At 55.6% G+C, this 102998-nt stretch carries 93 protein-coding genes and 3 tRNA genes (1 of these 96 running past the window's edge); 57 read left to right on the top strand and 39 right to left on the bottom strand.

Annotation, left to right across the window (positions count from 1 at the left end; translation table 11 throughout):
• Positions 1-589, bottom strand: partial view of a cytochrome P460 family protein gene (locus AACZ64_RS02175; RefSeq protein ID WP_272981001.1) — the 5' portion only. Its footprint begins 35 nt before the window's first position; 589 of the gene's 624 nt are visible here — the first part of the coding sequence; its start codon is at positions 587-589; the stop codon falls past the left edge of the window.
• 252 nt (positions 590-841) lie between these two features.
• Between AACZ64_RS02175 and AACZ64_RS02180 the strand changes: the two genes are divergently transcribed.
• From AACZ64_RS02180 to AACZ64_RS02225, 10 genes are all read left to right on the top strand, one after another.
• On the top strand, positions 842-1309 hold the full coding sequence (locus AACZ64_RS02180) for a DUF3565 domain-containing protein (RefSeq protein ID WP_293613744.1): 468 nt from the start codon (positions 842-844) through the stop codon (positions 1307-1309).
• Positions 1310-1716: 407 nt separating this feature from the next.
• A complete protein-coding gene (locus tag AACZ64_RS02185) occupies positions 1717-3651 on the top strand; it encodes a hydantoinase/oxoprolinase family protein (protein ID WP_293613745.1) in 1935 nt (644 codons plus the stop codon).
• Positions 3651-4055: an acetone carboxylase subunit gamma gene (locus AACZ64_RS02190; protein ID WP_339639645.1), complete on the top strand. Its 405-nt coding sequence runs from the start codon at positions 3651-3653 to the stop codon at positions 4053-4055. The genes AACZ64_RS02185 and AACZ64_RS02190 overlap by 1 nt, the downstream gene beginning before the upstream one ends.
• A gap of 54 nt (positions 4056-4109) precedes the next feature.
• Entirely contained in the window at positions 4110-6260 is a 2151-nt protein-coding gene (locus AACZ64_RS02195; protein ID WP_293613747.1) for a hydantoinase/oxoprolinase family protein, read from the top strand.
• Between the two features lie 22 nt (positions 6261-6282).
• Positions 6283-8559, top strand: a complete 2277-nt coding sequence (locus AACZ64_RS02200; protein WP_293613748.1) for a hydantoinase B/oxoprolinase family protein — start codon at positions 6283-6285, stop codon at positions 8557-8559.
• A gap of 1 nt (position 8560) precedes the next feature.
• Complete coding sequence (locus AACZ64_RS02205; protein WP_339639647.1) at positions 8561-9421, top strand: hypothetical protein; 861 nt, start codon at positions 8561-8563, stop codon at positions 9419-9421.
• Between the two features lie 28 nt (positions 9422-9449).
• Positions 9450-11015 (top strand): AMP-binding protein, encoded by a 1566-nt coding sequence (locus tag AACZ64_RS02210; RefSeq protein ID WP_339639648.1) that lies wholly within the window; start codon positions 9450-9452, stop codon positions 11013-11015.
• A gap of 91 nt (positions 11016-11106) precedes the next feature.
• On the top strand, positions 11107-12372 hold the full coding sequence (locus tag AACZ64_RS02215; protein WP_293613749.1) for a hypothetical protein: 1266 nt from the start codon (positions 11107-11109) through the stop codon (positions 12370-12372).
• A 260-nt stretch (positions 12373-12632) separates the two neighbouring features.
• On the top strand, positions 12633-13355 hold the full coding sequence (phbB, locus tag AACZ64_RS02220; RefSeq protein ID WP_293613750.1) for an acetoacetyl-CoA reductase: 723 nt from the start codon (positions 12633-12635) through the stop codon (positions 13353-13355).
• 98 nt (positions 13356-13453) lie between these two features.
• Positions 13454-14149, top strand: a complete 696-nt coding sequence (locus AACZ64_RS02225; RefSeq protein ID WP_293613751.1) for a transposase — start codon at positions 13454-13456, stop codon at positions 14147-14149.
• 39 nt (positions 14150-14188) lie between these two features.
• Here AACZ64_RS02225 and AACZ64_RS02230 read toward each other — a convergent pair whose 3' ends face one another.
• Positions 14189-16282: a sigma-54-dependent Fis family transcriptional regulator gene (locus AACZ64_RS02230; RefSeq protein ID WP_339639650.1), complete on the bottom strand. Its 2094-nt coding sequence runs from the start codon at positions 16280-16282 to the stop codon at positions 14189-14191.
• A 515-nt stretch (positions 16283-16797) separates the two neighbouring features.
• On the opposite strand from AACZ64_RS02230, the gene AACZ64_RS02235 reads away from it, so the two are divergent.
• The 5 genes from AACZ64_RS02235 to AACZ64_RS02255 all read left to right on the top strand — a co-directional run bounded on the left by AACZ64_RS02235 (position 16798) and on the right by AACZ64_RS02255 (position 24449).
• Positions 16798-18630 (top strand): DUF1302 family protein, encoded by a 1833-nt coding sequence (locus AACZ64_RS02235; protein ID WP_293613753.1) that lies wholly within the window; start codon positions 16798-16800, stop codon positions 18628-18630.
• An 85-nt stretch (positions 18631-18715) separates the two neighbouring features.
• A complete protein-coding gene (locus AACZ64_RS02240; RefSeq protein WP_339639651.1) occupies positions 18716-20167 on the top strand; it encodes a DUF1329 domain-containing protein in 1452 nt (483 codons plus the stop codon).
• A 174-nt stretch (positions 20168-20341) separates the two neighbouring features.
• Positions 20342-21493: a YCF48-related protein gene (locus AACZ64_RS02245; RefSeq protein WP_339639652.1), complete on the top strand. Its 1152-nt coding sequence runs from the start codon at positions 20342-20344 to the stop codon at positions 21491-21493.
• A gap of 86 nt (positions 21494-21579) precedes the next feature.
• Positions 21580-23928: an MMPL family transporter gene (locus AACZ64_RS02250; protein WP_339639653.1), complete on the top strand. Its 2349-nt coding sequence runs from the start codon at positions 21580-21582 to the stop codon at positions 23926-23928.
• A 236-nt stretch (positions 23929-24164) separates the two neighbouring features.
• A complete protein-coding gene (locus AACZ64_RS02255) occupies positions 24165-24449 on the top strand; it encodes a helix-turn-helix transcriptional regulator (RefSeq protein ID WP_293613756.1) in 285 nt (94 codons plus the stop codon).
• Between the two features lie 72 nt (positions 24450-24521).
• Here the strand turns inward: AACZ64_RS02255 and pgi are convergent, their stop codons facing one another.
• Both pgi and gap read right to left on the bottom strand, forming a co-directional pair.
• Positions 24522-26150: a glucose-6-phosphate isomerase gene (gene pgi / locus AACZ64_RS02260; protein ID WP_293613757.1), complete on the bottom strand. Its 1629-nt coding sequence runs from the start codon at positions 26148-26150 to the stop codon at positions 24522-24524.
• A gap of 125 nt (positions 26151-26275) precedes the next feature.
• The gene (gene gap / locus AACZ64_RS02265; RefSeq protein WP_293613758.1) at positions 26276-27283 is read right to left on the bottom strand and encodes a type I glyceraldehyde-3-phosphate dehydrogenase; all 1008 of its coding nucleotides are present in this window, start codon (positions 27281-27283) and stop codon (positions 26276-26278) included.
• Positions 27284-27442: 159 nt separating this feature from the next.
• Here gap and AACZ64_RS02270 point away from each other — a divergent pair.
• Positions 27443-27519: transfer RNA gene (locus AACZ64_RS02270), tRNA-Arg, on the top strand.
• 450 nt (positions 27520-27969) lie between these two features.
• Here the strand turns inward: AACZ64_RS02270 and AACZ64_RS02275 are convergent.
• The 3 genes from AACZ64_RS02275 to AACZ64_RS02285 form a co-directional block, all read right to left on the bottom strand.
• Complete coding sequence (locus AACZ64_RS02275) at positions 27970-29415, bottom strand: dicarboxylate/amino acid:cation symporter (RefSeq protein ID WP_293613759.1); 1446 nt, start codon at positions 29413-29415, stop codon at positions 27970-27972.
• A gap of 75 nt (positions 29416-29490) precedes the next feature.
• Positions 29491-33003: a translocation/assembly module TamB domain-containing protein gene (locus tag AACZ64_RS02280; RefSeq protein ID WP_293613760.1), complete on the bottom strand. Its 3513-nt coding sequence runs from the start codon at positions 33001-33003 to the stop codon at positions 29491-29493.
• Positions 33000-34739: an autotransporter assembly complex family protein gene (locus AACZ64_RS02285; protein WP_293613761.1), complete on the bottom strand. Its 1740-nt coding sequence runs from the start codon at positions 34737-34739 to the stop codon at positions 33000-33002. The genes AACZ64_RS02280 and AACZ64_RS02285 overlap by 4 nt, the downstream gene beginning before the upstream one ends.
• Positions 34740-34986: 247 nt before the next feature.
• Between AACZ64_RS02285 and ald the strand changes: the two genes are divergently transcribed.
• On the top strand, positions 34987-36102 hold the full coding sequence (gene ald, locus AACZ64_RS02290; protein WP_293613762.1) for an alanine dehydrogenase: 1116 nt from the start codon (positions 34987-34989) through the stop codon (positions 36100-36102).
• A gap of 149 nt (positions 36103-36251) precedes the next feature.
• A complete protein-coding gene (locus AACZ64_RS02295) occupies positions 36252-36794 on the top strand; it encodes a flavodoxin (RefSeq protein WP_293613763.1) in 543 nt (180 codons plus the stop codon).
• 20 nt (positions 36795-36814) lie between these two features.
• Here the strand turns inward: AACZ64_RS02295 and cmoB are convergent, their stop codons facing one another.
• From cmoB to AACZ64_RS02330, 7 genes are all read right to left on the bottom strand, one after another.
• Positions 36815-37792: a tRNA 5-methoxyuridine(34)/uridine 5-oxyacetic acid(34) synthase CmoB gene (gene cmoB / locus AACZ64_RS02300; RefSeq protein WP_293613764.1), complete on the bottom strand. Its 978-nt coding sequence runs from the start codon at positions 37790-37792 to the stop codon at positions 36815-36817.
• A gap of 35 nt (positions 37793-37827) precedes the next feature.
• The gene (cmoA, locus tag AACZ64_RS02305; protein WP_293613765.1) at positions 37828-38559 is read right to left on the bottom strand and encodes a carboxy-S-adenosyl-L-methionine synthase CmoA; all 732 of its coding nucleotides are present in this window, start codon (positions 38557-38559) and stop codon (positions 37828-37830) included.
• Positions 38556-38963 (bottom strand): thioesterase family protein, encoded by a 408-nt coding sequence (locus tag AACZ64_RS02310; RefSeq protein WP_293613766.1) that lies wholly within the window; start codon positions 38961-38963, stop codon positions 38556-38558. Before AACZ64_RS02310 ends, cmoA begins: the two co-directional genes overlap by 4 nt.
• Complete coding sequence (locus AACZ64_RS02315) at positions 38963-41881, bottom strand: insulinase family protein (RefSeq protein WP_293613767.1); 2919 nt, start codon at positions 41879-41881, stop codon at positions 38963-38965. The genes AACZ64_RS02310 and AACZ64_RS02315 overlap by 1 nt, the downstream gene beginning before the upstream one ends.
• An 86-nt stretch (positions 41882-41967) precedes the next feature.
• Positions 41968-42933, bottom strand: coding sequence for an AEC family transporter (locus AACZ64_RS02320; protein ID WP_293613768.1), 966 nt, complete (start codon positions 42931-42933; stop codon positions 41968-41970).
• Positions 42934-43068: 135 nt separating this feature from the next.
• Positions 43069-45219 carry a TonB-dependent receptor gene (locus tag AACZ64_RS02325; RefSeq protein ID WP_293613769.1) on the bottom strand — a complete coding sequence of 717 codons (2151 nt, stop codon included), beginning with the start codon at positions 45217-45219 and terminating at the stop codon, positions 43069-43071.
• Positions 45220-45459: 240 nt separating this feature from the next.
• Positions 45460-45660 (bottom strand): DUF2892 domain-containing protein, encoded by a 201-nt coding sequence (locus AACZ64_RS02330; protein WP_293613770.1) that lies wholly within the window; start codon positions 45658-45660, stop codon positions 45460-45462.
• Positions 45661-45797: 137 nt separating this feature from the next.
• On the opposite strand from AACZ64_RS02330, the gene AACZ64_RS02335 reads away from it, so the two are divergent.
• The 4 genes from AACZ64_RS02335 (at position 45798) to AACZ64_RS02350 (ending at position 48083) form a co-directional block, all read left to right on the top strand.
• Positions 45798-46448, top strand: a complete 651-nt coding sequence (locus AACZ64_RS02335; RefSeq protein ID WP_293613771.1) for a DUF502 domain-containing protein — start codon at positions 45798-45800, stop codon at positions 46446-46448.
• A gap of 77 nt (positions 46449-46525) precedes the next feature.
• A complete protein-coding gene (locus AACZ64_RS02340; RefSeq protein WP_036860807.1) occupies positions 46526-47185 on the top strand; it encodes a hypothetical protein in 660 nt (219 codons plus the stop codon).
• Between the two features lie 47 nt (positions 47186-47232).
• Positions 47233-47631 (top strand): DUF2784 domain-containing protein, encoded by a 399-nt coding sequence (locus tag AACZ64_RS02345; protein ID WP_235189868.1) that lies wholly within the window; start codon positions 47233-47235, stop codon positions 47629-47631.
• A 50-nt stretch (positions 47632-47681) separates the two neighbouring features.
• Positions 47682-48083, top strand: coding sequence for a DUF2007 domain-containing protein (locus AACZ64_RS02350; RefSeq protein ID WP_036860805.1), 402 nt, complete (start codon positions 47682-47684; stop codon positions 48081-48083).
• Between the two features lie 12 nt (positions 48084-48095).
• On the opposite strand, the gene mnmC is transcribed toward AACZ64_RS02350, so the two are convergent.
• Positions 48096-50147, bottom strand: a complete 2052-nt coding sequence (gene mnmC, locus AACZ64_RS02355; RefSeq protein ID WP_051921523.1) for a bifunctional tRNA (5-methylaminomethyl-2-thiouridine)(34)-methyltransferase MnmD/FAD-dependent 5-carboxymethylaminomethyl-2-thiouridine(34) oxidoreductase MnmC — start codon at positions 50145-50147, stop codon at positions 48096-48098.
• Positions 50148-50233: 86 nt separating this feature from the next.
• Between mnmC and AACZ64_RS02360 the strand changes: the two genes are divergently transcribed.
• A complete protein-coding gene (locus AACZ64_RS02360; RefSeq protein ID WP_235189867.1) occupies positions 50234-50632 on the top strand; it encodes an MAPEG family protein in 399 nt (132 codons plus the stop codon).
• Between the two features lie 86 nt (positions 50633-50718).
• Here the strand turns inward: AACZ64_RS02360 and fldB are convergent, their stop codons facing one another.
• The 3 genes from fldB to AACZ64_RS02375 all read right to left on the bottom strand — a co-directional run bounded on the left by fldB (position 50719) and on the right by AACZ64_RS02375 (position 53273).
• Positions 50719-51249 (bottom strand): flavodoxin FldB, encoded by a 531-nt coding sequence (gene fldB / locus AACZ64_RS02365; protein ID WP_036860801.1) that lies wholly within the window; start codon positions 51247-51249, stop codon positions 50719-50721.
• A 76-nt stretch (positions 51250-51325) separates the two neighbouring features.
• Positions 51326-52576, bottom strand: coding sequence for an ABC transporter permease (locus AACZ64_RS02370; RefSeq protein ID WP_293613772.1), 1251 nt, complete (start codon positions 52574-52576; stop codon positions 51326-51328).
• Entirely contained in the window at positions 52566-53273 is a 708-nt protein-coding gene (locus AACZ64_RS02375) for an ATP-binding cassette domain-containing protein (protein WP_293613773.1), read from the bottom strand. Before AACZ64_RS02375 ends, AACZ64_RS02370 begins: the two co-directional genes overlap by 11 nt.
• A gap of 114 nt (positions 53274-53387) precedes the next feature.
• Between AACZ64_RS02375 and AACZ64_RS02380 the strand changes: the two genes are divergently transcribed.
• Positions 53388-53984, top strand: a complete 597-nt coding sequence (locus AACZ64_RS02380; protein WP_293613774.1) for a DUF3299 domain-containing protein — start codon at positions 53388-53390, stop codon at positions 53982-53984.
• Between the two features lie 17 nt (positions 53985-54001).
• Here the strand turns inward: AACZ64_RS02380 and AACZ64_RS02385 are convergent, their stop codons facing one another.
• The 5 genes from AACZ64_RS02385 to zigA form a co-directional block, all read right to left on the bottom strand.
• Complete coding sequence (locus tag AACZ64_RS02385) at positions 54002-55024, bottom strand: GTP-binding protein (RefSeq protein ID WP_293613775.1); 1023 nt, start codon at positions 55022-55024, stop codon at positions 54002-54004.
• Positions 55014-55484: a Fur family transcriptional regulator gene (locus AACZ64_RS02390; RefSeq protein WP_036860797.1), complete on the bottom strand. Its 471-nt coding sequence runs from the start codon at positions 55482-55484 to the stop codon at positions 55014-55016. The genes AACZ64_RS02385 and AACZ64_RS02390 overlap by 11 nt, the downstream gene beginning before the upstream one ends.
• Before the next feature lie 2 nt (positions 55485-55486).
• Entirely contained in the window at positions 55487-56119 is a 633-nt protein-coding gene (locus tag AACZ64_RS02395; RefSeq protein WP_293613776.1) for a DUF2796 domain-containing protein, read from the bottom strand.
• Between the two features lie 87 nt (positions 56120-56206).
• On the bottom strand, positions 56207-56875 hold the full coding sequence (locus tag AACZ64_RS02400) for a DUF1826 domain-containing protein (protein ID WP_293613777.1): 669 nt from the start codon (positions 56873-56875) through the stop codon (positions 56207-56209).
• Between the two features lie 2 nt (positions 56876-56877).
• The gene (gene zigA / locus AACZ64_RS02405; RefSeq protein ID WP_293613826.1) at positions 56878-58095 is read right to left on the bottom strand and encodes a zinc metallochaperone GTPase ZigA; all 1218 of its coding nucleotides are present in this window, start codon (positions 58093-58095) and stop codon (positions 56878-56880) included.
• A 249-nt stretch (positions 58096-58344) separates the two neighbouring features.
• Here zigA and AACZ64_RS02410 point away from each other — a divergent pair, with 249 nt between their 5' ends.
• The 3 genes from AACZ64_RS02410 (at position 58345) to AACZ64_RS02420 (ending at position 60755) form a co-directional block, all read left to right on the top strand.
• Positions 58345-58809 carry a tRNA (cytidine(34)-2'-O)-methyltransferase gene (locus AACZ64_RS02410; RefSeq protein ID WP_293613778.1) on the top strand — a complete coding sequence of 155 codons (465 nt, stop codon included), beginning with the start codon at positions 58345-58347 and terminating at the stop codon, positions 58807-58809.
• 139 nt (positions 58810-58948) lie between these two features.
• Positions 58949-59929, top strand: coding sequence for a calcium/sodium antiporter (locus tag AACZ64_RS02415; RefSeq protein ID WP_293613779.1), 981 nt, complete (start codon positions 58949-58951; stop codon positions 59927-59929).
• Positions 59930-59984: 55 nt separating this feature from the next.
• Positions 59985-60755, top strand: a complete 771-nt coding sequence (locus AACZ64_RS02420) for a VIT1/CCC1 transporter family protein (RefSeq protein WP_293613780.1) — start codon at positions 59985-59987, stop codon at positions 60753-60755.
• Between the two features lie 6 nt (positions 60756-60761).
• Here the strand turns inward: AACZ64_RS02420 and AACZ64_RS02425 are convergent, their stop codons facing one another.
• Positions 60762-61274 carry an ACT domain-containing protein gene (locus AACZ64_RS02425; protein WP_293613781.1) on the bottom strand — a complete coding sequence of 171 codons (513 nt, stop codon included), beginning with the start codon at positions 61272-61274 and terminating at the stop codon, positions 60762-60764.
• 120 nt (positions 61275-61394) lie between these two features.
• Here AACZ64_RS02425 and AACZ64_RS02430 point away from each other — a divergent pair, with 120 nt between their 5' ends.
• Genes AACZ64_RS02430 through AACZ64_RS02440 form a run of 3 tightly spaced genes read left to right on the top strand, consistent with a single transcriptional unit; the run spans position 61395 to position 63090 of the window.
• The gene (locus AACZ64_RS02430; RefSeq protein ID WP_293613782.1) at positions 61395-62207 is read left to right on the top strand and encodes a methyltransferase; all 813 of its coding nucleotides are present in this window, start codon (positions 61395-61397) and stop codon (positions 62205-62207) included.
• Positions 62204-62440 carry a YheU family protein gene (locus AACZ64_RS02435; RefSeq protein WP_293613783.1) on the top strand — a complete coding sequence of 79 codons (237 nt, stop codon included), beginning with the start codon at positions 62204-62206 and terminating at the stop codon, positions 62438-62440. Before AACZ64_RS02430 ends, AACZ64_RS02435 begins: the two co-directional genes overlap by 4 nt.
• Positions 62437-63090 carry an alpha/beta family hydrolase gene (locus AACZ64_RS02440; RefSeq protein ID WP_293613784.1) on the top strand — a complete coding sequence of 218 codons (654 nt, stop codon included), beginning with the start codon at positions 62437-62439 and terminating at the stop codon, positions 63088-63090. Before AACZ64_RS02435 ends, AACZ64_RS02440 begins: the two co-directional genes overlap by 4 nt.
• A 288-nt stretch (positions 63091-63378) precedes the next feature.
• Here AACZ64_RS02440 and AACZ64_RS02445 read toward each other — a convergent pair whose 3' ends face one another.
• Positions 63379-64074 carry a hypothetical protein gene (locus AACZ64_RS02445; protein ID WP_272993196.1) on the bottom strand — a complete coding sequence of 232 codons (696 nt, stop codon included), beginning with the start codon at positions 64072-64074 and terminating at the stop codon, positions 63379-63381.
• Between the two features lie 146 nt (positions 64075-64220).
• On the opposite strand from AACZ64_RS02445, the gene AACZ64_RS02450 reads away from it, so the two are divergent.
• Genes AACZ64_RS02450 through AACZ64_RS02465 form a run of 4 tightly spaced genes read left to right on the top strand, consistent with a single transcriptional unit; the run spans position 64221 to position 67276 of the window.
• Positions 64221-64688, top strand: coding sequence for a gamma-glutamylcyclotransferase family protein (locus tag AACZ64_RS02450; RefSeq protein WP_036860779.1), 468 nt, complete (start codon positions 64221-64223; stop codon positions 64686-64688).
• Positions 64678-65241: an elongation factor P hydroxylase gene (locus tag AACZ64_RS02455; protein WP_293613785.1), complete on the top strand. Its 564-nt coding sequence runs from the start codon at positions 64678-64680 to the stop codon at positions 65239-65241. The genes AACZ64_RS02450 and AACZ64_RS02455 overlap by 11 nt, the downstream gene beginning before the upstream one ends.
• The gene (locus AACZ64_RS02460) at positions 65241-66182 is read left to right on the top strand and encodes a 5'-3' exonuclease H3TH domain-containing protein (protein WP_293613786.1); all 942 of its coding nucleotides are present in this window, start codon (positions 65241-65243) and stop codon (positions 66180-66182) included. Before AACZ64_RS02455 ends, AACZ64_RS02460 begins: the two co-directional genes overlap by 1 nt.
• Positions 66179-67276: a 4-phosphoerythronate dehydrogenase gene (locus tag AACZ64_RS02465; RefSeq protein ID WP_293613787.1), complete on the top strand. Its 1098-nt coding sequence runs from the start codon at positions 66179-66181 to the stop codon at positions 67274-67276. Before AACZ64_RS02460 ends, AACZ64_RS02465 begins: the two co-directional genes overlap by 4 nt.
• Here AACZ64_RS02465 and AACZ64_RS02470 read toward each other — a convergent pair.
• A complete protein-coding gene (locus AACZ64_RS02470) occupies positions 67263-67448 on the bottom strand; it encodes a PA1571 family protein (RefSeq protein WP_293613788.1) in 186 nt (61 codons plus the stop codon). The two genes, AACZ64_RS02465 and AACZ64_RS02470, sit on opposite strands and share 14 nt — an antisense overlap.
• A gap of 99 nt (positions 67449-67547) precedes the next feature.
• Between AACZ64_RS02470 and AACZ64_RS02475 the strand changes: the two genes are divergently transcribed.
• Positions 67548-68669: an ATP-NAD kinase family protein gene (locus tag AACZ64_RS02475; protein WP_293613789.1), complete on the top strand. Its 1122-nt coding sequence runs from the start codon at positions 67548-67550 to the stop codon at positions 68667-68669.
• Here AACZ64_RS02475 and AACZ64_RS02480 read toward each other — a convergent pair.
• On the bottom strand, positions 68666-69922 hold the full coding sequence (locus tag AACZ64_RS02480; RefSeq protein ID WP_293613790.1) for a pyridoxal phosphate-dependent aminotransferase: 1257 nt from the start codon (positions 69920-69922) through the stop codon (positions 68666-68668). The genes AACZ64_RS02475 and AACZ64_RS02480 overlap by 4 nt on opposite strands.
• Before the next feature lie 89 nt (positions 69923-70011).
• Between AACZ64_RS02480 and msrB the strand changes: the two genes are divergently transcribed.
• The 4 genes from msrB (at position 70012) to AACZ64_RS02500 (ending at position 72757) form a co-directional block, all read left to right on the top strand.
• Positions 70012-70407: a peptide-methionine (R)-S-oxide reductase MsrB gene (gene msrB, locus AACZ64_RS02485; RefSeq protein WP_293613791.1), complete on the top strand. Its 396-nt coding sequence runs from the start codon at positions 70012-70014 to the stop codon at positions 70405-70407.
• Positions 70408-70538: 131 nt separating this feature from the next.
• Positions 70539-70614, top strand: a tRNA-Glu gene (locus tag AACZ64_RS02490).
• A 23-nt stretch (positions 70615-70637) separates the two neighbouring features.
• Positions 70638-70713 (top strand) — tRNA-Gly (locus AACZ64_RS02495).
• 229 nt (positions 70714-70942) lie between these two features.
• Positions 70943-72757, top strand: a complete 1815-nt coding sequence (locus AACZ64_RS02500) for an integrase arm-type DNA-binding domain-containing protein (RefSeq protein ID WP_293613792.1) — start codon at positions 70943-70945, stop codon at positions 72755-72757.
• A gap of 53 nt (positions 72758-72810) precedes the next feature.
• On the opposite strand, the gene AACZ64_RS02505 is transcribed toward AACZ64_RS02500, so the two are convergent.
• A complete protein-coding gene (locus tag AACZ64_RS02505; protein ID WP_293613793.1) occupies positions 72811-73479 on the bottom strand; it encodes a LysR family substrate-binding domain-containing protein in 669 nt (222 codons plus the stop codon).
• A gap of 99 nt (positions 73480-73578) precedes the next feature.
• Between AACZ64_RS02505 and AACZ64_RS02510 the strand changes: the two genes are divergently transcribed.
• Complete coding sequence (locus AACZ64_RS02510) at positions 73579-73878, top strand: helix-turn-helix transcriptional regulator (RefSeq protein WP_293613794.1); 300 nt, start codon at positions 73579-73581, stop codon at positions 73876-73878.
• A 2-nt stretch (positions 73879-73880) separates the two neighbouring features.
• Here AACZ64_RS02510 and AACZ64_RS02515 read toward each other — a convergent pair whose 3' ends face one another.
• From AACZ64_RS02515 to exbB, 5 genes are all read right to left on the bottom strand, one after another.
• The gene (locus AACZ64_RS02515) at positions 73881-74795 is read right to left on the bottom strand and encodes a LysR family transcriptional regulator (protein WP_293613795.1); all 915 of its coding nucleotides are present in this window, start codon (positions 74793-74795) and stop codon (positions 73881-73883) included.
• Positions 74796-74992: 197 nt separating this feature from the next.
• Positions 74993-76534 carry a group II intron reverse transcriptase/maturase gene (ltrA, locus tag AACZ64_RS02520; RefSeq protein WP_293613796.1) on the bottom strand — a complete coding sequence of 514 codons (1542 nt, stop codon included), beginning with the start codon at positions 76532-76534 and terminating at the stop codon, positions 74993-74995.
• Between the two features lie 607 nt (positions 76535-77141).
• Positions 77142-78029: an energy transducer TonB gene (locus AACZ64_RS02525; RefSeq protein ID WP_293613797.1), complete on the bottom strand. Its 888-nt coding sequence runs from the start codon at positions 78027-78029 to the stop codon at positions 77142-77144.
• Positions 78026-78475: a TonB system transport protein ExbD gene (exbD, locus tag AACZ64_RS02530; protein WP_293613798.1), complete on the bottom strand. Its 450-nt coding sequence runs from the start codon at positions 78473-78475 to the stop codon at positions 78026-78028. Before exbD ends, AACZ64_RS02525 begins: the two co-directional genes overlap by 4 nt.
• Before the next feature lie 3 nt (positions 78476-78478).
• Positions 78479-79111 carry a tonB-system energizer ExbB gene (exbB, locus tag AACZ64_RS02535; RefSeq protein WP_293613827.1) on the bottom strand — a complete coding sequence of 211 codons (633 nt, stop codon included), beginning with the start codon at positions 79109-79111 and terminating at the stop codon, positions 78479-78481.
• Here exbB and AACZ64_RS02540 point away from each other — a divergent pair.
• Positions 79080-79448 carry a hypothetical protein gene (locus AACZ64_RS02540; protein WP_339639655.1) on the top strand — a complete coding sequence of 123 codons (369 nt, stop codon included), beginning with the start codon at positions 79080-79082 and terminating at the stop codon, positions 79446-79448. The two genes, exbB and AACZ64_RS02540, sit on opposite strands and share 32 nt — an antisense overlap.
• On the opposite strand, the gene mobH is transcribed toward AACZ64_RS02540, so the two are convergent.
• The gene (gene mobH, locus AACZ64_RS02545) at positions 79445-81298 is read right to left on the bottom strand and encodes a MobH family relaxase (RefSeq protein ID WP_293613800.1); all 1854 of its coding nucleotides are present in this window, start codon (positions 81296-81298) and stop codon (positions 79445-79447) included. The genes AACZ64_RS02540 and mobH overlap by 4 nt on opposite strands.
• Positions 81299-81703: 405 nt before the next feature.
• On the opposite strand from mobH, the gene AACZ64_RS02550 reads away from it, so the two are divergent.
• From AACZ64_RS02550 to AACZ64_RS02560, 3 genes are all read left to right on the top strand, one after another.
• A complete protein-coding gene (locus tag AACZ64_RS02550; RefSeq protein WP_047012822.1) occupies positions 81704-81952 on the top strand; it encodes a plasmid stabilization protein in 249 nt (82 codons plus the stop codon).
• On the top strand, positions 81949-82368 hold the full coding sequence (locus AACZ64_RS02555) for a type II toxin-antitoxin system VapC family toxin (RefSeq protein ID WP_047012821.1): 420 nt from the start codon (positions 81949-81951) through the stop codon (positions 82366-82368). The genes AACZ64_RS02550 and AACZ64_RS02555 overlap by 4 nt, the downstream gene beginning before the upstream one ends.
• 150 nt (positions 82369-82518) lie before the next feature.
• Positions 82519-82899: a DUF3742 family protein gene (locus AACZ64_RS02560; protein WP_293613801.1), complete on the top strand. Its 381-nt coding sequence runs from the start codon at positions 82519-82521 to the stop codon at positions 82897-82899.
• 13 nt (positions 82900-82912) lie between these two features.
• Here AACZ64_RS02560 and AACZ64_RS02565 read toward each other — a convergent pair whose 3' ends face one another.
• Genes AACZ64_RS02565 through AACZ64_RS02585 form a run of 5 tightly spaced genes read right to left on the bottom strand, consistent with a single transcriptional unit; the run spans position 82913 to position 87547 of the window.
• Entirely contained in the window at positions 82913-84430 is a 1518-nt protein-coding gene (locus tag AACZ64_RS02565; RefSeq protein ID WP_293613802.1) for a conjugal transfer protein TraG N-terminal domain-containing protein, read from the bottom strand.
• A 16-nt stretch (positions 84431-84446) separates the two neighbouring features.
• Positions 84447-84794, bottom strand: a complete 348-nt coding sequence (locus AACZ64_RS02570; RefSeq protein ID WP_293613803.1) for a hypothetical protein — start codon at positions 84792-84794, stop codon at positions 84447-84449.
• Positions 84791-86188 (bottom strand): integrating conjugative element protein, encoded by a 1398-nt coding sequence (locus AACZ64_RS02575; protein ID WP_293613804.1) that lies wholly within the window; start codon positions 86186-86188, stop codon positions 84791-84793. Before AACZ64_RS02575 ends, AACZ64_RS02570 begins: the two co-directional genes overlap by 4 nt.
• Before the next feature lie 10 nt (positions 86189-86198).
• On the bottom strand, positions 86199-87140 hold the full coding sequence (locus AACZ64_RS02580) for a TIGR03756 family integrating conjugative element protein (RefSeq protein ID WP_293613805.1): 942 nt from the start codon (positions 87138-87140) through the stop codon (positions 86199-86201).
• Positions 87137-87547: a TIGR03757 family integrating conjugative element protein gene (locus AACZ64_RS02585; RefSeq protein ID WP_052763562.1), complete on the bottom strand. Its 411-nt coding sequence runs from the start codon at positions 87545-87547 to the stop codon at positions 87137-87139. The genes AACZ64_RS02580 and AACZ64_RS02585 overlap by 4 nt, the downstream gene beginning before the upstream one ends.
• A gap of 383 nt (positions 87548-87930) precedes the next feature.
• Here AACZ64_RS02585 and AACZ64_RS02590 point away from each other — a divergent pair, with 383 nt between their 5' ends.
• The 13 genes from AACZ64_RS02590 (at position 87931) to AACZ64_RS02650 (ending at position 102918) form a co-directional block, all read left to right on the top strand.
• Positions 87931-88953 carry a DUF6088 family protein gene (locus AACZ64_RS02590; protein ID WP_293613806.1) on the top strand — a complete coding sequence of 341 codons (1023 nt, stop codon included), beginning with the start codon at positions 87931-87933 and terminating at the stop codon, positions 88951-88953.
• A complete protein-coding gene (locus AACZ64_RS02595; protein WP_293613807.1) occupies positions 88940-89593 on the top strand; it encodes a nucleotidyl transferase AbiEii/AbiGii toxin family protein in 654 nt (217 codons plus the stop codon). The genes AACZ64_RS02590 and AACZ64_RS02595 overlap by 14 nt, the downstream gene beginning before the upstream one ends.
• Before the next feature lie 91 nt (positions 89594-89684).
• Complete coding sequence (locus AACZ64_RS02600; RefSeq protein ID WP_293613808.1) at positions 89685-90302, top strand: LysE family translocator; 618 nt, start codon at positions 89685-89687, stop codon at positions 90300-90302.
• Between the two features lie 359 nt (positions 90303-90661).
• The gene (locus AACZ64_RS02605; protein ID WP_152025194.1) at positions 90662-91015 is read left to right on the top strand and encodes a hypothetical protein; all 354 of its coding nucleotides are present in this window, start codon (positions 90662-90664) and stop codon (positions 91013-91015) included.
• Positions 91016-91147: 132 nt separating this feature from the next.
• Entirely contained in the window at positions 91148-91648 is a 501-nt protein-coding gene (locus AACZ64_RS02610) for a DUF411 domain-containing protein (protein ID WP_231580286.1), read from the top strand.
• Between the two features lie 11 nt (positions 91649-91659).
• On the top strand, positions 91660-92997 hold the full coding sequence (locus tag AACZ64_RS02615) for a TolC family protein (RefSeq protein WP_339639656.1): 1338 nt from the start codon (positions 91660-91662) through the stop codon (positions 92995-92997).
• The gene (locus AACZ64_RS02620; protein WP_339639657.1) at positions 92994-94595 is read left to right on the top strand and encodes an efflux RND transporter periplasmic adaptor subunit; all 1602 of its coding nucleotides are present in this window, start codon (positions 92994-92996) and stop codon (positions 94593-94595) included. The genes AACZ64_RS02615 and AACZ64_RS02620 overlap by 4 nt, the downstream gene beginning before the upstream one ends.
• Positions 94592-97720 (top strand): efflux RND transporter permease subunit, encoded by a 3129-nt coding sequence (locus AACZ64_RS02625; RefSeq protein ID WP_339639658.1) that lies wholly within the window; start codon positions 94592-94594, stop codon positions 97718-97720. The genes AACZ64_RS02620 and AACZ64_RS02625 overlap by 4 nt, the downstream gene beginning before the upstream one ends.
• Positions 97721-98974: 1254 nt before the next feature.
• Positions 98975-99379, top strand: a complete 405-nt coding sequence (locus AACZ64_RS02630; protein ID WP_293613828.1) for a MerR family DNA-binding protein — start codon at positions 98975-98977, stop codon at positions 99377-99379.
• Between the two features lie 20 nt (positions 99380-99399).
• Positions 99400-99717 (top strand): heavy metal-associated domain-containing protein, encoded by a 318-nt coding sequence (locus AACZ64_RS02635; protein ID WP_339639659.1) that lies wholly within the window; start codon positions 99400-99402, stop codon positions 99715-99717.
• Positions 99718-99732: 15 nt separating this feature from the next.
• Positions 99733-102192, top strand: coding sequence for a copper-translocating P-type ATPase (locus AACZ64_RS02640; RefSeq protein ID WP_293613812.1), 2460 nt, complete (start codon positions 99733-99735; stop codon positions 102190-102192).
• Between the two features lie 85 nt (positions 102193-102277).
• Positions 102278-102616 carry a P-II family nitrogen regulator gene (locus AACZ64_RS02645; RefSeq protein ID WP_293613813.1) on the top strand — a complete coding sequence of 113 codons (339 nt, stop codon included), beginning with the start codon at positions 102278-102280 and terminating at the stop codon, positions 102614-102616.
• An 8-nt stretch (positions 102617-102624) separates the two neighbouring features.
• On the top strand, positions 102625-102918 hold the full coding sequence (locus AACZ64_RS02650; RefSeq protein WP_293613814.1) for a DUF2933 domain-containing protein: 294 nt from the start codon (positions 102625-102627) through the stop codon (positions 102916-102918).
• The last annotated feature ends 80 nt before the right edge of the window (positions 102919-102998 follow it).

Here is a 102998-nt window from a genome sequence, read left to right on the forward strand (position 1 = left end):
CGAAATCCCTCACGGTGGGATAGCCGTCGATATAAACCCATTCGGTACTTTTAACCGGCACATGGCAGCCAAAACAATTATTGAACCCTTCGCCATGCCAGGTGGTTGTTACATTCTTTTTGGGCGCATCTGCCTTGAATAAAGCCCAACCCCAGCCTTCGCCCCAGGCCTTGTTGTCCGGAAATCGGTTTTCCCGGTCGCGCACCATCACAAACCAGACACCGGTATCGCCGGCCCATTGTGCATTTCCTGTAGATAGCTGCTTCTCCTCAATTCCGGAAACGGCTTTTATCAACACTGTAGCATCGGGCCATTGACCGTTTTTCTTGAATCCTTTAACGGATTCAGGTGTAGCGTAGACATCGTGAACACCGGGGCCACTTGCATGATCATCCTCCTTCACAAACCAGGTACCGAGATGAACCCAGTTTTCACGAAAATTATCTGGCCGGCTAATGTTTCCCTGCTCATCGACATACGGAGAAAAACCATTAGCCGATATTTCCTGTTCTGATTCTGAAGCGTCGCCTGGTGAACAGCCCGTCACGGCTATCGATGCAGCTACATAAAGGATCATTAAATATTTCATCCCTTCATACCTCCGACCTAAACAAGAGTTATATCCAAATAAATAACAATGGAAAACCACTCTATAGCGTAGTGCCAGACAGGCAGTGCCACAAGTTCCAGTGCTGCCAGTTTGGGGCGGGGGATTGCAGGATTATTGTCGACAAAACTTTCCATGCGGCCTGCAAGAAACCACAGTGATCCCTATACTGGTATTGGGCGTTGAAAACTATTCGGCGTGTACGGTGTATCAGTTAATCGCAGGTTTGATGTTATGCAGAGAGTCATAGAGGGTTTTCACCTGGACCGCTTTCAGGAGTGGGTGGCGGAGCTGGAATGTGGTCACGAATTGCAGATGAAGCACAATCCTCCCTACATGGAGTGCCGCTGGATTGGCACCGGCAAGGGACGACAGGAACATATTGGTGACAGTGTTGAGTGTGTGGACTGCGATATGCCTAAAATCCCCGATGGAATGACGTTGGTCGAAACCACCCCGGTGTATCAGCGTTCGGATATGCCGAGCGAATGGCAGGGTGGCCTCTCTACGGAGCCCGGGGTATGGGCCAGGGTTGTGGTCAAAGAGGGTATGTTGCAGTTCGTTATTGAGCCAGGCGTGCCTGCCAGCCGTGGTTTTCTACTCGACAAGGGCTTTGCTGGGGTCATGGCTCCCGATCTCACGCACAGTCTCAGTTCGGCAATGGGAGACGTGCAGTTTTACATTGAGTATTACTCGGCCTGATGTCGGGCCAGCGACTATGGGGCCGGGGTTCGAAGGGGTGGTTTCCGAGTAGAGTTGTTCAAGGCGCTCTATAGTTACTATACTGATTTGACGGGTTCGATGGTTGAGTCGACACCGTTGCCTGACAGGTTCCTTTTTAGAAAGCCTGTTGGGCGTAATCCATAGTGAATTAAAACAGGTGATTGATTTCCGGACAGGTCAGGTGGTCTGTTGCACAATCAAGTGAGACATGAATTTTTAATATAAAACAAATAGATATAATTCATGCTCTCACCAATAATAAGTTGGTATGTCTATTGCATAAGTAATGGAGCTCTCCAGATGGTGGCTATTTTTATTGGTCACATTCTGGTGAAGTTTATAACCCTAACTATTCTCGGCTAGTAAAAGAACTAAGGTAACTCGATATGGGAATGCTAATAAATATCGATAATGGCGGTACGCTCACAGATATCTGTGTGCTGACAGAAAACAACTTCTACAAGACCAAAACTCTGACAACACCTTACGATTTGAGTAAGTGTTTTTTTGATGGTCTGCGGTCTGCTTCCAAGGCAGTATACGGAGAAGAAAATGTCGCCCGGTTGTTGGCTGAAGTGGATCATATCCGCTATTCAACCACGCAGGGAACCAATGCCATTGTTGAACGTAAAGGTCCACGACTCGGTTTGATCATCAACAAGGGCTCTACGTTGCCCGCCCGTTTGCGTGAGCAGGATCCGGAGCTCTATGACTTCCTGATTGGCGACAGGGTTTCTGAAGTTGAATTGGCCGATGTGGATGATGAATCAAAAGGTGCGGATACCACTTCGGTCATCACCCGTCTCACTTCCGTGGGTGCCAACCGTATTGTGGTTTGTTTTGAGTCCGAGAAGGCTGACGAGTACGAAGCACAATTCAAACGGATCGCTTTTGACAATTACCCCCGTCACCTGCTCGGTGCTGTACCCATGTTGTTTGCCAGTGAGCTGGCCGATGATGTGTCCACTGAGCGCCGCGGCTGGACTGCAATGATCAATTCATTCCTGCACCCGGCGATGGAAAACTTCCTCTACAACGCAGAAAACCGCCTTCGCGAGTATCGCACCAAGAACCCCCTGCTGATTTTCCGCAATGATGGTGATGCCTCGCGCGTCGCAAAAACGATTGCCGTAAAAACCTACAGCTCCGGTCCACGCGGTGGTATGGAGGGCGTTAAAACCTTCAGCAAGCAATACAACCTGTCCAATGTGCTCTCCATGGATGTTGGTGGTACCACTACGGACATCGGTCATGTGATTGACCACAGCGTGCACGAGCAGCGTCGCGGTACGGTTGAAGGTGTTCCCATCTCCTTCGGGCTGTCTGCAATTGCCAGCCCGGGTGTCGGCGGAAGCTCCATCCTCGCCGTCAAAAACGGGGCTATCCAGGTAGGGCCGGAAAGTGTCGGCGCAGTACCTGGTCCGGCCTGTTTTGGTCGCGGTGGCAAGAATGCCACGATCACGGATGTAAACCTGTTGTTGGGTCTACTGGATCCGTCCACGTTCTTTGGCGGTGGTCTGGCTCTCGATCTCGAACGGGCTCGCACGGCAATCGCAGAAAATATTGCTGCGCCGCTGGGAATTACCGCGGATGAAGCCCTGCTCAAGTTGCGCGATGCGTTCGAGCAGAAAATTGCTGGCGAACTGAAATCTTTTGGCGACATTGACAGTGATACCGTCCTGCTCGCCTTCGGTGGAGCCGGTCCGATGAATGCCTGTGGTATCGCCGAAGACTGCGGTATCTCCACCGTATTTGTACCCAAAATGGCTGCGGTCTTCAGCGCCTTTGGCATGGGTTCCTGCGACATCGGCCAGAGCTATTCCACGGTGTTGACCGGCAATCGTCAGCAGGCGCTGGAAGCAGCCTATGCTGCACTGGTTGAGCGCGGTGAGCGAGACATGTTTGCCGAAGGCTACGCCAAGGGTGAATACGAGGTTGTCGCCAGACTGGTGGCAGAGAAAGCCGGTGTTGAGTCCGTTTATGTACTGGGACACACCATTTCCATTCCGCAGGACATGGCAAAAGCAGACGATGTGACGCTTGAAGTTTCAGTGCGCAAAAAACTGAAAACCGAAGATAACAAGCATGCCGGTGTTTCCAAAGGAGCCCAGGCCAAATCCACCAAAAACCGCTCACTGTTTGCTGGCGGCGCTGGTTGGAATGATGTGCCTGTCTATGAAGTGAATAATATGCAGCCGGGTGCCCACGGCACAGGACCGGCTATCCTTGAGGAAGAATTCTTTACCTGTCTGGTTCGCGAAGGTTGGGAATTCGTGGTGACTGAACTGGGCGATATCCGCCTGACCAAGGGGGACAAATAATGAAAGTATTGATGACTGAATACCTCCGTATTGACCTGGATACGGAAAACTGGGAGTGCCGGGTCTGTGACCATGTGGTTGCTCCAGCCCGCGGCAACTACAAAGAGGGTTTGCTGGTCTATAACCGCGATCCTGCGGATATTCACCCGTCGATTATTGACCCTGAAAAATACCGTTTCACCTTCTGTCCCGACAGGGAGTGGGTCAACATCTACGAATTTTACTGTCCGTCCTGTGGCACCCAGGTGGAGGTTGAATACACCTTCCCCAACCATATGCCGCTATATGATATGGAAGTAGACGTTGATGCCCTGAAAGAACAGTGGAGCCACCGCGAAGAGATTCTCGAGCCGGTGAAAGGCCCCAATATTCTGGTAGATCGCTGTCACACCCACAAGCACTGATAGGGCTTGTCGATTGGTGATTGAATAAATTAGGTCTGTTTTAGGAAAAAGGTTATGAAACGTATATCAGTTGATATCGGTGGTACGTTTACCGATTGCTTTGTGGTTTGGGATGACAAGTACATTGAAACCAAAGCGTTGACGACCCACCAAAACCTCTCTCTCGGTTTTAATGAAGCCTTGGAGAGTGCATACACTGAACTCGGTCTCACCATGGAAAGTATCCTTTCTGGAGTGGATTCGGTTCGCTACGCCACTACGCTGGGCACCAATGCCCTGATCGAGCACAAAGGCCCCCGTATCGGCATGCTGGTGACGGCGGGCTACGAGGCGATGGTGCCGCTCAGCCGCGGTCGCGGTTATGGTGAAGGCCTCGACGAGCTGGGCAAGCAGAACCTGCCCGATGCCCAGCGTCCTGCCCCGCTGGTTCTGCCACACATGATTGAGGGTGTTCGTGAACGCCTCGGCTTCCAGGGCGAACTGGTTATGCCTCTGGACGAGCCGGATGTGCGCGTCAAGATCAGAAAGCTGGTGGACAAGGGTGCCCAGGCGATTGTGGTCTGTCTGGTCAACTCTGTCGTGAACCCCGCCCACGAAAAGCGTGTTGAACAGATTTTGCTGGATGAGTATCCCTCGCATCTGCTGGGTTCCATTCCTGTAATCTTGTCTCACCGCGTTGCTGGCCGGAAGGGTGAATATGTTCGCGCAACCTCGGCGATTGTGGATGGCTATCTGCACTCCACCATGTATCACGCCATGAGTCAGCTGGAACAAAACCTGCGTTCCAATAAGTACGACAAGCCGATGTTGGTAATCCACAACTCCGGTGGTATGGCGCAGTTGAACTCCACTGACGCCCTGCAAACCATTCACTCCGGTCCGGTTTCCGGTATCAGTGCCGCAGAGCATCTGGCAAAAGAAGCCGATCTGGGCAGCGTGGTGGCCACCGATATGGGCGGCACCTCCTATGATATCGGTATCGTGGTTGAAGGCGGCATCAAGCACTATGACTTCAACCCGGTTATCGACCGCTGGCTGGTGTCTGTGCCCATGGTCCACCTGGTTACCCTCGGCGCCGGTGGTGGTTCCATCGCCAGCTTTGACCGGATGTACAACGCAGTTGCCGTCGGTCCGAAAAGTGCCGGCTCCGACCCCGGTCCCGCCTGTTATGACCGCGGTGGCATGAGTCCTACTGTCACTGATGCCGACCTGGTGCTGGGTTATCTCGATCCCACCAACTATGCCGGCGGCCATATTCCGTTGAACCCCAAGCGTTCCGTATTTGCCATTGAGGAAACCCTCTGTGACGACCTGGATGTCTCGCCGATTGAAGCGGCACTGCTGATCAAGGAAAAAGTTGACAGCAACATGGCCAACGGTCTGCACACCGAGTTGCGGGTTCGCGGTTATGACCCTGAAGACTTCACCATGCTCGCCTATGGTGGCAACGGTCCGCTGCACTGCTGTGGTATTGCGAGCAATCTGAGCATTGACAAAATCCTGGCACCACCCATGAGTTCCGTCTTCTCTGCAGTGGGTGCAGGCAATATGCACCAGATGCACATTCATGAAATGTCACTGTTCATGGTGCTATACAATGACAACACCCGCAAAGTGTTCGACGATTACAAGCGTTTCAACGACATCGTTGCCGAGCTGAGTGCCCGTGGTCAGAACGACCTGTTGCGCCAGGGCATGAAGCTGGATGACATCCGCTATTCGCTCGAGCTGGATATGCGCTACGGTAACCAGCTGGTGCAGACCACCGTGGTGGTGCCCAAGCACACCCTGGAATCTGCCATGGATGTCATGAATATCCTGCAACAGTTCTCCGAGGACTACGGCAAACGCTTTGGTGAAGGTAGCCAGGCGCCGGAAGCGGGTATTCGTATCAATACCATCCGTGTGGCGTCCTATGTGGAACACGACACCGTGCACTTCAAACACATCAAGCCGATTCCCGAAAGTGAGCGCTCTGCACCGCCGGAGCCGATTGCCAAACGCACCTGCTACTTTGTCAGCACGGGCGCCAAGGCAACCGAGACACCGGTCTGGCACAAGAATGACATCCCTCCGGGAACAGAAATCGTGGGCCCCGGTATCGTGGCCTCGGACGTAACAACCTACTTGATTGAACCGGGCTGGAAGTATGTCTCTGCCGAGCAGGGCGCCGTATGGTTCTTCCGCACCGATGCACAAAATTGAGTGGATATAGGGGTATTTGATTATGAATAACGAAACAAACAATTCAGCTTTGCAAGATCAGGAGCTGATCGAGAAATTCCTCAAGGATACTACCCTTTTCCTGGGGCCCGATCCCGAGATCATGCGCGACCACAGCATCATGCCGCGCACGTCCGATGAAGAAAGGGCAATGGACAAGTATACCGACCTCAACCAGATCGCCTCCATTCGCGACCGGCTTCAGTCTGCCTGTGAGGAAGGTTTTGAGATGCTTGAGCAGATGGGTGCCGCCCCCGGTGCCAAGTGGGGTGACATCATCACCGGTATCTACTCGGCCTCTGGCGACCTCACGATCGGCAGCGCCGGCGGGGTATTGATTTTCAACGCACTGGTTCACCACCCGATCAAGTTCATCATCAAGAACTGGGTTGATGAAAAGACTGTGGGTGTTCAAGAAGGTGATGGCTTCATCCACAACGATGCTCGTTACGGCAACGTGCACAACACCGACCAGAGTATGATTCTGCCGGTCTTCCACGAAGGCAAGTTGGTCTGTTGGGTGGCGTCCACCGTTCACGAGGGTGAGAATGGTGCGATCGAGCCCGGCGGTATGCCTTCCATGGCGGAAACCTCCTTTGACGAAGGCCTGAAAATGTCGCCGTTCAAAGTGGTGGAAAACTACGAAATCAAGCGGGACCTGCTGACTTTCCTGCAGAACTCCGTGCGCGAGCCGAAGCTGCAATACGAGGACATGAAGGTAAAACTGTTTGCCTGTATGCGTCTTGAGAAGCGGATCAAGGAAGTGCTGGCCGCCGATGGCCCGGATGCCCTGACCGCCTGTCTGCGCTACACCAACGAAAGTGTCGTGACCGAAGTCCGTCGCCGTATTTCCGAGTGGCCCGACATGACCGTGCGTACCCAGACCATCATGGACAGCACCCTGCGTGAAAATGCATTGCTGAAAGTCTGCCTGTCTGTGACCAAGAAGGGTGATCGCCTGATCTTTGACTACAGAGGTACCAGCCCCGAGTTGACCAACCGTGCCATCAACACCCAGTTGCAAGGTATGAAAGGCATGGTGGGTCAGGTATTTATGAATCACGTCTGGCCGGATCTGCCCCGCGGTCAGGCGGGCCTGTCGCCTGTTGAGTTCATCACCCAGCAAGGTACGCTGGTTGACAGTTCATACGCAGCACCGAACTCCCAGAGCCTGATGTCCATCTTCCACAGCTTTACGGTGGCCCAGCATGCGACCGCCAAGTTCCTGTACAGCTGTCCCGACAAATACACCCGGGTACTGGCGCCCTGGCACAACATGATCAACACCTTCATCTGGGGCGGTTTGAACCAGCACGGTGAAACCCTGGGCAACATCTGTGCCGACCTGAACGGTATGGGCGGTGGTGCCCGCATGGACCGCGATGGTGAACACGCGCTGTCTCCGATTTTTGCCACCATGGCGGACATCGGTGAACAGGAAATGAACGAAGAGGAAGTGCCGTTCCTGCAGTTGGTATCCAAGAAAATGACCGCCAACACCCAGGCCCCCGGCAAATATCGTGGTGGTATGGGCTATACCATGATTGCCGCCACCAAGGACAGTGATCAGTGGGGCTTTATGACCACGACCCAGGGTTCCAAGGTGCCGACCATCCAGGGTCTGTTCGGTGGCTATGCCGGCGGTTCCTATCCCCTGTGTAAAGTACAGGGTGTGGATGTCTACGAAGTTCTGTTGGAAAATCCGCAACTGTTCAAGCACAGCATCCATGAAATCATGAATGAGCAACCGTTCCCGAATGCCAGATACACCACCCACCACATGGGTATGGGTTTTGATATCTCCAAACGCGGCGAGCTGTACATGATCTCCCAGGGTACCGGTGGTGGTTACGGCGACCCCCTCGAACGCGATCCCACCTATGTGATCATGGATATTGAGGAAGGCCTGATCTCTGCCGAGTGGGCGAAAAAGCTCTACAAGGTGGAGTTCAACGAAACCACGCTGGCCGTGGATCTCGAGACTACCGAAAAACTGCGTGCCCAGTATCGCGAGCAGCGGAAAAAACAGGGCGTGCCCTATGCCGAGTTCGTCAAGAAACATGTCAAGGATCATCCGCCCGAGAACATTCCATTCTACGGTGCCTGGAACGGTGACATCGACACGGTGTACGCGGGCAGTATCCATGACAAGCGCGATGCCAAAAATACGGGACCAATTTATATGGTCAACCCCAAGGATGTGAGAATTGCCGAACTGGAAGCCAAACTTGCAGCCGTCAGAAAAGACGCTGGTCTCCCGCCCGAGAACGAGAGGAAATAGTATGGCTCTGGATCTTGCGTCCTATCTGGCAGCCGGGGGGGAAACCCCCCGGCTTTGGATTAATTTCAACGATTACACCAAAAAGCTGCTGCTGGGCAAGGATGAAAATCCCTGGACCAACCCCGCTGCTTATATGTCGTTTTATCGCCAGGCTCACGGTCTGGTAAAAGCCCAGGTGGTCGTTATCGATGTCTGGGACCTGTTTCAGCACTGGATCAGGGAAGACGCCGAGGCGTTGCCGGCCATGGCGGGCAAACGGCGGGTCACCGCTGCGCTGAAAGCCATGCTGGAGGCCTACGCCCCCCGCGAATTGCTGGCAGAGGTCATCACAGCGCTGGCTAACAACTACAGCAGTTCAACACCGCTGGTTATGGTCATGCCATCGCCCCGTGCCCTGCTGGTCAAAGCCCATCAGGCCGCCAACGGCGAGATTGCCGAGCCGGATGAAATGAGCGTCGATACGGCAGCGATGTACGTGGCTGATTTCCTGCGCTATTTCAGCGAAACCGAACTGTCTGGTTTGTTGCTGGTAGAGGAAACCTCTCTGATGCCTGCCAGCGGTGCTGAACTGGCCTGGTATCAACCCATCTATAACGTGGCGAAACACTATCGCTGGTCGGTGGGACTGTACCTGCCTGCAGCGGATGCCGATTTCGATGTGCCCGCGGATCTGGCCTTTACCATTGCCCCGGCCACATCGCCGTTGGGGGCCAAATCTAAAGGTGTTGAAGTGACCGACCTGCTATGGGGCGACCAGGCGGGCCAATCGCTGCCATCGGTGGAGGGGTTTTATTACCTGACTATTCCGCCGGACGCGAAGCCCGAGTTGGTTCTTGATACCCTGTCTAGCCTGAAGGGTTAACCCGATTCAGCCGTAAACGAGGCCCATCATGCGTCTAGTCGATTTTCTCGATCAGAGTCCTGCCCTGTCCTCAGAGAAAGCGAAGTTTGTCGATCTGGACAATGATCTGTCGCTGAGCTATCGGCAAATGGTCGATGCCTCGGTCAAGATTGCCGCGTTGTTAAAGGAACGGGGGGTGAAGCGACAGGACATCGTCGCTACCTACGCCCCCAATTCCGTGGCGGCCTTCTGCTGCATCTTCGCCATTTCCCGGGCGGGTGCTGTCTGGTTGCCGCTGAACATGCGCAACACCTTTGAGGCCAACCGCAAATTGATTGAAAAATCCGGTGCGGTAAAACTCTTTGTGGACGACAGCGTCGCCACCGCTTTTCCTGAACTGTCCGACACTTTTCCCGATGATCAGCTCATTGAACTCAATGGCCAGCGTGTCGCCGGTATTGATCTTCGTGCGCTTTCCGGTCAGGCATCGGTCGTCGATTCGGAAAACGGTGTGGATGACGGGGCAGGGCTGGTCAACCTGTTTGCTACGGGGGGCACCACTGGCGACTCCAAGCTAGCGGAGTGGGGAAGTCTCACCTGGGATACGCTTTCGGCGATTCAGAATGAATTGATGCCGTTGCCTGAGATTCCCGCCTGCTATCTGGTGGCGGCTCCCATGACCCATGCCGCCGGTATTGCCGCTTTCGAAGTGATTCGTCAGGGAGCCAACGTCGTCGTGATGGAGGGCATGGTGCCGGAGAGACTGCTGGCCACTATCGAAACCCATCGGGTCACCCACCTGTTCATGCCGCCCACCGCGATCTACATGCTCCTGGCCCATCCCCGGGTGAAAGCCTGGGATTACAGCAGCCTGCGTTATTTCTGGTATGCGGCTGCGCCGATGTCGGTGGAAAAGCTCAAGGAAGCCATTGACGTTTTCGGGCCGGTGATGGTGCAGACCTACGGTCAGGCTGAAGCGCCGATGCTCTGTACCTTCCTCTCCGCCGAAGATCACGTGCTGGCGCTGGATGGCAACAACCCTTCCATACTGCGTTCCTGTGGCAAGACATCGCCTCACGTCGAAGTGGCCGTCATGGATGACGAGGGCAACCTTCTCGAGCCGGGGCAGGAGGGGGAAATTGCCATCAGGGGCAACCTGCTGATGCGGGCCTATTACCGGAATCCTGAAGCTACCGAAGCGATCCGCTGCGAGGGTGGCTGGCAGCGCTCCGGAGACATCGGCGTTTTTGATGAGCAGGGTTATCTGGCGATTGTCGATCGCAAGCGGGATATGATCATTTCCGGTGGCTTTAATGTCTACCCCAGTGAAATCGAGCAGTTGCTCTGGGGACATTCGGCGATCAAGGACTGCGCAGTGATCGGTATCCCCGATGAAAAATGGGGCGAGCAGGTTACCGCAGTGGTGGAATTAAAGGATAAATCCCAATCGCCGGACGAACAGGAGATTATTCAATACTGCAAAAGCAAGCTGGGTAGCGTCAAGGCACCCAAGCAGGTTCTGTTCTGGGATGAGCTGCCGCGCAGTCCCGTTGGCAAGGTTCTGAAAAAAGAAATTCGCAAGGTTTTCTGGGAGGCGGCGGGTCGCAAGATCTGAACCGTTCCCGTCTTGGCTACACTTTTTACACGCCTGCCCGCCGGGCCTGAAACTTTTAACCATCTGTCTGTAATAGTAGTGAGGATATATTGTGAAGGTTAGTATTGTTGGTGCGTATAACAGCAAGTTTGGTGCGTTCGTCAAACGCGACCGTGAAACCGGTGAAGTCGAGGACCTCAAATCCTTTTATGAATTGCTGACAGAGGCGGGAGCGGGTGCTATCGCCGATGCAGGATTGGAAGCAAAGGACATCGATGCCATCTGGGTCGGTTCCTGCTCTCCATCTCTGTTCGTGAACCAGGAGCACGTCGGGCCGCTGGCGCTGGAGATTGATCCAGAAGGGTTACTCTTCAAGCCCACCACTCGCACCGAGGGCGCCTGTGCCACGTCTTCCCTGGCCATTTACAATGCCGCCTATGCGGTGGCTTCTGGTCGGTTCAAAAATGTGCTGGCGATCGGTGTCGAGAAGATGAACACCCTGGATACCGCAGGTGTGACCCACGCGCTGTCCTGTTGCTCCTACTGGCCGGAAGAAGGCAATAAGGGCATGACCTTCCCCGGTTTGTTTGCTGAACTGGGTAAGGCTTACCAGGAAAAAGAAGAGCTCTCTCCCGAGCAGCTGCGCATCATGTTGGCCCATGTCAGCGCCCTGAACTATCGCAATGGTATCCAGAATCCACTGGCGCATTTTGGCCCCGGTAGCATACCGGACATCAACAAGTTGACTACCGCCGAGGCGATCCTCAACCTGCCGGAATCGGGCAAGGGTAGCAACCCGATGATCGCTCCGCCATTGCGTCTGCACGATTGCTCCCTGATTACCGACGGGGCCGCTGCAGTGGTGCTCACTTCCAGCGACAACGCTAAAGCCAACTTCAATCACGCCGTTGAACTGTCTGGTATCGGCCATGTGACCGACCGGATGATGCTCAAGGAGCGCATCGGTCGTCTGCATGAGCTTCGCGCCACCCGTCACGCCGTCGACCTGGCGCTGAAGGAAGCGGGTGCCACCGTGGACGATCTCGATCTGGCGGAGGTCCATGACTGCTTTACCATTAACCAACTTCTCTGCGTCGAAGCCATCGGCCTGTCCGAGTCCGGTCGTGCCGGTTACGATTTCATGAGTGGTAAATACGATCCGGACAGCGACTGTCCTATCAACCTGTCCGGTGGTCTGAAATCAAAAGGACACCCGGTGGGTGCCACAGGGGCATCGATGCACGCGCTGGTCTACAAACAACTGGTGGGCGAACCGATCGGGGTGGCGGCAAAGGGCAACCCTGAAGTTGGGATGACCGTTAATATCGGTGGTTCCGGTGTAACCAACTGCGTCTCGGTGATGCGCCGACTCAAATAGTGTTTTCCTCCCTGACAGGGCGTGGACCGGTCACCGGTTCGCCCCTGCCAGTTTTTTCCTATCCCCGTCACCCCAAAAAAGTCTTGATTCCAGTCAAACTTCCTGAACTTTTGTTGTCACAGTATTTGTTTTCCTGTGGGCTTGGTTTAATAATTGTCCCGTGGGTTATGATAGGGCTGGTTCCGGCGAGCTATTTTGCGCAGCATGCTGGTACCGGTAGTTGTAGATGTAGCTAGAATAAAAAATCAGGAGACAATGAGATGCCAAAAGTAGCACTGGTGACTGGGGGAACAAGAGGTATCGGTGAAGTCATTGCTATTGAACTGAAGGAGGCGGGCTATCTGACGGTGGCCAATTACGGAGGTAACGATGAACGGGCCCGCGAGTTCAGGGAGCGAACCGGTATTCCCACCTACAAGTTTGATGTATCCGACTTCGATGCCTGTAAAAGCGGTATTGAAGCGATAGAGCGCGATATCGGGCCTGTCTCCATTCTGGTCAATAATGCGGGGATCACCCGCGATGGCACTTTGCACAAAATGTCCCAGAAATCCTGGCAGGAAGTGCTGGATACCAACCTGGGTTCCTGCTTCAACATGAGCCGCTGTGTGATCGAGGGTATGCGTGAGCGCCGTTTTGGTCGTATCGTCAATATCGGCTCACTGAACGGTCAGGCGGGTCAGTATGGGCAGGTCAACTACGCTGCGGCGAAATCCGGTATTCACGGCTTTACCAAGGCACTGGCCCTGGAAGGTGCGAGCATGGGGATCACGGTCAATGCGGTGGCCCCGGGCTATGTGGAAACCGATATGGTGAGGGCTGTGCCCGCCGCCGTACTGGAAAAAATTGTCGCCCGTATTCCCGTTGGCCGGCTTGGCTCCGCCCACGATATTGCCCGGGGCGTACTGTTTCTGGTGTCCGACGAGAGCGGTTTCATTACCGGCTCGACCCTGTCCATCAACGGTGGCCAGCATATGTACTAGCCCCTCCCTAAAAGGGGTCGGTGACAACTGAGAATCATTCTTATTGGTTGTTCGGCCTGACCCTTGCCCGTCTGTTTATCTGTCGAAAGGAGTCGACAATGCCCCGCAAAACAAGGATGTTCGTACCGGATGTACCCAGCCATGTGGTCAGTCGCGGTAACAACCGTAATGCCTGTTTTTATACCGATGGCGATTACTTTTTCTACCTTCAATGTTTGAGCGAGGCCTGTCATAAGCATCGGGTATCCGTTCATGCCTATGTGTTAATGACAAATCATGTGCACCTGCTATTAACACCAGAAAGTGAAGATGGCATTCCCTGTGTGATGCAATCAATCGGTCGTCGTTATGTGCAATACATCAACAAAACCTACAATCGTTCCGGGACTCTTTGGGAGGGGAGGTATAAAGCAAGCCTGGTGGATGCAGAAAACTACCTGCTGGCCTGTTACCGTTATATAGAGCTAAATCCTGTTAGGGCTTCCATTGTCAGGCACCCTGCTGACTATCGCTGGTCGAGCTATGGTGTCAATGCGGGAATCAAGCCAGGGAAGCAGCTCGTTGCACACGAGGTTTACCAACGGCTTGGGTCGGATGAGAAAAGCCGTTACCAAGCTTACCGCGCGCTGTTTTCCGTTGATCTGGAAAAGTCGCTACTGCAGGGTATTCAGCGGGCTACCACATTTTCAATGCCCCTTGGGGGTCGTGATTTTCAGGTGCAGATTGAAAAGGTGGTCGGGAGAAAATTGGGTCATGCCAGGCGAGGCAGGCCAATGAAAATTAAGTGCGAATGACTCTCATTTGTCACCGACCCCTTTATGACCCCTTTATGATCAGGTCGGTTTTTTCAGGTGGTACTTTTTCATTTTCTGGTAGAGCGTACTTTTGGCAATGCCCAATTGTTTGGCCGCTTGGGTCATGTTGCCTTCCGCCTGTTTGATGGCGGCCTCGATGGTGGACTTTTCAACCCTGTCCAGGTTGCCCTGGGGCGGGGTGATGAAGGCGTTGACGTGCTCCGGCTCCAGATTGCTTTCCCCCGGCCGATAACCCTCGGGAAGATCGTCAATCGTCAGGGTTTCGTTTGTGGACATAAAACACATGCACTCCACCACATTGGCCAGTTCACGGATATTGCCGGGCCACTCGCGGCTTTTCAGGGCCGTCATCAGGCCCGGTGAGAAGCGTTTCGCTGAGATGTCGTCGGTTTTGCGGATGCGCGCCATCACCAATTGAGCGATTCCTTCGATATCTTCCTTGCGGCCCGACAGTGGGTCGAGACTGATGGTCACGGTGGATAGCCGGAAATACAGATCCTTGCGGAACAGCCCCTCGTTCACAGCGCCTTTCAGGTCGCGGTTGGTGGCAGCAATCAGTCGGAAATCCACAGGGATTGGTTTGATGTCCCCCACCCGGTAAATTTTTTTCTCCTGCAGTACCCGCAAAAACACCGGTTGCAATTCCAGCGGCAGCTCGCCAATTTCGTCGAGGAACAGTGTGCCGCCATTGGCCGCCTCAATTTTGCCGATCATGCCGCCCTTGCGCGCGCCGGTGAACGCCCCCTCCACATGGCCGAACAGTTCGCTGCTGAGAATATCCCGGGTGAAGCCGCCGCAGTTCAGGTCGATAAACGGCCCGTCGGCGTATTGGCTGCTGTCGTGAATGGCCTTGGCGAACACTTCCTTGCCGACCCCGGTATCCCCCAGAATCAGCACTGGCAGCGGTGTATTAGCCGCCTTGCGGGCCTTGTCCGCACTGGCCTGAAAAGAGGGGCTCTTGCCGTAGATGCCGTCAAACGGATCGAGGCTGGTCGTCGGGCCGGCAGCCAGTGGCTCGGCGGCGGGTTTGGAGGTAGACCGGCGCGGTGACGGCACCAGCACCTGAAAGCCGACAATATTGCCCTTGTGCAGTATCGGTTCCACCCAATCCTCCGACACCCACAGCCCCGCGTCGTGCGGGTAGACGATTTCATCGCCACCGAAGCGCTGCATCGACAGGCGACGTTTGGTCTCGGGATCGTAGTCGATACCCAGGGAGTCCAGTGCGGCAGCAGCGTTGGCGGTAGAGTTGATCAATCGCCCCTGCTTGTCCAGCAACAGCTTGCCGGTGTTGCGGTAGTGGCCGAACTGACTGTTGCTGTGTTCGAGGATCAGGCTCCACAGGTCCGAGGTCTTTTTCGCCAGGCCCGATTGAATCTGGCTGGCCCAGGCCACCACCAGCGGCACATGGAATTTATCGTAAATGCTGCACAGTCCGGACAGGTCTATCACACCCATCATCTGGTTGTCGTAGGGGTCGGCGATCACCGCTGCTGTACAGGTCCAGGGTTTGAAGCCCTGAATGTAGTGTTCTTCGCCGTGCACCTGGGTCGGCTTGCGGGTTGCCATGGCGGTACCCACTGCGTTGGAGCCGGAATGGCCTTCGTTCCAGCCACTGCCCTCCACCAGTCCGATATCTCTTGCATCGTCAATGGTTCTGGGGTCGCCGACAATCTGCAGGTTTAGTCCCTGGTAGTCGGTCAGGTAGAGGATGGTTTCGAGATCCTGCAGAAACAGGCGCGCCTGTTCCAGCACAGGTTCTGCGCACAGCAATAAATCGGAGTTTCTCAGCCGGTGGTGGGAGAGGGTGTTTTCAGACACCAGCAGTGGTGCCGCTTTCTGTTCCGGGTTCACGCCCTGGGACAGGCAGCGCTCCCAGGAGCTGGCGATTACGTCGCGGATCGGCAGATCTTTGGCCTGGCCACCCTTGCAGAGAAATTGCTCCCACGCGCGATCAATCCCCCGCTGGGCATTCAGGCTGTCGCCATCGGGCCGATAAATCAGGCCGGGCTTTTTAGGACTTGGGCCCCTCACTGTGGATGACCTCCCCCGTTGTCGGATAATCGGCCGGGTAATCGGCAATGACGTGGTAAACCCATCATCTGCGCTCACTGTTATTGGAGTTGCTCAATGCCCGGTTGCGTTCCGCTGGCATTGCCCGCCGGAATAAAAATACTAAGTCCCGCATGGGTGCGACCGATAATAACACGCAGTGTCATGACCTGTCAGTCCGTTCGTGATGCCCCGTGCCCGGATCTGTCCGATAGAGTAACAGGACGTAGATTGCCGACCTGCCGGGCCCATTCGGCCAAAAAAAAGTCTGAAACCCAATAAATTGGGCTTGCCATGATTTTTCTTTAATCATACGATTTGCATCGGGGTTCGTACGATAATAAAACGTTTAATGTCGTGAAAACCCCATGAACAAAGGCGTTCAGCGAAGAAGGAGTGACCGGAGAAACCTCGATGACTAGTGTATTGACCGTTTTTCGGACGCAATTACCACATTTTTGTGGCAAAACTGTTGTTGCTGTTGGGGACGAAGCTGTTTATATTTCGCATTGCTGTGCGGAATGTGCGGCGGCAACTAATAATATTTAATAAATTAGTGGGAGAAGAAAATGGTGATGAAAAACAACACCAGCATCAAGAAAGTAGGTGGCTTTCTGCTGGGCTTTGGGGGGCTGATGGCCGCCGCAAGCCCGACGTTTGCAGCCGATTTTGACTACGGTTTGGACGATAGTTTTTTTAAGATCAGCTATAACGGCTACGTCCGCACCACCGTCGGTGTACTACTGCAGGATTCAAAAGAAACTGCTGCCGACGATAAATGGCGCATGAGTCAGGCGCGGGCCACCGTCAACGTCGACTGGGACATCAAGACCGGGCCGCTGAACTGGCGGGTGGTCACCCGGGTCGAGGAGGAGTACAAAACCGATTACCTGGAAGACCTGTCCGAGCGCATGGACAAGCAATATGCTGTCCTCAATGGGGTTCTTCCCGGGCTGGATAACCGCGGTACTTATGGTCGCTATGGCACCGAAGGCAGTTTCATGGACCAGTATGAAACCACCGACGAGATCATGGACATTGTTCGCGAGATCTACTTCGACTGGCAGATCACCGACCGCCTGTTCGCCCGTATCGGCCGCCAGCAGCTGGTGTGGGGGGAGTCCGACTTCTTCCAGGCGATGGACGTGGTACATGGCTACGACTTCCGCCAGCGCTTGTTCTATGAGAACAACGAAGAGTGGCGCAAGCCGCTGTTCCTGCTGAACTTCGTCTATGAAGTCCACGAGTGGGACGGCATGCTGAACTTCTATATCCGTCCAGGGCTGGATCGCGCGGTGGATATGGGCAGCAACTACAATATCGAGGGCGGTCGCTGGATCCCCACTCCCTACCGCGGGGTTGACTTTACCCAGGTGACCGATGCCTATAACGAAGACCACAACAAGGGCGACTGGGACGACTGGACCTACGGTATCCGTTGGAACGGCCGCTGGGGCTCCGCCGGTTACTCGTTCTCCTATATGAAAACCTTTAACCCTCAGCCAGTGATTAACCCGAACCTGAACTTGAATGCAGGTGGTAGTCTTGCAGGGTTTGGTGAGTACTACGGCGTAGGTGACTCGGTTAACACTTCAGGTTTCAGAAGTATTGGTCAAGCTGATCCCACTGTTTTAAATATGCCGGTTGATCAGGCGTTGCAAGGCTATGGTGATGGTTACCGTGGCGATAAGCTGTTGGGTGAGTGGCTGTACCCGGAAATCGACGTGTTCGGTTTTACTGTCAACTACTTCAGCATGGCAATGGACTCCACCCTGAGTGCCGAAGTGGCGTTTATTCCGAACAAGCCCTACAACTTCGGTCAGTTGAAGTCTGACCTGCCGGGTTGGGGTGGTATCAAAGAGAAGGATACCCTGAACGTCATGCTGCGGATCGACAAGGAGTTCAAGTGGCAGCAGATTCTCGGTACCCACCGTCCGTCACTGTCCAGTATCCAGCTGTTTGATACCTGGATTATCAACCGCAAGAAAAGCGATGAGATTGTTGAGTTCGCCTCCTTCGGTGAAGAGAAATCCGAACACACCGTCTACCTGACCCTGTTCACCCTGCTGAACTACACCCGTGACACCATCAACCCCTCCCTGGTGGTCGGTACCGACCTCACCAACGGCGGCGGTTTTGTGATCCCAGCGGTGGAGTTTGTCTGGGGTAACGACTGGCGGCTGAAGGTGGAAGCTGACCTGTGGTGGAACGACGGCGACCGCAAAAAAGTCTGTGGTAAAGCAGAAAACAATGCATCAGATCCTTCCGCAGTGGGTGATCTCGGTGTAAGCGGTTGTAGTAAAGCTGTCGGTGATGACTTGCTCGGTGTGCGCGAAAACAACGCCTCCTTTATGGATTGGTTTGCCCGCGACAACCAGCTGGTTTTCAAGCTGACCAGACAGTTCTAATAAAAGATAATAATGAAAATTTGTGCAACTATTGCAAAACCGGATAGTCACAAATAAGACTTATTTTAAAACTGGGAGTATGACTATGTATAAGAAGTTACTAACGGCGTCGGTCGTGGCATCAATGGGCTTTGCGCCCTTGATGGCCTCCGCGGAAGACGAGACCTCGCTGCCGCTGTACGCCACCGACCGGGAACCCGGTTATGTGCAGCCAACGGCAGACGGTTCCAAGCCCAACCCGGTGTTCTACGGCAGCCCTGCCAAGGCCGGTCGCTGGGACAACGGCAAACCCGATATGGAAGCGGAACAACTGCCCGAGGGCGTGACCGAAGACCAGGTAATGAAAGCGGGCACCGTGATCAACGCGGCCAACTTTGACAAGGTCAAGGACATGTATTTCGAAGGTAAGCGTGTCGGCGACATGATTACCGAGAAAATCGAGTGGATGATCCGCGAGAAAAACCTGGCGATGAATATCCGTCATTCGGAATTTATCGAGATGGACGAGAAGTACATGCAGGCCACTCAGGATGGCAAGGGCAAAGTAAAATTTGACCCTGAAACCCGTGCAGTGTCTGGCTGGGAAGCCGGTATGTTCTTTGACCCGCAAGAAATCTCTATGGACGACCCCCACGCCGGTGACAAACTGATCTGGAACCTGCGTTCACCGACCTACGGTGCGACCATGGACTTGCGTCACATCTCCTGGGTGTTCCTCGACGGTGAAGACGGCATGGAGCGTATCCAGCGTTGGTGGGCCCGTCGCTACTACATGGAAGGCCGTCTCGACGGTGGTCCGCTGGTAGAAGGTGATGGCGATATCATGCAAAAAACCGTTCTGGTGGCTATCTATCCCCAGGATATTAAAGGTATCGGCATCTTCTCTGTACGCTACAACGACCCCACTGCGGAAACACCGGATGACGTTTGGGCCTATCTGAAGTCGGTTCGCCGTGCACGTCGTCTGTCCGGTAACGCCTGGATGGACCCAATCGGTGGTACGGTACAGTTGTACGATGACTGGGATATCTGGGATGCGGTACCCACCAAATACAAAGAGGTAAAACTGGTTGATCGCCGCTATGTGTTTGCGATTGCTCACGCACCGCTGATGACTGTGGATCTGCGTTTCAGAAACACCATTCAGGAATTCCCTGCCGTCGGTATGGACATTCCGCCTCACTACTTCCCCGCGCCCCAAGTGCAGTGGGAACCACGTGAAGTATGGGTAATTGAAGGCACCCCGCCCGATGTTCACCCCTACAGCAAGAAAGTGGTGTATATGGAAGTCGATTATCCTCGTCCCTACCTGGGTGAGGCCTACGACAAAAACGGTGAATTCTGGAAAGGCTTTATCTTCCAGAACCGTCTCGACGTAGGTGATGATGGCTACAAGGCATTGATGCCGGTTGTTGGTCACATCATTGACTTTAAAGCAGACTTCGCGACCAACTGGTCTTCCAACATGAAAGCCAACCCGGCCGGTGTTGAAGAGACAGACGTCACGCTGCAAACGTTGATTGCACTGGCTCGTTAATTCGAACCGGTTCGTTCTGAAACAGGGCTGTCAGGCAAACCTAATTGTTTATCTGGCAGCTCTGTTGCAGTTTACACACTGAAAAATCAATAAAAACGACCGATCAGACGGTGTTCGTAGCACTGTAGTAGTAAAGGTGGCCTTCCTGGTCATTTAGATTTTTTTGGGGGTTTTATGAATGTTGCTGGACAGGACCATGCTGGAACCAATTCCTCTGAGCCCGCAGGGCCGGTAGAAAAAACAGCAGGCCAAAAATTTATTGCACTGGTTTTATCAATTTTACCCTGGGCTATTGTCGGCACTCTGTTGTGGGCGGGCCTGTTTGTCAAACCAACTGCCGTGATAGAGGAAGTCACACCACCGGCGATTGACCGCCGTGACAATATTCTCGGCATAACCCAGGTCGGCCCCGATGTGTATTGGGCAGCCGGTAACTACGGAAAAATTCTTATTTCCACTGACCGGGCGAAAACCTGGACCAATCAAAACTCCACCGTGGATACGCATTTTCAGGATATCGCTGCCTGGGATGAGAACCGTGCTGTAGCGGTGGGCAACAAAGGTGTTGCGGTGGTCACCGACGACGGCGGTAAGACCTGGACGTCAGTGGAGACTCCCAAATCCGAAATTTCCAACAAATTGTTGAAAGTCCATCTGTCTCCCGGTGGCGAAGCGCTGGCGGTGGGTGAAATGGGCATGATTATCCAGAGCCTGGATTACGGGAATACCTGGAAGCGCCTGCGCGATGAAGAGGATATCTTTTTCAATGACGTTATCCGCACCAATGAGAACACCATCATCATTGCCGCCGAGGCACGGGCGATTGAGGATGCTGACGCGCCCTACGATCCCAACCAGCTGGTTCCGGACGCCTACGGACTGATCTTCAAGAGTGATGACAATGGTGAGACCTGGCGCACCATCAAGACCGATAGCCTGAACAGCTTTGCGGCCATTGACTTCCGCAATGAACTGGAAGGGGTTGCGGTCGGTTTGTCCGGCACCATTGTCGCCACCTTTGATGGCGGGGAAACCTGGACGCATATCGATAGCAAAACTTCCGGCATGAAAGAACACCTTATGGATATCGCCTGGTCTGAGCACCTGCAGGAGTGGGTAGGTATAGGCAACAAAGGCAAGTGGATAACCTTCTCCGGTGATCTGTCGTCATTCGACACGCGTTTCCTGACGGAAGCCGACGCAGAAGTGAAGGATTTTACGTCCCACGCAGAACTCGCCCTGACCGGTGATGGCGGGTTTATCGCTGTCGGTGAGACGGTCGGTTATATGGATCTCGAAACGAACCAGTGGTCTTTGTTGCACTAGTCATTGACACAGCTGCGTGACGATTCAAATAAACAATTAAAAGATGCGCCCATCCAGGCAGTTTCGGATGGTTGGTGGAGGATAACATGTTAGAAAAATTTGCACTTGCCTGTATCAAATTCAGAAAAAGTGTTCTGGCAGTGGTGGCTGTTCTCACAGTTATATTTGCTTACTTTGCACAGAATATCGAAGTTAAAACCGTATTTGACGACCTGATGCCGACCTCGCATCCCTATGTTCAGATACACAACGAATACAAAAACACCTTTGGTGGCACCAATATCATCACCTTCATGATCGAAGCGGAAGAAGGTGATATTTTCCAGATGCCGGTTTTGAAGAAGGTCCGTGATCTGACCCAGGGCCTTTACAAGATCAATGCGATCAATGAATTCCAGATCTATTCGATCGCCGGTAAAAAACTGAAGGAAGTGCGCGCTTCCACAGAGGGGATTGAAAGTTTCCCCTATATGTGGCCTGCTCTTCCGGAAGACGAGGCCGGTATTGAAAGGCTTCGGGAAGCAATCTTGCGCAGCCCGCTGGTCTATGGGCCCTATGTGTCCAAAGATCTGACGGCAACGCTGGTGACGGTGGATTTCTACGACAATCTTCTCGAGTACAACCGCGCCTATAAACAGGCCTACGAACTGGTAGACCGGTTGGATGATGATACTGTCAATATCAGCCTGGTGGGTAATCCGGTTCTGTACGGTTGGGTAAACCACTTCCTGCCAGAAACCATGAATCTGGTACTGGTGGCGGCGCTGATCTTCCTGGTACTGCTGTTCCTGATCAACAGAACCTGGCGCGGTACACTGCTGCCACTGCTATCTGGTGCTATCAGTGCGACTTGGGCACTGGGCGCCGCGCATATGCTGGGCATTCACTTCGATCCGCTGGTAGTCGTGGTGGCCATGCTGATTACCGCCCGTGCGGTATCGCATTCAGTGCAGATGATCACTCGCTTCCACGAAGAAATTGACAAGATGACCGAGGGGCATGATCTCAGTTCGACAGAGGCGGCCCGTCTGACCCTGAAAGACCTGTTGCGTCCCGGTTTATTGGGCATTGCCACGGATGCCGGCTGTGTGACGGTGGTGGCAATCAGCCCAATTCCGCTGTTGCAGAAACTGGTGGTACTGGCGGTTGTCTGGGTTGGTACCGTCGCGGTGAGTTCAATTATTGTCACGCCGATCCTGCTGTCATGGGTCAGAAAGCCCAAGTCTTACGCCCACCCGCTGAATCTTGATCTGCTGGTCATCCGCCCTTTCCTGAACATGTGTGTGAAAATCGTGGAAACCCGGGCGCGCTATGTGGTGGTGACGTTCGCTCTGGCGCTGTTTATTGTCTGTGGTTTTTACGCGGTCGATCTGAAGGTGGGCGATGCCAACCCCGGTTCGCCGATTCTCTGGCCCGATGCCCGTTACAATATCGACTCTGACAATATCAACAGCAAGTTCCCGGGCGCCGACCGGATGTTCGTGGTGTTTGGTAACGAAACCCGCGACGAGCAGGGCCTGATGAAAGAGGTTGAGTCTCTGGACAGCATGTTGCGGTTCCAGCGCTACATGGAGCAACAGGAGGAAATTGGCGGTAGCCTGTCCCTGGCGGATGTGTTGCCTACGGTTAACCAGACAGTGCGGGAGGGTAACTACCGCTATGTGGAGCTGGGCGAAACCACCACCAATAACGCCGAACTGATCTATATGTTCGAACGTGCCTCTGAGCCCGGTGACTTGCTTGGCTTCACCGATGTGAAAGCCACCAATGCTTCCGTAACGTTGTTCTTCACCGACCGTCAGGGTAAGACGATCCAGACAGCGATCGCCCGGATCAATGAGTTCAAGGACAACATGGAAGTTGAAGGGCTGACCATTCACATGGCCGGCGGTATCATCGGCGTGATCGGTGCGGTGAACGAGGTTATCCTCTCCGGACAGATTCAGTCGATTGCACTGGCGCTCTTCATTCTGGTGATGATGTGTATCATTGTGTATCGCTCCAGTATTGCGGGGATGTTCTTTATGGTCCCGGTGGTGTTGTCCAACCTGGTAACCTTCGCCTTCATGGCATGGCAGAACATAGGTATGAACATCAATACCGTGCCCGTTGCTGCGTTGGGTATCGGTCTCGGTGTGGACTACGCACTGTACATCTGTGACCGTATCCAGATCGAATACAAATCTGGCAAGTCACACATCGAAGCCATTTCCATGTCTCTGCATTGTGCGGGACGGGGCGTACTGGTAACGGCTCTGGTACTGATTGCCAGTGTTGCCGTATGGCTGTTCTCCTCGCTGCGCTTCCAGGCTGAAATGGGCATGTTGATCGGCCTGTGGCTATTTGTCTCTGCCATGAGTGCACTGTTCCTGATGCCGGCGCTTGCCTTTATCTTCAAGCCGCGCTTCCTGTTTGGTGAAGTACAAAGCCATTAACAGAGAAACAGCTTGAACTTCAATGCAATAACAAACAGGGCCCGAAAGGGCCTTGTTTTTTTGTATTCAGGATAGTGAGTCAGGTTTGCCCGTGGCTGAGGGTTTGTTCACATGAATATGCCAGATTTGCCGGGGTTGACACTGACAGTGATCGGAGCTGACAGATACTTTGTCTGTGTTGGCTCAGTCGATGAACGCACTGTTAAATAAAATACGGATTTGACCCAACAACAATAATGAAAATGAATACCGATGTGCTGGAATTTAATGAATCCTACCGGAATGGTGCAAAAAAGCTGGCTGTTTACCCGCTCTATGGCCTGACCAAACGTGAATCCGAAGTTGTATTGCGGATCGCGCTGGGCAAGACCAATGATGAGGTGGCGGCACTGTTGGGCATCACCCCGGCTACGGTCAAGCTCCACATGAGAAGTGCGCGGCTCAAGCTGGGCGCCAATAACTCGATCTATCTGATCAGTCGTTGCTTCATGCTGGGTATTTTGCGTGCCGTGTCCGGTTGATTGCCCTGCCGTATTAATGAATGTTTGACACCGCTGCTGGTAGTTCCCCCGACAATCTGGTGGCGGGACGTATCAGGGAATTCTGAATAATCCCGTGCGGCGGTTGATGTGGTCAAGCAATTGTCGCGTAGACGGGTCAGGTGCACCTACGCCGTTTCTATTGCTGTCATGTTCAGAGAGCAAGCCGGACGCAATGCCTTTGCCGAGTTCGACGCCCCACTGGTCGTAGGAATTGATGTTCCAGATCGCGCCCTGCACAAAGACCTTGTGCTCATAGAGCGCCAGCACCTGGCCGAGATGGTAGGGTGTGAGCGTATCGAGCAGCAGTAGGTTGGAGGGTTTGTTGCCGGGACATAATCTGTGGGCCGGGAGATCCGCCTGGTCGCGATTGCCGACCATTAACGCAGATGCCTGTGCCAGTAAATTCGCCAGCAGTGTGCGGTGGTGTTCATCAATACTGTGGGGTTCATTGACCGCGGCGATCAAGTCGAGCGGTATTAAATGGGTGCTCTGGTGAAACAGCTGAAAAAAAGTGTGCTGTGCGTTGGTGCCGGTTTGTCCCCAGAGGGCGGGACCAGTCTGGTAATCAATGGTTTCGCCGGATTGCGAGACAGACTTGCCGTTACTCTCCATATCGAGTTGTTGCAGATAGCTGGGCAGCTGTGACAAACGCTGGCAGTAGGGGATGATGGCCACTGATGGTGCGTCGAGAAAATTCCGGTACCAGATACCCAGCAGGGCCATGATAACCGGCAGGTTCTCGGCGAAAGGTGCTGAACGGAAATGCCGATCCATTGCCCGGGCGCCACTTAGCATTTCTGTAAAATGCTCGTGTCCCAGACTGATCGAAATGGTCAGTCCCACACAGGACCATACCGAGTAGCGACCACCCACCCACTCATCAAATGTCAGAATCTGTGATGACGGGATACCGAAAGCTTCGGCGTTTTGACGGCTGGCGGTCAGTGCGATGATCTGGCGGCTGCTCACCAGTCCCGACTGCTGCAGTTTATTCTCCAGCCAGTGCAGGGTGGTACGTGTGTTTAACAGTGTTTCCTGGGTAGTAAAGGTCTTGCTGGCGACAATCACCAATGTTCGTTCAGGATCGAGTTGATTGAGGGTGTTGAGTACATCCTCTCCATCCACGTTGGCGATAAAGTGAACCCGCAGATCGGGGTGCCTGTAGGGGCGCAATGCCTGGCAGGCCAGCTGGGGGCCGAGTACTGAGCCGCCGATGCCGATATGAACGATATCCCGCACGGGTTTGCCCGTGACACCGAGCCACCTGCCTTCGCGGATTGACCTGCTGATAGTCGCCATCTCGGCCAGTGTGGCACTAATCTGTTCGTCCAGTGGTTGTCCCCCGCACTGGTAACCATCTTCCCGCTCACCTCGCAGTGCCGTGTGAAGTGCAGCGCGCTGTTCCGAGCTGTTGATTAGATCCCCGTTAAACAGGGCAGCCCGCTGTTGCTCCAATGCGGATTGTTCGGCGAGGGCCAGCAGGGCTGAAAAAATGGTTTCGTCGATCAGATTTTTTGAATAATCCAGCAGCAACCCGTCCACCGACAGGGCAAAACGCCGATGGCGATCCGGGTCCTTCTGGAACAGCGACATCAAGTCGAGTCGTTTGCCTCCCGCTGCCAGTGTTTCCAGCGTATGCCAGGCAGGCAGTGTATCGGGCGGGGAGGTTGTTTTTGTCATGCGGGGGACTCGTTTTAATTTGATCGCTATCTGATTTTGTCGGTCAGTATCGCATACGCGATGATGAACGGTTGGTATGGAAAGGTCTGGCCGTAGTTTGTCGTATTATTTTAACACCGGTCACTCTACAGATGTCGGCCCATGACCAGGCAGGTATCCAGCATGCGGTTGGAAAACCCCCACTCATTGTCATACCAGGCGAGGACCTTGACCAGCTGGTCGCAAACCCGGGTGTGTGTGCCATCGAAAATACTGGAATAGGCGGAGTGGTTGAAATCGACGGACACCATCGGCTCATCCGTATAGGCGAGCACTTTACCCAGTGGGCCGCGAGCTGCCTGCTGCATGATATCGTTCACCTCGGTCGCAGTGGTGGCCCGGCCGGCCGTAAAGGTGAGATCCACCAGCGACACATTGGCGGTGGGTACCCTGACGGCCATGCCGTCCAGCTTTCCCGACAGTTCGGGCAGCACCAGACCGATGGCTTTGGCAGCGCCCGTGCGGGTGGGAATCATGGATAGCGTGGCCGAGCGCGCCCGGTAAAGATCTTCGTGGTAGACATCCACCAGATGCTGGTCATTGGTGTAGGCATGAATTGTGGTCATGAAACCCGTTTCAATGCCGAGTGCTGCGGACAGCGGTTGAACCAGCGGTGCCAGACAATTGGTGGTACAGGAGGCATTGGATACGATCCGGTGTTCGGCGGTCAGCAGTGTGTGATTGATACCGAACACGATGGTGGCATCCACATCCTTGCCCGGTGCTGAAATCAGCACTTTTCTGGCTCCGGCCTGTAAATGCCCGGCGGCCTTTTCCCGGTCGGTAAAGTGTCCCGTGCATTCCAGAACGATATCCACCTGCAACGCCAGCCAGGGGAGGTTTGCCGGATTCGGCTCGGCGAGCACCCTGATGGCGTCCTCGCCGATGAACAGGGTCTCGTCGTCGTGGCTCACCGGCTGGTGGAATTGACCGTGAACACTGTCAAACCGGGTCAGGTGCGCGTTGATGGCCACATTGCCCTGATCATTGATCGCGACAATGGTCATCTGCTCCCTGAGCTCTGGTTTTTCGTAAAAAGCCCTGAGGATATTCCTGCCGATACGGCCGTAGCCGTTAATTGCTATGCGCAGCATGCTCACCTCCCTTCAAAGCCTATTATTGCCTGATTGGCCGTCCAACAACATCCCCAATTTAGGCCGTGGCAATAGGCGACAAACCTTCCGTGTCATATAACCAAAATGGCTTTTCGACTTGACTCTCCGGAGTCACTTCAATATATTACGCGGCCTCACGCACTCGTAGCTCAGCTGGATAGAGTACTCGGCTACGAACCGAGCGGTCGGAGGTTCGAATCCTCCCGAGTGCGCCATTTCAATAAAAAACCCGGCCTTGTGCCGGGTTTTTTATTGAATCGATTTTGAGAGTTCGAACCGATTGGAGGTTCGACAACTTCCGTGAGGAAGTTGGACCCAGCAACCGCAGGTTGCGCAGCCCCGCAGGGGGCAAAGCGGCCATAAGCCGTTTTGAGTCAATCCTCCCGAAGTTCAAGCCGAGCACATAGATGTGAGACAGCCCGCGGCCCAGAGGCGGTGACCCAAGTAATCCTCCTTGACGAGTTATAAGCGGCTACATACGGTCACAACTCTGCAAACTGGTCGTATTGCCGGCCCGCCATCAGAGCTGACGGTCGTTCAACGGCGTGCAAAATGGCGATTTGTAGATACTCTCCCGAAGCGTCCGCCATAAAGCAAAACCTCGCCTTTTCAGGCGGGTTTTCTGTCATTGAGGATATTTGAAGGGGCTCAGTCTATACCGATGACTATCCCTCTCGCAGGTTGTTTGTGTTGGTGAGTACGTCCTCACCAGTTTGTTCGCGAACGATTTCCTGCTGCTGCTCCTTGAGCCGCTCGGCATGGTGGCTGAGATTGCTGCCCACCCATTGATCCATCAGTTTTGCGGTCACCAGGTCGCCACTGACATTGATGGCTGTGCGACACATATCGAGTATCCGGTCAACCCCCATGATGAGTGCGATGCCCGCAGCCGGTATGCCGACACTGTCGAGAACCATGGCGAGTATGACGATACCCACCCCCGGGGTTGCCGGTGAACCGATTGATGCACCAACCGCAGTGATCACGATCAATACCATGCCGCCAAGTCCGATATCGATGCCGAATACCTGCGCGATAAACATGGCTGCCACACCCTGATAGAGTGCCGTGCCGTTCATGTTGATGGTGGCGCCCAGCGGGATCACGAACTGCGATATGGAGGGTCTGACGCCGAGTTTTTCCTCAGCCACCTTGATGGATAGCGGCATTACGGCTGCGGAGCTGGAGGTGGAAAAGGCCAGCAACAGCACCTCCTTGATGTCGTTGAGGAAGGTCAGCGGGTGTCGCCTTGCCACGATCAGAATAATCAACAAATACAAACCCAGTAACACCAATAAGCCCAGCAGGACTGTGATGACATAGACGGCCATGCCCAGCAGGGCATCGATGCCGAGCTTGGCGGTCAGCTGTAGTATTAACCCGAACACGGCGATCGGTGCCAACAGCATGGCCCAGCGGACGACGGTCATGCAGACTTCCTGGAGGGAGCCCATCAAATCAAGCAGTGGCTTGGCCTGCAGTGGTGTCATCATCACCAGTGCCACACCCATGATCATGGCGAAAATGACCACCTCCAGCATATTGCTTTCCACCATCGCGGAGAGCGGATTAGAGGGCAGTAGCGTGACGATTTTTTGCGGCAGCTCATCGAGTACGGGGTTGCCGGACGCTTCTGCCGTCGGGATTGTCTCGATCAGCGAAGCGAGCTGCAGTGCCTGCTGGTCGACGTATTGCCCCGGCTTGATAAGGTTGGCGATGGTGATGCCAATCACGATGGCGATGGCTGTGGTAAAGATAAAATACAGCACCACCCTGAAACCGGTTTTCTTGAGCTGATCCAGATCCTCTGTGGCCGCCAGCCCCCGAATGATGGAGGCAAAAACCAGCGGAATGACAATCATCTGAATCAGGGCGAGAAAGAGTTTGCCCGGCAGTGCCAGCCAGTCGCTGATGGCGGCAGCATCGGCCGGTGAGACCCAGCCCAGGCTGGGCCCCATCAGAATGCCGACGACAATGCCGAGAAACATGCCAACCAGCACCTGCAGCCACAGTTTGCCCCTGATCAACCCCTGCAGGGACGCGCTTAGATATTTAAGTGAGCGGGGCTGAAGAGCCTTGACGGTAGAACTGAGAAGGTTGTGATTTGGCATGGCGGGTAATCACTTTTTAACGTCCGGGGAGATACTGTCGCACATGGTGCACGGAGGGGCCAGCGTCCCGGAAGGTCAGGGGCGCTCGATTCTCCAGAGGATATCCATGCTCTGCGTTGCGCCGGATTCAGCCCGGATCCTGAATTTTTTGGAGATCGAGTACTCGAGCAGTAAACCGGCATTGGGTGAGACAATGTTCTGAATATAGCTGGCGTAGAGCCTCGGCGTGAGGTATTTGCCAAAGGTGATGGCGCTCTCTTCGATACCGCCATCGCTGGAGACCGACAGCACGTCGAGCCCGAGTTGTTGTTGCAGCTGCCCGGTCAGTGAGCCGCTCTGGCTAAAGCCCAACGATGCGGCGGCATTGATCAGGGTCGATCCCTCTGTCTGGGTGGTTCCCGCCAGGGATTTGCCAGTGATCAGCATGGCCAGGATCTCCGTCTGTGGCAGGGTGGGGCTTGAAAACAGGTCGCTGGTCAATGTGCCCGGTACCCCATCTATCTGGATACCCACCAGCGTGTCGCCTACTGTCCGGGAGGCACGGGCATGAATCAGTGGGTTGTCCGGTGCCCCCTGAAAAACCAGCCTGCCGGAGTCAATCGTCAATGCCTGTCCGTAGATTCGGTAGATACCATCGACTATCTGCAGAATACCTTCCGCCCGCACTGGTTGGGTCGGTTTTTCGCTGAGACGGAGTTTTCCCGTGATCTGTCCGTGGATGCCAAAACCGCTGAATTGGATATTGTCTCCCAGCTCAAGGGCGACATCCGCTAACAGGTTGAGTGGGGGACGTTTTTTTTCCACTGGTATGGTCTGGTCAATAATCAGTGCATCTTCTGAGACGGTAACGGCACTGGCGGGCATGTCCTTGAGCGCAATCTCGGCATCGGGGACCTGAATCTTGCCGGTGATGTGCAGTTGCTCCGGAGTCACCACTATTTTCAGGGTTGGGCTGAGGCTGGCCTTGATTGTCTCCAGGTCAACCGTCTTTACTCCCACTCCGGTCAGAAACAGTTCACCGCGCCAGTCGTCGGGCCGGCGGACTTCAAACAGGCCGTTCATCGCCAGTGACCCCTCTCCGGAGTCCACTGTGCCGTCCAGCTGCCAGCTTGTCCGGTCACGGTGTTTCAGTTGCAGGTCGCCGTTGGCCAGATGAATACCGAGCTGCGGAACATAGGCGGATAGACCGTTCAACTGAAGTTGTCCTGACAGCACCGGTCGGTCGGCCGTACCAGCAAACCTGATGAACGCATTGGCGCGACCCTGCAACTCGTCGACAGAGGTAACAAAGGGGTTCAGCCAATCCAGTTTGTCCAACTCAAGGTGGAGGGTGCCGTCAATAGCCCGATCCGCTTCTGTCAGTGGCCAATGGAGCTGGATCCGGGCGTTGCCGGTATCGGTAAACTCAGTGTTTCCGGTGAGCTCCAGCTGTTGTCGTTCGAGGCGGATGTCAAGGTCGGTATTGTCCAGGATGACCTGTCGCCGTTTTTTGGCGCTGTCGTCAACGGTGAATCGGGCCGCTGCGGTACTGAGGGACAATTGCCCGACCAGCGTTTCATCCCAGCCCGCAAGTTTGAGGTCGCCATTGATTTCGCCAGTGAGAGCGCTGTTGCCCGGTAGCCAGGGTTGTAACCATTGCAGAGGTAGGTGGTGGAGGGTGGCTGTGGTCTTGATACCGGTTTTTTGATGCCACGTCAGATGGCCGCAGGCAGCCCTGTCGAGCTGTTTCCAGCAGTGCGCCTTAAGCTCGGCACCGTGCTCTGAAATCCGGCCTTCGACGCCGTTATCCAACTGCCAGTTACCAATCAGCGGGGCGCCGATTTTGCTGTCCGAAATTCGGGTCTGCCATTCGCCCTGTTGCCAGTGACCGCTACCCTGCAAGGTCAATGTCAGGTCCTGCTGCGTTGCGGAAAGCTGATAATGGTGCTTTTCGGGTCGTCCACTGGCCTTGAGTTGCAGGTCGGTCTCTCGCTGTTGGTCGCCGGCCAGTGAACCCGACAGCGCCAAGTCTATATGCTGCTGGCCGTCTTTGTCGATGTTGAGACGCAGGTCCAGCGAGCGAATGCTGTGCCCGTCAAAGGCCAGTTTTTCGGCGCTGGCGGTACCCTGAATCACAGGTAAGTGGTCTGGTGAGAGGGTGCCTCCCCGACTGGAAACCTGGCCCGTGGAGAGCAGTTTGCCGGAGAGGCCGGGGTAGAGCTCCGCCAGATTATTGGCAGTGAGCTGCCAGTTGAGTGGGGTCTTGCCGTCCCACTCCCCGTTCACCCGCAGATGGTTATCACCGATCTGGGCGGTAAAGCCACGGCTGGAATACACGCCCTGCCGGGAGGACAGCTGACCGCGCAGTGTCACCGGGTAACCGTTCAGAGAGCCTGTCAACTGGTCTATTTCCGCGTCTACCGACAGGCCCTGATCCGTATAGCTGCCGGTGGTGGAGAGCATGCCCGCCAGCTTGCCTGACAGCTTCTGGTCCAGAAAATAGCCGGGATCAACCTCGTCGAGGTTGATAGCCAGTTGCCAGTTGGGTGTTGTTTGCCAGGCCAGGTCCCCCTGAATACCGAGTTTGCCAGCTTCGGAGTGCAGATCAATGTGCTCGAGATGCAGGCCCTGACGATCGCCCCGGAGGTCAACAGCAACCTGTTGTGTGGGTAATGGCGATGGGGATTGCAGGCTCAGATCAAATGCGCCCTGCAATTGATAGTTATCCAGTGAACCGGTGAGCCTCAATTGCCCACGCGAGTTGATGGCGGGCAGGTCTGGCCAGACAGTCCGGTTGTCAATGGTCCAGTCATTGACCACATTCACCGAGATGGCCAGTGGGTTCAACGTTCCCCGGTCCCAATCCGCGCCACTGATCAGAGTCCCGCTGGTGGAGAGACTGAAGGGCGCCGCCAGTCGGTGTTCAATGGTCATAGTGGCCAGGTTGCCGCCCAGTCTGGCCTCGCCCTCGAAGTGGTTTTGCTGGAATTCGGTGTGCCACTGGAGTGCGATATTGAGCCGATAGGGAGGTTTTGCCCTGATGGTGCCCTGCAGTGCCAGCTGTTGTTCTGGCTGGCGGAGGATCAGTTCCCGCAATTCAATACCGAGCAGGTTGATGCTGCCGGCGGCGGAGATTGTCTCCAGCGCCAGGGAATCCGGGCCGCTGCGGTAGCGGAACCGGTCGATGGTGAGGCGTTCCAGGGTTACCGGCATGACACTGTTCAGGCTGGGCCATACGAACTTTGATGGGGGATCCGTGGTGGCGGGCTCCAGATGGACTTGCAGGTCAGCGAATTCAAGGGACTGGATAGGGACTTGGCCGCCCAGTAGCCCGAGTAGCTGCCATTGTCCTGCGGCAGAGGTAGCGGTGATCTGCAGGCCAGATCGTTCGATGACCAGCCCTGTAAAAGCGATCCCCTCCATCAGGGTGCCATCCATTTTGTTCCAGCTGATGTGGGTGCCACTGAAAGAAACGGCCTTTGCCACCAGCCAGTGGCTTCCTGGACGGGTGGCGAGCAACAGGTAGGCAGCGATCAATAGTGCCGCGCCCAGGGCGATCAATGCCCCTGATGAGAGCAGCACACTGCGGGCTATCAGGCGCCGGTTCACAGGTCCGGCCCCATGGACAGGTGAATCCGGAATGCCTGCTCCGAGGTGTCGGGGAAGGCCAGGTCCAGCCTGATCGGTCCCAGTGGCGAACGCCAGCGCAATCCGACACCAAAGCTTCTCTTGAGGGTAAAGCTGCTGTTGTCAAAGGCGTTGCCCACATCGTAAAAAACGGCGAGGGCATAGTTCTTGTAAACCGGGTAGTCGTATTCCACAGAGGCGGTCAATAAATGCCGCCCGCCGACCACATCGCCACCATCATTCAGCGGTCCCAATTCCTCGTAGTCATAGCCGCGGACACTGTTGTCACCACCGGCAAAAAACCGGAATGAGGAGGGCATCTCCTCAAAATTACTCATCAGACTCAGGCCACCTTCCAACCGCCCCAATAACCGACCGCCGAGCAGCGGTAGAATATATTTGCCACTGCCCTGCAATTGCAGGAAAGACAGGTCTGAGCCAAGGGACTCGGCGGCACCCCGCAGGCTGAAACGGGTGCGCCAGCCAGTGAAGGGGTAGGCCGGGTTGTCTGCGCGGGTTTTCTGCCAGCCGATACCGGGTACTACCAGTTCCGTGCTACTCCGGTCATCACCCACTGCAAAGGATTCAACCCGATAAACCAGATCGAGGGTTCTGATCCAGCCGTTGTCCAGACTGCGGCTGTGGGCGGCACCGACGAACCAGGTTTCGCTGTCGGCGCTGTCAGTGTCTTCTTCTTCCCAGCCGGTTTTGAGCGTGACAAATTCGGTATCCGGTTGTTGCAGGGGAATCTGGTATTCCAGGCTGATGATGGATTTGACCCGGGATAACTGAGCGTCGGCCCCATAGCGATGCCCCTTTTGATTAGCCCGGTTGTTTCTGAATCCGATGCTGCCTCTTGGACCGGTATCCGTGGCAACTCCCACCCCCAGCGAGGTGCTGTAACGGGGCCCGGGGGTGAGCACCACCTGAACGGGGATCTGTTGAGTACCCCGTTCGGGTGGTAGCTGTGTGACGACGACCTGATCAAAATAACGGCTGTTGATCAGCGATTGTTGGAACTGGCCGAGCAGGGGGGCGTGAAAAGGGGTGGCGGCAGAAAACGGCAGAAACTGCGCCAGAAAAGCATCGTCAAAAACTGCCTGTTCAAAATTCACGGATCCAAAATGGTAGCGGGGGCCGCTATTGAAGCCGAGCAGTATGTCGGCACGCTGACTTTCGAGGCTGATCTGTAATTGCTGTCGGGTAAAATGACTTTCAGCATAACCGCGCTGTTGCGCCAGTTTTTGCAGGGACTGTTTCAACGTTTCGTATTGGTCGTGATTCAACTGCTCACCGGTTTTTGGCAGCGATGTCTCCAGTAACCGGGCAAATGCCGGATCGTTCCTGGCATCCCCGTCAATCTCTACCTGTACCCGGTCCAGGGTGGTGGCTGTGCCCGGTGTTAACTCAATCGTTATTGTCCAGCACTGGTCGTTACTGGAAAGTGCGGAATGCCATCTGGCATGGTAGTACCCCAGTGCCTGCAGTGCCTGGCGGATTTTTTCGTCAGCGCCGTCGAGCAGTACAGCGCGACGCCGCTCGCTGATTTGACAGTGCTCGCTGCCCAGCCCCAGATGCTGGAGAATATTTTTCCTGACGACGGCGGAGACTTCGCCGGAAATAACAACGTTGGGTTGCGCCTGTGCCATAACCGCCGGGGCACTGGCCAGCCAGCCCAGTATCAATAATCTGCCCACCAGCAGGATCAGGCTTCGCAACCCCGGGAGGCCCGCCTTCTGGTGGGGTCCCGGGCAGACAGATTGGCAGAATGGGATGGGCAATGGCTGGGATCCGGTTGTCAATGTTATGCATGAAGCGGGCAATCAAACAGGCTAAAGTGATGATACACGGGTTGTATTGCCGTTGCGCCCGATACTGCCACAGAGCATGCTGTGTTGTCGGGTTTGGCCGGGTGCTCGTGGATGGCCCTAACAGAATACCATCGAATAATAAGCGGAGATCGTGATGCAGATAGGGGTGCCGAAAGAGGTCAAAAACCATGAATACCGGGTCGGCCTGACGCCGGATTCCGTGCAGGAGTTGGTGTCCGCGGGGCATCAGGTGCTGGTGGAGCAGAATGCCGGGGCGGCCATCGATTTTGCCGACGAGGATTTCCGTCGCGCTGGTGCGGTTATTGTCCCTTCGGCGGCGGAGGTGTTTGCCCGGGCGGATATGATTGTCAAGATCAAGGAGCCCCAGCCGGATGAGTGCCAGATGCTGAAGACCGGACAGCTACTGTTCACCTACCTGCATCTGGCGGCCGATCCCCGCCAGGCTGAACTGTTGCTGAAATCCGGCGCCATTGCCATGGCTTACGAAACCGTAACTGATGATCGCGGGCATTTGCCGCTGCTGGCACCGATGTCTGAAGTGGCCGGTAGAATGGCCGTGCAGGCGGGTGCCCACCATCTGGAGAAAGCGCAGGGTGGTCGGGGCGTATTGCTGGGCGGTGTACCCGGTGTAGCGCCGGCGAGGGTATTGATTCTCGGCGGCGGAGTCGTGGGTAGCAATGCGGCTGGTGTGGCGCTGGGCATCGGTGCCGATGTGACGATTATGGACCGCTCTGTGGAACGGTTGCGTGAACTGGACCGGATGTTTCCGGCGTCGATTCGTTGCGTTTATGCCACTGCGGCGGCCATTGAGAATTACCTGCCGGAGGCCGACCTGGTGATTGGTGCCGTGCTTTTGCCGGGGGCATCAGCTCCCCGGCTGGTCACCCGGGAGATGGTCGGCCGGATGAAACCCGGCGCGGTGGTGGTGGATGTGGCGATTGATCAGGGCGGTTGTTTTGCCACCTCCCGGCCCACCTCCCATCAGGACCCCACCTATGTGGTGGATGGCGTGATCCACTACTGTGTCGCCAACATGCCGGGCGGCGTTGCCCGCACGGCCACCCAGGCCCTGAACAATGTAACTCTGCCGTTTGTTTTGCAACTGGCGGACAATCCTGTGCGTGCGTTGCTGACCAATGCCAATCTGCGCAACGGACTGACCATCCACTGTGGTCGCGTGACCCATAAAGCGGTAGCCGACTCCCTCGGCCACGATTTTACCGATGCCTTTGAAGCACTTAAAAAATAAACAGCACTGAAGAAACAGCAAGTACTTGAAAAAAGCGGGCGCCCGACCTGCTCCGACCCAGTTTCGGAAATACCTGCCGGTAGTTGCAGCATTCCCCGGGAGCTGGGAGAATCCGCGCAGTTTTTTATCACGGTTGTTCAGAGGTTACAGTGACGAAGATCGGTTTGTTCTTTGGCAGTGACGAGGGAAATACCGAATCCATTGCCCACCGGGTTGTCTCCCGTCTGGGGGATGAGGTGGTGGATATTCACGATATCGGTGATGTCACCCAGTTGGAGTTTCTGCCCTATGACAAACTGATTCTGGGTATTCCCACCTGGGATTTCGGTCAGATTCAGTCGGACTGGGAGGACTTCTGGGACGATCTGGAGGCCATCGACTTTTCCGGCAAGACGGTCGCGTTTATTGGCCTGGGAGACCAGTTCGGTTACGGGGATTTCTTTCTCGATGCCATGGGTATGCTGCACGATGTGGTGGTGAAAACAGCAGATCGAGTGGTCGGTCACTGGCCCACGGCGGGCTACGAATTTGACGCTTCAAAAGCCATGGTTGCCGGACAGGCCCTGTTTGTCGGTCTGGGTATCGATGAAGACCAGCAGCCAGCTCTCAGCGCCGAACGACTCAATCGCTGGTGTCGGCAGATACACGGCGAGTTTGGTCTGGCGACGCCGATGGTCGAGCTGGACGATTAGTTGGCTATTCGGGAAATGCCTCAACTTTCCGCGACAAAGACCGCGCGGATCGGTCCCGGATGACCTTCGACCGTGCGGTCATGATCGGTTGTGTCAAGGAAGTCCGGCAGGGATTCATAGGTCATCCATGCCGTTGAACGCTGCTCCTCGATAGACGTTCGGGTGCTGTCCACCAATCTTGGGTTCCGATAGCCGCATTTGCGCAACCAGCTGAGCAGGGTGTCCGCACTTGGCAGAAACCACACATTGCGCATTTTCGCGTAACGCCCTTCGGGCACCAGCACCTCGCCTGGACCGCCCTCAATAACCAGGGTTTCCAGTATCAGTTGGCCGCCCGGTCGCAGGCAGTCTTTCAATTCTTTGAGGTGGTCCATCGGCGAGCGGCGATGGTAGAACACGCCCATGGAAAATACGCTGTCAAAGCACTGCATTTCGGTCGGCAACTGCTCGATGCCGAGGGGCAGTACATCCACCGGTAGATCGCCAAGGTAATGCTTTAATACATTGAATTGAAAGACAAATTTTGCGGATGGATCAATGCCGATCACCTGCCGCGCACCCTCGCCGAGCATCCGCCAGCAGTGGTAGCCATTGCCGCAACCCACATCGAGGACCAGCCGGTTTTTCAGCGGGGCGATGTGGGGCAACACCCGATCCCATTTCCAGTCCGAGCGCCACTCGGTATCAATGGTCAGGGCAAACAGCTGGTAGGGGCCCTTGCGCCAGGGATGAAGGCCCATCAGGGTCGTGTGCAGCTGTTGGCGCGTCTGCTCGTCGCAGTCCGCGACATCGCCTACCGTAACGGTGGACCGTAAATCGATCCGGGATGGCTCGAGCGGTGGCAGTTGCGCCAGTGTCGCCTGCCAGTCCGGCAGATCGCCCCAGCGCTCTACCGACATACCCTGGGCAAGCTGAGGAGGCAGCTGTGCGGCCCAGGCTTGCAGTGCGGGGTGTTCTGCGTTGGCGAGGCTGGTGAGCAGAGAGGAAAAATTGATCATAGGGGCTTTTGGGTGTGTGGTTGATTGGTGGGCCGCTATTTTATGGCAATCAGCGAGGCGAAGTTGAAGCATTGAAACCAGACATCGACACTGCTGAAACCGGCCTCTCTGAGGCGCTGGCGGTGCACGGCGAGGGTTTCCGGGACCAGTACATCCTCCAGTGCGGAACGCTTCTGGCTGATTTCCAGCTCGCTGTAACCATTGGCCCGCTTGAAATGGTGGTGCAGTTCGATCATCAGTTGCTGGTGCTGGGGGTCCTCAAAGGCCACTTTCTCCGACAGCACCAGCACGCCGCCGGGCTGCAGGCCATCACTGATACGCTGGAGCAGAGCGTTGCGCCGATCGACCGGAATAAACTGCAGGGTGAAATTCAGCACCGTCATGGTGGCGTTGTGTACCGGGATCTGTTCAATATCGCCGCAGACCAGCTCCACGGGGATTTCCCCGTCATCATCGGCCAGAATCTCGCGGCACTGACTGAGCATGGCAGCGCTGTTATCCACGGCAATAATCCGGCAGTCGCTGTGGCGAACATGGTGGCGCATGGCAAGGGTAGACGCCCCCAGGGAGCAACCCAGGTCGTAACATTGGCTGCCGGGCTGAACGTATCGCTCTGCCAGGGTGCCGGTCATGGCGATGATGGTTTCGTAGCCCGGCACCGAGCGCCGGATCATATCGGGAAACACGCGGGCGACCGCCCGGTCGAAACGAAAACCGGCGATCTCCAGTTGTGGTGTGGCGAACAGGGTATCTTTCGTGCTGGTCATGGGGCGTCGTTGTGTTCCAGCAGCAGCGGCGTGATGAGCTTGCGAACAGCGTCCGGCATTGGCCGGGAGCACTGGGCTGCGTAGTCAAACCACACCAGCACGGCCTCGCCCTTCGCCACCAGCACCTCTTTCTGGTGAGCCAGATGGGCCACCGTAAACGATTTGCTGCCGATTTTACTAATCCCGGTGGTAATGACGACCTCGCTGCCGAGGTGAATCTGATGGACAAAATCCACGGCGATATGCGCGAGGATCATCGGCCAGTCAGCGGGGTTGAGGCTGGGGTGGACCAGTCGGAAAATATCGGCCCTGGCCGCTTCAAACCACACCGGCACGACGGTGTTGTTGATGTGACCGAGGGCGTCGGTTTCTGAAAATCGCGGCTGAATACGCAATTCAAACATTACAGCGATACCGGGGTCAGTTGCAGGGCGTCTGCCAGACTGGCCTGATCGGGACTGGTGATCACGGCGGTACTGACATTCTCTGCCACCAGATAGGTGGCGGCCACCCGACGCAGATCATCCAGTGTGGTTTCCCTGACCCGGTTGCGGAAGGTTTCCCTCACTTCGCGGCTGCGGCCATAGAGCTCCGCCTGAAAGGTTTCCTTGGCCTCGCCCGCCGGGGACCCGGGTTTGTCGATCGAGCTGATCACACCGAGAATGGCTTCTTCGACCTGTTGCCACTGGTGTGTTTCATTGTGCAGCCATTGCAGTGCCCGGTCGAAGTCACTGAGGGTGTCTTCGAGACGGGGGTCGCGGTATGAGAAGAAGCGGAACGCGGCGATGTTGTTTTCCTGGCTGGCCCCTCCGCCGTAGGCACCGCCCTGTTCGCGGATGGCGCGGTGCAAATAGCCATTGCGCAGAAAACCGCCCAGCACGGTCAGCGGTGCGGCATCCGGATGAGACAGGGGCACCGTGGGGTAGGCTTTGGCGCAGAAATTGACTTGGGTGCTGGCCTTCCACAGCTCCGCCACCCGTCGATGCAGTTCCGGTTGCTGAAAGGCATTGAACCCTTCGCCGGTAATCGGTGTGAACTGCTGCTGAATGACTGCCTGATAGTCCGCCAGTCGGTCATTTTCGCCCACCACCAGAAATTGCCGCGGCGCGCTCAACACCTGTCGGTGGATGGCGGCCAGTTCGGCGGCCAGCCTGTCCACCAGGGTGCTGTCGGACAGACTGCTATCCAGTTGTTTGATATAGCGGATACCTGCCAGGCCACCCCAGCGATGTGCCAGATCCGCGCCCGGGCTGATCCCGCTGCAGGCCGCCGCCATGGCCAGCTGGTGGCCACTGCCGGTGACGCTGGCCTCACGGCTGGCGCGGGTCTGGGCAATCAGTTCGCGGATCCGGTTCAGTTCATCGAAGCGAACCTGTTCCAGTGTCGCCTGCATGAGGTCGGTGAGTTCGGATTGATGTCTGGCCAGTCCCTTGCTGGACAGAACCAGGTGTCCGGACAGATCCTGTGGGTTGTCCGGCTTGCCGCGAACGGTGGCGTAGGAGTGAATGCTGCCGCACACTTTCGATTGCCATAGCTGGGTCGCCAGGTAATCCCGGTCGCCAATCCCCAGTTCTGTCAGGCTGTTGCAGTAGATCGGTAGCAGGTCGAGTTGTGCTTCGCTCAGGGCCGGCAGCGGCAACAGGATCTGTTGATAGACCAGACCGTTGGTGCCTGTGCCGTAACTGGTCAGGGCCAGTGGGCGGGTTTTTCGTTCAGTGGCCGCCACATAGTCCATATGCGTAGGAATGTCGTCCAGACCCACTTTGGGCAGGATGGCATCGTCATCCTTCTGTTGCTGACGCTGGTTGAGAATCTCGGCCTGTTCCACAATTGCCTGTTTGCCCGCGTCATCGAGATCGGCTTTGATGGCAGCGAGCTTGTCTGCTTCCTCTTTTTCACGGCGGGCGGACAGCTCCCGGTCCGGACTCATGGTGAGACGCACCCGGTGGGGGTTGTCCAGCAGTAGCCGGCGGGCAAGTTGCTTGATGTAGTCGGGGTCCTGGATCAGGCGCCTGAGTTTTTCCAGTACCGGGTCCAGGTTCAGCAATGCGATGGGGTCACCGCGGTGGGTGGCGCTGGTAAGTGCGGTCAGAAGCAGTTGCAGGCCATAGGGGAAATTGCCGCCACCGATTTCACGCTGTTGCAGCTCCAGCTGGTGGAGGGAAGCCGCCAGTTGCTCTTCCGGGATGCCATTCTCTGCCACGTCCTCGAGCACCGAGAGCACCAGCGCCTGCAATGCATCGGCACGATCCGGTTCGCTACCCTCGATCCCGCAGACAAAGCAGAGCTCGCGCTGGGAGTCATCCAGCCCGCACAGTGGCGAGGGCGATGAACCCAGTTCGGTGGTTTCCAGTGCCTTTAGCAGCGGGGAGGCGCTGTTGTCGAGCAACACGCTGCACAGCAGGTGTGCCTCCATGGTGGCTTCCAGGTCGGTGGCCTTGCCGAGCAACCAGCCCATCACGATGTGGGTGCGGTTGTCGCTGCTGCCTTCCTCGTTGAACGGATAGCTGGCTTCAACAGTCACCGGGTCGCTGTAGCGCTGTTCGTCGGGGACGGAGATTTCCGTGTCCAGCCGGTCGAAACGCTGCAGGGCATGGTTTTCAATGTCGGTCTGCAGCTCCGTCACCGGTATATCGCCGAAGGTCATGAAAATGGCATTGGTGGGATGGTAGTGGGTTTTATAGAAAGCCTTTAATTGCGTGTAACTGAGATCGGGTATACGGGCCGGATCGCCGCCGCTGTTGTAGTGATAGGTGGTGGTGGGGTAGAGGTGTTCGCAGAGGGTCTGCCACAGGGTCGAGGGCACGGAACTCATGGCCCCTTTCATTTCGTTATAAACCACGCCCTTGTAGACCAGCGGCGAGTCGGTATTGCCGGGCTCGGCAAATTCCACCCGGTGGCCTTCCTGGCGGAAATCCAGTTCGTCCAGTCGCGAAAAAAATACCGCGTCCAGATAGACATCCAGCAGGTTGTCAAAATCCTTGCGGTTCTGGCTGGCAAAGGGGTAGGCCGTCCAGTCAGAGCTGGTAAGGGCGTTCATAAAGGTATTCAGGGATCGTCGAATCATCATGAAAAAAGGATCGCGTACCGGGTATTTTTCGCTGCCGCAAAGGGCAGTGTGTTCCAGTATGTGGGCTACCCCGGTGGAGTCCTCGGGCACGGTGCGCAACGCCACCAGAAAAACGTTTTCCGGATTGTCGGCGTTGATATGAATATGCTGGGCACCGGTTTTTCGGTGGCGGTATTCCGCCACGTCAATATTCAGGGAGTCGATGCGCTCGCTGCGCAGAAACTCAAAGGCGGGATGTGCCTGTGTCGTCATATTCGGACCTCGGTTATCGGGTGTTCGGGCAAAGGGCCATTCTACCTGTGGGCCGGGTGCTTAGCCACGCCGGATATGGGGTGGGGTCAGACCAGCGCCAGTGCTTTAAGGGTCAGTAAACCGCCGGTGACGGTCAGCATGCCCAACAGGGTCGACAGCACTACCATATTGGCGGCCAGCTCGCCGTTGCCCCCCATGGACTTCACCTGAATAAAGCTGGCCACCGCTGTGGGTGTTGAGGTCAGCAAAAACAGGATTCCCAGTGCCATGCCACTGACACCGAGCCAGGCGGCCGTGCCGACAATCAGCAGCGGTGTCACCACCAGTTTCAGTATAGCTGCAGTAAGTGTGCTGGCACCGGAGTGTTTCAGTGCCCTGAGGTTCATTGAGGCGCCAATGCAGAGTAGTGCCAGTGGCAGGGTCATCTGGGCAAAGTAGTTGCCGGTGTCCTCCAGAAGGGCTGGTAATGGCAGCCCGCCGAGCTTGAACAGAAAGCCCAGAGCGATCCCGATCAGTAGCGGGTTGGTGAGTGTATTGCGCAGCATCCTCCTCATCGGAGATTGGCCGTCACCGGTCTGGATGGGGTTGAGCGCCACTACTGCGAGTACGTTGTACAGCACGGTCAACAGGGCAATGGGCAGAGCGGCGGTTGCCAGACCAGTCTGCCCATAGGCATTGCCACAAAATGCCAGCCCGATGACCGCCAGATTACCCCGGAAAACACCCTGTACGAAGATGCCGCAATCGGCCTTGTTTTCGCCATTGAATAACCGGCCAATGGGCCAGGCCAGGGCGAATATCAACACCGTCAGGGGGATCGCCACCAGCAAGGGCAAACCCATGGCAACGCTTCCCATATCTGCCCGGTAGATACTGAGAAACAGAATCACCGGCAGCCCCACCTTGAATACCAGGTCGGATGCCGGCTGGATAAACGCGGTGGGAATCAGGCCGACTTTTTTCAGCAGCAGACCCAGCAGGACCACCAGGAAAATCGGGCCGGTAATTGACAGCGCAAAGCCCAGCAGGGCGAGGGGAGCGGTTTCGTTCATAACAGCCGATCAGAGAAACTGTCCATCATCATACCAGCCCGGTTGCCCTGACAATATGGCGGGTCTATTGCACTGACATAAAAAAACCTCCACCGCTGGGGTGGAGGTATCAAGGTCTGAAGGTGGGATTGGCAATCAGAATGCGTATTCAATACCGACGGAGGCAGTGCGCGGTTTATTGGGGCGTGCGCCATCGGGTAGGCGGGAAACAATCTCCTCCCGGTCAAACACGTTGTCCACTTTGGCGTAGACCACCGTGTCCGGATTGACGCTGTAACGGCTGATCAGGTCCACTACAAACAGGCTGTCGGTTCTGCCGAGCCTCGAGCCATTGTCGCAACCGATATTGCTGCATAATCTGTCGGTGTATTTGGCGACCATGTAATTATTCCAGCCCATCGGGGTTTCAAGCCCGGCGCGAAGACTGAAGGTATTTTTGGGTATGTCTGCCAGTCGGTCACCTTTTTCAAAACCGAGAGCCCCTTCATCTTCACTGATTTCAGCCTTGGTATAGGTGTAGGAGAGGTCTACCGGAATCATAAAGTCGCCGGCCTGGAAACGGTTGCCCGCAGTCAGCTCAATGCCCTGGATAACCGCTTCTCCGGTGGTAAAGCTGCCACTGGTATCGCCATTGCTGCAGGGGTTGGCAACTGAACAGTTTTCGGTTTTGTTGTCGAAGTCGCTATAGAAACCGATCATTTCGGCAAAGAAGCTGTTTTCGTTGAAACGGACCCCGGCTTCATAGTTGATGCTGGTTTCCGGATCCTCGCGTTCCGAAGCACCGCCACCCAGGGGTGAAAAGCCGCGGTGTACCCCGGCCAGTACCTGCCATTGGTCGTTCAGGTCATAGGTAAACGAAACACCCGGCAGGAGCTCTTCTGAACGGTTGGATTTTTTACTGCTGATAGTATTGCGGGATTCATCCGTATAGCGCTCCTCCGACGAATGCACTTTCTCGTAGCGGAGGAATAAATTCAGTGCCAGTGCGTCGGTAACCTGCCAGTTGTCCGTCAGCCAGAACGAGATGGCCTCGGCATCTTCCACGCGATTGTCGCCACTGGATATCGGATTGGTGCTCACATAGACCAGCTTGCCATCCACCTGATCGTAGACATCTACCGGTTGCAGTCGATCCACCTCATCTTCGTGGGCGCGACCACCGATGTTGAGCTGGTGTACACCCATGTCTACGGCAAAATTCAGTTCCAGGCCGTAGGATTCGTATTCGCGATCATTGTTTTTGTAGGTCAGGCCCGTCGTATCGGCGGTGCCATCGAGAATTGCCTGAGCGTTGGCATCCCCCCCGTTGGCCGCGTTAATCAGGGCGCTACCGCCGCTCAACTTCAACCAGTTGCGGGAAAACTCATTGTAGTAGCCGGTGGCCGTCATCCGCACACTGTCGGTCAGATCAAGGTTGTAGATGGCGCTATAGCGCTTGTGCCGCAGGCTCATTTCATCCGGCAGGGACAGTCCGTAACGGCGTTTCGGGTTGTCCCGGAAATCGGCATCGGTGAGTCCGAGGTAGGTTTCATCGGATACTTCCTCGGAATACTGGGCTTTTAACAACAGACTCTGCCCCTCGATTTCCCACAACAATTTGCCCATGTAGTCTTCGATGTCATAACCGGTATCGCGACCGCTGCGGTCAATTTTTTTGAAGCCGTCTGCATCGCGCTGCACGGTTTCCAGCAGCCAACCGAAGTTCCCCAGTGCGCCGCCACCGAACCTGCCGCCATAGTTCAGATGCAAGTCCCGCATGCCGTCCTCACCGGCAGCCAGCCGCAACTTGCCGCTATTCTCCTCGGGGATCGGTGTGGATCTCAGGTTGACGATGCCGCCGGTGGTCTGGGGGCCATAGCGCAGCAGGGGCGCCCCTTTCAATACTTCAATGGAATCCATGCGCATTGTGGTGGGGAAGGAGTAGGCAGCTGGTCCCGCATAGGGCGCGGGTGCGATCATAATACCGTCTTCCAGCAGGGTGATTTTTGAGGAGCGCTCCGAGGTGGCACCGCGGATACCGATATTCGGGCGCAGACCGAAACCATCCTCTTCGCGGATATAGATGCCGGGAACTGTTTTCAACAGCTGGTTGATGTCAGTGGACGCCTCGATAGCGATCTGCTCCTGATCAATCAGGGCGCCGGAGCCGGCGAGTTCCTGGACGTCTTCCCTGGAGCCGATGATAGAGATGGTTTCAATGTCGGTTCTTGTCTCGTCCACTGCCATTGCCACCAAGGGCAGTGTCAGTGAAGCGGTGAAAATAGAGAGAGAGAGTTTGTTGGCCATGGGTGATTCCGAAAATGATTTGGTTGTTAAAGTGCGCTTGTCTCGAAGTGTGATAATGCTAATCCAAATGGTAACCATTATCAATTATAATCTGTCGAGAGGGCCCAGATTTTGAGAGCAGGGGTAAAAAGCAGGATTATTTTCGGTGTCAATTATTCAGTAGGGTTGAATGAGAACCCGCCTGGAAAAACAGCAAAAACCCGGTAGAACCCGGGTTGATGGGGGGGTGAAGGACGTCTATCAGTCAGTGGGTTTCCTAGTCGAGCAGGTATTAAAGCCCAGCAAGCTATAGACCGGACAATTACCTGCCAGTGCCGTGACAAGGGGAATGACACCTATCCAGCCCCAGGCCGTTTGTGGTCCAACAAATACCAGGGCGATCAAGACCAGTCCCACCACAAGCCGAAGCAGGCGATCTACGGTACCCAGATTAATTTTCATAATAATGTTCTCCACGTTGTGTTCTATTGAGTATGGATGTCACGGGGCAATTCTGATTTGATGGTGATCAATCAGAGGGCAGGTATTCTCATGCCGGTCCGAACCCTCGTGTCGGTTGTGTGTTTAAAGGATAGACCATGACGCGTTTTCGTTCGTTTCTTTGCCTGACGCTTCTCGGCGGACTGACCGTCGTGTTGCCCATTGCACTGCTGGCAATGATCTTCCTGTGGCTGTTCGATCTGGTGGCAGGTCTGATCAGTCCCCTCACCGGCCTGTTGCGGGAGCAGGCCACGATCAGCGAATTTCTGGCTTTGCTGGTGGTGCTGCTGTTGATCCTGGGCAGTTGTTTTGCGGTCGGGCTGTTGATCAGAACCCGTCTGGGTAACTGGATGCACGGCCATATGGAGATCTGGCTGACCCGGCTGGCCCCGGGTTATCGCACTATCCGGGCGATCGTAACGCAGTTGCTCGGCGGTAGTGGTGAAACCACCTTGCTCAGCGGTCAGACCGCACTGGCAAAAATCTACGGCGCGGATTCACCGGTCACGGTAACGGCGATTGTGACCAGCCGTCACGGGGATGGTGCCTATACGGTATTCGTGCCCACTGCCCCGATTCCGACGTCCGGGATGACCTACCACCTGCCCGCTGACTGTGTGCAGATACTGGCGCATGTCTCCGTGGAGGAGGCTATGCGTACCATTATCGCCTGTGGGTCGGGTTCCGCTGAAATGCTGGTCAGAAATGCGCGGGAAGCGTCGGAAAAAGTCAGAGATTACGAGGAGTAACAGACAGTTCTAACGGAGTGACCTATGCTGGGAGGTGTAGGAAACCATGATATGGCATCAGGTACTGGGGCGGAATAATGATAGATAACAGTAACCCCGTTCGGGGCGGGCACCCGTGGTTGGCCCTGCTGGTGATGTCGATGTTTTTGCAGGCCTCCTGCTCTTCCGTCTCGCAAACCCGGGATGCCCTGCGCACGGCAGAGGTCTGCTGCGATGACTTTGCGGCGATGTCCTTTCCCGTCATCCACTCGGTCAACCCATCGGATACCCCGGTCGTGGTCGAGCTGAATGATCGTTCACCGGTATACCCGTTCAGAACGGGCAAGAGCTATTTTTCGGCATATGCCCTCAGTCACGGCCAGCCGGGCAGCGATCTGCTGTTGATGTTCGCGCCGGGTCGGTTCAATGCCCTCAACAGCGGGACCTTTTGCCCGATAGTGACTTACCTGAACAGCCAGCACGAACCGATTGCAAGCGAGGATCTGGTGATCCGCTGGGTCTCGAGCGATAAATCCAGGACCGGCTATTGGACAGCAGCACAAACGGTACCTGCGGCAGCGAGTTACCTGATTGTCCATACTTCGGATGAGATGCTGTCGCGTCAATTATCGATCGACGCCGTGACAGAAAATCAGACCATTATGGTGGGTTATGCGGTGGCGACCATACCTGTGACCCGCGCGGCGGGCTATCGGTGTCTGCCGGTTGGTGAGGTGCAAGTGATTCTGTTGGGCTGACTGTTACAGCCGGACGATAACCTGAACAATGTCAGGTGATGCTAGCAATGTCATATACGTTATTTGCCGATCTGATACTGATACTTCACGTGGGGTTTGTTCTGTTTGTAGTGGGAGGGCTGCTGCTGATTGTGCTGGGCAACCTGTGCCACTGGCGATGGGTGAACCGGTGGTGGTTCCGGTTGGCGCATCTCGGTGCGATCGCCGTGGTGGTGGCTGAATCCTGGGCCGGGTGGGTCTGTCCGTTGACGACCTTTGAGCAGTGGTTGCGGGCCAGGGCAGGGGATATCAGTTACAGTGGCAGTTTTATTGAACACTGGTTGCAGGAGTTGCTTTATTACGATGCGCCTAACTGGGTGTTTCTACTGATTTACTCCCTGTTCGGGTTACTGGTGTTGGCCAGTTGGTGGCTTTTCCCTCCGACTCCTCGCACTGGCAAAAAATAGCTGAGCGGGATTTACCGGTTGCTGTGATTAAAAAAAGAAAAGGATTCCCTGTGATTACCGTTGCCACATTTTCCTTTCCCCATGAGGCACACATTGCCAAGTTGAAACTGGATGCCAAGGGAATTCCTGCATTTGTCGCCGATGAGCACACCATCAATATGCAGTGGTTGTATTCTTCTGCCATAGGCGGGGTGAAACTGCAGGTGCCGGCACCATTTGTCGAGCAGGCGACCCAGGCATTGGCGGAAGATTTCTCCGACCTGTTCGACAGCGACGAAGAGAATGACCGGGACCAGCTGAGCTGCCCGGCCTGTGGCGGTCAGAAGCTGACACCATTCATTCGCGGCAAAAAACCGGCCTTTGTGGTGTTTCTGTTGTTGGGGTTCCCGCTGTTTTTTTACCGGCGCGGTTTCAGATGCGATGTCTGCGGAACCTTTGTGGCGTCGCCATGAGAGCTGCTGTGCTCACTGTTTGCCGCGCTTCATGTCTCTGATGATAAAGCGACCCGGGTGTATCGCCTGACGCAAATCCTGCTCCAGTGGTGGAACCTCACCGCAAATCTGACTGGCCAGCAATTCTGCGCACAGCGGTGCGTAACTCATGCCCCGGGAACCGTGGCCGCAGTTCAGGTACAGGCCCGGCCAGCAGGCGCCCGCCACCGGGATGTGGGCCCGGGCATTCTTTCGCAACAGGGCATAATCCAGCCGGTAGTGTTCGGCAATCGGTGCCGGTCCGGCGATAGGCAGGTAGTCCGGGGTGGTGCAGCGGAAGGCGGCACGGCCGTCGAGGTGGTTTGCATCCACAGGGTCAAACAGGGCAGCGGCTTCCGGGGCTGTTTTCTGCAACTGGGCCAGGTTGTCCCGATGATCCTCCTCACGCAGCGTGGTGCAGGTTTCGCCAATATTGTAGGTGGCCCCCAGGGTATGGATCCCCTCACTGGCCGGGGCCAGATAGCCTTCGCCGCAGATCACCGCTTTGAGTTGATTGCTGTCCGCGGTGGCGGGCAGGCAGCTGATTTGACCGCGAATCGGTTTTAACGGCAGGTGTGCCGTCTGGGTAAATGCCGCACTGCCTGTGCCACTGGCAATCACGGCCACTGACGCAGTGGCTGACAGGGTGCCGTGTTGGTCATATGCCTGCCACTGATGCTGTTCATGGTGGAGAGTGGCGATAGTAGCCGTCTGGCGACGGATCAGTGGGTGGTCAGTCAGTGCCCGGCAGACAGCGACGGGTTTGATCCAGCCCAATTGGGGAAAGAACAGCCCAGCTCCAATGCCGAGTGATATACCGGCGATCTCATTCAGTTGACTCCCGGTCACCAGTGCAACCAGTTCCGCCGGATGTTGCCGGGCGAGCGCTTCAAACAGCGGCAGCTCATGCTGATCCTTCGGCAGAACCAGCACACCGCATGGGCTGCCGGTGGCTTCCTCCCCGAGAAAACGTTGGTGATAACGGCTGGCATGGAGTAATGCCATTAGGCCAAACCGGCTCAGAGGTGAGCGTTGGCTGGACAATTTGGGATAGAGAATAGCCTGCGGGTTTCCCGAACCTTCACTGGCCAGTTGGGGATGTTGTTCGATCAGGGTGACACTGATACCCCGATCGGCCAGTGATCTGGCTGTGGTGCACCCGGCAATGCCGCCACCAATCACCAGGGCAGATGACGGAGGACTGAGTTGGGGAGGTAGATACCAGGGTGGTTGGAATTCCGCATTGTGGCTGGCTGGTTGCCAGTCAATGTCCGATACGTCTGGTGCGATGGGTTCTGCCATATGCCCGCACAGCATGTGCAGTTTTTGGCCGAATCCCGACACTTTCTGCACTTCGAAACCGGCGGCCTGAAGGCCGCGACGAACCGAGCCGGCGGCGGTAAAGGTACTGAATGTGGTTCCCGGGACGCTCAGCCTGGCGAGGGTCTGAAACAGATCGTCTGTCCACATTTGCGGGTTCTTTGCCGGGGCAAAACCATCCAGGAACCAGGCGTCCACAACAGGGTTGTTCCGGGATGAAAAAAGTGGATGATCGCTCCCTGACAGACTGGCGAACATGGTGTTGGCATCGCCGTAAAGCAGGGTAAGTACAATGCGCTTGTTGGCCAGGTAAAGCCGATGAATGCCCGGAGTCGGTGGTGGGTACTGTTCGATAAGTGCATTGGCCAGCCCCGACAGCGTCGGCCAGAGGGATAAAGCCTGTTGTAGATCTGACCGGGATAAGGGATATTTTTCCGCAGAGATAAAATGCAGTGTGCCGCTGCTGATTTGATCCAGCCAGAGACTGGCGGCCGTAAGGAAGTTCAGGCCGGTGCCAAACCCGGTTTCACCGATGGTAAAAAAGGGGCGTGTAGAGATTGTCCAGCGCTGTGGCAGCCCGTTATGGTGCAGGAAGACATGGCGGGCTTCCGACAGGCCGCTGGTGCGGGAAAAGTACCTGTCATCAAAATCTGTGGCGTGCGGCTGGCCCTCTGCATCCCAGTTTATGGTCGCCCGTTGTAGCATATCTGCGGTAGGTTCAGGCATTGATAGGTCCGTAGCTGTGGCAGCGGCCATATTATCAGTAGATCAAGCCCTTGGCTTGATCGGTATTTTTCAAACAGGAGAGCCAGATGACGCAGGGTTTAAGTATGGATATTTCGATGATTTATATCGCTCTCAGCGGTCTGCTAATGGTAGGGCTGGCTGTGGATGTGGTGCGTGGACGTCTTAAATATCAGGTGGGTCTGGGGGATGGAGGCCACGAAGCCCTCGGTCGCCGTATCCGGGTTCACGGCAATGCCGTAGAATATCTGCCCATCGGGCTGTTGTTGCTGCTGGCGGTCGAGAACTCCGTCTCCAGTGGTTTGCTGGTACATCTGCTCGGCGGTCTGTTGGTCTTCTGTCGGCTGTTGCATGCGTTTGGTTTGCGCAAGAGTGCCGGCACATCCCTGCCGCGCTTTATTGGCACGGCCGGTACCTGGAGCATGATGCTGGTTTCAGTCGGATTGATTCTGGCGAACAGCTTTTAGTCCCGGATAGAGTGGCAATGCTGTGAATTCGTGACTGTTAGTAAGCCGGGTGCACTGTCCTAACAGCGCCATCATCACTTTGTAGGTCATTTGCTATCGAGGTGAAATTCCCGGAGGATCTGGGCGCACCAGCGTTCAATGCGCTGGTCGGTGAGTTCAAACTGATTTTCCTCGTCTATTGCCAGACCGACGAAGTGTGTGCCGTCAGCTGTGAGCGCCTTGGAATCGCTGAACTGAAATCCTTCCACCGGCCAGAACCCCACGGTGGTTGCGCCCAGCGTGCAGACTTTTGCCCAGAGAAATCCCAGTGCGTCGAGAAACCATTCCGGGTAGCCGATCTGGTCGCCCAGACCGAACAGTGCCACTGTTTTATCGGAAAAATCGACGTTGTCCAGGGCCTCCCAGCAGTTTTCCCAGTCCTCCTGCAGCTCGCCGTAATCCCAGGTGGGAATGCCGAGTATCAACAGCGGGTAGTTTTCCATCAAGCTGACGGGGGTCTCTGCCACGTTGTACACATCCACCCGGTCTTCACCGAGGCGGGCCGCTATTGTCTCGGCCGCCATTTCGGTATAGCAGGTGGATGAGCCATAGAACAGGCCGATAGGTGCTTGAGTCATGGGATACATGTAATTGACGTTGAACAGGGTTCGATTCTACGGATTTTGTTATCACTGTGCATGCCCGGTCGGCAAGTCAGTGGTTTTCCAGACCGCTGTGCAATCCCCGGCGGTACGCGCTAATGGCGGGAATCAGTGCGATGACAAAAGTAGTGACAAATGCCAGTCCCAATGCGTTCAGGGTCGTGACGGTAATGATCTGGTCGCTGAGAAACAGGCCGTACCGCTCGCCGAGCATTGGTCCGGCTACCGTGAGAGCCCCCTTCAACAGGCCGACGGCAACGACGGCTCCGGCGGCTACCAGCAGCAGTGCCTCCAGTTCCAGCAACATCAACAGAGTCAGTGGCCGCAACCCGAGAATCCGCAACAGGGCAATCTCCCGCTGTCTCTGTTGCAGCGTCGATAACAGCATAGTTGCCAGCCCCAATAGGGATGCAAACAGTACCAGCAGGGCGATAAAACCGAGGGTTTTTTCTACCCAGGACATCAGTTGCCACAATTCCGAAAGCGCCACACCGGGCAGAATGGCCATCAGTGGTTCGTCTGGGTAACGATTGATTTCACGTTGTAAGCGAAAGGTGGATAACCGGTTGTTCACGCCGATCAGGATTGCCGTGACGGAGTCCGGCTCAAGGTCTTGCTCCTGCCCGGGGTTTGTGTGTTGGTGAGTAGCCACCCGTGTGCCGCTCTGCCAGTCGCGGTGGATACTGTCCAGGTCCTTTAGATTAATGTGCAGTGTGCGATCTACGGGGGTGCCTGTGGGTTTGAGAATACCGGTCACCTGAAAAGGAGAATCCCTGTGCAGGGAAAAACTGGTGGCCGCCATGCCGTGGGCCAGCACCAGACTCTCGCCAATCCGGTAGTTGAGCTGACTGGCGACCTCAGCGCCAATCACCACATCAAAAGGTTGTTCAAAGGGCTCCCCCTCGGCAAACCCCAGTGGTTGCTGATGGCCATAGCGGAAGTGCTGAAAGTAGGCATCGGTGGTGCCGAGTACCGGATATCCCCGGTGGGAGTCCCCCAGTGACAGGGGAATTGCCCAGGCTACATCCGGTTTTTTTGCCAGTGTTTGAAAACTGTGCCAGTCGATATTGTTGGTGGCACCACCGAGACGGAACACCGAGTACAACAGCAGGTTCAGCTGCCCGGTGCGCGGACCGACGATCAGATCCACCCCGGAGACAGCCTGGCTGAAACTGTGTTTGGCCTCTTGGCGGATATGACCGATACCGAGCAGTACGAACAGGCAGATGGCAATGGAAAACACGGTGATCAGTGCCGTGGTGCGGCGACTCGCCAAACTGTGCAGGGCAATTTTAATCAGCATGTTTGTCTCCTGACCGGTTTATCTCGGCAAGCGCTGTCACCCGCTGAAATTGCCGACCGAGGCTGTCGTCGTGACTGACAAAAATCAGCGTGCTCTGCCATTCACGGGTCAGGGCCAGCAGATGCTGTACAAAGCTGTCGCGGAGTTGGCTGTCCAGTGCCGAGGTGGGTTCATCGGCAATCAGGATTTCGGGGGCATTGACCAGTGCCCGGACAATCGCAACACGCTGTTGCTGACCTGCACTGAGTCGTGTGGGGTGCTCGGACAGCAATTGCTCGTCCAGTTTCAGTGTGTCGAATAATAGGCCAGAGCGCTCCAGAGCCGCGGCTGTTGTCGTCCCACCAAGCTTTGCCGCCAGTAACAGGTTATCCCTCACACTGAGGTAGGGAATGAGATTGAACTGCTGAAACACCACCCCGATATGGGAGGCTCGAAAATGATCCCTCTGGCGGGCACTGCGCTGAGCCAGGTTGACCCCGAGGACTTGCAGTGTGCCGGATCGGGCACAGAGCGTGCCACTCAACAGATTTAGCAGGGTGGTTTTGCCGGAACCCGAGGGTCCTTTCAGGAAAATCTGTTCACCTCGGGCAATTTGCCAGTGAGGGATATCCAGCACGGCAGTACGCCTGTTACCGGGATACTGGAAAGTCAATTGGTCAATGGAAACTGCATGGGTCTTGTCTGTGGAATTTTGCATCGTTTTTTGGTGTCTGGGTGACGGCTTTACTGGTTTGTTTAGGCTATAAATGATACAACATATCTCTTTTCGTTTTGCCAAAAATTTACCGAATAAGCAAAAAGGATTTACAGGATGAAAAGTGGGCACCGCTTTGCACGTTTAGCGTTACTTGTCGGCAGCCTGTGGTTGTGTATGACCTGCGCTTTGGCGATGGCTGATAAGGGCGCGGTGTTTGAAAAGGAGGATTTCAGGACTGTCGAGTGGACCGAGCTGATGCCCGATGGCGACCTGAATGCATTGATGAATCCCCCTGATTATCTGTCCGATATCGAAGACGGGGGTGAGGAGGATGTGCTGGAAAGTCCCATTCGAGGCACCGGAGACCCTGCCGGGGATCGTTACCAGCAGGCATTGACCTCCACCGAGATAAGGCCGGAATTTGATGGTCAACTGATACGCATTCCCGGGTTTGTGGTGCCGCTGGATTTTGATGAGCGGCAGCGGGTGACGCGGTTTTTCCTGGTGCCATTTTTCGGTGCCTGTATCCATGTGCCACCGCCTCCACCCAATCAGATAGTCTACGCAGAGAGCGAGAAGGGCTTTGAGCAGGCGTCTCTCTATGACGCTTTCTGGCTGAGTGGCCGGATCAGTACCACCATGACGGAGAATGACATGGCCGTTTCAGCCTATGCCATAGAGGTAATGGCGGTTGAGGTCTATCAAGAATAGCTCGGGATTGATAGCTGTTAAGGCAGCAGACAGTGGGTCAGCCACTGTTCCATCTGTTGCTCATCCCCCTGTCGCCGGGTTATCTGCTCCACGCGACTGTCGGCGGTTTCGTCTATAAAGTCACTGGTGGTTTCGCCATCGGTCCGGTTGAAACGCAAAATACCTCGATTGGTGATAAACACACCTTTCAATCTGATGGCAGGGGTCTGGTTGAGCAGCGCCATCAATTTACGGTAGTCGAATACATGGTTGGGTTCGAAAATCCAGCCGTTGCTGAAGTAACCTTCTCCCTGGTGGTCAATTCGCAAATACCCTTGCTCTGGCATGGGAGGCAGTCCCTCCTCATAGTCCATGCTCGGGGTGTTGTGCCGTTGGGTGTGTGTGGGGACAGCAACGGCACGGCTGGGTTGATCCAGCAGGTCGGGTTCCATCGCCCCCCTGGTCAGGGGTATCACTGGCTGTGACAGGCCGTTTTTGTCCAGAAAGGAGTGCAGTTGTGGTAGGTTTTTGGCACTGTACAGGTCCGCTTTATTGGCCAGGATGATATCAGCTGCCTGCAGTTGCTGATTGAATACCGCGTGGTCGTGGTAGCGTTTATCAGTGATATGGCGGGCATCTACCAGGGTCAGAGTGGCCTGTAGTGACAGCACCTCGCGGTAATATTCCCCACTCAATAATTCCAGTAATTCGCGGGGGTGCCCCAATCCTGTGGGTTCGATCAGCAGCCGCTGTGGTCGAGCACGGCTCAATAACAGGTTGAGGGCAATCTGGAGGTTCAACTGGTTGGTGCAGCACAGGCAGCCGCCAGGTACTTCCCGAACAAGGATGTTGTCAGTCTCCCCGCTCTGATTCAGTAACGCGGCATCGATACCCACCTCGCCGAATTCATTGATCAGTAATGCCCAGCGTTGTTGCGGTGGTTTGTGAGCCAGCAGATGGCGTATGGCGGTGGTTTTTCCGGCACCGAGAAATCCGGTGATGATATTGGTGGGAATCTGTTTCAGGGGGGCAGCCTGGCTACCCCTGGAATCAGGCGGCACTTGTCTGGCTGCATTCGTCGCAGAGGCAATGCAGTTCCAGTTGGTGGTTGATCAGGTGGTAACCTGCTTTGGTGACATTAATGTTCAGTGCGTCAATGATCTCCTTGCCAATCGCAATTTCCTTGACCTTATTGCAGTGGTCACAGATCAGGAACTGGGGCACCTGGTGTTGGTGGTTACAGGCAATGTGGGAGCAGGCAATAAACTTGTTTTCCGATACCAGTTTGTGGGCCAGGTTTTCAGTCATCAGGAAATCCAGCATTCGGTACACAGACATGGGCGGGACGGATTCGTGAAACTGTTGTTGATAGCGCTCGGCCAATTCGTAGGCGGACAGGGGGCTGCCAGAACGCAATAACAGAATCAGAATATTTTTGCGCTTGGGTGTCAGTTTGGCACCTGGGTGGTTGCAGTGCTCTTCCGCTTTTTTGATCACTTGATCCAGTGTCGATATGCCCATGGCTAGTCCACTTCCAGTTGCGAGTGTGAGGGGGTCATTGTGGCAGCGCCCTGGCTCCCGGGCAAAACCCACGAAGCCTGGATTCTACGGATACCGGGGAAGCGGGAAAAGAGGTCTGTAACGATCCGGGTGAGTTTTTCCGATTGGTGGCAGTGGAACAGGTAGCGGGCCGTGAACTCGGTGTGCTGCTGATGTTCCTCTATATCGTGCTCGTGCTCGTGCTCGTGCTCGTGCTCGTGCTCGTGCTCGTGTTGATAGTTATCACGGTCATCATTGGTGTGGCGGAGGTGGTCGTAGGGCTGTTCAACCTGCACTCTGATAGCCCGGCATTCCGTGCCCGGAAAGGTAAACCGCGCCTGTGGCGAGCTGAGTAATTTTCCCGCCCGTTCAATGGCGGCCTGTTGTCGATGGTCGCGGGGTGGGTGTTCAAAGCCCACCAGGTTCATGGCCGGGCTGCGAAATTCCAGAAGCAGCCGGTCATTATCCAGGGCGGCCTGCAGTTCTGCTTCGCCATGCACATGGGGGCTGTGCTGTTGCGACGAGCGGTCGGCGGCACCCTGTGCCGTAACGTTGCTGGTGATTAATGCACACAGCAGTACCGACAGAGTGATGAAAAGAACTTTGACACTAATCATAGTCTGGCCAGTTGTTTGATGGCGCATTGTTGTAAAAAAAGGCCCCCGAAGGGGCCGAAGGACCCTCGACTATACAGGTTGGATGGATTACCCAAAGTCCAGTGATAGCATCAATCTGGCTGCGCCGGAGGGCATGGGAGGAGATCGGTGGACGGCCCCCCGGCCTTCGTTGCCATGCCATGACTCACCTTTTAGCAGGGCAGCATCGCCGACGGTGAGTTGCCTGATATGCCGGGGTGAGTGGAATACATCTGATTGGTCGTCAGGCTTTCCTTTTCTGCCTTTGCCGAGTCTGGTGCGGTCGACCCGGTTGTTTTCAAGCCATTCGGTGGCCGGGCCACCGTAGGTTGTCACCATTCGGCAGGGAATATGATCCACATGGAATCGCGGGCACATAGCCTGACTCAGCAGGGCCACGCGCAGGCCGATGCGTTGCAGGTCAAACAACACCGAAAACATTTCGCACAGCCGGGAAATATCCGCAATCAATGCGGGTTTCCCCCGACGGTTCGGCAGGTGGGCGGAGAGCCAGGGCGCTATTTCTCCCACCTGCATGACGGCCTGTAATGTCTGAAAAACAGGCGGACTTTTTATCAGCGACGCCACATAAACCTGTGTCGGCAGATCGAGGCTTCTCTGCCAGATAGCCATGTTGATATCGGCATTGTAGATACTTGAGAACACACCTGGGTCCGTATCGGCGACACTGCTGCTATCCTCAATGGTCAGCAGTTTCAGGGCAGAGTTATCGGGCATGATCATTGCTCCTCTGGGGAGGCCCACGCCTGGAACGGGTCCGGTAGAGACAGCCAGTGTTCTTTGCCCGCAAACAGTTCTTCTTCCGAGAGGAGGCAATCGTTCAGTTGTTGGTAAACCTGGTCGCGATCGAGTCCCTGTCCGATAAACACAAGTTCCTGTCGCATATCTCCAAAAGGCTCTTCCCACTGCTTTAGAATTGCCTCCCTTGTTGCCGGATCCTGGGGCCACTGATCTTTGGGTACCGCCCTCCAGAATATGCCGCCAACGCCACACCGGGCGATACCTCCCGCCTGATTCCAGCTGCCGATATGTGCCGGGCGTGTGGCCAGCCAGAAGCAGCCTTTCGAGCGAATCAGTTTGCCGTGCAATTGGGGGTTGTGGAGAAAGTCGTGGAATTTCTTGGGGTGGAACGGGCGACGTGCCTTGTACACAAAACTGCTGATACCATATTCTTCGGTTTCAGGTACGTGCTCACCGCGCATTTCCTTCAGCCAGCCGGGTGCCTGTCGTGCCCGCTCAAAACTGAATCTGCCAGTGCCCAGTACTTTGCTCAAATCTATCTGGCCGTTTTCAATGGCGACGATATCCGCTTCGGTATTGAGTGTTCTCAGTACACCTTTGAGTTTGTTTAATGCTTCAGCTGACACCAGATCGGTTTTGCTGATGAGGATCACATCACTGAATTCCACCTGGTCAACCAGCAGGTCGGCGACACTTCGGTGGTCGTCCTCGCCAAGGCTTTCGCCGGTCTCCTGTAGCTGTTTTGCTTCGATATAGTCATGCATGAAATTGACCGCATCCACGACGGTTACCATGGTATCCAGTTGTGCGGCATCGGACAGGCTTCGACCCTGCTCATCGGCAAATGTAAAGGTTTCTGCCACGGGCAGGGGTTCCGAAATACCGGTGGATTCAATCACCAGATAATCAAAACGGTTTTCGGCGGCAAGCCGGCCGACTTCCTCCAGTAAATCCTCTCTCAGGGTGCAGCAGATACAGCCATTACTCATTTCTACCAGACGCTCTTCACTGCGGTTCAGCTGTACTTCATTCTGGATGGTGGCTGCATCGATGTTGACCTCGCTCATGTCGTTGACAATGACGGCGACCCGACGGCCATCCCGATTGTGGAGGATATGGTTTAGCACAGTAGTTTTTCCTGCGCCCAGGAACCCGGACAACACGGTGACGGGCAGTTTGTTGTGTTGAGTTTTCATAGTGGTGGTATCCATGGCGGCAAAGGTGTCTCCGTTTTTATTGAGAACCGTGAATAAGATGATATATCGTATCATAATTCTCACCGTGACAAAGTCAAGTGCGATGATTCATTGTCCACTTCCCAGTATTTTGATCCATAAACCGCGGTGCTTGATTGCCACCGTGCGTCATGGGTGGTGACGGAGACAGTATGTCTGACGGGGGTTGCACCTGTTAGAATGGTTGCCTCATCTTCGCGTGATCTCTCTATGTTTCACATTGCCCTTTACGAACCGCAGATTGCTCCGAATACGGGTAATATCATCCGTTTGATGGCGAATAACAGCAGTCATTTGCATCTGATTGAACCGTTGGGTTTCGACCTGGAAGCAAAGAAGTTGCGCCGGGCCGGGCTGGATTACCGGGATATGACCTCAGTCACCCGTCACTCCGACTACACGGCATTTCTGGCGCAGATGGCTGACAGGCGGATTTTCGCCTGTACCACAAAGGGAGGCGCGCTCTATGACGGGATCGCTTATCGCCCCGGTGACGTTCTCCTGTTCGGTTCGGAAACAGCCGGTTTGCCGCAGTCAGTGATGGACAGTTTTGCCCCGGCCCACCGTCTGAGAATTCCCATGCGTCCCGGCTGTCGCAGTATGAATTTGTCCAATGCGGTGGCCATTGTCAGTTATGAGGCCTGGCGACAAAATGATTTTGCTGGTGGGCAGTAGTGATCTGACTGCTTCCTATAGCTGGTCTTGCAAAGTGTTGCCGGTTAGGATGCTCCGCCCGGTAGAAGATGGCGTGTGCGTATCGACGAATTGATGCGCAGGTTTTAACGACAGAACGAATAGTTAACAAGGGAGCGATATGCTGATTGCAATGTTGGCGGTGTTGGTGGGTTTTGCTCTGTTGATCTGGAGTGCTGACCGGTTTGTGGATGGTGCTGCGGCGACAGCCTATCATGCCGGTATGCCCAGCCTCCTGATCGGGATGGTGATTGTCGGTTTTGGCACTTCTGCCCCAGAGATGGTGGTGTCGGCCATGGCGGCCCTGGATGGCAGCCCTGAGCTTGCTCTGGGTAATGCGTTGGGGTCCAATATTGTCAATACCGGCCTGATACTCGGTGTCACAGCTCTGATCATGCCGATCATGGTGCATTCAAAAATCGTTCGCAGGGAGTTGCCGCTGCTGATTCTGATCTGTCTTGGCGCGGGCCTCATGCTTTGGGATAACGCAGTGCTTCGCTGGGAGGCGGCATTGCTGCTGATCGGTTTTTTTGCCTTGATCGGCTGGTCGGTTTTTTCTGCTATTCGGGACCGGGGTGATGCCCTAGCAACAGACTTCGATCAGGAAATACGTGAACATACCATGCCGCTGGCGAAAGCCATCTTCTGGTTGGCAGTGGGTTTGATCGTATTGGTGGCCAGCTCGAGGCTGCTGGTGTGGGGGGCTGTGACCATTGCCGAATCCCTGGGTGTCAGCGACCTGATTATCGGTTTGACAATAATCGCGCTGGGCACATCCCTGCCTGAATTGGCCTCCTCTGTTATTGCCGTGCGCAAGGGTGAGCACGATATTGCCATCGGCAATATCGTCGGCTCCAATATGTTTAATATTCTGGCGGTGGTCGGTATCGCGGGTCTTATTGAGCCCTTGACCAATCTGTCACAACAGGTGTTGACCCGCGATTGGGGCACAATGATGCTTCTCATGGTGATGCTGCTGTTTATGGCCTACGGCTTTAGAGGGCAGGGCCGGATTAACCGGCTGGAGGGTTTTGGTCTGCTATCGATCTTTATTATCTACAATAGTTATCTGGCATTCTCGGTATTAACCGGTTCAGCCTGACCGTTTACACAATGCCGGGCTTTACTTTAATCCCGGTTTGCTCTGGAGTTGGCCCATGGAAAACCACGATAAGCTCGGAGAGATTGAGGATTTTAGAGCCCACCATCATCCTCAGTTGATTGCCCAGCGTCTGGATGATGGCCCGGACTCTGTTTATGTGAGGGACTTTATCTACGGTGCGGTGGATGGTGCCATCACCACGTTTGCCATTGTTGCGGGTGTTGCCGGTGCCGGTCTGTCTTCTTCGGTAATTATTATCCTGGGTTTTGCCAACCTGCTGGCGGACGGTTTCAGTATGGCGGTGAGTAACTACCTGGGTACCCGTGCGGAGAACCAGCACCGCATCAAGATCCGCAACCGGGAACTCGAGGAAATTAAACGATTTCCCGAGGGCGAGGTGGAGGAGATTCGCCAGATTTATGCCCGCAAGGGTTTCGAAGGGAGTGTTCTCGAAGATGCTGTGGATGTGATTACCTCGGATGAGAAAACCTGGGTGGATACCATGGTTCAGGAAGAGTTTGGTCTCTCGCTGCAATCACATGACCCGTTCAAGGCCGGTCTGGCCACCTTTGGCGCCTTTTGTCTGGTAGGGTTTATCCCGTTGGTGACTTATGTCGCCAACTGGTTATCCCCGGGGCTGATCGATTACGCCTTTGGCCTGTCCGCTGGCCTCACAGTGATAGCTTTTTTCATCGTCGGTGCCATGAAGGGTCGCTTTGTGGATCAGGGTTGGCTGGTGTCGGGGCTGGAAACGGTGGCGATCGGTGGTATTGCTGCCGGGATGGCATTTGGGGTGGGATTGTTATTGAAAGGCCTGGTTGCCTGAATGCCTTCAGGTCTGTTCCAGCTCCACCATGAGGTCGTCCGATACACTTTCCAGTGCCTGTTGTAGTCGGCTTCTGTCGAGGTCCTGTGGCAATTGCAGGGTTGCACTGGCCCGGAACAGGATTTCCGAGCTCATCGGAGCATCTTCGCAGTGGGTATTGAGTTCCTCCACGTTGACCTGCAGTTTTGCCAGAATACCGGATATCTCGCCGACGATACCCGGTCGGTCGTTGCCGACCACCGTCAGTGTAACGCGCTCGCCATCGGCTGGATGCAGTGAGGAGCAGGCCTCGCCGGTTACCCGAATACCCTGCTGCTCTAGTTGTTCCAGCGCCGTGAGCAGAGCCGCCTGTCGGTCTTCGGCAATATCCACCAACAGGATGCCGGCGAATTTGCCGGCAAGGCGGGACATGCTGCTTTCCAGCCAGTTGCCACCGGCGCGAGTGACGACATCGGCGATGCGCTCCACGATGCCGGGGCGATCATTGGCGATGACGGTCAATGCGAGATAGTGTTTCATGCGCGGTTCTTATTCCTGTGCGGTTGTGGGACTATTATGGCCTAACAATCGGCCCCCGGCCACGATCGGACATTATCTGTTGGCCATTTTGGAGTCTTCAGAGACCCAGAGGAGATCGAGATGAAAATCATTAATCCGTTACTGTTGCTGGTGTTATGGCTGGGATGTGTCGATGCTATAGCCGATGCATCTCCTTTTACGGGAGCTCACCGAACCCCCGAATTTGTGGCACGCGACAGTTATCGTCATCCGGTGGAAACCCTGGCCTTTTTTCAGGTGGAACCGGGCATGACCGTGGTGGAAATTTCCCCCGGCGCTGGCTGGTATACCGAGATCCTCGCGCCACTGGTCCATCACGGGGACGCTGATCAAGGCCTGTTGTATGCGGCCCATTTTCCAGAAGACAGCGGTGTGCCCTATTACGAACGGTCGTTGGCGAGATTTACCGCGAAGCTGGCCGCTGATCCTACGGCGTATGGCGATGTGATCCTGTCGACATTCGATCCGGCGAATGGTGTGCTGACGGTGCCCGATGGAGTCGCCGACCGGGTGGTGACGTTCCGCAATGTACACAACTGGTTGCGTTCTGATAGTGAAGGAAAAGCGTTTGAACTGTTTTTCCGGGCGCTCAAACCCGGCGGGGTGCTCGGTGTTGTGGAGCATCGCACCAGCCGCACCATCGACCGGGCCGAAATGGTACGCAGCGGCTATATGCCCGAGGCCTACGTGATTGAACTGGCGGAAAAAGCCGGTTTTGTGCTGGCGGCCAAGTCCGAACTCAATGCCAATCCCAAAGATACGACCGATCATCCCGAGGGTGTCTGGACCCTGCCGCCCTCCCTGCGGTTACAGGAGAAGGATCGAGAGAAGTATCAGGCCATTGGCGAAAGCGACCGCATGACGCTGAAGTTTATCAAGCCGGCGGCTCCGTGATTCAGATTCCACCACATCGGTTATCCGACGAACTGCTCACCGCGCTGCTGGAGGACTTTATCGCCCGTGAGGGCACGGACTACGGCTTCGAGGAGTTGACTTTGCAGGCCAAACGGCAGCGGCTCAGACGGCAGGTAGATCGCGGTGATGTGGTAATTACCTTCGATCCGGTGACAGAAAGTTGTAATTTGCTGTCGCGGCAACAGTTTCGTCAGCTGGCAGATTCACCGTGACAGAGATTCCCCTGAGCTATCTGATAGACCGGCCAGCGGAGCAAACACGGCCAGTTGGTTCATTGATCCTGGCCCACGGTGCCGGTGCACCGATGGACAGTGATTTTATGGCGGCCATCACCCGACAGTTGACGGTCGCGGGTGTGACTGTTGTGCGCTTTGAGTTTCCCTATATGCGACAACGTCGTCTCACCGGGAAAAAGCGGCCGCCAGACCGCCAGCCCGTATTGCTGGATTGTTGGCGCGAAGTCTACGCCCACTGCTGTCACCGCGAGGATCTTCCCGCCCCGATACTTATCGGTGGTAAATCGATGGGTGGTCGTATGGCGAGTATGGTTGCCGACGAGCTGGGCGCAGCAGGGCTGTGTTGCCTCGGCTATCCTTTTCATCCGCCCGGTAAACCAGAGCGGATGCGGGTTGATCACTTGCAAATCATGACGACGCCGGCCCTGGTCTATCAGGGCACCCGTGATCCCTTTGGCAAGCCCGATGAGTTGGCCTCAATCCCGTTGAGCCCTGCCGTAACAATCCACTGGCTGGAGGATGGCAATCACGATCTGAAACCCCGCAAGGCCTCGGGCTTTGATCAGACTGAACACCTGGCTGCCGTCGCCAACTCCGTGTCGGCCTTTGCTCGCAATTGCCCATAGGCTCACATTGAGAGGCAGCCTCGGTACATAGTCCTGAGCTGCATTGATGAGTTATTGAGACAAGGCTGTTTGGCAAGGAGAATTGGGAAGGAGGCTGGGGCGGCAACAGCGTGCCTGACAACAGAAAACGGGGTGAGCAGGACAACCGACCCGAGTCACACAGGATTATCGGGTCTGTTTCATTGAGCCGCCCGGTGCCATCATCGGGACAGCTTTGATGTTACCCCACGGGCTGTCAGCGGCGCTTTAATTTTACAGGCCGGGTTTCCCCAGTCCCTGCCGCTTTACTCAGGACTCCACCAGCATGGAGATCGCTGCCAGTGCTTCCGGATCCTGCGCCTTGATCTTGTTGGCGATATGGTGCTGGAAGAAATAGCAGAAAGTCTCTTCGCCTTTGGCTGAGTAGAGGCACGCATCGCCGGGCAGCACTGGTGTGCTGATGATTTTTTCATCATCGATCAGCATGCCCTGCACGGTGCCGTCGTACAGCAGTCGCCAGCTGACGACTTCCTTCAGCGTAATACTTTTGAACCCGTCGCTCGACAGTACCGCATGGGTGCCAATGGTGTCCGGCAGTTCCTGGACGACATCGCTGTCTGTCTCGCAATCGACCTCATAGTATTCTGCAGCTGTTTCCACCTCCAATACCTTGTGGATGGGCGCTTCAAAGAAGACTTCATCGATGCCCGGGTCGTAGTAGCCCTCCCAGTGACCATTCAGCGGATCCTGTATCTCGGTACATGGCATGATGTCATCGAGCCAGGGCACCAGACCCACCACCTCACCATCGGCACGCAATGCCCAGCACAGTACTTTGACACTGAACAGCTTGTTGGGGTGAGTCTCGTTGGAATAGATCATTTCCAGACCATCGAGTTCGGGAGCGAGACGGATAATGCGGCGGTTTAACCGGGAGGAGTAGGGCTTCCCTGTGAAGAGATCGACCACGTTGTCCGTGTTGTGGTCAGGTGTTGAGGTAGTCATAATACAGCCTCCTCAAATGGCGGTTCGAACAGGCCCTGAGGAACTGCGTCCTGAATCGGGGCCTGTAGGTGCGTACGGCTAAAACGCATCCACGCAAAATAAGGTACTACCGATCATTTCAAAGCACAATACCTTGGGTATATTTTGTGAGCTACTATTTTGCCTATGGCTCAAATATGAATTCACAGCGCATGGCTGCGCGTGAGATGCGAGTTGTCGGCCAGTGCGCTGGCTGGCTGGATGGTTATGGCCTACGGTTCAATAAACGCTCCGGCCACGATGCCCGGCTGGCTTGCGCCAATATCGTTTTTGCCCGGAATGAGCGGGTGGAAGGGGTTCTTTACCAGCTGGAAAGTTCTGTAGAAATTGCCAGGTTGGACCCCTTTGAGGGCACGCCATTCAGGTACAGTCGCGAACGTTTTCCGGTACAGACAGAATGCGGTGTCGTGCCCGCCTGGACCTATATAGCCAATCCCGCCGTGATTGATCACGCCATTCGCCCGGCACGCTGGTATATCGAACATTTACTGGCGGGCCGTGATTACCTTTCCCCTGACTACTGGGAGAAAATCAACAACACAGTTTGCTGTGAGGGTGTGACGATTGTCTGGTGATACGGTTATTTTTGACCCCCGGACGTGTCAGTTGATGGGCGTTTTCAACGATCTGTTTGCCGACTCCTGCAATACCCTGTTGAGCGGAGGCGGTGAGGAACCGGTCTATCTGCCTGCCGAGGGGGTAGATGACTGTCACCAGTTGATTTTCCGGCAGGATTATTTTTCCAGTGCCCTTCATGAAATTGCCCATTGGTGTATTGCCGGTGAGCAGCGTCGTCAACGGGTGGATTTTGGTTACTGGTATCGGCCCGATGGCCGCAGTGTCAATGAGCAAAGTGCTTTTGAGCAGGTGGAGATCAAACCCCAGGCACTGGAATGGATATTTTCCGTGGCGGCAGGGCAACGGTTTCAGATTAGTGCCGATAATCTGTCCGCGGATGTCGGTGCCAGTGACGCGTTCGCTGCGGCAGTAGCCGACCAGGCTCAGAGCTGGTGTGTTGGCTGTTTGCCGATGCGGGCAGCGCTGTTCGCCGCATCGCTGTCGGAGATGTTTGGTGGTCGGGACTACCTGGATCCCTGCCACTACCGTGTCGGTTCGCTGGGATCCTGATGGTGACACGAAAACCCCCACTGTATTTGGTAGATGCCTCCATCTATATTTTTCGCCATTATTTTACGCTGCCGCAGCGGTGGTATTCCGGGGAAGGCTATCCCACGCAGGCCGTGTACGGTTATCTCGGTTTTCTGCTGGATATGCTCGAGCAGGTTCAGCCGCAGTTTATGGCAGTGGCTTTTGACGAGAGCCTGGGCCAATGTTTCCGGAATACGATTTACCCGGACTACAAGGCCAATCGCGAGCTGCCCGACGACGCACTCGCCTTTCAGTTACGGGCCTGTGCTGAGGTGACAGCTATCCTGGGCATTTTGACCCTGGCCAGCGATTCCCATGAAGCGGATGATATTATTGGCACCCTGGCTGAAAGGGGGCGTGACGACGGCCACCCGATCGCGGTGATCAGTGGCGATAAAGACCTTGCCCAGTTATTGCTGGACGACGATGCGTTACTCTGGGACTTTGACCGTACGCCTGCCAGGGATCGATTTGCCATCAAAAGAGAACTCGGGGTCTGGCCGGAGCAGTTGGCAGATTATCTGGCACTGGTGGGTGACAGAGTCGATAACATACCCGGCTTACCGGGCGTGGGTGTAAAAACGGCGATTGAATTGTTAGCGCATTGCGCGTCGCTGGATGGGTTGCTTGCGGCTGGATCTGAAATCGCCAATCTGCCCGTGCGCGGTGCGAAGCAGCTACCTGAAAAAATTGCCGCCCACCGGCAGCAACTGCTAATGGCCCAATCCCTGACCCGGATAGCCCTGGACGCACCCGTTGGGGAACCCGCTTTGCAACGTGCCCCGATCGCATTGGATAAACTGGATGATTTCTGTCAGCGAATGGGGCTGGGCACTACACTGAAAAATCGTGCCGTAAAACTTGCGCACGCCAGAGGCCAGACGCAGCGCATCGTGAAGGAGGCATCACACACCCGATGAAAATTGTTGCCGATGACAATATGCCATTGGTGAGGGAATTGTTCTCGCCCTATGGCGAGGTGGTGACCTGTCCCGGCCGTGAGCTGACGGCAGCACGTTTAGTGGATGCGGATGTGTTACTGGTCCGCTCGGTCACTCCGGTCAATGCGGCGCTGCTCGAGGGCAGTCCGATACAATTTGTCGGTTCTGCCACGATAGGTGTCGACCATGTGGATATGGATTATCTGACGTCCAGAAACATTCGATTTGCCAGTGCGCCAGGTTGCAACGCCAATGCCGTGGTTCAGTACGTGCTCTCGGCACTGTGTCGTCTGCGACCCGGCTGGCTCGGGGAAACGGTGGGCATTGTCGGCTGCGGTAATGTGGGCGGCAGGCTCTATCGTACCCTGCGGGCGCTGGGCGTCGATTGCCGCTGCTACGACCCGTTTCTCGATAACGCAGCTATCGGGGGCCTGACAACCTTTGAGCGGGTGCTCGAAGCCGATATTCTCTGCCTGCATACCCCGCTGACTATCGGTGGGCCCTATCCGACCCACCACATGCTGAACGAAGCGGCGCTAATGAATTTTGCGCCCGGCGGGCTATTGCTCAACGCCGGGCGCGGGCCGGTGGTGGATAATGCGACGCTGTTGCGTTTGAATCGTGGTGAACAGTGGCAGGTTGTGCTGGATGTGTGGGAGTCTGAGCCAGAGATATCATTGCCCCTGCTTGAACAGGTTACCATTGGCACGCCGCATATCGCCGGGTATAGCGTGGACGGCAAAATCAATGGTACCCGCATGGTGTGCGAGGCATTTTGTCAGTGGTTGGGGCAACCCTCGCCGGAAAAACCCGGGCGTGATGAGGCTGTCCAGTGGCTCCGTGCCACGTCTCTGGCGGAGTCGGTACTGGCTGTTTACGATATAGCAGATGACGACCGTCGTATGCGTCAGGCGCTGCTGTCAGCCCGTGACCCCGCAGCAGTGGGTTTTGGGTTTGACCAATTGCGGAAAACCTATCCCGCACGTCGTGAATTCCAGCATTTTGGCGTCAGAGTGGATAGCGACGAGTCTTTGGCCCGACAGTTGGCTGCCTTGGGATTTATTGTTGTATAGAAGAGGGTTTTTTGGCTGAGTGGTTTTCTGCCTTTTGGTCCAGATCACTGAATGCATCCTGGACCATATCCTCGGTAATCGGGATTTCCCTGCCATTATCATCAATCAGGGCTGCACCGTGAAAATCAGGTGATTTGACGTGTTTATCGGGCTTGATTTTCGGCTGCTCCATGTTTGCTCACTGGTGATGGTCGACAGGCAAAACATACCATGATTACCCTGTAAGGCAAGCCCCGGGGTTAAATTTGCAGAGGCACATTCAGGAGCTACCATGTTCACACTCGGCTTGATCGTCAATCCGCTGGCAGGTATCGGTGGTCCCGCGGCGCTGAAAGGTAGCGACGGTGAGGCTGCTGCCGAAGCGTTGCGGGACGGGGCCGGGTTGCGTGCGCCAGAGCGGGCTGTCAGAGCACTGGAGGTTATCTTCAATGCGCTCGGAGGCGACGCCGTATCGGTGCTGACCTGTCCCGGTCTGATGGGGGAGTCGGTGGCCAGACAATGTGGTTTTGTCCCCGAACTGGTCTGTGAAACGGATCCCCTGAATACCCGGCCGGAGGACACCGAGCAGGCGGCCAGAGTGCTGGAGAACAAAGGCGTGGATTTGCTGCTGTTTGTTGGCGGCGATGGCACGGCACGCAATATTTGCAATGCGGTTTCTCCAAATCAGCCGGTCCTGGGTGTACCAGCAGGGGTCAAGATGCACTCCGGTGTGTATGCCATTACACCGGAAGCGGCGGGCGAAGTGGTTTGTCGGCTGATTCGTGCCGACCTCGTGGATATTCGCCGGCAGGAAGTACGCGATATCGACGAGGAGGCGTTCCGCCGGGGCCGGGTCATGTCCCGTTACTACGGGGAGTTGCTGGTGCCGGAAGAAGGACGTTTTGTGCAACAGGTCAAGGATGGCGGCCGGGAAGTGGAAGCGCTGGTGGTTGATGAAATAGCCGATACCCTGATGGAGGAAATGGAGGATGACACACTCTATCTGGTCGGCCCCGGCTCGACCACAGCGGGGCTAATGGCGGCAATGGGGCTCGATAACACATTGCTTGGTGTGGATCTGGTCAGGAATGGACAGTTGCTGGCCGGGGACGTTTCAGCCGGACAAATTGAACAGGCGCTGGGGGAATTCAACGGTCCGGTGAGTATTATCATTACGCCAATTGGGGGCCAGGGTATACTGCTGGGTCGCGGCAATCAGCAACTGACACCGGCCATTATCAGACGTGCTGGCCGGGAAAACCTGATAGTCGTGGCGACCAAAACCAAAATCACCGAACTCGCGGGCAGGCCGCTGATGGTGGACAGTAACGACCCACAACTGGACCGGGAGCTGGCGGGTTACGTCCCGGTACTGACCGGTTATCGGGACAGGATTCTCTATCCGATCGGTTAAGGGGCCACCTGAGCCAGTTTTACCTTTGTCACCGGATGATTGAGACGGTATTTTTCCAGGAAGCGGGCCAGCCGCTCAATGGCTTCCTCCAGATCGTCTTCCCTCGGCAAAAATACGATGCGGAAATGGTCGGGATCCGGCCAGTTGAAAGCGGTGCCTTGCACCAGCAGAATCCGTTCTTCCAGTAATAAATCCAGTACCAATTGCTCGTCGTCTTCAATCGGATAAATTTCCCGGTCCAGTTTGGGGAACAGGTACATCGCCGCTTTGGGTTTGACGCAACTGACACCGGGTATCTGGGTCAACAGGGACCAGGCTTTTTCGCGTTGCTGGTAGAGACGGCCCTCCGGGGCCACCAGATCATTGATGCTCTGATAGCCGCCCAGCGCGGTCTGGATGGCATACATGGCCGGCACGTTGGCGCACAGCCGCATGGATGCCAGCATTTCAATGCCCTGTATATAACTGCGGGCGCGGTGTTTGGCGCCGCTCACCACCAGCCAGCCGGAGCGGAAGCCTGCCAGACGATAGGCTTTTGACAATCCGTTGAAGGTGATGCACAACACATCAGTGGCCAGACTGCCGAGTGGTACATGTACTGCATCATCGTAGAGAATGCGGTCATAGATTTCATCGGCATAAATAATCAGGTCATGCTGCCGTGCCAGTTCGACAATTTTTTGCAGAATTGCCTCGGAGTAAACTGCCCCGGTGGGGTTGTTGGGATTGATTACCACGATGCCCCGGGTATTCGGTGTGATCTTCCGCGCGATATCCTCGATGTCCGGTTGCCATTCGTTGGCTTCATCGCAGAGATAGTGAACCGCCTTGCCCCCGGCCAGATTGACGGCAGCTGTCCACAGGGGGTAATCCGGCACCGGCACCAGAATCTCATCACCGTTGTTGAGCAGTGCCTGCATGGCCATGACAATCAGCTCGCTGACGCCGTTGCCCAGGAAAATATCGTCGATGTCGACATTCGGGATGCCGATCAACTGGCAGCGTTGCATGACGGCCTTGCGGGCACTGTAGATGCCTTTGGAGTGGCAGTAGCCCTGGGCCTTGGCCAAGTTGTGAATGACATCGTGAATGATCTCGTCGGGCGCTTCAAAACCGAACGGGGCGGGGTTGCCGATATTCAGCTTCAGGATGCGCAAGCCCTCTTCCTCAAGCCGGTTGGCGTGGTCGAGCACCGGGCCGCGAATGTCATAGCAGACGTTATTCAGCTTGTTTGATTTCTGGATGTGTTGCATAAAGTCTTGTTTCTGGTTGTCCAATTCGGGTAAAAACTGATTGTATATCAAAACCCTGCCATAAATAAGAAAACTCTGAGGTGCTGAGGATGGCAAACACAAGACAATTTGATGATGAACAATGGCGCGAACAGCTCACCCCTGATGAATTCAGAATCTGTCGTCAGAAGGGCACTGAGCCTCCCTTTAGTGGCGCCTATTGCGATGAGAAGACCCCCGGAATCTATCACTGTAAATGCTGCCATCAGCCGCTGTTTGATGCTGCGGCCAAGTATGACTCAGGTTCCGGCTGGCCGAGCTTCTATCAGGCTATAGAGGACAATGCTATTGATGAATGTTTCGATACCAGCCATGGTATGCGCCGCACCGAGATCACTTGTGCGCACTGTGGCGCCCATCTGGGCCACCTGTTTGATGACGGTCCTGAACCAACCGGACTGCGATATTGTGTGAATTCGGTCTCCCTGCAACTGGAGCCGTTCTGACATTCTGATCACGGGTTGCCACCGGGCCGCTGTCGTGGGTTTCCGAGCTGCCGGAGAGAAAAACAGAATGCAGGGTTGACAGCGCACATGCCGCTTCTTAGAATGCGCGCCTCTCTTGATGAGAACCTTGTGTCCCGTTCGTCTAGAGGCCTAGGACACCGCCCTTTCACGGCGGTAACAGGGGTTCGACTCCCCTACGGGACGCCACTTTTATCCTGATGGGATAAAATGCGGGAATAGCTCAGTTGGTAGAGCGCAACCTTGCCAAGGTTGAGGTCGCCGGTTCGAACCCGGTTTCCCGCTCCAATTTATGATCTACAAAGTTCTACTGAAGTCTGTAAGTCATTGAAAAAAGGAGCGAAAGCTCCTTTTTTTGTTCCAGCAAGATCCACTGAAATCTGTCGGCAGCCAAGACTTTTAAGTCCTTTTTTAAGTCCATTTCAATACGGGCTCGGCGGGTTCCGGATTAACGCTGGAGGAGTGAGACCGATATGACAAGCATCTAGTCCTGACTCTAAAGTTCAGGAGCTGGAGCATGGCACTATCAGACACCGCCGTTCGGAATGCCAAGGTCACTGGCAAGGCCTACACACTCCCCGATATCGATGGACTTTCTCTTGCGGTTTCCCCGATTGGAGGCAAGTCTTGGCACTTCCGCTATTATTGGGTCGGTAAACAAAGACGGATGTCGCTGGGTCCCTATCCGGAGGTGAGTTTGCGTGAGGCACGCCGACTCCGTGATGATGCCCGCGCCCTCTTGGTCAAGGGCACCAATCCCCACATCCATCGAAAACAGAAGCGCCGGGCGGTCCGTCTGGCGGACGAAAACACTTTCCAGGCAGTGTTCGAAAAATGGGTCGAACACCGCAAGCTGGTGTTGAAGGAGGGGCGTCAAAGTACACTGTCCCAGATTCAGCGTATCTTCAACAAGGATGTGTTACCGATACTCGGCAAACGTCCCATCTATGAAATCCAGCGACCAGACCTCTTGGAAGTCGTCGCCAGGATTGAGAAGCGTGGGGCGCTCAGTATTGCGGAAAAAGTGCGCGTCTGGTTTCGGCAGATGTTTCGCTATGCCCTGATTATTGTCCCTGATCTGCAGCAGAATCCCGCGTTTGATTTGGATGTGGTTGCATTGCCGCAACCACCGGCTCGTCATAATCCATTTCTGCGCATGGCAGAGCTTCCCGCAATGCTGCAAATGTTGCGCAACTATCAAGGGCGATTACAGACTCAGTTGGGGCTGCGTCTCTTGTTGTTGACTGGGGTGCGTACTGGCGAGCTGCGTTTGGCAACGCCTGATCAATTTGACTTGGAGCGAGGACTCTGGATCATTCCACCCACTGTCGTTAAGCAACTGCAGCTAAAGCTGCGCAATGAAAACCGGCGTTCCGACACCATCCCACCTTATATCGTTCCTTTGTCTGTGCAGGCCCTTGAGATAATTCGTTTCATGCTCGAGCGAATGAAGCCTGCGCAGCACTATCTGTTTACCCACGCGAGCAATCTGAAAAAACGGATCAGCGAAAATACCCTAAATGGTGCGCTCAAGCGTATGGGGTATAAAGATCAACTGACCGGACACGGTATTCGCGCGACCCTATCCACAGCGCTCAATGAAATTGGCTACCCCAAGCCGTGGATTGAGGCGCAGTTATCCCACTCTGATCCTAATAAGGTGAGCGCCGCCTATAATCATGCCGAATACATTGAGCAACGGCGCCACATGATGCAAGACTGGGCTGACCGCCTGGACCTGTTTGAGCAGAATCTGGTTGATGCTGCCAGCCGAGTCCTGACTGTTCACCTGGAGGGTGTTCCAGAGCTTGATGAGACGGAGATCGAGGCTAAGGAAAAAGTTGAACCGGTGATATCCGCTCCCACGCTAACAGTGATGCTGCAAGAGACCGAAAATGCGCCGGTGATCCCCGAGTCTGGACAACGTCTGTCCGCAGTGAAGGGGCCACGCCCTGTGATGTCCGACTCTCAGCGCCGGCGTCAGGAGATGCTCAATATCTTCAACTCATCACAGGTTGTAACCGCAGCGGACTACGCAAAAATGGTGGGCAAATCCCGACGCTGGATCAGTTATGAAATCCAAAGGCGCAGGGTGTTGGCGCTCAAAATTGGCAACCTTGGACATCGTATTCCCGGCTGGCACTTTGAGCCATTGAAGCACAAGCTGATTCAGGCGGTACTCAAGCAGTGTGGAGAGGTGGACCCATGGCAGATTCACGGTGTGCTATCTGAACCCCGCGAGGATCTAGACGGGCGTCCTCCTATCGAAGCGGTGACGGAGCATGGATTTCATGAAGTGGCGCTCGAGGTATGTCTGGCTCTAAAAGGATAGACCCCGTGACTCTTGGACGTGACAACGAGCCACGCTGTGACTTGTCGGATGCGTTAGCTGTCAAAGCCTAGTCGCCCATGGGTGACCCACGGTATTGATAGGGCTCTTTCAATAAAACGTCCATCTCTACCTCCAGGGTCCAGATTGGAGCGATGGATCAGATAGGTGGTTGTTGTTGGAGACGGGTTGGCTAAAGGGCGCCCGACGATTCCCCACGATTGATATCGTGCCACAATTGGCGCGGGTGCGATGGTAACGCCATAATTTGCCGAAACCAGGGCCATCATGACATCGACGGTTAGGGCGGTCTGTAAGGCATTGGGCTGCTGGTTGCCCAGCGATCTGAGAATTGTATCCAGCTCCAGAAACGAGGCTTTTCTGAAAACGGCGTCCCAATGGATGATAGTGAAGTCCATTAAATGGGCTGGCGTGACAATGGATTCTCGCCCCAATGAAGAGTGGATTGATGCGGCGACTATCCAAGCCTCCCTCCATAGTGGAACGGCTTTCCATCGATCATTGACAATCGCGGATCGGGATATCCCGATATCGTATTGTCCGCGGCTAAATTTCTGGGATATTGATGATGTGCTCGACTCGTGAACCTGGATTTTGACGTTTGGCTCTTCGGCTCTTTGTCGCGCGAGCAGAGTTGCCAATTGAGGATGGGTTAGCGTGTCGCATAGAACGATGTGCAGGCTGCTTGAATTCTCAGTGTCCATATCTGCCGAACCACAGTTGCAAAATTTTCCGCTTATCTTATCAATAATGAGTTAAATTTAACGTGGTTTAAGCAAAGTCCATAATGGATGCTTTTGCAGATGCAGAAGCGTTCAATGCAGCGGGGGCGCCCCGTAGGATCCACGACTTATAATGCCGAGCCTGCTCTGGCGTTTGGTGCGGCTGTGCGGGAAGCCAGGGTCGATTTGGGCATAGCCCAGGAAAAGCTGGCTCACCTTGCAGGGATTGAGCGTTCTCATCTGGGGAAGATCGAGCGCGGCGAACATATGCCGACACTCGCTTTGATTTTAAAAATCGCAAATGCATTGGGCTGTCGTGCAGGAGTGCTTATAGAGGCTACGGAAGCGCAACTGGACAACAGGGTCAAATCCAGTCCATAGCGTTAGTCTTCTTCCATAGTGAGTTCCCCGGGAGATCGATCACTGCGACTGACCCGTTGTAGAAACCGTTCAAGTTGTTCAGACGGTTCGGTATTTGGGCGCAGTAGATAAGTGGTCAGTGTGGCCATCTCCATATCGAGTGGTCGGGGGACCACATCCGGATGTCGGTACACCTTGAGCTGGGACTCCGTGGCAAAGCCCAGTCCATAACCGGCGGCCACCAGAGTCAGCATCAAGTCGAGTGACGTGGCATGCTCGGCGACGATGGGCTCTGTCTTCACACTCCTGAGTATCTGGTCGATTTGCCGACTACACCCCTCGCAGACGTCAGGGTGACAGAGCACCAACGGATAACGCAGCAGGGCGTCCAGTGGCACATGGGTGAAAGACAGCAATGGATGTCGGGAGGGAATAACAGCGACGAGAGTATCGGCCCAAACAGCATCAACCAAAATACTTTTTTCGACGTTGTCTGTGTGGGCAAAACCGACGTCAAAAATATCGCTTTGCAGTCCCTTGATTTGTTGGGTCAGAGATCGCTCGAACAAGCGAATTTCCACATCGGGTTCCTCTTCCCTGCAAAGGGCGAGCAGCGATGCCAAGCGCGGCTGGACGATGCCATCGGAAAGCACAATTCGCAGAGCGCCACGATAGCCGGTGGCGGCAGCTTTGACGTTATTGCGGGCCTGGTCCAAGACGGTAAAGATCCGCTGAACATCTTCTAGGAAAACTTGGCCAGCCCATGTCAATTGAGTTCCACGGCGACTCCGCTGGAACAACAGGACATTGAGTTCTTCCTCGAGCTCCTTGATGGTGCGGGAGAGGGGAGATTGTTCAATATGCAAACGCGCTGCAGCCCGGGCGAAGTGAAGCTCTTCCGCCAATGCAAGAAAATAACGCAGATGGCGAAGTTCCATGTTTTCACCCTGATATGCCTGTTTGGTTGTATTGTTTTTGCTCCTTGCGCAGAGCCGGTGTATGTCCTCATGTCGTCAGGCAATCAAAAAAGCGAATTCTTGATTGCCGCGGTAGGGGTCAACGCTCGGGTAGGAACGGCCCATTACTGGGCCGCGCCCCCCTAAGAACCGTACGTGCGAGTTTCCCCGCATACGGCTCAAGCCTCCGCAAAGCCCTGTTCCACGAGAGCCGCCAGTTCACTTCGTCGGGTGGAGTTGTTGGCCTGTGCGGACCGATCCTGACGATCCGTGGGCAGCCTTAGCCTGTCGGCAAAGTAACCGTCCCATGCCGGATCAAACGGATTAGCTTCCGCCCTGATTTTACAATGACGGCGGATGGGAACATCGGTGGCTTTCACCAAGCGCACGGTCGTGCGGTTCCCCTTGTCGTCCGTCACTTCCGCACGGAACACCCAATCTCGCGTACCTTCGAGGACGAAGTAACGTGCTTTCACCCAGCTACGCGATTTGTTCGAGTGCCTGCGACAGGCCCAGCGCCAGAGTTGCTGCCAGATGAGGTGGTCGACCTTTCGAAAGGTCATCTTCGCCACCTGGTTGCGGTGATAATTCGCCCATCCCCGGATGACCGGGTTGAGACGTGCTATCACATCCTCCTGCTTTGCGCCGACAGCGCTCCTGATGATTGCCCGAACCTTGCACAAGAAGGCCTGCACATTTTTCCTTGCAGGTCTGATAAGAAGCTTCCCATCATATTTGCGCACGTTCCAGCCGAGGAAGTCGAAGCCTTCCTCAATATGCGCGATACGCGTCTTCTCATCGGATAGGGAAAGGCCCCTGCGCGACAAGAAGTCCTCGACCATCACCTTCGCTTCTTCAAGAAGGTCCTTCGACCTACCGGTGATGACGAAGTCGTCGGCATAGCGGATCAGGTGGACCTTGGTACGACGACGGTTCGGTCGCCGGGGACCAAAACGGTCCTGCAGCATCCTCTCCATCCCGTCCAGGGTCATGTTCGCAAGCGTCGGTGAGATAATACCGCCCTGCGGCGTACCCGCTTCCGTCACGAACAGCTCGCCATCCTGCATAAAGCCGGATTCCAGCCATTTCCGAAGCACCACCTTGTCCGTGGGGATGTTGGCGATGAGCCAGTCATGGCTGATGTTGTCGAAGCAACCGGCGATGTCTGCGTCGAGAACCCAGTCCGCCGCATTCCGCAGACGCAGCGCCTTGTAGCACTGTTCGACGGCATCGCGGCTCGCTCGCTTCGGCCGAAAGCCGTAGGAGTTGGGGTCCGCTGTGGACTCCGCGACAGGGTCGAGTGCTAGCAGGTGGAGTGCCTGCATGGCCCGATCCTTCATCGTCGGAATGCCCAGCGGGCGCAGTTTTCCGTTCGCTTTCGGGATATATACCCGTCTCAGCGGCTGCGGGCGGTAGCCCCGCCGCGTAAGCGACAACATTCCTCTGGCACGTCTGCCCGGCGTGTCCCAGATTGCTCCATCGACACCGGGAGTACTCTTTCCTCGATTTTCCGTAACCCGCTTAACGGCAAGGGCCTTGCCACTTTGCGAGTGGGTCAGCAGCCATTGCAACGCTTTCACCTTGCCCCAGCGGCCTTCCCGAACTGCCTTCGCGATACGCACTTGCAGCCTTCGCACGGTTCGATCCACCCCGGCCCAATCAATCCGGTGCCAGTCGGCCTCACCGCCGGAGGCCGCACCAGTCATGTTCATGACCATCATTTGCCTGTCCTCCTTTTCGAGGGTTCTACAAATTCTCTCGCGACGAGAGACCTGTCGGAAGTCTGCTCCCTTTCGGGCGAGGTAATATTGGCAGACCGCAACCTCTATCCACGTCGTTACAACGCGGCATTCGCTTTCTCCGACCTCGCATACCCGCACCCCCATCAACTTTCCTTGCGGTCCGCCTGCCCGTTGCCGGGCGGGGATACGGGCTTACCGTGTTTCACCTATGTAACGAAGTGGGTTAGACCCTGCCTCTTCGCCGGCGGTCATGATGTCCGTGTGCCCCCACTGAACAGAGAGGCAGCCGACCGCGCACCTTTTGGTTCAAGCCTGTCAGCATCTTTGGCTTGTCATTCTAAACGACGTTTATCAGCAGTTCACATATGTTGGTCATACCACCCAGCCTGGCGCCCTATCCACATCGATGCTCATAGATAATGCTAATACTTCACAGTATCGGCACGATCCGAAGACCCGGCTACGTTGTCCCGGCAGCTTCACACCGGACCGTTACCAGTCCCGCATGTGCCGGTAGGCTACTGATGACGGAACATCAGGTTTCTCTCAAGGATTACCTCCTTTTGAAACAATTACATAGGCGACGTCAACGTCGCACATTCAAGAAGAATTCAACCGGCACCACGAATTCGAGCGCTTCACCTTGCATCTCCACAGGAGGTTTGGGCAAGGGTTGGGCACGGTCAATCAGCGCCAAGGTTTCTTCGTCCAGCAGAGGATATCCCGCGCTTTGTTCGATACTTTTTGTCAGCACATTGCCTTCCCGGTCCATGGTGAAGCGCAAGTAGGCAACCCCCTCCTGCCGGTATCGGCGTGCTTGGGTGGGGTAGCTCTTGGCCTCATTGAGCTTCAACATCAGGCTGTTTTGCCAGGTGGGGATGGCGTTCGAGTTGACAGCGGGTGCGGAGACACCTTGGTTTGGCGCAGCGGCTTCTACGTCATCCTGGGGTGCATCTGGCGGTGCACTGGCTGCGCTGGCCGGTTTATCTTCGGGTGGAGTGATCTCCGGTTCTTCTTGCTGAAGCTCATTTGACGTTTGTTTTTCGGGCTTTGGTTCGGATTTCGGTTTCACCGCCACTTCCGGTTTAACCGCAGGTGGTGCCGGAGGAATTTCCGGTTCGGGTTCCTGTTGTGGCTCGGGCTCGGGGGGAGGTGCGACTTCCGCCTGCTCAGGACCGGGTGGCATATCCGGTTGTGAGGCTGGCGCCACTGGCGCGGGAGCCAGTTCGACCACCATGGCGGCGGGCGGTGGTGCATTGGTGCCGGGGTTTTGCTCCGGTATCAGCCACCAGGTCAGGGGTGCGCCGTAAGCGACCACAACCATCAGTAGGGACGTCAGCCAGCGGAAAGTGTTGTTTTCTCTCGGGACGGGCTCGTCGTCCAGTTTGGGCGCGATGTCCGCAACGTCCGGGGAAAGTCTGCCGCTTGCCTTGACCAGCGTCAGCGTGGGTTTGCGGGCCAGGTTGTCTTTCATGAACCTGGTCTCTCTATGGCTGTGCTTCCCGAGCCCCCGGCTTCCAGGGCCACTAGTGCAACTTTCAGATAGCCTGCTTCCCGCAGCCGGTTCATGGTTTGCATCAGAGTATCGTAGTCCACGGTTTTGTCCGCGCGCAGAAAGATACGCTGTTCCACATTATCGTCCGAGGAGGCCTTCAAGGCATTGGGCAGGGTTTCCAGCGTGACAGCATCGTTGCCCAAGGCCAGGCTGTGATCCGCCTTGATGGTCAGGTACAGGGGTTTGTCGGATTTTGGTTGGGATTCTGCAGTGGAAGCGGGTAAATCCACCTTCACATCCACAGTTGCAAGGGGCGCGGCCACCATAAAGATAATTAGCAGTACCAGCATGACATCGATAAAGGGCGTGACATTGATCTCGTGGTTTTCCACCAGTTCGTCGTCGTGTTGGATCCTGGCGGCCATGGCTTAGTCCTCTCCAACGGCCTTGAGGCCGGTAATTGTGTGACGGCTAAGGTCGCGGGATACCAGCCTCAGAATGGCTACGGAAGTGTCACCCACCAATGCCTTGTAGGCGGCGATCTGACGGGCAAAGTGGTTGTAAATCACCACGGCGGGGATAGCTGCCACCAGACCCAGGGCGGTGGCCAATAGGGCTTCGGCAATCCCGGGGGCTACTACCGCCAGGTTGGTGGTTTGTGCTTTTGAGATGCCGATAAAACTGTTCATGATGCCCCATACCGTGCCGAACAGACCGACAAAGGGTGCGGTGGCGCCGATGGTAGCGAGGATGCTGGTGCCCTTGGTGATCCTCCTGCCGCTGGCAGCTTCCAACCGTTCCAGGCTGGAAGCAACCCGTTCCTTGACGCCTTCGGTATCCGCCAAGGTGTTGGCAGACAAGCGCAGCTCCTTGGCGGCGGCGCGGGTCAGTTCTGTGCTGCCCTGGCCTTCATCGAGCTTTTCGTGGGCGGCTTTCAGGCTGTCCGCATCAGATAGGACCGAGAGGGATTGTCGTTGCCGCTTAACCAGGATCCGTAACTCCCGGGTCTTGGCTACCAGCACTGTCCAGGTGGCAATGGAGGCCAGCGCCAGGCCGATCATCACCGCTTTCACCACCCAGGCCTTGTCTCAGGGGCAGCGGAAGCGGCTTGCCTTGGTGGCAGCCTGCCTGGAGGACCGCCCGTTTCTGGTGTTCGACGAATGGGCGGCTGACCAGGATCCGGTATTCAAAGAGGTGTTTTACCGGGAGTTGTTACCCGAGCTGAAAACGCAGGGCAAGGCGGTGCTGGTGATCTCCCACGACGACCGCTACTTCCATCTTGGTGACCGGTTGTTGAAGCTGGAAGATGGACAACTATCCAGCATTGAGCAGACCGAAACCGCAGTGGAGCAACCGACGGTAAATCTTCGTCCAGCAGTGCCGGTGGGGTCGTCCTAGGCATGCGTCCCGTTCTGGTCTGCTTTGTCATTTCCCTGAAGTTCGATCAGGGAAAGGTACGGATTATTTGGTGGAGTCTCATTCATTAATACGCCAGGATCCGCCATTAGATACCCGTGTACTTTCCGCGATTTCCTGGGGCCGGTGACGTTGAACGTCCAGATGTTCAGGCCATCGGCTTGTTTGCGGTGCAGTTGCAGGCGTTCGAAGCGTTTTTGAATCCACTGCCAGTCCTTGACTTGATCCTGTTTGGCGAGGGGAGAGATTTCAGGATGCTCCTGCGCGTAGCGTTGGAATATTCCCGGGCTGATCAGGCAAAAGGTATCCTCAACGGTATGTACCAGGGCCTTGGCGTCATTGATGATCAGTTTTCGGCTCAGCATGCTGGTTCTCAGCCACTCTGTGAAATGCTCGCCTGACGGTTCCTGTGGCGGAGGGTGGGTGATAGGTGAGTCGGTTACTGTTGGTTTTTGGGAGGAAGGTGTTGTTACTCCTGAACCGGTGTTTTCAGCTTCGGCTGCGGTCCCTTTTCCGGCGCCACCTGTTGGCTCACCCCGCTTGGGGCTGGATAGCAGATCCATTAATGCGTCGATATCGTCGGTCTGAGCCCTTTCGGCAGGGGCATCACTTTTCTTGGGCTGGGCGGGCGCTTGTCGTGGCGTTGTCTCTGGTGACACTTCGGCATGCGTGTCGTTCTGAGCGTCCTGTTCAATCTGTACGGTGCCGCTAAACGGTGCCGGTCTGTCGCCCGCTTCCCAGATGAGTGAGGGTGACAATTTGAGGAAGGTGAAGGTGTTGACCCAGCCATTGTCGCCGGTGACGGTGGCCCGCCAAATGGCTTTGCCCTCGCCATTGGGTTGAATCATACCGTGGTCCTGCAGCACGTCGAACAACACTGTATTCTTTTCCGGAATCCCTTCCAGTCCCTGAGACAACAGGTGTGCCCGCAGCTTGTCGGAGATGGTTTTGCTCACCAGCCACAGGGTTTCCTGGGTCAGCCAGCCGTCCGAGGCCTGGGGCTGGTTGAGTTTGAAGGCCTCCCTGACCAGATAGCGCAGCCCCTCCAAAAGTTTGCGTTGCAATGCCTGTTTGGGCGCGGCCAGTGCTTTGGCGGGGTTGCCGCCGAGGGCCTGGGCAACCGAGGCCTGATCAGCTTTGGTGACCAGTTCACCCAGTATCCCGGCGTGTTCGTATTTACCCGCCAGCATATAGAGCAGCGCGGACCACAGTTCAGGGTAGGCACACAGCCAGTCGAGAATAGCGCGGCTGAGCAGTTGGGTGTACAGCAGTCCGGAGGCGGCGCTGTGCAGGCGGTATTCGCGGTTCGGTTGGTAACGGAAGCGGTATGGGGCGGACAAGGGGCCGTGCCAGGGATGCCACACTGTGCCGTCCCGGTACTCGACATGTAGATCCACAGCGACCTTGCCGATATCGTGCAGCAGTGCCGCGTAGGCGAGACCGGCTGTCCAGGCATCGGCCTGGGCGGCTTGTGTTTCCGGCGGCGCGCCCGGCGGCAGGAGGTGGGATTGCCTCAGCTTCAAGGCGTAGATGACGATTTCCAGGCCGTGATCCAGCATCCCGCCGGGGTAGGCGTGGTGATGGCTTTCCGAGGCTGGAAAGGCCTGTACCCATTCGGCGTATCGCTCCAGTGGGGCCCGGTAGAGCGTGGCGTATTGCTGTCTGGAGACGGCGGTGAGCTGCCAGATGCGCTCCAGCAGTTTTTGGCGATGGGGCTCTCCCAGCAGGGAGGCGGCGCTCCGCGGAGGGAACAGGCCTGTGACTTCCTCTGTGCCCGGAGTGGATGAGGGTGGTGGCCTTTTGCCAATTTTGGATCGAAGCAGTGTAAACATGACGCTATCAGATACGGGGCCGGATAAAGGTGACATCCGGGTATAAGGCATCGGGCGCGTGGCGGCTATGGAGAATGGGAAATGGCGTTGGTGCGGATTACCTCCGTTTTCGGTCCATCCCAAAAGCGACAGGGTTTCGCATCGTTGTGGCATAGCGATTTTGGGTATTCTTGAACGCCAGGAGAATATTTCTCTGTTGGGCGAGGATGATTGGCGGGAGAGCCTTTTCGCCTTTTACAGGTAGGGCCTTTCCCCTTGATCACCCTTCCGTTGTGCCAGCCTTTTCAGCCCTTAATGCCGTTTGGGGTTGCGACGGTACGCATGTGCTGAGGATGTCTTTGGGAGGGTATTGAATTTCTGTTAGTCAATGACTAATATGCAGTCATTGACTAATGGAGGAGAGCCATGGCTACAATGACTATTCGTAATATTGAAGACGAGCTCAAGACTCGATTGCGTGTGCAAGCCGCTTCACACGGACGGTCGATGGAAGATGAGGCTCGGGACATTCTTCGGGCGGCATTGTCGTCTGAACCGGTACGGGGCGCTTCCCTGGTGAAGGCGATCCGGGAGCGCATTGCACCTACGGAAGGCATTGAGCTGGAGCTGCCCGCCCGGGAGGCGATCCGCACGCCACCGGAGTTGGATGCGTGATTATCCTGGACACAAACGTGTTGTCCGAAACATTGCGTCCAAGTCCGGACGCGCGCGCCCTGGCGTGGTTGGAGGCGCAACCTCGCGCGGCGTTGTTTACCACCACAATCACCCAGGCGGAGGTGCTATATGGTGTTCGCGTGCTACCGAATGGCCAGCGTAAAGCTGCGTTGTTGGATGCTGTTCAGGCTATTTTTGTCTCCGACATGGCCGGGCAGGTGCTGGGGTTTGACAGTGATGCTGCGGCAGCCTATGCGGAAATTGCCGCCTTCCGTAAAACGGCGGGTAAGCCGATCAGCCAGTTTGACGCCATGATTGCCGCGGTGGCCAAATCCCGTGGCGCCGGTCTGGCGACACGAAACGTCAAGGATTTCGCCGATTGCGGTATCCAAGTGGTAGATCCTTGGCAGTATTGAGGATGCCCTGCCGTGACTTGCGTCAAAATCCTGTGGCATGAACTGAAACAGTATGCGGCGGGTCATAGACGAAGAGCGTTTCACTCAGCGAGTTGATGGAATGATGGCGTGGTTATGAGTTGACGCAGAACTGCAAAGCGAGGCAGAACGATGGCAACTAATGCACATACCGAAAGGTGGGCTCATCGGGCTGGCTGTAAGGTTGGCCGTGCGTGGCGTGGAGTTGTGCGTCAGGATCGGCGAGCCATTGAGTGGTTTGTGAAACACGGTTGGCCAACTGGTCTCGCCAAGGCGATGCTCTGGATTACGAAGTTGGCTGTTCTCGGTGTGTTGCTGTACACCGCGTTCTGGCTGACGTTACTGTTTGTTCTTGCGCTTCTGGTTACTTGCGGGATTGCCAATAGCGACCAAGGGGACGAGCAAGTGAATGCAAATGACGAATGGAGGTTTGGTGAATCTGGCTATGGCCTCTATTCATCTGGAGGACAGCGCATTGATCCTCATGATCCAAATGACCCGTACGATGAATGAAGGGAAGCATTGGCTACTTCAGTTTGCCTGATACTTTGTTTATGCCGGAAGCTGTACTGTCCCTGGCATCTTTTGAGCCCCCTGCCAAATTTTGTGCTATTCCACCGGCACGTATGCCCACCCACCCCAAGGCCGTGACCCAAAACGTGGGTAACACAATAAACATCGCTGCCATCACAAAGTTCAGCAACATATCCCCGAAGGCATTGTTCAACCCCATCAGCAGGTTGAAATTGGTGTGGGGTCGGTCTGCGCCCAGCCCCCAGCCGTAGAGGGCATCGAGTATGGTCGAGTCGAGCCAGCGTGCGAGCTGGAACCAGAAATCCACGAAGAACAGGGCGAACTGCACGCAACTGACGATGACCACGGATTTCAGGTCATAGGTGCCCACTACCAGTATCAGCGGAATGCAGATGGCCATGGCCATTTTCAGGAACGACAGCACCATGGGCAGAGCCTGGCGCACGATATCCATGGCGGGGAAAAAGCCCAGCGAGCCGACGGTCAATCCCACGTCGGCGGCACCGCGGGCCACGATATTGGGGATCGTCATCTCGATCTGGCCGCCGTAGTCGGTGTAGACGGCGCCCTGGTTCATCTTTTGTTGACGCGGGGAGGCGATGGCGCGTATCACCGAGTCATTGATCTGGTCTTGGGTCAGGAACCCCGCCCATTCACCGATGCGATCCAGTAGATCGGGATCCACCTGCTCCAGCAACTGCGTTCGCAGCCCCTGGGGACTGTCGGCCCACCACTGTCGGCAGGTAGGGTAGCCGCCGCCATTGACCACTTCCGGAAATCCGGCGTCCCGGACTGTGTCATAGGGCCAGTCCGGTCGGGGGAGGGTTGTGTGGTAGGTGTCGTAGAAGCCAGGCGTTTCGAGGAAATAGCCGGAGCCGATCCAGTTGATATCGTTCATTTCATCCTCACCGAGAGTTGGCCGGTTCATGAACAGCTTTGCCCGTGAAGGGCCATAGCAATCGTGGGTGAAGTCGGCCACCTCCTGGGCCAGCACCGGGTCGTCGATGCGGGTGCTGTCGATGTCCATGCGGATCTGGCGCAGGTCGGTCCCGCAGGGGATCGCCGCCACCGCCGCGCCGGTGATGGCCTTCGAGAGACTGTGCATGAAGAACCACCAGACCGGCACTTGGGCACTCTGGTCGTTAAGGGTGGTAAAGCTGGTGGCCCAGTCCGTCTCGTCGGGCAGGGGCACATCGACCTGGCACTGGATAGAGCGGGAGCGGTCGAATGCCAGTGTACTCAGGTCCAGTGGGATAAACGGAATACCCGCAAACAGAATCACCACAATGGCGACCCATACCCGGTTTTCGATACGCAGTGAGGACAGCACGCCCTTGTTGCCTTCGTCGGCTCCCTCGGCGCGGGCGCGCAGCCACTCCTGAATGATGATGGCAAGAAACGGCAAGGCGAACACCCCACTGGCCACCAGGACATGCCAGATGCCGTTACTGACGATCCAGCCCACCAGGGTCAGATAGTATTCCAGATAGTCCGAGGTATAGAGCGTCACCGGGCAGGCTCCCCTTTTACGACCGGTAGAGCCAAGCGTTGGCTTCCATTAGAAACAGGGCGGTGCCCGTGGCGATTTCCACTCTCAACACGCGGGCGCGGGCCGAGGGTTCCCGCCGCAGTAGGCGGGGACGTAGCCGCCACCAGCCGTAACCGATGACGCCATAGAGGCAGAGTCGCCATACCAGAAAGTTCCCGGCGTGGGATTTGAGCCAAAGATGCCAGGCCGTTTGGCTGCCGACGGCCTGAATGCCCGCCCAGGAGGCCAGGAAGGCTGTCGTGGCCAGTAACACCATCCAGATACCCGCCCAGGCCAGTCGGCGGCAGTAACGGCGGATTGGCGATGAATGTGGCGGCGAGGTCATGGTGTGTCGTCCGGTTTCTCCGCTTCGCGCAGCCGGTCGCGGATGGTCTCACCGTCATAGATGCCACCGGAGTTGGCACCGCGCACACGGTTGCGCTGGATGATGGCCAATGGGGAATTACCCGCCAGGGTGCGCCGCAGCTCCAGTTCGGTTTTGAGGTTGCTGATGGCCTGCTCCAGAGTCTTAAGCTCCTTGTCCACCGCCGCGATGGCCAGTTCGTTTGAGGCCACATTGGGTTCTTTCATCCCCGCCAGTAGGGTGCGTTGTAACAGCAGGGCTTTTTCCAGGATGCTGGACAGGGCGATATCCGATGCCAGGCGGCGTCCCAGGATGTCCTGATCGGGCTCATCCCGCAGGGCCTCGATCACTGCCCGGGTAATGGGCAGGGAACGGCTGCCGGCAGCCTCCAGGTTGTCGATGGTGGTGGATGAGCGCCCCGTCACCAGATCCTGCAGAGAGAGCAGTTTCTCGTCGTATTCCTCCTGGATCAGTGGCGTCAGGCCGACACCGGGGGTGGTGCGCGTCTTGGTGCAGCTGTCGCAGGTGTGCTGCTCCCGTTCACCCAGTACGCGGACGGCCCAGTCGGCGGCTGCCTCGGGAGACGGCCAGGCCCTGCAGCCCAACTGGTCAGCGCAGGTCGTGGGATCAATGTTGGAGGTGTCATCAACCGCCCGGCTGTTCAACAGGTTGTAACCGGCGCGGGTGACATCGCCGATCACGCGGATCGGTGCCTGGCTATTGCCCCCCGCATTGTCGCCGCCCACCCAAGGGACGCCGCCGTTGCCGCGGTTGGCTTCCGCTTCTTCAATGGCGGCGACCGCATCGTTGTCGGCGACGGCCTCTTTCAGGGCCATACCTTCGGCCAGTTGATCCCATCCCAGTTGGCCGCCCGCTGTGTCAGCCATGCGGTTGGCGATGGCCCGGCAGGTCATTTTGGAGCGGTCAAAATCCAGCCGCGCCTGCAAAATACCGTTGGTCAGTAGGTTGTAGAGGCCGGGGTCGGCGCGCTGAATGATCAGGGCGGGTAGCGAGGCCACCGCAGCTGTCGCATTCTGAATCACGTTGCTCATGATGCTCTGAAAGCCGTTGGTGATGCCGTTAAGTTGGTTGTGGAGGGTGGTGGTGATGCTCATGTCCCCACAGATTAGATTGCTGTTCCAGCCCACGCCGACACCGAGGCTTTGCATATTGCCGGCGCTGCCCATGGAAACCGCCCGTCCGCCGCCAATGGTGTAGAGCACATCGTCGCCAATTACACTGCCGGTGACGCTGACCCCATCGCCGTCAATCGTGGTTTGCGCCGACGTGATATGACAGCTGCTGAGCAATAGTGCCAGGGTGAGGCATTGGATAAGGCGAGGACGAGTGATGAGGTGGCTATGGCCCAGATGCATATCTGTCGCCTCACTGCACATCGATGCTGCCGAGAAACACCTGGCCTTGCCGTTCGCAGCACTGGTAGGGGCGCCACAGTGCCCAGGCATAGTCTCCCTGGGTGGCCTGAGCATGGTTCCCGCTGTTGGGAAAGACAGCACAGCTTCTGGACAGGGTGGGGGTCAGTTCCTGCCATTTGCCGGTGGCGGCATCGCTTTCCACCAGGGCACCGGCGGGCCAATACCCCGCGGATTGTCTGACCAGCAGGGGCTGGTAGACGTGGACCTGGCCGCGGCGGGTTACGATGTCGCCCGCCCGCTGGGCCACCACCGCCCCTGCCTTGTGATCGTCCACGTGATGCAGGAAACCCCCGCGGGGGTAGACATTGCCCCAGAGGTTGAGGGTGCTGCGCGCGCCGATTTCGCGCCTGCCCGGTATCAGGGCTTCCGGGTAGAACGCTTCGGGAAGGTTGTAACGCCAGGCGAGGGTGTCCAGGGTGCTGAGCAGGTAGGGCATAAAGGCCGTACCCGCCCCTTTGCAGCTATAGCCCCACTGGCCGGCGAACTGGCTGAAGATATAGCCGCCGGGATGGCCGATGACATCCGCATTCTTGAACTTGGCCAGGTTGTTCTCATGGGATTCGTTGGTCGTGCCGTCACCGCCGGCCTGTGCCGTTTCGTTGGGCGGGCTCATGGCGGCGACCTCCGCCCAGGGGTTTTCGCCGGTATCGGAATAACTGGAGACCACCGCGTCGGGTACATAGTGACTGACCTTAATGGAGGTTTCGACGGAGCAACTGTAGGGCGTGCAAAACAACCAATAGCAGATGCCGACAACGCGGTATTCGAGGCAGTCCGGTGACACCGTGGACGAGACAATGTCGGCGGTGGTGAGTGCCCAGGAGGACAGGGCGTGGCATAGCAGGATGATGGCAGCTTTGCGGCGAAGTCGATGACGGAGAGGGCGTCTCATGGTTGCTGTCTCCGGTATGCCTCGATTCGGGACAGTGCGCGGCGGAGATTGTGCTCGCCGTAGACGACGTAGCGCTGGTCGACGACCACAGCCGGAATGCGATCAACCCCCAGCTGCCAGGCATCGATAACGTCCTGGTACGCTCGGCTCAAACGCAGGTGCAGCGCTTTCTTTCCCGCTGCCATGCGTTGCCGGACTGCCGCTGCTGCATTCTCCGGGTTGGTGGGTAAGCCGGCGGAAAAGGCCGCCTCAATACGCGCCGGGGCATCCAGTTCAATCAGCCGATCCGGCGTGCCGGCAACAGGATGGTGCTGGTCGGTGACTACCCAGACTTCGGTACGGGCGAGCGAGGCCCACAGACATAATCCGATGGTGACGGCGTAAAGCCACAGCGATCCTGTTCGCATAAATACTCACCTAAACAAGGGGGCAGGCGAGTAGTAGGCCCCGGTTGAGCATGGAGGGGCGACAAAGAAAGGGAATTGCCGGATGCCGGATTGATTGCTCGTGTAGGGCAATGGACCCATGTAGGTTTGATTCCTATGGTATTTGTCCAATTAAATTGGACTTAATGCGGCCAAGGTAAACTTCCGTTATGAGGGTGACTGCGCTTTCCAGCAGGTCTCGCTTCGTGATTTGGCTTCCCGGTGTGCTGTTACCGTTGTCCTTGGGATGTGTGGCGTGTCGGGCGGGGCATGTATCGCTGGCTACCGTCGTGAAACTGTACCGAGATCTTGATTTTGTGATAAAATCGCATGATGTATTATCACTATTGAGGTAGTTGGCGCCGATGAGCTTGGCAGGGCAAGTAAAACTGCAGTTGCAGAGTGTGCCGGAGGGTGGCGTTATCACCAGCCGAGCACTCCACAAATTGTCGCCTGACAGTCAGCAGGTCGATAAGGCCGCCTCTCGTCTGTACAAAACAGCGGGGCTGCAGAAGCTTCGCAATGGTATTTATTACCGCCCCTATACCAGCACCTTCTTCGGCAAGCTTCCACCCGAAGAAGAGCGCATTGTTCGTTCAATCAAACAGCAATACCAAGCCAAGGTGGCCCCGTCTGGTGAGTTGGCTGCCTACAAGCTCGGTTTAACCGACAACTTGCCCGATAACATTAGTTACGAAACCAATAAGCGCATCGGCCCCGTCCAACTCGATAATCTCACACTTTATTTTCGCAAGGTGGAGGGTAAAAAGCTCGTTTCGGTCAATGGCGACTTGTTGACGGTTTTGCGGGCGCTGGAGTTTCTCTACAAGGAAGAAGGGCGTTTAACCGTACTGCAGGAGCAACGTATACGCCGGCTACTCAGCCGTTTTTCCCGTGAGCAACTCGACAAAGCCATTGCCTTGTGGCCCGTATGGTTCCAGGACAAAGTAAAGGCTTTCATGCAGGGAGTGGAGAAACCGTATATTACCGGTCTCAGTGCTCTGAACATTCCCCACAAGGGAAAACAGGCGGACTGGCATCAGATGGGCATGCTTCACACGAGTAAATTTCAAGTTGCCGGGAAGAATTACGCCAGCGCACCCAACCTTCAGGATACAGAACTGTTTGACTGCAGTGCTTTCTTGCGGAAATTCAACGTCGATGTAGGCACCATCCTGTGTGCCACACCCCTGCGCGCGATGAAAGATATTTTGTTCGCCAGCATCATCCGCAAATCACAATACCCTGGTTTCTTTATGCTGGATCAGTTTATGTTCGATATAACTCCCAGCGAGATGAAGCAAGCGATTGATGAACTGAGACCGTTGGCGGACCAAAAACAGAAGCAGTTACTCGATACCTGGATGCATGACAATGAGCTTGACTGACCAGCAGCAACGCGAACACATAGAGGTCATGTCGGCGCTGTGCCATGGTTTTCACAAGAAAGGGCTGCCGATGATCCTGAAAGGTGGGACAGCCCTGAAGCTGTGTTATGACCTCGATCGCTTTAGCGAGGATCTGGATTTCGATTGTGCCAAAGCCCTGAATCTGGACAGTTCGATCAAGGAGATTTTTACGCAGCTCGGCAAGGGCAAAGCCCACCTGAGAAACCCGACGATTGATATCACCAAGGACACAAAAACGGTTCGCCGCTACCGCATAACATATGGGGATGGCATGAATCTGAAGTTGGAAACCTCATTGCGCGGTACGCCCAATGACAACGACCTTGTCGAGATCAACGGTATCCTCACCTACAGAATTGGGAAGCTGATCCAACAAAAACTCAGCGCACTCACCGGGCGAACCGCCGCCCGAGACTTGCACGATGTCATTTATCTCTACGAACATTTTCCAGATGATTATGACGATGAGGCCTTGGCTGAAATCACTGCGTTATACGACAACCAGTCATCGATTCTCGAAGAATACACCCCGGCCTATAGTGAAGATACCATCCTGTCGATCTCTGACCTGTTGCAGGATATGAGTCGGTTCATTGATCTTTACAAGCAGCGTCATTGATACCCGGAAGTCGATCCATTCGATAGGGTCTGCGCATGTATCCAATAACATGGGTGGAAAGGGACTTGCTGTCAATTAATGGGAAAAAGGAATGACTGCATACGATCTCCTCGGGCTCTTCCTTGTCATGAGCGCATTGGCCGCGATACCCAGTGCCAGTGTGGCGCTGGTGATTGTCCGTTCGGCGACGGTGAATGTGCGTAACGGTATCGCTACCGCAGTGGGGGTTGTGGCGGGGGACCTGATCTTTATTACCATGGCCATGATGGGGCTGGTGGCGCTGTCTGAAATCATGGGTGCCTTCTTCGCCATGATCCGCTACCTGGCTGCCGGTTATCTGGTCTGGGTTGGTTGGCAGTTGATCCGGCACGCGGCGGACACCAGGGTTATGGATGCGGGTCAGGTCAAAGGCGGTATGGCGACCAGTTTTCTATCCGGACTGGCGCTGACCCTGGGCGATATCAAGGCTATCCTGTTCTACGCGAGCTTGTTTCCCGCCTTTGTCGATATCGCGTCCCTGACAATGTCCGATGTCGTACTTATTATGCTGGTGACGGTCATTGCCGTCGGCGGTGTCAAGGTTGCCTATGCACTGGCGGCCAATCGGATTGCCTGTCTATCGAAAGACGTTGTATTTCGGCAGGAGGCCAGAGTCGCCGCCGGTGGCCTGCTGGTGGGGGCGGGCGGTTATCTCATTGTGAAGGCCTGAAGGTATTGTGCGGGCTGGACAGTTGAAGCCTCTTTCGGTCGGTTGTACGTCGTGATTATTTCAGGGGTTCTGGTTATTTGGCTCAATTCTTATTGGCCGGACTTATTAATAGTCGCCAGTGTTGTGGCTGTGGTTTTTCTGCACACTGCATATGAAGTGCTTCGAAGCGCAGGTCAACCCTGGCGGGGTGAGCCTCAAGTCAATATTTGCAGTTCTGGCGCTTAATGGAACAATCCGTTGATTGATCTATGTCAATCATCAAGGGCGCTATGTTTGAACTTTCAGAGAGAATAAGGTAGCTTTCTTAGGGTTAATATAACCATTTGCAGATTATGTGGCTTAGAAGATTCAGATTTTACATGGCGATCTTCGCGTTACTGGCTTTTACCAGCCAGTCGTTCGCTGTTGCGAAATTGCCCTGCCACAAGATGAGTCACGAACCTGATGTTCCAGTAATGACGGGGGCAATGGATCATGGAAGCCATACCAAGGCAAACAATATCCAGATCAATAATGCCCTTACGGCTGATGCCGCTGATTGTTGCAGCCAGGATCACTGCTCTCAGTTGGATTGCATCTCTGCAAGCGTTGCGGTGGTGAGTACACTGTCGCCGTTTTCCGTTCAGTTTTCTCAAACCCTCAATACAGCGTATTCGGTTTCCTTCCTCTCCCAGGCAGCTTCCTCGCTGTTTCGCCCCCCCATTTCCCGCTGAAGTAGGGTTGGTACGCCTGAAATTCAGGCGTCTGACGACTCGATAAGCGGGAGATCAAAACTCCCATAACGTATGTTTAAAACGCGCCATCGCTACGAGCGCGTTCACTGCAACTCTTGATTGGGAGTCATCATGAAGCCGTTACATACCTATCTGCGCTTTCCGGCGCTGATCGTATTCCTGTTATTTCTTACCGCTTGTTCCGAAAGCGAAAATCACGCAACTAAAAGCGCAACGATTGCCACGTTGGATGTTTATAAAAGCCGCACCTGTCAATGCTGCCAGCAATGGATTCACCATATGGAAGATGTTGGTTTTGACACAAAAACCCACCACCCGTCGGACTTGAATCGCATTAAAAATGACTATGGCATAGCACCTGAGTTCCAGTCCTGCCATACGGCAGTTTCGAGCGACGGCTATGTGTTCGAAGGCCATATCCCTGCGCGCTTTGTTCAGCAGTTTCTGGAAAACCCTCCCGATGACGCCATCGGCCTTAGTGTGCCTGGCATGCCAGCAGGCAGCCCTGGTATGGAGATGGGTGACAGGTTTACGCCTTACAAGGTATGGCTGCTTAAAAAAGACGGTTCGGCTGACGTGTTTGCATCTGTGAATAGTCGCGATCAGCAATAGGACATATAACGATGAACATTCAATGGGTATTTTTATTGTTTTTGCTGGTGGGGCTTCCTGTATTTGCGCAGAGCCCGGCTAATACGTTGAGTCTGGATGAGGCCATCGCCCATGCCATTGCCACGGATCCCTGGCTGAACGGTAGCCGGCATCGCGAAGACGCTTTGACCAGCGAATCAATTTCAGCATCGACGCTTCCAGACCCCAAGGTCAGCCTGATGGCGGCTAACTTTCCTACCGATAGCTTCGATATCAACCAGGAGCCTATGACGCAGCTCACTGTAGGTGTTAGTCAGATGTTTCCTCGCGGCGATAGCCTGGAGTTGTCCAGCCGTCAGAAACAGGAGTTGGCGGAACAGGAGCCATTGCTCAGGCAGAATCGCCAGGCCAAGGTAGCGGCTACTGTCTCGCAGCTGTGGCTGGAAGCATTCAGGGCCCAGGAGAGCATTCGATTGATTGAGCGGGATCGCTCGCTGTTTGAACATTTGGTGGATGCAACCAAAGCGAGCTATTCGTCGGCACTGGGACGTGCCCGCCAGCAGGATATTATCCGGGCCCAATTGGAGCTTACCCGGTTGGACGATCGTTTGACGGTGCTGCGGCAACAGTCGGAGTCAGCCCAACAGCGTTTATCCGAATGGATCGGCGGTCGCGCCCGTCTGCCGTTAGCGCAGCTTGTGCCCAGCCAGTACGGTGATGAGCCGACGTCGGTGGAAGGCCAGCCGGATAATGATCGTTGGCTGTATGAACAGGTCAATCGGCACCCAGTCTTGCTGGCACTTGATCAAGGTATTGATGCCATGGAGACCGGGGTCGAATTAGCGCGCCAGAAATATAAACCTGAGTGGGGTCTTTCCGCCCAATACGGCTATAGGGACGATGATCCCATGGGTCGCGACCGCGCTGATTTGTTCTCTGTCGGTGTGACCTTTGATCTGCCGCTTTTCACCGGCAAGCGACAGGATAAAGACGTCAGTGCGGCCACTTCTCGGGCCGAGGCCTTGAAAACTGACAAGTTACTGATGGCGCGAAAGCTGATGGCGAACCTGGATACGGCCTTGGTTCAGCTACAGCGTCTGAATGATCGTCGCGCGCTCTACGCCGAGCAGTTATTGCCGCAAATGTCAGAGCAGGCCGAAGCTGCCCTGGCCGCCTACAACAACGACGACGGCGACTTTGCCGAAGCGGTGCGCGCCCGCATTGCTGAGTTAAATGCCAAGATCGACTTTTTAACGATCAGGATTGATCGGCTGAAGATGATTGCCGAGTTGAATTACCTCTTGTCCAAAAATGGTTCAGAACCGTTTCCCGCCACCAGCAGTAACCACGCGGAAGGATTAACCCCATGAAGATTCAATTGAATAAATCTTTTTTCATTACAGTTGCCTTGTTGATTGCGACAGCGACCCTTGCGCACTATTCGGCCCTATGGCGTATGAAAGGGACCACGGGCGGTGATGACGTTGCAGCCGAGAAAAAACCACTCTACTGGGTCGCGCCGATGGATCCCAATTACAAGCGCGACAAACCGGGTAAATCCCCTATGGGGATGGATCTGATACCAGTGTATGAAGATGCGGGCGGCGATCAGGAGATTGGCACAGTCACCATCTCTCCCGATGTGGTCAATAACCTTGGCGTACGTACAGCGTCTGCTACTCGGGGGCAGCTGGACGTCTCTGTCAATACCGTGGGCTATGTGCAATATGATGAAGACCGTCTTGTTCACATTCATCCACGGGTAGAAGGCTGGATTGAAAAACTCCATGTCAAAGCCGCCGGAGATCCGGTCACTCAGGGCGAGCCGCTCTATGCCTTATATTCGCCTACCCTGGTCAATGCCCAGGAAGAAGTGTTGCTGGCATTAAAGCGAAATAACCCAACACTAATCACTGCTGCCATGGAGCGGCTGTCGGCTTTACAGGTGCCGGAATCGGAAATCCACCGACTGAAAAAATCTGGCAAGGTCAGTCAGACGATCACCATCAAGGCCCCGCAATCCGGCGTATTGGACAATCTTATGGTCCGTGAAGGCATGTTTGTGAAACCCGGTATGGAAATGATGGTCATCGGGCAACTGGAACATATCTGGGTCATTGGCGAAGTGTTCGAGCGTCAGGTCATGAGCGTACGGAAGGGCGATGCCGTGCGCATGTACCTCGATTATCTGCCAGGACGCACGTGGTCTGGCACCGTTGACTATATCTACCCGTCACTGAATACCCAGACTCGAACAGCTCGGGTGCGGGTACGATTCGACAACCCGGACGGCTACCTGCGACCGGGTATGTTTGCGCAAATGACGATAGCGACACAACCCGCTCGGGAGGCGTTGCTCATTCCGCGGGAAGCACTGATTCGCACGGGTAGCCAATCGCGAGTCGTGTTGGCTAAAGGTGACGGGCGCTTTAAATCCATCGCCGTAGAGGTAGGGCGAATTGGCGAGAACCAGGTGGAGATTCTGTCGGGGCTCAACGAGGGCGACCGGCTTGTGACTTCCGCGCAATTTTTGCTTGATTCCGAATCCAGCAAGACCTCGGATTTTCGTCGCATGAACCACAGCCCGGATGACGATACCCAGCCTGGAACACCGGCATCGGTATCAGTCGGCGCCCGTATTGAAGGCGTCATAGTCGAACACCGAATGCTCAAGCTGGCCCACGACCCCATTGATGCCTGGCAATGGCCTGCCATGACGATGGATTTTACCGCAGACCCTGCGGTGGATCTGGATGGGCTGAAACCCGGCATGAAGCTGCACGTGGAAATTAAGCGGGACGGGGGCAGTAATTACGTTGTCAGCCAGATCCATGGTTTGGAACCGATATCCGAAGACTCACACGAGGATGGAGACGACCAATCCATGGGCAACAGCCCGCATCAGGGTATGAGCCATGATGCGATGGATATGGATCAAGGCCAGCGCAACGGGGAGGACAAGCCATGATCGAAGCCATTATCCGCTGGTCTGTCCAAAACCGCTTTTTTGTGCTGCTGGCCACTCTGATTCTGGTGGGGGTCGGCGGTTGGTCCCTGAAAAACACGCCGGTAGATGCCATTCCCGATTTGTCGGACGTGCAGGTGATTATCAAAACCAGTTATCCGGGGCAGGCGCCGCAGGTGGTGGAAGATCAGGTCACCTATCCACTGACTACTGCCATGTTGTCGGTGCCTGGTGCGGTCACCGTACGCGGCTACTCGTTTTTTGGCGACTCCTATGTCTATGTCATTTTTGATGAGGATACCGATGCTTACTGGGCGCGTTCGCGGGTACTGGAATACCTGTCGCAGGTGGCGCCCACTTTGCCGCCCAATGCCAGGCCGCAATTGGGGCCGGATGCCACCGGTGTGGGTTGGGTCTACCTCTACGCACTGGTGGATCGCACCGGTCAGCACGATCTCAGCCAGCTGCGCAGCCTGCAGGACTGGTTCCTGAAATACGAACTGCAAACTGTGCCCGGGGTATCTGAAGTCGCTGCACTTGGCGGCATGGTGAAGCAGTACCAGGTTAAGGTGAACCCGGACAAGCTGCGAGCTTTTAACATTCCACTCTCTCATATCCAGACGGCAATCCAGCGCGGCAACCAGGAAGTCGGCGCTTCTGTGGTGGAAATGGCGGAAGCGGAATACATGGTGCGCGCGTCCGGCTACATCCAGGGGCGTGATGATCTGGCCAATATCCCTTTGGGCCTGAACGTCAACGGTACCCCCTTGCTGTTAAAGGATGTGGCCGACATCGAAATCGGGCCACAGATGCGCCGGGGCATTGCCGAACTCAATGGCGAGGGTGAGACAGTAGGCGGCATTGTGGTCATGCGCTTTGGCGAGAATGCGCAAAAAACCATTGATGGTGTCAAAGCCAGGCTGGAGACACTCAAGGCCGGGTTGCCTGAGGGTGTGGAAATCGTGACGGTCTATGATCGTTCCGGCCTGATTGAGCGCGCCGTGGAAAACCTGTGGCACAAATTGCTGGAAGAATTCATCGTCGTGGCCCTGGTGTGTGTCGTCTTCCTGTTTCATATCCGCTCCAGTCTGGTGGCCATTGTCAGTTTGCCGGTAGGTATTTTGGCCGCATTTATCGTCATGCATGCGCAAGGACTTAACGCCAATATCATGTCGTTGGGCGGGATCGCCATTGCCATAGGCGCCATGATCGACGGCGCCATCGTCATGATTGAAAACATGCACAAGCATATGGAACGCACGCCACTGACCAACGAAAACCGCTGGCAGGTAGTCGCGGAATCTGCCGCCGAAGTCGGTCCTGCGCTATTTTTCAGCCTGCTGATCATTACCGTGAGTTTCGTGCCGGTGTTTACCCTGGAGGCCCAGGAAGGCCGTATGTTCTCGCCGCTGGCCTTTACTAAAACCTACGCCATGGCCGCGAGTGCTGCATTGGCAGTAACGCTGGTGCCCGTGCTGATGGGCTATTTTATCCGTGGCAAAGTACTGCCTGAGCACAAAAATCCACTCAATCGCGCGTTGATTGGCGTGTATATGCCTACGCTTAAAACCGTGCTTAATTACCCTAAATCCACGCTCGTGTTAGCCCTGGTGATTACGGTTATCGGATTTTGGCCCGTCAGCCAGATAGGTAGCGAATTTATTCCCCCTCTGGATGAGGGTGATTTGATGTATATGCCCACCACCTATCCCGGTCTGTCGATAGGTAAAGCGCGGGAGATCCTGCAGCAGACCGACAAGTTGATAGCCACGGTGCCCGAAGTGAAAAGTGTATTCGGCAAAATCGGTCGGGCAGAAACGGCCACTGATCCGGCGCCCCTGACCATGATTGAAACGTTTGTCCAGTTGAAACCGAGAGAGGAGTGGCGCGATGGTATGACTACGGAATCGTTAAAAAAGGAACTGGATGCCTTGGTGAAGTTTCCTGGACTGACCAATGCCTGGGTGATGCCTATCAAAACCCGTATCGACATGCTGGCCACGGGTATTAAAACCCCGGTGGGTATCAAAGTAGCTGGCCCCGACCTTAAGGAAATCGAAAAGATCGGCAAGCGCCTGGAGCAGGTGCTCAAAGATGTACCTGGCACCGCCTCGGTCTACTCCGAGCGAGTAGCGGGTGGCCGTTATATCAAGGTGGATATTCAGCGGGAAAAAGCAGCGCGTTATGGTCTCAATATTGCTGACGTGCAGCAGGTGGTGGCCACCGCCATCGGCGGCATGAACGTCACGCAGACAGTCGAAGGGTTGGAGCGTTATCCCGTCAATCTGCGTTATCCCCAGGACTATCGTAACTCGCCGGAACAATTAGCCCTGTTGCCCATCGTAACAACCAGTGGCCAGCGCATTGCATTGGGGGATGTCGCTCGTGTTTATGTGGAAGACGGCCCCCCGGCCATCAAGAGCGAGAATGCCCGCCTCAACGGCTGGACCTTTGTTGATATCGATGGCGTGGATATTGGCAGTTATGTAAAAAATGCCATGGCCGTGGTGGCCGATCAGGTCGAGCTACCAGCAGGCTACTCCCTGAACTGGTCGGGGCAGTACGAATACATGCTGAGAGCCAAGGAAAAACTCACCTATGTGGTGCCGCTGACGCTGGCCATTATCATCGTGCTGCTCTATTTCAATTTTCGCAACTTTGCCGAGGTCGCGATCATCATGGGCACTCTGCCGCTAGCCATGGTGGGCTCGATCTGGCTGATGTACGTGCTCGGCTACAACTTCTCTGTCGCTGTTGGCGTAGGGTTTATCGCGCTGGCAGGTGTGGCAGTAGAAATCGGGGTCATCATGCTGGTGTACCTCAATCAGGCTTATCGCCATATGCTGGAAGAGTGTGAGCAGAAAGGTGTTGAACCGCGAAAGGAAACATTGCGCCACGCGGTGTTGCACGGTGCCGGCCTACGGGTAAGACCCGTGATGATGACTGCAGCGGCGATTATCGTGGGGCTGTTACCTATTATGTACGGCACGGGTACCGGCTCGGAAGTCATGAGTCGGATTGCGGCGCCTATGGTGGGTGGCATGCTGAGTGCCGTGGTGTTGACCTTGTTGGTACTGCCGGCGGTTTATCTGCTTTGGAAGCAGAGCAAGGGTAATGACGGAACTTAATCAATGAACCTGGCGTACCCGATTATAAAGTTCGGGTGCGCCGTTCTGAATTCTAACCCTATATTCTTGGCCTCTCCGTTGGTTCTGGTTGTGGAACCGATGAGAAACACATCGGTGTCAAACATTTGATTCAGATCAAGAACTGGCAATATCAGATCTGCTAGATTAAAACGGTCAATAAAGGGGGGCCGATATGGTTCATTATCTGGGTATTGTGCTGGTCATTTGGGGGTTGCTTGCGCAACCACTGATGGCTGCATTACCCGGAGATATACAGGTTCACTCTCCAGTATCAGCAAGTGCGCCCAATCTTGGCGCGATCGCCTCAGTATCGGATCTGGACCATACGCTCCCAGTCCCAGCGGCCACTTCCAATCCTCTCAACCCGAATGAGTATGGTAAACAGGCGGCAGGGCATAGCCTCACTGCTTCGACAATGCCCTGTCATCAGATTGCCAAGAGAGATTCGCCGAAACCCTGCGGTAAGTGCTTAACCGGTCATTGCGACTCAGGCTGTCTATCGGCCAGTCACTGTGCGCCAACCTGTTCAGCCTCGGGAACAGTTGGGGCTGTCGGTTCATTTTATAAAAATACTATGAATCATGCCGCCTGCGATGTGTTCAATACCGCGCCGGAACCACTGTTGGCGCGGCTCCCCTCACGTATTTTCCATCCTCCCAAAACGGCCTGATCAGGCCGGTAATCCCGCTGGTATAACAACCGCGATACCTGTTTCGTGAATGGTTCCGCCTTTGCGGATCCTGGTTCCTGAACCTTTGAAATCCCTGCTGGTGGTTCTCCCGCTTTGTGCTGGGAGCAACGCATGTTCCGACTAGCCAGGATAAACAGGATTACACATACATTACTGGAATGTAATACATGGGTCATCTTAAGGTCAGAAACGCCGCTCTACTATGACAATGGATAAGTCCAGGTGCAGCTTGGGAGTTGTGTACGGGTCGATTCAATGCAGAAACGCCGTGACAGGATATCGGGCCAATATTGACGGTTGACGGCGTACAGGCTACAGATCGAGGGCGTGTAATAGTGAGTACGAGAAGCCTGATACCTGTTAATGAAAATTGCTTGACCTGTGTCTTGGACACAGGTGTAGGGTGACAAAAAAGCTGGATTAATTCTTGGGAATTTTTCTTAGGTTTATAACTGATGATTGACTCATATCAAGGTAAGGAGCAGACCTTCGGGGTTAACCTGAATCCTGCAATAGTCAGACTGAGCTGCAAGGAGGTCTGTATGAAAGTGATCGAAATGGCCAGGCGTTTAGGAGTTACGGTCGATACCGTGCGATTTTATACCCGGATCAAGATTCTTAGACCGGGTAAGAACAAAGCCAATGGGTATCGGGAATACAGAGAAAAGGATTACAACCGCTTGCGATTCGTGCTGAGTGCACGACAACTGGGTTTTTCCGTTGACGATATTCAGGAAATTTTGTACCACGCTGATAAGAAGAAATCGCCTTGCCCGACGGTGCGCCGCTTGATTGATCAACGCCTGAATGAAACTGAACAACGGTTCGCGGAGACTCTGCAACTGCGGGAACGCATGCAGCAGGCCGTGGTCGAGTGGAGCCAAAAGCCGGATAAGGTGCCGACCGGCCATATGATCTGTCACCTGATTGAAGAGTTTGCCCAGTAAATCAACATAGAGGATTTGCCATGAATACACAGAATTTCGAGAGCCCTACTAAGCACCAGAGCGGCTGTTGTTGCGCCAGCAAGTCATCCACTGCAGCTACCACTCGGAGCAGTGTTGGCTCAGATAGCGATATCCCGCTGCAGCGGTTACAGGTGCAAGGCGCCACGTGCGGTGGTTGTGTAAGAAGCATTGAGCAAACGCTACGCTCTGTTTCCGGTGTAAGCGATGCGTGTATGGATCTGGCGACGGGTGTCGCTTCGGTCGTTGGCAGGGTCGAATCTAACGCTCTGATAGAGGCGTTGCATAGGGCGGGTTTTCCCGCGGCGGTTATCAAATAATTCAGGAGTGATCCAATGAAAGCGAAGAATACGGAATCCAGCCACGAACATTGCGATGAGGGAGAAAAAGCCGCGACACAGGATCATGCCATTGAACTTCCGGATCGCGGCGCCCAAGCTCATCAAGAGGCGACAGAGAAGGACACCGTGTTCGTTTGTCCAATGCATCCCGAGGTACGTTCGGACCAGCCCGGGGATTGTCCGAAATGCGGCATGCATCTGGTTCCTGAAGATGAGGTTGAGGCTCATGGCGATCATTCTCACCACGCGCATTCCCACGTTGAGCACCGGCATGTTGAAGATGTAGGCAATGGGGGAAGCGAATATGACAAGGTTCCTGCAGGCTACTCGGGCGCTGTCTATACCTGCCCTATGCATCCCCATGTGCGCCAGACCGAGCCCGGTTCCTGCCCGTTATGCGGCATGGGTCTCGAACTGGAATCAGCTGCGATGGCCGGGGATGAGCCGAACCTGGAACTGTTGGATTTTACACGACGTTTCTGGATCGGTGCGGTGTTAACCGTCCCACTCCTGATTTTGACCATGACCCCCTATGTAGGGCTTTCGCAGATTCGCGAATTCTTTGGTGAGCGCACGTCTCTCTGGATCGAGGTGGCGCTCGGCTCGCCGGTGATTCTATGGTCGGGCTGGCCGTTCTTTGTGCGCGGCTGGAACTCGTTCCGAACCATGAATCTTAATATGTTCTCCCTGATCGGTATGGGTGTGGCGGCCGCCTACATTTTCTCGATGGTGGCGGTGCTTGCGCCGGGCATCTTTCCCGAGGGTTTCCGAGATCCGGAAACCGGTACCGTGGGCGTTTATTTCGAGGCGGCGGCGGTCATCGTTACGTTGGTTTTGTTGGGCCAGGTGATGGAGCTGCGTGCCCGCGAAGGAACCGGCAAGGCCATTCGCGCACTGTTGGACCTTGCCGCCAAAACGGCACGGGTAATCCGCCCGGATGGCAGTGAGGAGGAGATCCCGCTTGAAAATGTACAGGTCGGCGCCCGGTTGCGGGTACGACCGGGCGACAAGGTGCCGGTGGATGGCGTGGTGGTCGACGGCCGTTCTTCGGTGGATGAAAGCATGATCTCCGGAGAACCGGTACCGGTCGAGAAGACCGAGGGCGACAAGCTGACTGGCGCCACGATCAATGGAACCGGCAGCCTGATCATGGAGGCGACGCGGGTGGGCGCCGACACTATGTTGGCGCAGATCGTCGAAATGGTGGCCGCCGCGCAGCGTTCGCGCGCGCCGATTCAGAAATGGGCGGACATGGTGGCGGGCAAGTTTGTGCCCGCGGTGATCGGCATTGCGGTTATATCCTTTATCGCCTGGGCGATCTGGGGTCCGGCGCCGGCCTTATCCTATGCGCTGGTCTCCGCAGTGGCTGTTCTTATCATTGCCTGCCCCTGTGCACTTGGTCTGGCCACGCCGATGTCGATCATGACGGCGACCGGGCGCGGTGCGCAGGTGGGCGTGCTGATCAAGAATGCGGAGGCATTGGAGCGCTTCGAGAAGGTCGATACGCTGATGGTGGACAAGACCGGCACGTTGACTGTGGGCAAGCCAAAATTGGTTGCTGTTCTCCCAGAAGAGGGACATGACGAGGCAGAGGTGTTGCGCCTTGCCGCGACGCTGGAGAAAGGTTCCGAGCATCCTCTCGCGGAAGCGATCGTGCGCGGTGCCGAGGAGCGCGATCTCGCCCTCGGTAGCGCATCGGACTTCGAGGCGATCACCGGCAAGGGCGTAAAGGGCATCGTCGACGGCAAGTCGGTGGCCCTCGGCAACCTGAAGATGATGGCGGAGCTTGGTCTGGACGGCGGGCCCATTGATGATACGGCGAATGCTCGTCGCGACGAGGGCGAGACCGTGATGTTCGTGGTGCTCAACGGTGCTATCGCGGGGCTTGTTTCGGTAGCCGACCCGGTGAAGGAGACCACTCCTGCGGCGCTCAAAGCACTGCACAAGCTGGGCTTTCACATCATTATGGCGACGGGGGACAACGAGCGCACAGCCAGGGCGGTCGCCGGAAAGCTCGGTATCGACGAGATCCGCGCCGAGGTTTTGCCCGAGGACAAGGCTCGCATCATCAAGGATTTACAGTTCCGGGGCCGTAAGGTCGCCATGGCTGGGGACGGGGTCAACGACGCTCCGGCTCTCGCCCAGGCCGATGTCGGTATCGCCATGGGCACTGGTGCCGACGTGGCGATCGAAACCGCAGGAATCACGCTGGTCAAGGGTAATCTGGACGGCATCGTCCGCGCCCGGCGACTGGCTCATGCCACGATGCGTAATATCCGGCAAAACCTGTTTTTCGCGCTGATCTACAACAGTGCTGGTGTGCCGATCGCAGCGGGCGTCCTCTATCCGTTCCTGGGGATTCTGATCGGTCCGATCTTCGCGGCCTTCGCCATGAGCGCGTCATCGCTGTCGGTGGTGTTAAACGCGCTGCGTTTGCGCGAAGCAAAAATATGACTCGGTGCCGGATAGTATCATACCTTTCATTGCCAGATGCAGATGTACCGTGGACAGATCGCGGTGAAATATGCAGGAGGACCCGATGAACATCAATAAAGTCACGGCCATTTTTGATGAGTTTCGCCTGAAAGAAGTGGCAGAAACCCTGATACGACACGGTGTGAAGGGCTTTACCTTACACCCGGTTCGCGGCCGGGGCTATTACTTCGATAGTTTTAACGAAAACCACTTGATCAAGCATATTCAAATGGAGATTTATGCCAAGGCGGAGCAGGCGAGGGAAATTGCGCAGCTGATTGTGGATGCGGCGCATGTTAATGCCGATAGCGAAGGGCTGGTCTGCATCGTGCCAGTCAACGATCTGATTTGGATACATGATAAACGCAGCGCAACAGACAACGATTTTCAATTTCACAGGTGAGGTGTTCCATGGCAACCCAAAAATCATCATTCTGGTTGACCCCCAAAGGCCTGGCCGCCCTGGGTTTAATTGCAGCGGCGAGCTACTTTCTGCTGATCGAGCACCGGCAACACGTCTGGCAGTTTTTACCTTTCCTGATTCTCCTGGCCTGCCCGTTTATGCATCTGTTTATGCACGGCGGACATGGGGGGCACGGCGGCCACGGTGACCATGGCCAGCACGAGGATGAATCCGACCAGGATGCTTATCAACGTGGCTTGGAAGAAGGCCGTCGGGAAAACGAAAACCGTCATCACCATTAACCCAATACATTACAGGAGAAGAAGCATGCACGGTGAATCTGCTTACGGCCTCTGGACGCTGGTGATACTCAATTCGGCGA

The sequence above is a fragment of the uncultured Porticoccus sp. genome (assembly GCF_963975625.1).
In the GTDB taxonomy this organism is placed as follows: domain Bacteria; phylum Pseudomonadota; class Gammaproteobacteria; order Pseudomonadales; family Porticoccaceae; genus Porticoccus.

Excerpts from the sequence above, each read along its gene's own strand:
- AACZ64_RS02180 (WP_293613744.1), top strand. The coding sequence starts at position 842 with ATGCAGAGAGTCATAGAGGGTTTTCACCTGGACCGCTTTCAGGAGTGG.
- AACZ64_RS02185 (WP_293613745.1), top strand. The coding sequence starts at position 1,717 with ATGGGAATGCTAATAAATATCGATAATGGCGGTACGCTCACAGATATC.
- AACZ64_RS02190 (WP_339639645.1), top strand. The coding sequence starts at position 3,651 with ATGAAAGTATTGATGACTGAATACCTCCGTATTGACCTGGATACGGAA.
- AACZ64_RS02195 (WP_293613747.1), top strand. The coding sequence starts at position 4,110 with ATGAAACGTATATCAGTTGATATCGGTGGTACGTTTACCGATTGCTTT.
- AACZ64_RS02200 (WP_293613748.1), top strand. The coding sequence starts at position 6,283 with ATGAATAACGAAACAAACAATTCAGCTTTGCAAGATCAGGAGCTGATC.
- AACZ64_RS02205 (WP_339639647.1), top strand. The coding sequence starts at position 8,561 with ATGGCTCTGGATCTTGCGTCCTATCTGGCAGCCGGGGGGGAAACCCCC.
- AACZ64_RS02210 (WP_339639648.1), top strand. The coding sequence starts at position 9,450 with ATGCGTCTAGTCGATTTTCTCGATCAGAGTCCTGCCCTGTCCTCAGAG.
- phbB (WP_293613750.1), top strand. The coding sequence starts at position 12,633 with ATGCCAAAAGTAGCACTGGTGACTGGGGGAACAAGAGGTATCGGTGAA.
- AACZ64_RS02225 (WP_293613751.1), top strand. The coding sequence starts at position 13,454 with ATGCCCCGCAAAACAAGGATGTTCGTACCGGATGTACCCAGCCATGTG.
- AACZ64_RS02235 (WP_293613753.1), top strand. The coding sequence starts at position 16,798 with ATGAAAAACAACACCAGCATCAAGAAAGTAGGTGGCTTTCTGCTGGGC.
- AACZ64_RS02240 (WP_339639651.1), top strand. The coding sequence starts at position 18,716 with ATGTATAAGAAGTTACTAACGGCGTCGGTCGTGGCATCAATGGGCTTT.
- AACZ64_RS02245 (WP_339639652.1), top strand. The coding sequence starts at position 20,342 with ATGAATGTTGCTGGACAGGACCATGCTGGAACCAATTCCTCTGAGCCC.
- AACZ64_RS02250 (WP_339639653.1), top strand. The coding sequence starts at position 21,580 with ATGTTAGAAAAATTTGCACTTGCCTGTATCAAATTCAGAAAAAGTGTT.
- AACZ64_RS02255 (WP_293613756.1), top strand. The coding sequence starts at position 24,165 with ATGAAAATGAATACCGATGTGCTGGAATTTAATGAATCCTACCGGAAT.
- pgi (WP_293613757.1), bottom strand. The coding sequence starts at position 26,150 with ATGACAAAAACAACCTCCCCGCCCGATACACTGCCTGCCTGGCATACG.
- gap (WP_293613758.1), bottom strand. The coding sequence starts at position 27,283 with ATGCTGCGCATAGCAATTAACGGCTACGGCCGTATCGGCAGGAATATC.
- AACZ64_RS02275 (WP_293613759.1), bottom strand. The coding sequence starts at position 29,415 with ATGCCAAATCACAACCTTCTCAGTTCTACCGTCAAGGCTCTTCAGCCC.
- ald (WP_293613762.1), top strand. The coding sequence starts at position 34,987 with ATGCAGATAGGGGTGCCGAAAGAGGTCAAAAACCATGAATACCGGGTC.
- cmoB (WP_293613764.1), bottom strand. The coding sequence starts at position 37,792 with ATGATCAATTTTTCCTCTCTGCTCACCAGCCTCGCCAACGCAGAACAC.
- cmoA (WP_293613765.1), bottom strand. The coding sequence starts at position 38,559 with ATGACCAGCACGAAAGATACCCTGTTCGCCACACCACAACTGGAGATC.
- AACZ64_RS02310 (WP_293613766.1), bottom strand. The coding sequence starts at position 38,963 with ATGTTTGAATTGCGTATTCAGCCGCGATTTTCAGAAACCGACGCCCTC.
- AACZ64_RS02315 (WP_293613767.1), bottom strand. The coding sequence starts at position 41,881 with ATGACGACACAGGCACATCCCGCCTTTGAGTTTCTGCGCAGCGAGCGC.
- AACZ64_RS02320 (WP_293613768.1), bottom strand. The coding sequence starts at position 42,933 with ATGAACGAAACCGCTCCCCTCGCCCTGCTGGGCTTTGCGCTGTCAATT.
- AACZ64_RS02325 (WP_293613769.1), bottom strand. The coding sequence starts at position 45,219 with ATGGCCAACAAACTCTCTCTCTCTATTTTCACCGCTTCACTGACACTG.
- AACZ64_RS02330 (WP_293613770.1), bottom strand. The coding sequence starts at position 45,660 with ATGAAAATTAATCTGGGTACCGTAGATCGCCTGCTTCGGCTTGTGGTG.
- AACZ64_RS02335 (WP_293613771.1), top strand. The coding sequence starts at position 45,798 with ATGACGCGTTTTCGTTCGTTTCTTTGCCTGACGCTTCTCGGCGGACTG.
- AACZ64_RS02340 (WP_036860807.1), top strand. The coding sequence starts at position 46,526 with ATGATAGATAACAGTAACCCCGTTCGGGGCGGGCACCCGTGGTTGGCC.
- AACZ64_RS02345 (WP_235189868.1), top strand. The coding sequence starts at position 47,233 with ATGTCATATACGTTATTTGCCGATCTGATACTGATACTTCACGTGGGG.
- mnmC (WP_051921523.1), bottom strand. The coding sequence starts at position 50,147 with ATGCCTGAACCTACCGCAGATATGCTACAACGGGCGACCATAAACTGG.
- AACZ64_RS02360 (WP_235189867.1), top strand. The coding sequence starts at position 50,234 with ATGACGCAGGGTTTAAGTATGGATATTTCGATGATTTATATCGCTCTC.
- fldB (WP_036860801.1), bottom strand. The coding sequence starts at position 51,249 with ATGACTCAAGCACCTATCGGCCTGTTCTATGGCTCATCCACCTGCTAT.
- AACZ64_RS02370 (WP_293613772.1), bottom strand. The coding sequence starts at position 52,576 with ATGCTGATTAAAATTGCCCTGCACAGTTTGGCGAGTCGCCGCACCACG.
- AACZ64_RS02375 (WP_293613773.1), bottom strand. The coding sequence starts at position 53,273 with ATGCAAAATTCCACAGACAAGACCCATGCAGTTTCCATTGACCAATTG.
- AACZ64_RS02380 (WP_293613774.1), top strand. The coding sequence starts at position 53,388 with ATGAAAAGTGGGCACCGCTTTGCACGTTTAGCGTTACTTGTCGGCAGC.
- AACZ64_RS02390 (WP_036860797.1), bottom strand. The coding sequence starts at position 55,484 with ATGGGCATATCGACACTGGATCAAGTGATCAAAAAAGCGGAAGAGCAC.
- AACZ64_RS02395 (WP_293613776.1), bottom strand. The coding sequence starts at position 56,119 with ATGATTAGTGTCAAAGTTCTTTTCATCACTCTGTCGGTACTGCTGTGT.
- AACZ64_RS02400 (WP_293613777.1), bottom strand. The coding sequence starts at position 56,875 with ATGCCCGATAACTCTGCCCTGAAACTGCTGACCATTGAGGATAGCAGC.
- zigA (WP_293613826.1), bottom strand. The coding sequence starts at position 58,095 with ATGAAAACTCAACACAACAAACTGCCCGTCACCGTGTTGTCCGGGTTC.
- AACZ64_RS02410 (WP_293613778.1), top strand. The coding sequence starts at position 58,345 with ATGTTTCACATTGCCCTTTACGAACCGCAGATTGCTCCGAATACGGGT.
- AACZ64_RS02415 (WP_293613779.1), top strand. The coding sequence starts at position 58,949 with ATGCTGATTGCAATGTTGGCGGTGTTGGTGGGTTTTGCTCTGTTGATC.
- AACZ64_RS02420 (WP_293613780.1), top strand. The coding sequence starts at position 59,985 with ATGGAAAACCACGATAAGCTCGGAGAGATTGAGGATTTTAGAGCCCAC.
- AACZ64_RS02425 (WP_293613781.1), bottom strand. The coding sequence starts at position 61,274 with ATGAAACACTATCTCGCATTGACCGTCATCGCCAATGATCGCCCCGGC.
- AACZ64_RS02430 (WP_293613782.1), top strand. The coding sequence starts at position 61,395 with ATGAAAATCATTAATCCGTTACTGTTGCTGGTGTTATGGCTGGGATGT.
- AACZ64_RS02445 (WP_272993196.1), bottom strand. The coding sequence starts at position 64,074 with ATGACTACCTCAACACCTGACCACAACACGGACAACGTGGTCGATCTC.
- AACZ64_RS02460 (WP_293613786.1), top strand. The coding sequence starts at position 65,241 with ATGGTGACACGAAAACCCCCACTGTATTTGGTAGATGCCTCCATCTAT.
- AACZ64_RS02465 (WP_293613787.1), top strand. The coding sequence starts at position 66,179 with ATGAAAATTGTTGCCGATGACAATATGCCATTGGTGAGGGAATTGTTC.
- AACZ64_RS02470 (WP_293613788.1), bottom strand. The coding sequence starts at position 67,448 with ATGGAGCAGCCGAAAATCAAGCCCGATAAACACGTCAAATCACCTGAT.
- AACZ64_RS02475 (WP_293613789.1), top strand. The coding sequence starts at position 67,548 with ATGTTCACACTCGGCTTGATCGTCAATCCGCTGGCAGGTATCGGTGGT.
- AACZ64_RS02480 (WP_293613790.1), bottom strand. The coding sequence starts at position 69,922 with ATGCAACACATCCAGAAATCAAACAAGCTGAATAACGTCTGCTATGAC.
- msrB (WP_293613791.1), top strand. The coding sequence starts at position 70,012 with ATGGCAAACACAAGACAATTTGATGATGAACAATGGCGCGAACAGCTC.
- AACZ64_RS02500 (WP_293613792.1), top strand. The coding sequence starts at position 70,943 with ATGGCACTATCAGACACCGCCGTTCGGAATGCCAAGGTCACTGGCAAG.
- AACZ64_RS02505 (WP_293613793.1), bottom strand. The coding sequence starts at position 73,479 with ATGGACACTGAGAATTCAAGCAGCCTGCACATCGTTCTATGCGACACG.
- AACZ64_RS02510 (WP_293613794.1), top strand. The coding sequence starts at position 73,579 with ATGCAGAAGCGTTCAATGCAGCGGGGGCGCCCCGTAGGATCCACGACT.
- AACZ64_RS02515 (WP_293613795.1), bottom strand. The coding sequence starts at position 74,795 with ATGGAACTTCGCCATCTGCGTTATTTTCTTGCATTGGCGGAAGAGCTT.
- ltrA (WP_293613796.1), bottom strand. The coding sequence starts at position 76,534 with ATGATGGTCATGAACATGACTGGTGCGGCCTCCGGCGGTGAGGCCGAC.
- AACZ64_RS02525 (WP_293613797.1), bottom strand. The coding sequence starts at position 78,029 with ATGAAAGACAACCTGGCCCGCAAACCCACGCTGACGCTGGTCAAGGCA.
- exbD (WP_293613798.1), bottom strand. The coding sequence starts at position 78,475 with ATGGCCGCCAGGATCCAACACGACGACGAACTGGTGGAAAACCACGAG.
- exbB (WP_293613827.1), bottom strand. The coding sequence starts at position 79,111 with ATGATCGGCCTGGCGCTGGCCTCCATTGCCACCTGGACAGTGCTGGTA.
- mobH (WP_293613800.1), bottom strand. The coding sequence starts at position 81,298 with ATGTTTACACTGCTTCGATCCAAAATTGGCAAAAGGCCACCACCCTCA.
- AACZ64_RS02550 (WP_047012822.1), top strand. The coding sequence starts at position 81,704 with ATGGCTACAATGACTATTCGTAATATTGAAGACGAGCTCAAGACTCGA.
- AACZ64_RS02560 (WP_293613801.1), top strand. The coding sequence starts at position 82,519 with ATGGCAACTAATGCACATACCGAAAGGTGGGCTCATCGGGCTGGCTGT.
- AACZ64_RS02570 (WP_293613803.1), bottom strand. The coding sequence starts at position 84,794 with ATGACCTCGCCGCCACATTCATCGCCAATCCGCCGTTACTGCCGCCGA.
- AACZ64_RS02575 (WP_293613804.1), bottom strand. The coding sequence starts at position 86,188 with ATGCATCTGGGCCATAGCCACCTCATCACTCGTCCTCGCCTTATCCAA.
- AACZ64_RS02580 (WP_293613805.1), bottom strand. The coding sequence starts at position 87,140 with ATGAGACGCCCTCTCCGTCATCGACTTCGCCGCAAAGCTGCCATCATC.
- AACZ64_RS02585 (WP_052763562.1), bottom strand. The coding sequence starts at position 87,547 with ATGCGAACAGGATCGCTGTGGCTTTACGCCGTCACCATCGGATTATGT.
- AACZ64_RS02590 (WP_293613806.1), top strand. The coding sequence starts at position 87,931 with ATGAGCTTGGCAGGGCAAGTAAAACTGCAGTTGCAGAGTGTGCCGGAG.
- AACZ64_RS02595 (WP_293613807.1), top strand. The coding sequence starts at position 88,940 with ATGAGCTTGACTGACCAGCAGCAACGCGAACACATAGAGGTCATGTCG.
- AACZ64_RS02600 (WP_293613808.1), top strand. The coding sequence starts at position 89,685 with ATGACTGCATACGATCTCCTCGGGCTCTTCCTTGTCATGAGCGCATTG.
- AACZ64_RS02605 (WP_152025194.1), top strand. The coding sequence starts at position 90,662 with ATGGCGATCTTCGCGTTACTGGCTTTTACCAGCCAGTCGTTCGCTGTT.
- AACZ64_RS02610 (WP_231580286.1), top strand. The coding sequence starts at position 91,148 with ATGAAGCCGTTACATACCTATCTGCGCTTTCCGGCGCTGATCGTATTC.
- AACZ64_RS02615 (WP_339639656.1), top strand. The coding sequence starts at position 91,660 with ATGAACATTCAATGGGTATTTTTATTGTTTTTGCTGGTGGGGCTTCCT.
- AACZ64_RS02620 (WP_339639657.1), top strand. The coding sequence starts at position 92,994 with ATGAAGATTCAATTGAATAAATCTTTTTTCATTACAGTTGCCTTGTTG.
- AACZ64_RS02625 (WP_339639658.1), top strand. The coding sequence starts at position 94,592 with ATGATCGAAGCCATTATCCGCTGGTCTGTCCAAAACCGCTTTTTTGTG.
- AACZ64_RS02630 (WP_293613828.1), top strand. The coding sequence starts at position 98,975 with ATGAAAGTGATCGAAATGGCCAGGCGTTTAGGAGTTACGGTCGATACC.
- AACZ64_RS02635 (WP_339639659.1), top strand. The coding sequence starts at position 99,400 with ATGAATACACAGAATTTCGAGAGCCCTACTAAGCACCAGAGCGGCTGT.
- AACZ64_RS02640 (WP_293613812.1), top strand. The coding sequence starts at position 99,733 with ATGAAAGCGAAGAATACGGAATCCAGCCACGAACATTGCGATGAGGGA.
- AACZ64_RS02645 (WP_293613813.1), top strand. The coding sequence starts at position 102,278 with ATGAACATCAATAAAGTCACGGCCATTTTTGATGAGTTTCGCCTGAAA.
- AACZ64_RS02650 (WP_293613814.1), top strand. The coding sequence starts at position 102,625 with ATGGCAACCCAAAAATCATCATTCTGGTTGACCCCCAAAGGCCTGGCC.